This window comes from Leptospira sanjuanensis (assembly GCF_022267375.1).
GTDB lineage: Bacteria > Spirochaetota > Leptospiria > Leptospirales > Leptospiraceae > Leptospira > Leptospira sanjuanensis.
Genome location: NZ_JAIZBH010000001.1, coordinates 870172 through 985514 on the forward strand (window position 1 = coordinate 870172; position 115343 = coordinate 985514).

A 115343-nucleotide genomic window follows, 5' to 3' on the forward strand; every position below is an offset into this window, starting at 1 on the left:
CCGACAACTCCGGCTAACAGCAAGTCGACGATCAGGTCGTAGATCTTTTTTCCTCCGTCTCCGATGCTTCCGAATACGTGAGTGATCGGAAACCAAGGAGATAGAAAAATTTCGCTTAACTTGAGTAAGGTGATGATCGTCGCAAAGAATAAAATCCATTGCCCCGAGTTTTCCAATCGATTGGCGAATTTGCCATGAGGCATTTTGGTTCTTGTTTCGTCTCCTAAGGTTTCGGCCAGACCTCCGCAGGAACAGATCCAACCGCAGTACGCTCCTTTTCCGAAACGATATACGAGATAGGGAATGACTGCGAAGGTTTGCAGGAGTCCGTAGACGAGCCAGAACGTCGTGATCCCCGTGTTGTAAAAGATTCCCATGTTAAGAGGCCATGCGAGAATCAATCCATATGCGTTCCAATACGCGCCGTAAGGAAACACTTGCGTTAGTAAAAATCCGTTTCCGTCTCCTAAGAGACCGTTTTGTCCGAGAAAGGGAAGGATGATTTCCGGTAAAAGAAACAACGGAAAGATTTGAATGAGGATCAAGGTCCAGGTTTGTTTCCGGATATATCGCGTAGGTCTTACCTTCATCCTTCTCAAACCAAAGGTAAGAATGGTGAGCGAATACAATAGAGTGTAGTGAAAGCCCGGTTGTTTTCCGAGGAATAAAAATCCGAAATACTTTCCACCCACGTAGACGAGACAAAAATATGCGGCCGCGATAAATAGATAAGAATTTCTGAATATACCCCAACTGTTGGCGAGCAGTTCCTTTCGTTTTAGAAAAAGACGGATTGTGAGCGGGACTCCCAAACCGATCAACGCAAAAAGAGAAGTAGTCGCGATCGTTCCGTAGACTTCGATTCCGTAAAAGGAAGCCTTCCCGAAGTAAACCACGTTTGCAAATAGAAATAGGACCGCAAATCCGATCCAATCCCAAACGCTTTTTTGATTTTGAATCCGGATTCCGATTCGTTTTAAAAATTCGATCGGGGTTCGCGAGCCGATCTGAACAAGTACGCTTGTGTTCGGGATTTTTTCGAAACTGTCGCCCGGTGCGGATCGATTCGAAGATCTCGAATTCGAATCTGCCGCATTCGGTGATTTTAATGAGGAAGATTGGGAGCGGAATGATTTTGAATCGGAGCCGCCGATTCGTTTCAGCCGAACTTCCCGATCGGAAATTTCTTGGACGATGCTTTCGTTTAAGAAATCGATTTTGCCCGAGGCAACGAGATCCGCAAACCGATCCTTGTTATCGCTTTTCGGGCGAACCAACTCTTTGCCGCGATAAGAAAGTTTCGTCGAGTTTGCGTATTTGCTGATCGCGATCGCAGCTTCGACGGCCGAATCTCCTCCGCCTACGACGAGAACGTCCTCATTTTCGAAGTCTTTCGGATCGAACAATCGATGATAGACTTTGGGTAATTCTTCTCCGGGGATCTGAAGGTTCTTTGCGTCTCCGCTTTTCCCGATCGCGAGAATCACTTCCTGCGTTTGAAAGGATTCTCCGTTTTCCGTTTGAACCGTAAAACCGGATTCGTTTTTTTGAATTTGGGATACGGTCGTTCCGCTCCGAATCGGAAGTTTCCATTTTTCGAGAACTTTTTGGAGATCGGATAAAAGACTTTCCTTGGTTCCGTTGTGGATCGTTATCTCGGAAGCCGTTTTTAGATCCTCCGGTTCCGCGAAAATGGGTTTCGCTTTCGGATAACTTTTTACGGTGTGAAACGGTTCATTGGATTCTAATATTAAGAAATCATAATTTAACTTTTTACATTCGATTCCTGCGGAAATTCCCGCGGGACCGGCGCCTACGATCAGTACGTCGTAAACGGAGGGGTTTTCGACGGATGTTTTTGCCGATGCGGAACTCGGTTCGCGAGTGACACGAGACGTTTCGCGTTTTGCCGAAATTTTCCGAACGACTTGGGTTCCGCTTTCAACGGCGAACTTAAGTAGAGGAATTCCGGTTAAATCTCCGATGATGGAAATCCCCGGAATGGAACTTTCGAACGATTCGGAAACTTCCGGATAGATTTCCACGGGGGATTCCGGCGCGTCGTTTTGAAGCCAGGAGAAATATCGCGTAAGAAGCGGGATTTTTACGTTCATGATTGCCTGCTCGGTTTCGGATGTCGTATTATTTTCCGGATTCCATCTTCCATATTACGATACAACCGCGCCGATTTCAATTCGTCTTTTGTCCCGGGAAGTTACAAATTCTTTTCCCGATCGGATTCGTCCGCGGATTCAATTAGTTTAGAAAATTCTAATATTTTTGAATTTTGACCGAAACCTTGTCTTACAATCCACGCGCTACGGATGCGGAGCGTGCGAAGCAGTTGTCTCGTAAGAGACAACCGGAGGCGAAAGCCGTAGCGCGTAGCAAGCCGGGTCTGCGCCCGCATATGGTTCGAATCGTTTCGAAGGAGATACGTTTTTCCATCTCGACGTATTTTCGGCGCAGAAGCGCCCGAAGCTTAAACGACGATCTCCTTGTTGCAATCGAAAAAGATTTTCAGTATGGAGAACGGTTTGCGGTTTTTATCGGATTGAAAGGGAAGTGTTTACCGAATCGGAGCGGGATGATTCGGTATGGAGCTTGTCGGGATCGAACCGACGACCTTCTGAATGCAAATCAGATGCTCTCCCAGCTGAGCTAAAGCCCCTTGTCGTTACCGGATGGGCCTGATGTGATTTGAACACATGACCCCACGCTTATCAAGCGTGTGCTCTAACCAGCTGAGCTACAGGCCCGGTAAGAGACATGTTTTTAACTGAGTTCCCAAATGCAACAGTTTTTTAGTAAAAAACGTTCTCCGGTTTTTTCTAAAATCCGTCTCTGCGATAGACTCGAATTTGATGATCTAGAAAATCCGAAATCACCAAGTAACGGTTGTCCGGCGATACGTCGAGTCCCGTGGGTTGATTCCCCGCTTCCCAAAATTCTTTTACCGTGTCGGTCGCCGTGTCTATGACATACACTCTTCCGAGTACCAATCCTTTTTTGAGATAACCTTCGGTAGGGTTGTTCGGTCCTCTGCACGAAACGTAAAGATATTTACCGTCGGGCGAGAGAGCGATCGTATTCGGTTTATCGAATACTGGAATCGTCTTCTGCACTTTCTTTTCTTTCAGATCGTAGACTTCGATTTTGCTGCAGCACATATCCGAAACGTAGATCTTATTTTCGGCCGGTCCGGGTACGATATGGCGCTTGTTGCCGGGAGGTCCGATCGTATCGATCAACTTTTCCTTTTCCATCGAATAGATGCCTAGTCTTCCGCCGCTGGATTCCTGATTGCTCGCTGAGAATTGAGCGATATACAATTCCTTTCCGTCTTTGGAAAGAAGAAGTCCCCTAGGCAATCCGATCTTATCTGTCTTACGCGTTTCCGTTTTCGTCTTGCGATCGATGACGGAGATGTCCTCGCTGATCCAGTTCGAACAGTAGACGAGATCGCGGATCGGATCGTAGAGAAGAATTTTGGACCATTTGCCCGTTAGATCCACCGTCGCTTTATACGCGAGAGTTTTTAAATCGAAGACGTGCACCGCGTTCGCCTGCATCTGACTGACCCAGAGCTCGTTGTGTTCGGGGATCGCGATCGTTTCCACAAAGCCGAGTTTCTTTCTGTATTTTTCGGGAGGTGCGAGTCGGACGGTTTCTCCCGTAATGATGTTTAATACGTCCATTCCTTCGTCTTCGAGAAGAGGAATCGCAAGCCTTGTGTTGTCGATAAAACGCACGCTCTTCGGTTGCATTCCGGTTTTGAATCGCGCAGTAAAACGGTGCGTTACGCCTTCTTTGTCGAGGGCGATCAGTTTTTCGTTCAGCTCTTCCGCGGTTTTTACTCTATAGGAAGAATTTTGAAAGCCCGGAGAAGAAAGTTTTAACTCCAGTCCCTTGCCGTCCGAATAAACCGGAACCTGCACTTCCACGAGCGCGATGTTCTTGTCCGTTTCCAAGACCTTGAACGGAAGAACTTCTTCTCCCGTTTTTATGACCGTTCCTTTATACGGGTGAATTCCGAATTTGACTGTGGCGCTTCCGCTTTTTTCGCGGTTTGCGGGCGATGAAATCAAAGATGAATTTCCGCTTTCGCAACAGACGAGAAACAGAAAGATCGGAATGAGAAATGCCGCGTTGGGTCTAAAGAGAATGTTTTTGAGATGAACGTTCAATGGTAACTCCCTATGGATTCTTTTTTGCCTGCGTTTGATTTCCGAGGACGAGGTTCACCCAGCGGAAAGGACGTATTAGAAAATGATAAATTGCGAATGTGATCGAGAACACGAGAAACAGATGGAGAACGAATTTTTCCGCAAGTCCCAGGCTCGTATGAACCACGAAATATCCGGCCAACAAAGAAACCGGATGATGAACGAGATAGATCGGCAAACTCGCGGTTCTCATGTATTCGGTTTGTTCGTTTTTGAAGTCGAAGAATTTTTGAAAAAGTCCAATGAGCAGCCGTATCATTAACCAGCCCGCGGCGCACTTGGAAAGAATATGGAGAATTCTCCTCCAATCCCCCGTATAACCGAAGTAAGACCAGAACGGATCGATCCTGCTGATTTCGTAAAAACCCCAAAAGGTAAGAAGCGCGAGCGGCGCCCAGATCCAGAATCGATCGGATTGCGGTTCGAGAAGTAGCTTTTCCTTGGAGATGAGTAAACTTCCGCAGAGAAAGAACGTATAGTTGTAAACGAAGTTCACCGGTTCGATCGCGAACCGGGATTCGTCTTTCATGAAATAGAGGTTGATCATGCACATTCCCGCAAAACTGATGAACGTGAAAACCGTGATCGTTTTCCATTCCTGAGCGAATCCTTTTTGAGCCGGTTCCTTTTTGAGAAGCGCCGTCAAAGGTAGAGTCGCCTTGCGGACGAAAAGATGTAGGATCGTAAACAGGATCAAAAAGTATAAAAACCAAAGATGAGAAGGGCGGATATTTCCATTTAAGAAAATTTGAATGTAGAAATCGAGATAAGAAATTCTTTCGCCCTCTTGTAAAAGCGAAATATAGGATTGCATCGGCGCGAATAAAAGAACCCCCACGACCGTGGGGATGAAAATCCGGAAGATTCTCATCCGTAAAAAATCTTTGAGAGGTTTTGCTCGAAAAATCGCTTCGGTAAAATATCCAGATAAAAAGAAGAAGAGGGGCATTCGAAATACGTGAACCCATTCTCCGAACACATCAAAGAATTCCGATCGTTCTTCGTTTCGAAGCGGATATTTGATTTCCGCGGCGTACACGATCGCGACGTGAAATACGAGACCGAGCAAGAGAGCGAACGATCGAAGATTGTCTAAATAAAAAAGTCTCTTTCGGTTTTTGGAATGTTCCGACAAGGTTGGCTTAAGGCTCAAGCATCCACCGTATATTTGAATAGAGCGTCCCGGATGATCAACGTGGAAGGATCTTCCTTTCTCTGTTCTACCATTTTATCTTTTACTAATAGACTGATCGAACTTACCAAGTCCTGATGCTCCAACCCGACCCTTAGGATAGCCCATTTGATAAAATGACTGAGATTGATTCGAACTGTTGTTCCGTCTTTTTCTCCGTTCGTTTGGGAGAAGCTGATTAACGCGGAAGTCACTAAATTCTTTTTGTCTGCTTTCAAAAGGGAAGCGATCGTCTTGTTGGTTTCTCTCAAACGAGAGGAAAGAATCTTAACGATCTTCATCGAAAATCCCGGATTGGTTTGGATCAGATTGAAAAACGCGCCTTCGTTGATCGCGATCAGCGAAACATCCGTTTTTGCGACGGCTCTTGCGCTTCGAGGCGTTTTGTCGATCAGTGCCATTTCGCCGAACATATCGCCCTCTTTTAATTCTACGAGGAGTTTATAAGCTTCCTTTACTTTTTTGTGAATCCCGACCTTCCCTTTTACGATCAAATACATCACTTCCGCTTCTTGGTTTTCTTCAAAGATGATATCGGATTCTTTGAATTCAACACCAAGTCTGTGGACCATGGATTCTGTTATTTTCATAGCTCTGAACGGACCTTATTTATAATTTCGCATCGAGTATTTGATTTTTCGGAATTCAAATTTTTCTGAGAAGTCTGCACCAGCTTCGAAGGTTTGGGAACCGGAATCAACTAAAATCTGTGGGTGCGTTCGGGCGCGGTTGGTGCTGAGGCGATTTATAGAAAGCGATATGGGAGTTCCCACAGTTTTCGAGAAGAATCTTCTCTTTTGTGGGAACTCCTTCGGAACAAGCGGGGAAATTCCTGTTGACTCACGCCCGGTCCCGAATATTTTTTTGGGGTCCTTAGAATTCACACGGAGGTTGCATGAACCGGAATCGGATTCTTGCCGTTGTTTCCATTCTTCTTTTGGGTGGAATCGTCCATTTTATCTTAAAACCTTCTCCCGTTGATCCGTTGGCGTATTTTCCGCCGGAACCTCCTCCGATGGAAGGAGCGTATGCGCCCAATCAATTGTTGTCGGAGGCCGAGCTGATCGGTTTAGGAAAACTGCAAGGTCCCGAAGACATGGAAGTCGACGATCACGGAAATATTTACGCATCTTGCGAGAACGGAAAAGTGATTCACATTTCTCCCGAAGGCAACGTTAAGGCGCACGCCGCGACTTCGGGGCGCCCTCTCGGAAGTAAACTTTTGGCGGATGGTCGACTGATTGTCGCCGACGCCGACAAAGGACTTTTGGAAATCGGAACGAAGGGAGAAGTGAAAGTTCTCAGCACGGAAGCGGACGGGGTTCCGTTTCGATTTACGGACGACCTGGACATCGCCCGCGACGGGACGGTTTATTTTTCGGACGCTTCGGACAAGTTCGGCAGCAAGGAATATCTTTACGATCTGATGGAAGCAAGACCTCGCGGAAGACTTTTGAAATACGATCCTCATACGAAAAAGACTACCGTGTTGTTAAAAGAATTATACTTTGCTAATGGAGTTGCCCTTTCTAAAAACGAAGACTTCGTATTGGTCAACGAAACGTACCGATATAGAATCCGCAGGTATTGGCTGAAAGGACCCAAAGCCGGTCAAAACGATTTTTTTATGGAGAATCTTCCGGGATTTCCGGATAATATTTCGGCGGACGGAAACGGAACGTTTTATCTCGCATTGTTTACGGTGAGAAATTCCCTCATGGATAACGTCTTTCATCCTCGACCCGCTTTGAAGTCGGCGATCGCGAAACTTCCCGAGTTTCTCTGGCCGAAAGCGCAGCCTTACGGATTCGTTCTTCTTTTGGACGAGAGCGGAACCCATCTCCGCAGTTTTCAAGAGCCGACTGGGAAACATCTGAAGGCGATTACCTCCGTAAAATATAAAAACGGTTTCCTGTATCTGGGAAGTCTTTATAACGATCGGATCGGAAAATACGGCTGGAATCCGGAGCGTCCGAGTGAGTAGATTCGAAAAAAGGAATATACTTTCGATTGTAAGCAAGATAGATCGAAACACAAGACGTTATTGCGAATGAAGAAGAAAAAGAAATTCCCTTTCGAAACGGAAGCGACGTTGCAACTCATGTCCGCGATCTCCGATCCGGTGAAGCTGAAGATCGCGAAAATCCTTTCCTGTCATCGCGAGGTGAAGGCGGGCGACATCGCGAAGGAATTCGACATATCGAGAACCACGATCTCGCATCATCTCAACAAGATGAAACTCTTGAATCTCGTTTCCTCCCGAAAAGAAGGAAAGGAAATCTATTACTCCGTGGACAAAAGCCTGATCGTGGACACGTTAAAAGAAGTTGTAAAATTTCTGGAATCCTGAAGGATTCGCATATGTCGATGAGTGTCAACATATAGATTTATGTAACCGATTCGATTCAAGGAGATAGGGATGGATTTTACGATACCGAAGGAAGTCGAAGAGATCAAAAGGAAAATCCGCGATTTCGTGGAGAAACACGCGATTCCCGCTGAGGATCATTACGACTACGATCACGGGAGAATGCCCGAAAAGATCACGGAAGAGCTGAGAAAGAAAGTAAAGGAACTCGGCCTTTGGACTCCTCATCTTCCCAAATCGGAGGGAGGGCTCGGACTCGATATGGTGGGAACCGCGATCATCTTTTCCGAACTCGGACGTTCTCCGATCGCTCCTTATCTTTGCAACTGCGACGCGCCCGACGAAGGCAACATGCATCTTCTTCATATCGCGGCAAACGAGGACCAAAAGAAAAAATTCTATTATCCTCTTGTGGAAGGAAAGATCCGTTCCGCTTTTGCGATGACCGAGCCGCCCCCGGGCGCCGGAGCAGATCCGCAAACCCTGACGACGAATGCCGTCAAAGACGGAAACGAATACGTGATCAACGGACACAAGTGGTATTGTACCGGTGCGAACGGAGCGGGCTTTTTGATCGTGATGTCCAAGGTCGCGGATTCGTTTCGAAGAACCACGATGTTTCTCGTGCCGACCGACACGCCCGGTTATACGATGGTGCGTGAAATCGGAGTGATGGGTTCTCACGGTCCGGGAGGCCACTGCGAATTGAAGTTCGAAAACGTTCGCGTTCCCGAATCTTCGATCCTCGGAAGAGTCGGCGAAGGATTCAAGTGGTCGCAGGAACGTCTCGGGCCGGCCCGCCTAACGCACTGTATGCGATGGATCGGTCTTGCGAGAAGATCCATGGAAATCGCGAGGGAATACGCTCTCAAACGCGAAGTGTTCGGTCAAAGGATCGCGGATCATCAGGGGATTCAGTGGATGTTCGCAGAATCCGCTTTGGAAATCGAGTCGGGTTATATGCTTACGTTAAAAGCCGCGCATACTCTCAGAGCCGGAGAAGACGCAAGGCAGATCATTTCGATGGCTAAGTGGCAGGTTTCGGAAACTCTCTGCAAGGTGATCGACCGCGCGATTCAGATCTGCGGTTCTCATGGCTACGGAAGAGACATGAAGCTCGAATTGTTTTATCGGGACGCAAGAGCGGCTCGGATTGCGGACGGACCGAGCGAGGTTCACAAAATGGTGATCGGAAGAAACCTGGTCAGCGGCAAAAACGATTTTTAATATTAGAATACGCGAATATTATGAACGACACCGAATTAAAGAACGTTCTGGAAGGTTATCTTTCGGACAGATTGAAGGGAAAAACGGAGATCCATTCGATGGTATCTCTTTCGGGCGGAGCTTGTCAGGAGAATTTTTCCGCGCAGCTTCAGGTTTTGGAAGGACCGGAAAAAGGCTCTTACGACACCGTATTTCGAACCGACAAGGGCGCGGCGCTTCTTGCATCACTGAGCCGGGAGGACGAATTCGGCGTTTGCGAACTCGCATACAACGCGGGTGTCAATACTCCGAGGCCTTTCTGGCTCGAAACGAATCGAGGAGTAACCGGAAGTCCTTTCTACTTTATGCAGAAGATTTCCGGAAAAGCCACGGGAAGATACATCGTCAAAGATCCTTCGCTTAACAAAATTAGAAAACAACTCACCGCGGATCTTGCGGTCAATCTCGCAAAGATTCATTCCGTAAAACCGGAACATTGCAAAAACGAAACCCTTCGTAAAACCCTTTGGATGGGACAAGATCCGAACGACAAGGTAGTCGCTAACGGATCGATACATTCTCTTCGATTGGAGTTGGATCGGATGAGCGAAGCGTATCCTGCGATGGAGATGATTCTCAACTGGCTCGAAAAAAAAGCGAAACCTTCGGACGATGTCGTATTGATACACGGGGACTTCCGAACCGGAAACTTTATGGTAACGCCCGACGGACTTCAAGGAATCGTGGATTGGGAATTCGCGCACTGGGGAGACCGGCACGAAGATCTCACCTGGCTTTGTATGAGAGATTGGAGATTCGGAAAGTTGAATAAGGAAGCGGGCGGTTTTGCGGATCGCACCGAATTCTACGAAGCGTATGAAAAGGCTTCCGGCGTAACCTTGAATCCTGCGATGGTCACGTATTGGGAAGTGATGGGAAATCTTCGTTGGGCGATCGGTTGTATCGGTCAGGCGGAACGACATCTTTCCGGAAAGGATAAGGGAATCGAACTTGCGGCTATCGGAAGAAGAGCCTGCGAAATGGAATACGAAGCGATGAGGATCATAGAAAATGCAGGATAAACCGACATCAACGGACTTGCTCGAAGCGATTCAGGATTTTCTTATGAAGGAAGTCCTTCCGCAATTCAAGGACAAGGATTTACTCTCGTATAAAACATTAGTAAGTTGGAATATGTTGGGGGTCGTTTCGCGGGAAATCAGATCCGGCGAAGAACTTCTCGATAAGGAACTCGATCGCCTCGTAAAACTTCTAAAGAAGGATTCCTCCCTTCCTGCCACGTTAAACGAAAAGAAAAATCTCGCACACGCTTGGAACGTGGAACTCAGAGACAAGATCCGAAAGGAAAAACTTTCTTTGGAAAACGCGGAGTATTGGAATCACGTAAAAGAAACCGTACGAGAAAAGGTGGAAGTCACCAATCCGAGATTCACGACGGAAAGTTAGTCGCTCATGTCCGTTGTTCATCTCGTCCGTCACGGACAGGCAAATTCTCAGGGTGAAAACTACGATCTTTTGACTCCGCACGGAAAGAGTCAGGCGTTTGCACTCGGAAAATTCATGGCTCGGAACGGAGAAGTTCCCGATCGCATCGTGACCGGAACGTTGCGCAGACAAGTCGAAACGGGAGAATCCTTTTTGGAAGGGGTGATTTCCGTCGTAGGCGAACGGGAGGAATTTCGATCTTCTTCGTTTATCAATCGAGACGCGGGTTGGAACGAATTCTCACCCGAACTCTGGGGTTCTTACTCGAAACTGCTCGCGGCGAAAAGACCCGAGTTTGCAAAAACACTTTCTCAATTCGCAAAGGTTCGACTCAAAGGCGGGATACGATCTGCGGCTCTGTTCTTTAAGCTGACCGAAGAGATTCTCAAATTTTGGAAAGAAGGAACGGAAACTCCCGAAGGAATCGAAACTTACCGCGGTTTCGAGGCAAGAATATTCCATTCTTCTAATGTATGGTTTTCACCCGGGGATCAGGAGCGGAATTTCATCTTCACTTCGGGCACCCCCATCTCTTTGGTTTTGAATCGGCTCTTAAAACAGGACGAGGATTGTTTCGCTTGGATGCCTTGGATCTGGAACACTTCCTTAAGCACCTTTCGTTGGGTCAGAGGGAAATATCTTCCCGTTTCGATCAACGGAGTTCCCCATCTGCCCGAAAAAATAAATCGCACTCTATTTTGATTCGATTTCGAAATTATTTGAGTCAGAATCCGTTTTTACGAGTCTTATAAACGAGAAAAGAGGTCGACGAGTCGAACGGTTAACGTCCATACTGTTCGTCGTTCGTGAGTCATTGATGACAATGCAGAGAAGTCAATCTCGATCCTCCTTAACCGAAGCGGGGCTTTGGATATTTTGGATCAGTACGATCTTGACGATCGTTTCTTTTTTCGCAAATTACTATTACGAAGAAAGAAACGTAGATCGACTTATAGATAACGTTCATTGGACAATCACCTATCTCTGTGCCGCGGTTCTCGCTTGGCTCGGATACCTCGCCGCCGAAGGAGGAATCCATCGATTCCGATTCTGGTTCGCACTCGGTCTTACCGCTAACGCGCTCGGACAACTTTCGTGGGCGATCCAAGTATATCTCGATTATTATGTTACTCCGACTCCGAGCGATTATTTGTTTCCTTGGGTCGCGCCTTCCTTCGTGATCGGATACTCTATTATCGTTATTGAATGTGATCGCACTCGAATCCGCGCCGCGGTTCTCGACGCGTTGGGGTTGATCACGGCGATTCTAACTTTTTCTCTTGCGTTGTATCTTCCGCAACGCGAAGGAGTAGGGATTCCGCAGCTTCTTCCGTTGATCAATCACCCGGTTTCGTTTTTGACCGCAGCCGCATTAGGAGTTTTACTCATTCCGCTTTTGAGATTACAGCCGGATAAATCCTGGTTCGCATTCATATTAGGCATGGGAGGAACGGGGCTTTGCTGGTTGTTGTGGAACGCGTTCTTTATCGTAGAGATTCCGCCGGACGGAACGATTCTCAACGCCGGATTTTCCGTATCGGCGCTGGTCTTGGGATACGGAGCTTTGACATGGGAGCCTAAGTTCAACGATAATCCGATTTGGGGAAGAAGGTTCGAAGCCGCTCTTCGTTTATTACCTTTATTTGAAGTAGTTGCCAGCTCGATCACGATCGTTCTTGCGGGAACTCTTTCCGGTCTGCCGGAAGGAGTTCGGATCGTAGCTTGGACGGGAACCACGATCGTCGTCGTAATCGCGAGTGCGAGACAAACGTTTCTTGTAAAGGAAATGACGGACGCCGAACAACGAATCCGTTCCATCAACGAAGGTCTCGAAGGAATCGTCACCAAACGGACGGAAGAATTAAGAACCGTAAACCAATATCTCGTTTCTAAAAACGAACAAGTCATCCGCGCCATAGAAGAATTGAGAAGCGCGCAGAAACAGTTGATCCGCTCCGAAAAGATGGCCGTCTTAGGACAGTTAGTCGCGGGAATCGCTCATGAACTCAATACGCCGTTGGGAGCGATCGTTTCCTCGAACGAGGGAATTCAATCCGTATTGTCCAATTCCTGGGAGACTCTTTTAAGAAATTATTCCGAATTTTCCGAAGCCGAAAAGAAAGTCTGGGAAAAACTTTTTACCAAAGGAATTTCTCCGCGGGAATTTTACGATACGAAAGAGGAAAGGACGAAACGGAAAAAAATTTCCGGTTTGTTAAGCGAAGTCGGAATCCGGGACTCGATGCGGCTCGCAGACATTCTAACGGATTTGGGAACCGCGCCGGAGGAAATTTCCGAAATTCTGTACGAGTTATCGGATAAAGAGAGATTCTTTCCGATAGCGCATAACGCGCTTTCGTTGTCCAGTTTGGCCCGTGCCAGTTTTACGATCGAAAAGGCCGCCGAAAAAGCGTCTCTCGTCATACAGGCTCTCAAAGAATACGCGTATAAGGATCGTTCCGGTGCGGCGATGGGACCGGTCGACGTCCGCAAACAATTGGAAACCGTTCTTACTCTTTATTATTCCAAATATAAGACTCAGGTGGAAATCGTGCGGAATATGCCCGACACCGCCTACGTTTGGGGAAATGCGGACGCGTTGACGCAGGTTTGGACGAACATCATCGGTAACGCGCTCTATGCGATGAACTATAAAGGGAGAATGTCGATTTCCTGCAAAAAATTGCCCTCCGGTTGGGAGATCGCGATCGAAGACAGCGGAACCGGAATCGAAGACACGATACGGGATCGGATCTTCGAACCTTTTTTTACGACAAAACCTTCTGGAGCCGGAACCGGTTTAGGATTGGATATTTGCCGCAGAATCATCGAAGATCACAATGGCAGAATCTTTTTCGATACTTCCGATCGAGGAACGACTTTTTACGTCGTTCTTCCGATTGCCGACGCCGCCTCGGAACGCAACGGACACACGCTTTAGAATATAAGAAAATTCTACTTTCCTAACATAGCCTGCGCTTTCTTTTTGATTTCCTCGGCGCCCTTTTTGGAAACAAATTCTTAACAAATTCATAGTAAAAAGATTTTAAAATAGTAATCCTTTCAGCATGCCGCTTTGCGCAAAGAATGATTTGTAAAAACCATGAAGGAAGGAATTCTTAAGGTTCGATTTTTTCCCGTTTGATCCGTTTGCGGATTTCCTTACCGCGTTTCTGGTTCACTTCCAAAACCTGCAGAAGAGTGTCGATCGGAAATACGGTTCCCTGGAACATTCTTCTCATCGTTCTTTCGGACATATCGTACCAGCGGGCTTTGGAAGAAACGAGAAGTTCTCCCGTTTTGGAAAGATGAATCGTAGCCTTCGTATAAAGCCTTCTTCTTCTTACCATCGTAACCCAACAACGCACTTCCACCTCATCGTTGAGAGGAACCGCTTTGTGATAACGCATATACAATTGATCGGTCATTACGAAGTGACCGAGATGAAAACAAAGCACGCCTTGCGCTTCGTCGAGCAGAGTTGCAAGAACTCCTCCGTGGGCATAACCCGGAGCGCCTTCGAATGCCTTTTCTATTTTAAACGGAAATCGAACTTCGCCGCTTTCTTCGTGAAAGGGGAAACTTGCGTGAATCCCTTTCGGATTATCGGGACCGCAGCCGAAACAATTCGTATGATGCCAGTCTTGACCGTTCTGACTCGCTTTGATCTCCCGGTAGATTGTCTCTGGTTCCATGTATTCCTCCGGAAGGAGTTTTCTATTTGGAGAATTCCTCCGATTTTACAACCGAATCGATTCTCCCTCCATGAAAAAATCCGATGCTCCCGATTCAAGTGCTAAACCCGCGAAAATTTCGGAAAGATTCGCTCGTTCGAATGCTCGGAAATTTACGGATTCGTAAAAGTAGAATCCGAATTCTACCCCAAATCACCTTGACTCGTCCGTGATCGATCTTAATCTACGTTGCGTCTCGTTAGGGAGAATCGAAAATGAAAGCCGCCGTTTTAGAATCCGGTAAAAAAATTTTAGACATTCGCGAAGTTCCCGTTCCTACGCTCGGGCCCGGACTTGTAAAAGTAAAAATCAAAGCCTGCGGTATTTGCGGGTCCGACGTTCATCTCGTGGTTCACGGAACGATGAAGTGTAAAAATCACCCGAGAGTTCCCGGTCATGAATCTTCCGGCGTCGTGGAAGAGATCGGAGAAAACGTAAGTCGTTTTAAAAAAGGGGATCGGGTCGTGATCGCGGCAGGAACATCCTGCGGAGTCTGCAAACAATGTAGATCGGGACATGAGAATCTCTGCAAGGATCTAGGCGTGTTCGGTTTTGATCGGGACGGAAGTTTCGCCGAATACAACGTAGTCGAAGAACGTTATTTGTATTCTCTGCCGGATGCGATTCCGTTCGATCAAGGAGCGATTCTTGCGGACGCCGTTTCCACTCCGTATCATGCGATTCGTTACCGAGGCAATATTCAAGACGGAGATACGGTTGCGATCTTCGGCTGCGGCGGTTTGGGAATCCACGCGGTTGCGGTAGCAAGAGCGTTGACGAGCGGTAAGGTGATCGCTCTCGATGTGGACAAAGGGTCTCTGGAAAACGCCGCGAAATACGGAGCCGACGAATTGGTGAACTTGAAGGAGATTCGGAATCCCGGTAAAACCTTAAAAGAAATCACGAGCGGAGTCGATCTTCTCGCGGATTTTTCCGGCTATATGTCCAACGTGGAAGAATCCCTTCGAGCGATGAATCGGGGAGGAAGAATCGTTTTGGTCGGAATCGGCAAACAACCTCTCAAGTTTCAGATTCCGTTTATCCTCATCGAGAAAATGATTTCCGTTTCCGGTTCGTACGGTTCGGATCGGCGTGCGATTCCGGAATTGATCGATCTGTATTTAAAAGGAAAAATCAATCTTACACATTCGATCACTTCGCACCATCCTCTGGAAGAAGTGAATCAATGCCTCGAAGCTCTGGACGAACGAAAAGGAAATCCGATTCGGTTTATTATCCAGCCTTGAGTTTTCGAAAAATGTAGGAACTGCAACGAGCCTTTTCAAAGAGAATGGGCCTCTTTATACGCGTGGAACTCTCGCGCTTTTCCCTATAAAACAAAATTTGACCTTCTGCGGAAATGTGGGAACTCCTGCGCGCCCGGACTACGGGCCGTTCTTTTGTGTAGCGATCGTTATAAAAATCTTGCATTTTAAAAATCGGGAATTAGGTTGGGGAGGAATACTTCAGTAATATATATCGATCGTTATATAAAAGGTGGTGGTTGTGAGAATTCGGCTTCAAGGTTTGATTCTGCGCGGGGTTGTTCTGCTTTCGATTCTTCTTGTTTTTCCCGTCTTGGGAGCTTTATCACTCAAGGACATTCCCCCTTCGATCGGTCCCGACGGAAGAGAGATTTCTAAACAATTCCTCGGTTTTTTGAGAGGGGTCGCCAAGAAGGTTCAATACGACGGGAAGGCGCTGGAGTTCCACAAATACATCGAAGCTTCTCTGGAAAAGTTCGAACTTAAAAAACTCTATCACTCCGAATTTCTCCAAAAGGAAGAGGACGGAACACATTGGGTTTCGTACAAGGGGAAGTTTTCCTCCGAAGGTTATAAGATCAGTCTCGAAGAAAAGAGAATGAAGATGATCTCCGTTCCCGCGTTCGGAGATTTTAGCGCGGAGTTCGACCTCAAACACAATCCGAAGCCTTTGTACGGCGGAACATCCTATTCCGGAAATTTGGATCTGGTCACCCATCTCGGGCCGTTTACGCACAAACACGCGGTTATGGCGATGGAAGGCGGCTTGAAATTTTTAGATCCGCATAACGTTCGTCAGATCGACGCACCGAATACGATGATCTTTAAAAAGGTCAATAATCCGGAAGCGAGAAAGGTTCTGAACGATCTTTCCAAATCGTTTCCGGATCTCGGTAAGTTTTTGAATTATTATTTCGGGTTGGATTCTCTGCTTGTCCTTTCCGACGAAAAAGAATCGAAGGGAGAATCTTCGATCACGAAGTTCAACTTCAAGGGTTCGATTTCCAGAAACATCGCGGACGACTACGAGGAGTTAGGCGATTATCTCGATACGATCAAATATCTCGGTTGGGTGAACATCAAGATCGAAAATCAAAAGGGAAAAACGCTCGCGGAGATTCGCCTGAATTCCAAAACTCCGGACATTTCGTTCAAGTTTATCACCGCTCACGGGAGAATTCTTCCGTATGACGCGAAAGGAAATTTGTATCATGAGGATTCCTTTTCCATTCCTTCGTTGAACCATTTTCCGTTTCAGGTCCGTGTCGCGCTCGAAGCCAATCTCTACGGCCTTTTATTAGAAAATCCTGAAATTCTTCTTTCGGGCGTTTTTATAAATCATCCGGATAACGGTTCTCTTTCGTTTAAGATCAATAAGATCGAAAAGTTCGACGTATCGGGCGGTTTTTCCTATGTGATTCCCACTTGGGCGATCAACCTGGTCATTCCCGGAAATTTGGAATCCATCATCCACGAGTTTACCGAAACCCTCGTCCATGCAAACGGAGACAAAGGAACCAAAGTCGCTTTATCGTGGAACCGGGACGGCGGCAAAACTCTTTTGAAAACCCACGTCGAATCCGAGTTTCTGGATAATTTTTTTATCCGTTTCGGTTTAAAAATCTGGAATCACAAGGTTCTTCCTTCGGAGGAAGCGAGGGACGATATCCGAAAGGTTTTTATCCGCATGATGGATTTGATTATTAAGGATATTTAATATTTTAAAAACGGCCGAATCCGGCCGTTTTTGTAAGAAATTTCCGTTTGCAACGCGGCGGGGAACGATGCGGAGTCAAGTTATTGGTGTTTCGTCGAGTTGACTACGTCCGGAAAACTCAATGACTTGACCGAAGCATTATGTTGCGACCGTAAGGAGCAACATTGAGTCGAAGCCCGTCAGCCGCCCGGAATCATATTCCAAATTCCTCATCCAGTTTAAGTCGGTTTAAAAAAAACGGTTTTTTCGGATTTTTTTTCGAAAAAGGGAACCTTCGATGACCGTATCCGAACGTCGTCGGGAATATATCAAACGTCAACTCTCTTTGAAGGAATACAAATAAAATGAAAAAGACGATCTTAGCGCTTTTGATCTTGGTTATGGCGATTGCATGTAAACCTAAGGAAACCGACGAGGAAAAATCGGATAAACTTTTCTTGAACCTCTTAATTGCAGGTTATGTTTTAAACCCTTGTAATAGCGGTGCGCGATTGTCCGCCGGCGCGAGTAACATTACCGTTCCGGAAGGACAAACTTTCACCGTGTGCGGCGATAAAAACGGAACTCCGACCTTGACATTCGCGAAGGCGGGAACGTATCGATTGACCGGTGTTAACGGCACACAAGTTCATTCCTCAAGCCGTTGCAATTCGGAGCGCGATCAATTCGAAATCCTCGTGAAAGACGGCGGGAATGCCACGGTTCTCACCAGCTCCGCGAGCGGTGCAACGGCAAACATCACTGTTGCGGCTAACGCGGTTTATTCGATTAGTGTGACGGGCGTTTCAACGACTTCTCCATATACCTGCAATGGCGTGCGAGCCTCTATCTCCACGACTGCGGCTCTTTTGACGATTACGCCGATTTGATGTTTCGATGGATGTCGAAGTAAGAATTTACTTCGATTGTGTAGAAAGAGAACCGCACGAGTTCGTTCAAGAGAATCGTGCGGTTTCTTTTTTTAGAGACCGGTGATGGTTCCGCAGGTGGTCAGTAAACTTCTTGCGTTCGCGTAGGATTGATCGGAGGTTGCTACCCCGAGCGCGAGATTGATCTTGTTCTTGATCAAATTGGAATTCGCGCAATTTCCTCCGTTGTTGGAACACTTCGCGTTCCCCGGTTTTACTCCTGTGGAAAGCGTCGTCAGCCAAGTTACGAAGTTCGTTCCTCCCGCGCTTACGTTGTACATATCCTCGGAAGTAGTGATCGTATGTACGTCCCCCGGCGCGATGTAATAAGAATAGTTCGTCGCTCCGCCCGAAATTCCCGTCATAGAAGTGACAGCCTGCTGGGACCAACCGCAGCTGGATCCGTCCGTAGACGCGGGTGTTCCGTCCGGCGCCGTACTTCCGTCCGAATCTCCGAATAACGCCGAATAGGTTTTGCTCGAATCATAAGGATCGGTCGTTTTCGAATCCGAATATGTCGGCGCGGCGTTGATGATATTCATGACCTTGTAAAAGAATCTTTGATTTCCGTCAAAAAGAGCGGTGTATTGTCCGGTCTTATCTCCCGAGCCGTTGTAGTAAGTGGAAACCTTAGTAAAGAAATCCTGAATGGACGGTGTTCCGGTCGTGAGATAGTTTGCGGCGATTCCCGTCACCCATGTCGGTAGATTCGGGTCCGCTCCCCACTGCGTGCTCAAGTTGTTAAAAAATCCGGCGGGCACGACTCCGTTGGACGCATCCGAAAGTAGATTCACTTTTACGGAGGCGTTCAAACCTTTCACGGTTTCTCGTACGATCGGATAATTCAATAAGGCTCCGTATCCACCGGCGCTTTGTCCGGTCACGAAGACATTCTCCACACCCGTATATTCGGATTGAATGTATTTCAACGTCGCGAGTACATTATCGTATCCGCGGTGTTTGACGACCGTAGCCGTTCCGGTGTTTGGGTTTGTGTAGGTCATATCCTTGGAACCGATGTGAAGATCTCCCGTGCAATACGGAATAAAGACTACATCATAATCTTTGAATGGGTTCGAAGCGTTGCCCGCGTTCATCACTCCCTGAAACGCGAGTTTTACGAACAGATCCGGAACGGAATTGAGCTGATTGAAATACGTCGTCGTGCTGTTTCCGAAACAGTTATAATTGCTCCAACACGCTCCTCCTCCCATAAAGTTGATGAGAAGTTTCTTATTCGAAGCGCTTACTTTTTTGCGGTAGATGGAGAATGTCGTATTTCCGTCGGCTCCCGTACAAGAAGGGGTATACGCTCTGTTCGTATAACTTGCTCCCGCCACGGTGATCGTCCCCGCCGAAGGAGTGATCTTTTCATAAGGATTGTATAAAAAATCCGCCACGACTAAAGCCAGGATCGTTTTGTCGTCGTCATCGTCGTTTTTCTTGCAGTCGGCGAAAGCGAAAACAAGACAAATTGCCATGAGGGTTACTGCGCGTCGTTTCATCGGTTGAACTCCTATCTCTCGTTCCCCTGTATCTTTTTGAACTCGCCAATTATAGGATTCCCGCAAAGGAAAGTCAATCGATACCGAAAAATAATCAAACGTTCAATACGATCTTTCCTCTCGTATGAAACCGTCCGATTTCTTCCATTGCGTCCGCCGCTTTGGAAAGAGGGAAGATGCGACTGACGTAGGTTTTGAGTTTTCCTTCGTCCGCGAGCCGACTCAACGTTTCCAGCTGTTTTGCGTTGGGTTCCACGAAATGATACGCGGCGGAAACATTCGGAATTGCGGAGAAGTCGCTTTCTAAGATGGACACGATTCTTCCTTGGGAATGAAGACAGGAAACTCCTTCGAAAAATGTAGGACCTCCCACAAAATCCATCACGAGGTCCGCTCCCTTCGGGTAAGAATGTAGGAACTCCTTCTTCCAATCGGGATTTTTGTAGTTCAAGGCAAGATCGACCTTCCATTCGTTCTTAAGAAAATCCTGGTTTTCCGGTCCGGCCAATCCGATCACAGCAGCTCCGACATTCTTTGCAAGTTGAACGGCGAAACTTCCCACGCCGCCCGAAGCTCCGAGAATCAAAACCGTATTCCCCGCTTTGCAGTCGGCCAATTGAAAGAGACATTGGTATGCCGTTAAACCTGCGAGAGGAGTTCCCGCACTTTCCTCGAACGACATGGCCTCCGACTTTTTCGCCAGATACGATTCCGGGATCGCAATCCATTCCGCGTAGGCCCCTTTGGAAATCGTGGGTCTTCTGCAATAACTGAAAACTTCGTCTCCGATCTCGAATCGTCTCGCCGCGTGACCCCGCGCTTCCACTACGCCCGAAAATTCCCAACCTGGGATTACGGGAAATTCGTGCGGCATTCTCCCCTGCAGCTTGCCTTCTCTGATTTTCCAATCGACCGGATTGACTCCCGCCGAGTGAATTTTAACGAGAACCTCTCCTTCCTTGGGTTCCGGAGTCGGAACTTCGACCCATTCCAGAACTTCTTTTCCGCCGAATCGGGACATTTGGATTGCTTTCATGATTTTTTTAGACGGAGAATGGGACGGATTTGATTTGAGAATCCTTTCCTGCGTAGGAACCTGGACAAATCCGGCCTTTGTCGGAACACATGCTGGAATGGAGGGGCGATTGGAACCATTAGAGGATTTGTCGGGAACGGAAGAAAATCCGATCATTCCGTTGGACTCGATTCTTCCCCCGGAACTGTTTTTAATTCCGATCAAGTCCCGACCCGTGTTTCCGGGCATCATCACGCCGTTGATCGTTCCGAGCGGAAAGTTCGAAAGAGCGGTCGAAGAATCCATCAAAGGCAATTCGTTTCTCGGTCTCGTTCTTTTAAAGGATGAGGAGAATGAAAAGGAAACTTCCGAAAACATCTATCAATACGGCGTTGTCGCCAAAATATTAAAAAAAGTGAATTTACCGGACGGTGCGGTCAATATTCTGATCAACACGGTTCGTCGTTTTAAAATCTCTTCTTATACAAGCATCGATCCGTTGATCGCCAAGGTTTCGTATCCGGAGGAAGAACCGGGCGCGCCTAAGAATACGATCAAAGCGATGATGAGAACCCTTCTCGTCATGACCCGCGAACTCGCGCAGAATAATCCGCTCTTTACGGAAGAGATGAAACTCACGATGCTCAACGTAAACGAGCCGGGAAAGATGGCCGATTTCGTATGTTCCATTCTCAACCTCGAAAAGGAAGAATATCAATCCGTCATCGAATCCAACGTTCTGAAGGAAAGAATCGAAAAGGTTCTTTTGTTTTTAAAAAAGGAAATCGAACTCGTCTCGATCCAGAGGGAAATCTCCGATCAGATTCAGGATAAGATCGACAAACAACAAAGACAATTCTTTCTAAGAGAACAGCTCAAGGCGATTCAAAACGAACTCGGAATCAAGGACGATAAGTTCGAAAAGAAATACGAAAAATTTCTAGAACGTCTTAAATCCATCGGAGCCGATCCCGAAGTCATCGAAGAAGTCGCAAGGGAACTGGATAAGTTCTCCTATGCCGATCCGAACACCGGAGATTACAACGTTATCCGAAATTACTTGGACATTCTCGAATCTTTGCCTTGGGAACCCGCTGTCAATCGGGAGATCGATCTCGACAAAGCCAAACGGACGCTCGATCGGGATCACTACAAACTAGAGGACATCAAGGATCGAATTCTGGAATTTCTCGCGGTGAAAAAACTCAAGAGCGACGAAAAGGGAACGATTCTTCTTTTAGTCGGACCGCCCGGAGTCGGAAAGACATCCATCGCAAAGTCGATCGCGGAAGCGATGGGAAGAAAGTTCTTCCGTTTTTCCGTGGGAGGAATGCGGGACGAAGCCGAGATCAAAGGACATAGACGAACGTATATCGGATCGATGCCGGGAAAAATCATTTCCGCACTTCGCATAACAAAAGAGAAGGATTGTGTGATTCTTCTCGACGAGATCGATAAACTCGCCGTGGGAATTCAAGGCGATCCCGCCTCCGCGCTGCTCGAAGTTTTGGATCCGGAGCAGAACAAAAATTTCCGGGATCATTATCTGGATCTTCCATTCGATATTTCGAATGTGTTTTTTATCGCGACAGCGAATACCTTGGATACGATCTCCAGAATTCTACTCGATCGAATGGAAATCATCAATCTTTCCGGATATATCACGGATGAAAAGGTTCAGATCTTTCAGAAATATCTTTGGAAAAAAGTTCTCCAAAAAAACGGAGTCGCGCCGTACGGAATCGAATTCGATAAGAAGGCCGTCGTCGCTCTGATCGATTCGTATTCGAGGGAATCCGGCGTCCGCGGATTGGAAAAGGTCACGGACAAGCTCGTGCGTAAGATCGCGATGAAGATCGTACGAAAGGAGCCGTTCCCCAAAGTCATTCGGGAAAAGGATCTCGAAACCTTTTTAGGAGTCCCCAAGTTTACGGACGAACGAATGGTTCGCGCGACCGTTCCCGGAACCGCGCTCGGACTTGCTTGGACGTCGGTGGGAGGAGCTACTCTTTTGATCGAAGCCCTTTTCGTAAAAGGAAAAGGCGGGATTCTCTTAACCGGAATGATCGGCAAAACGATGGAGGAATCCTCGAACATCGCTCTCAGCTATATTAAGAATTTCTTACATAATGACGATTTGTTTTCGGACAAGATGATTCATCTTCACGTTCCGGACGGAGCGACTCCGAAGGACGGACCTTCTGCGGGAGTTACGATGGCGACTGCGATTCTTTCCCTTGCCTTGAATACGAAGATCAAAGCGGGTTTCGGTATGACGGGCGAACTGACCTTAACGGGAGAGGTTCTTGCCATCGGAGGGCTTCGCGAAAAGATCGTAGCCGCCAAACGCGTGGGAATCCATAAGATCATCTATCCTAAGGACAATCTGCAGCATCTCGAGGAGATTCCCGATTACGTGAAAAAGGGGATGACCTTTTTTCCTGTGAGTCGTTACGAAGAGGTCGCAGCGCTGATGTTCGACGAAAAACTCTTATTAAAAGCGGATCCTTCGTTTCGGACTAGGCTCAATTCTTCGGGTGAAAACGCAAACAAAGCCGCAAGTCAGAAGACGCTCATGAAAAAGAGCGCGTCGAATCGAAAGACCGCGGCGAATAAGAAGGCTGCGACTTCTTCCGGGAATCTGAAAAATTCCGCGGCTAAAAAGAAAGCCGATTCGAAAGCGGCGCCGAAAAAGAAGAAGTAGTATTTTAGAATATTCTTAAGTATAAAATTAAAAACAGGAGAGCCGAATGGGCGTTCCATTTATCGATATCAAAAGGTTTGAACCGGGACTACTGGAAGAATGGGAAGAAAAAGTAAAGGTTCTCAGTAAAAACGCAAGTTTTATCGGAGGAGAAGAAGTTTCCCTCCTGGAAAAGAATCTCGCCGCTCAGGCGGAAACGAAATATTCCGTAGCGTGCGCGAACGGAACGGACGCGCTTCAACTCGCATTACGTGCGTTAGGTGTAGGAAAGGGAGACGCGGTGCTTCTTCCTGACTCCACTTTCTGGGCTACTTTTGAAGCCGTAGTGAACGTGGGAGCCGATCCTTATACGATCGATACCAATCCGGAAGATCTGCAGATGGACTTCGCAGAATTTGAAAAGGCTGTGGATAAAGTAAAACCGAAAGCCGCAATGATCGTTCATCTTTACGGATGGGGATCTTCCCGCATCGAAGACTTCCGCAAACTCTGCAAGTCAAAGGGAATCCCGCTTTTGGAAGACGGGGCTCAGTGTTATGGAGTGAAATACAAAGGCGCTTCGATCTACAAGGACGCGTTGATCAGCACGACATCCTTTTATCCTGCGAAAGTATTGGGTGGAGCGGGAGACGGCGGAGCGGTATTTACGAACGACGAAGAACTCGCAAACAAAGTAAGAATGCTTGCCAATCACGGAAGAATTTCGCATTACGCGTACGGAGACGTGGGTTGGAACTCCAGACTCGATACTCTGCAGGCAGCGTTTCTCAACATCAATCTGAAACATCTCGATGCGAGAATCGTTTCAAGAAGAAAGGCCGCACAAAAATACTATGAAGTACTCCCAAGTCTGGGAATCCAAGTGATTCATCCGCCTAAGGATTACGAAGAGAACGGATACTGCAACGTAACCCTATCGTCACCCGAAGAACGTCCTCATATTCAGGATGTGTTGAAGGAAAAGGGAATCGGATTCGGAAATATCTATCCCGGTGCGATGAGCGATCAACCCGGAGCGAAGCCGTATATCAAAGGAAAGTTCGGCGATAAACATACGACGGGGAGGATCTGCGCTTCCGTTCTCAATTATCCCTTGTTTCCATACATGAAGGACGAAGAATTGGAAGAGGTTTTCGCCGCGATTCGCGTTTACAACTCCAAGAAAAAATAATTCAAGCCTTAAGGAGTGGAAAATCTTCCACTCCTTTTTTCTAATATAACAATCCGCACCTAAATTGGGCCGTGTTCTTGCGAATCGGTTTTTTAATAAAGTAAAATTACGATTCGCGACGTGTCATAAGAATTTCGATATTACGTTTTCTTTTTGATAAAAGACTTGGTTTTGAATGACATTGCAAGTTTTTTCTTGTCGTTTTACAGCTTCCGTCTAAAATGAAAGAGGGGGATCGAAATATGAACGACATAGATATAGGAATTTCCGAAAAAAACAGAGAAACGATCAATACCGGGTTGCAAAAATTATTAGCCGATACGTACATTCTGTATTTTAAAACGCATAGCTATCATTGGAATGTGACCGGCCCGTTATTCAATACGCTTCATCTCATGTTTCAAACACAGTACAACGAACTTTGGCTGTCGATCGATCTGATCGCGGAACGAATTCGTTCGCTCGGATTTTACGCTCCGAGTTCTTCGCATCAACTCGGCAAATTGACTTCGATTCACGAGGAAGGCGGAGTTCCCCATGCGGAAGATATGATCCGTCATCTTGTCGCAGGACATGAAACGGTGATCAGAACGGCTCGTGCACTCTTGCCTGCGGCCGATGCGGGCGGGGACGAAGTGACTTTGGATCTGTTGACGCAAAGACTCGAGGTTCATGAAAAAACGGCTTGGATGCTGCGAAGCATGTTGGTCGTAGATAACGCCTAATTTTTAAACCGAAATCTCTTCGGGAATCGAAAATTCCGAAACGAATTCGAACGATGGCAAGCGGGCGTCTTCTCACTGCGTGAGAACCGCGCTTGCTACGCGCTGCCGGTCCTTTCTCGCTCCGCTCGAAACGACTGCTGCGCACGCTCCGCATCGCTGACGCGGGTTCCCCGCCAACAAGATTCTTCTTTCTTCCGTTTTTATAAAACGCGAAGTAATAAATTCTTGAAAAAACTCTTCCAATCCGATTCAGTCTTCTCCTTCAAGGAATCGAATCCAGTGATCCAAAAAATATACAATCTTTCCCTTATCAAAAAACTGATTCTTGTTATTCTTCCAACCCTTGTTCCGCTCTTGCTTGCGAGCTTTTTCTTCTTAAAGGAGTTTATGGACAAAAGCGAATTTACCAGAAGGGAAGTGGGGGGAATCGATTTCTTCTTCGGGGCGATCGAACTCTATTCCAAATTCGTGGATCGCAGAAAGGATTTTTATTATGTGATGAAAGGAAAGTCTTCCGTCGATGCTCTGAAGAAAAGCAATCAGGCCGTGGAAGACTCTCTTACCAAACTCGAGGAATTGGAAAAGGAGATCGGATTTATGAAACGTTCTCCCGAATATCTGGCTTCCATGCGAAAAGAATGGAAAATCCTTCCGAAACTGCCCGATTCTTCACTGACGATCGAAGGAGTGATTCAGGCCCACGACCCGTTCTTTAAACTTCTGATGGAGTATCAGGATTACGTGGCTCAGGATTCGAATCTGATCCTCGATTCCTATCCCGAAACGTTCTACGTTCTTTCCGTAAATATATTATATATTCCGAATATAATCAGCGACTTGGCGTTGATTCGGGGAACCGGATATCAGCTTTTGGAAAATGAAAATCCGAATTTTCTTTCCAAGGAAGCGATTCAAATCTTCAATAAGATTCATCATATCGAAAGCAATCAAAAAGAAGTCACGGCGTTGCTCGAGCGATCGGTCGGGCAGAACGGAGTGATCAAGGAAAAATTCGAAGAACGAATCCGCAATCTCGACAAGCTCGTAAAGGAAAACTTGGATCGATGCAAAAAGACTTTTTCCGGTCAATCTCCCGAAACCGCGGACGTGTTTTTAAAACGAATGCTCGTATTTGTCGACGAATACAAGGTTCTGGAAAGGGATCTTCTGTCGACGACTCAGGTTCTTTTGGAAGAAAGATTGAGGGCCGATCGTTTACGGATCGTAGCCGCGATTTCCGGTCTTTTGATTCTTCTGCTCGTGACGACTTTGTTCTGTTTCGTTGTTATACGTTCTATCATCGATCCCGTTCATAAGATCACTCTCGGATTAAAACAAGCTATGGGAGAAAGGGATCTAACGCTGCGAATCGACGCGGTATACGACAACGAGATCGGTGAAATCACCGTGACCGCGAACGAATTCCTGCGCTATCTTTCCGAGTTGTTTCAAACGCTTTCGAGGATGGCGCGCAATTCCAATCAAATCGTAAACCAGCTAACGGAGTCCATACGAAGCCTCAATCAATCGGCGCAGTCGCAAGCCGCGGGAACCGAACAATCCTCCGCCGCTCTCGAAGAGATTGCGGCTTCTTTACAGAACGTTCTTCAATCCGTGGAGGGAGAGGCGCGGGACGCGCAGGATTTAAAGATTCGGTCGGGTGAGCTTAAAAACTCCATGGGACTCGCGGGTGAAAAACTCGTCAGCCTCAGCGATTCCGTTCGTCGAACCGCTACGGCCGCCGTGGAAGGAAAGGAAACGATTCTTCAGGCTACCAAAGCCATCGACGAAATCCGCGAAATGGCAAAGCAGATCAATTCGATCACTACGTTGATTACGGGAATTTCCGATCAAACGAATCTGTTGTCGTTGAATGCCGCGATCGAAGCCGCTCGCGCGGGAGAAGCGGGACGCGGATTTGCGGTCGTCGCGGAGGAAATTTCGAAACTTGCGGATCGTTCCGTTTCCAGCGTACGCGATATCGAACGGCTCGTTTCGAACACGCACGAAGCGGTGGACAAAGGATCGAATAACGTCAATTTTGTGGTGACCTTTCTTTTGGATTTGATCGAAAACACGAATCGATATCAGGAAGAAGTGGTCGGTCTCGTCAATAACGTCAAAGAAAACACGAATCGAGTCGATCAAATCACCGATACGATCGGAAAAGTTTCCGCGGAATCCCTGCAGATCGAAACCGCAACAAAGGAGCAAAAACTTTCAACGGATCAGATCGCGGACACGATTCAATTGATCACCACGGAGTCGCAATCGATCGCGTCCAATTCGGACGAAGTGTCCAGAGTCGCGGAAAAGATTCAACACCAAGCCAACGAATTGGATTCCATTCTTTCCCAGTTCAAGTTTTGACGATTTTACTTTAAGGATGCGCGCAATTCCCAAAATGAATCGTGTCGTTCGAATCGGAATCGCGGTTAACCCGGGATCAAATCCTGGGATACGTCCTTTTCCACGCGAAAGTTTCTAACAAGAGAGTTGAGAATTCCCGCGAGTTGTTTTAGGAATTCTCCGGTGGCGGATAATTCTTCCGATTGCGCCGAAATTTCATGAAACGCTCCGTTGATGAACTCGACCGATTGATACAATCCCCCGATTTCCGAGGAGCGTTCCCCGATGTTCGACATGATGACTTCGCTCTGGGCCGCGATCGACGAATTGAGCCGATCCAGATCTCCGATCAGATCGGAATAACGGGAACTGCTTTCACGAATTGTAATATTCGTATGCGCTAATGTTCTGAATTCTTCCGTTAGATTTTTGAAAAAATCCACCGTGTTGCCGACCGTCGCCTTTCCCCTGAAAACTGCGGTTTGGATTTCTCCGAGGATCTCGCTGGCTTTTTTCGTGCTTTCCTGCGTTCCGGAGGCAAGTTTGTTGATCTCTTCGGCGACGACTCCGAACCCCTTTCCGGAAGTTCCCGATCGAGCCGCTTCGATCGATGCGTTGATCGAAAGCATTCCGAGTTTTGCGGAGATATCGTTTAGAAGTTTGACAAGGCCTTCCACTTTTTTTGCCGAAGTTCCGATGTCGTTGATATCGGATTCGAGATGATTGAGTTCCTTTCTGCTGAGATCGATCGTTTTGACCGAAGCTTCCGATCTTTCGGAACTCGCTTTCAAGTCGGCATCGAACTTTCTAAATCCGTAAACGAGTTCGTTTAACAATTCCTTTGCGTTTTTCTCGATTTCCTTCTGTTCCGTCGCCGAGCTGGAGATTCTCTGAAAGGATTCGCGGAACGAATCGAAGATGGAAGTGACTTCCTCCAAACTCGCGGCTTGTTGCTGGATTCCATGGCTCATATGCCCCCAAGCGGTGGAAATTTCGGAAGCGGAATTCTCGAGTTCTCCCGATTTTTCCTTAATCGTATAGATCATCTTTCCGAGATTGTTGAGATATTGGTTCATCAGGTACGCGATGGCTCCGGCTTCGGTTCCGGCATCCACATGGATTTTTTTCGTGAGGTCGCCTCCGCCTTTGGATAAATCCTTGAGCGAATGGATGAGATCGATCCAGCTCGAGCCGGCTCCGTGTTCGGCTACGTTCAAACCTTTCTCTTCGTATTCTTCCTTTACGCGGATTCCCATGGAGATTTTCAAGATCCAGAAAAGAATCAATCCGAGTCCGAAGGCCCAAACGGCGCAGGTAATCACCCCGATCAACTGAGGGATCATTTGAATATTAGGGTTTTTTGATATAAGAGGAAGTAATAGGGTTCCTATGATTCCGCAAACTCCGTGAACGGGAAACGCACCGACCACGTCGTCGAGACGGAACACTTTTTCCAAGATCCAAGAAGTCAATACCACGGAGCTTCCCGCGATTCCTCCGAGAAGAAGCGCGCCCGCAGGTGCAATTTCGTGACAGCCCGCCGTGACGGCGACGAGTCCGCCGAGAACTCCGTTCATACAATCTTCCACGGACGCGATCTTATAAAAGAGCCAGGAAACGCTGATGGCGACGATACCTCCCGCACTTCCCGCAAGGCTTGTGTTGAGAATGATCAGAGGAACTTGTTCGGTAAACGAAAGCGCGCTTCCTCCGTTGAATCCGAACCAGCCGAACCAAAGGATAAAAACTCCTAAAACGGAAAACGTGAGATTGTGTCCTTGGATTTTGCGCGGTGTTCCGTCTTCCTTAAACTTGTCCTTTCTCGCGCCGAGAAGGATGATTCCCGCCAAGGAGATCCAACCGCCTAACGAGTGTACGACGGTAGAACCGGCAAAGTCCACGAAACCGGTTCGTGCAATCCATCCTCCGCCCCAGGTCCAATGGCCGAAAATCGGATAGATCGCGGCGGATACTACGATGGATACGACTAAATATGCAGAAAATTTAATGCGTTCGGCGACCGCACCGGAAACGATCGTGGCTGCCGTTCCCATAAACGCGACTTGAAATAAAAAGAATGCGAATTCTTTTCCGGAAACGAAACCTTCCAGAAAAAATAGATTCGTTCCGAAACGACCCTGCTCCGAAATCCCGAACATCAATCCGAAACCTACGCAGAAAAATACGACTGTTCCGACAATATAATCCATTAAGTTTTTGACGGCTACGTTGATCGTGTTTTTAAGCCGGGAAAGTCCCGTTTCGAGCATCAGAAAGCCGGCCTGCATAAAGAAAACTAACGCCGCGCAGACGATAATCCAAAGCGGGTCCACCGTTTTCGCGAGTTCCTGCGCGGGAGAATCTGCGAGCAGCGGTGTGTCGATTCCTAAAAAGAAAGTCAAGACGAGGCAAATCGTCCGGTAGTAATTTTTGAAAAGTTTTTTCATATCGTTCTAACTCGATCGAGAAATTTCGAAATTCGAACGTCCCTGGTATTTGTATCGGCGATCGAAATCAACGTTGATTAGTATGGAAAGAATCCTTCAGGATTGAGGGATCAATGATTTATTATGAAACTGTAAAAAAATTTATTCTTTGCAAGTAAGGGAAAAAAATAGTTTCGGTTTCTTTATGCGTCGCCGTATCAATTCATAGTACAGCATGAAGGCGAATTATAAAAAGTAATTACTTGTTGAAAAATTCGTTCCTTGTTCGAAAGGAAACACACAAATAATGTTTTTAAAATGGCAAAAGGGTTTACGGCTGAAAAGAAGTGAATAAGAGAATCCAGTCGTTGCTCTGTCTTTCGAACCAGTTCTCTTCCGCATAAAACGTTCCGCCGACTTGTTCGATCACTTCTTTCATATAGGGTTCGCCGGGATCAAAGTCTTTTCCGTCGAGATGAATCGAGCCGCCCCATTTTTTCTTCGCTTGCGTATGGGAGAATACGCCTCGTAACGATTCCACTCTTTCGTTGGTGAGCGGGATCTTGTATCTTTCGGACAATTCCTTAACCAAGCGCGCTACCGCCTTGGTTTGTTCGCGATTGGATAGGAGCATATCCGTGTCTTTCCCCACGATTTCCACTTGAAAACAATTCGCGTTCGTTCCTGTCGCCGCGGCGGCTGTGTCCAGAATGGAATCCAGAAGTTGATATATTTTGCCGTCCTGATCGGCGAGAAAGGTCGCGGATAGATTCCGTTTTTCTAATACTTCCAAAGTCCTTTGATAATCGGGAATCGCGGTGTAATGAAGAACGATACACTCGGGACGGATCGTGCCTCTATGATTGTAACGAAGTCTTTTTTCTTCGGGCGCTTTTCCGTCCGAAGTTTTTTCGATCGAGCTCAACTCGATCGACGGAGCGGGGGTGGTTCCTCTTCCGTGTGTGAATGTCTGTATGACTTTTTTACCGGAAGAATCCGTGAACTTCTCTTTTCGTAAAACCCAACCCGAAATAAATCGATCCTTCCAATCCGTTTCAGGAAAGAATTTTCCCTGCGTTTTTGCGAGAAGCGCGGACAAAACCTTTTCGCTGCCGCATTCTCCCGTATCCAAAAATCTGCCGAACTTCTTTTTGCTTTGCGTATGGGTGAAGATCCCTTTGCCCGAAGCGATGTCGTGGTTGTTTAGAGGAATGGAATATTCTTTCGCTAAACCTCCGATCAATTCGGATAACGCGCTCAGTTGGGATTCGTTTTTCAGGATTGTGTCGTTTGCACCTTCCCAAGAAACGTGGATCGTCGTTTCGTCCATACCCGGCGCGGCTCTGTAAAGAATTTTGGAAGGATCCTCCACTCCGTAGACGCTTCCGTTTTCCAGGACGAGAAAGTGGACCATCCATCCGGAGCTTTTGCTTTTTTCCAAATATTCTTCCGCTTTAAGTCCGTTGGTGTGATGGAGAAGAATCGATTTTACCCGGAAGGACCAGCGTCGTTTTCCGATCGTCTCCAAGGATTCTTTGCTTAGACCCAAAGTGAAAAGCGGAAGAATTTTGCCCGGCTGGGGTTGTGCCGCTGAAACTTCCGGCTGTGTCGTCCGTGTCTGTTGTATTGCGGGCGAGGCACACTGAAAAACGAATATTAAAAATAAGAACGGAGTAAGGACTGAGATTTTCATAAACCGGAAACCTTGTCTCGAAGTCGAGTGAGATCCTCTCTTAATTTTTCGAGAGTTCTGGATAATTTCCGATGGCGGTTGATTAAATCCGAATATTCGGAAATTCTAAAATTCTTCGCTTTTTTCTTTTTGTCCTCTTTCTCTTCGGGAGCGAGAGGGATTTCGCGGAACAAATCCGCGGAAGAATCGAATTCCTGCGTCAGTTTTTTGTATTCCGCGGAACACGCGGAAAAGAACTCGGGAGAAAGATTGGGTTTGGAGGATTCGATCTGTTTTTCGAGCGAGTCCTTCGCCGTTTTCAAAAAGGAGAATAAGGATTGGTTGTCCTGAACGACTTCGTTTAACGATTCTTGTAGATGGATTTCCGTTTTGTTTTTGGAATGATGGATTCCCTTCTTCGCTTTGAAATAAATCAAATAGATCAGAACGACGGATACGATAAAAATTACGGAGAACAGAAAGAAGGTTCTTTTTTCGTAGATCCATTCCAGAGTTTCCCACTGAAATAGATCCGGCGCGTAAGCCGCCGTTGCTAAACCGGCCAAAACGAGAAAGGTCGTGGAATAAAAGAAAATGCGGAAAGCCATTCGATTTCATGACAGATTCTCCGGCGCCGATTGTCAAGGAACCTTCTTTCGCAAAGAAAACGTTCTCGGGAATTTAAGAACGTCCCCCGGCCGATCCGATATAAAAAGGGATGGAAGAACCCACTCCCAAACCTCTTTCCGGTTCCGGCAAGGTCGTAAATTTCGGACTTTATAAGATCAAAAAAGCCCTGCGTGAAGAAGGCTTCGAGGTCGTGGAAAAACCGGACGGGAAAATCTCCCTGGTGATCCGGGTCGGCAAAGAAAGGCAACGTTAGAAAATTTTCGCAACGGCTAATAGAAAGCTTCCAATTCCAAGCATCCCCGCTAAAATCCAACGAGTTTGAATCGCGATCGTTTTATGAAGATCAGCGATATCACCTTTCATTTCGGCTTTAAAAGAACTGATTTCTAAACGGATTTGATTCATTTCGATTTTTGTTTCGAAACGGTGATCATTGAGGTTGCTTCTTATTTCTTCTTTGAACTCGCCTATCTCGGTTCGCACCGTTTCTTTGAACGCGTTGAATTCAATTCGGACCGCTTCTTTGAACTCGCCTATCTCGGTTCGCACCGTTTCTTTGAACCGATCCAATTCGGCTCTCATGTTAAAACGGAATTGGTAATTGGATTCATTGACCTCTCTTCGAAAGTCGGCCAATTCTTCCTTAAACTCATTTTTCCAGAGAGCAAGTTCGTTCTTCAAGGAAAGGTGATCCTCTTTGAGTTTTCCTTCGAATCGATCGGATGCATTCGTCAGCATGTTACCTCGGAATTTTGTTAGAGTAGAATTCAGAAACGTTACGAATTGATCGGTGCCGTCGGCTCCCAGGATCTCTTCCAACTTAGCCGGAATCGTATGAACCCAGAGCACGTCAAAATTTTCGTTCTCATCTTTGTAGTTCGCAAGCATTTTTTTGTCCTCCATCGGAATCGGTTCTTGGAGGAGGTTGCTCAGGATGATTCTTTGAATGAAAAATTTACAGCGTTTCCCAAAAGCTAATTTTACTTTACCAGAAAGATCAGCTGCAAGGTTCTGTCCCGGTTTCGGGACAGGTTCTTATTCTTTATTCAAAAGATTCTAATTTAGAAAATTCTTAAATAGTTTTAAAAACAAAGAATCGTTATTTGAAAATCGATTTTACGTCCCGTCCGGATCGGAGTCCGGAAGTTCCACTTCTTCTTCGCGCTTCGGTTCGGGTTTTAAGAACTCCCCGCATTTTTCCGTAAGCTTTTCGTGGATCTTCCATTTGTCCCCGGCAAGAGGCATAACGCGGAGATACAATCGATAGTTTCGAATCGATCCTCTGCAATAACCTCCCTTCAAATACAATTGACCGAGAAGTTTTCTCGCGGCGGGATGTGCAGGTTCCATTTCGATGACTTGATTGGCGAGACGTACGGCGCGGTCCGGATTGTTGGACGCGAGTTTTCTCGCTTCTTCCCAAGCGGGAATCGTTTCCTTTTCGTATTTTCGATAGAGATCCGTGTTGCCCATTTGGAATAAACGGAAGATGATCGCGTCTTCTTTTCCGTTCTGACAAATCCCGTACCAAATATCTTCTTCCCGTTCGGTGATTCGGTTGGCTCGGATTCCCGCAAGTTTGGAACCGTCGATACAACCCGTGGCTTCGAATAAATCCTTCATCGCTTGCGGAGAAGTCGCCAAAATTCTTCTCGCCCTGTTTTCAAACGTTGCGATCTCGTCTTCAGGCAAAGAATCCTCCGGATTGGGAAGATCCTGTAAACCCGATAACACCCGGAGTTTGATGTTGGATTCCAAAACCCATTCGGGTAAATTGAGGGATTTTAAAAACAGATCTTCTTTCGGAAACCATCTGCGATAAACCGAACAGTCGACCAGAGTGAGAATCAAACTAAGAATGAATGCAAAACGCAGATAAGGGGAGAAAAACGATCCTGAGAGGACTTTTTGATTTGCCACAATAGGTAACATGTGATTTCTCAACAATAGAATCAATCAGGAATCTATGATCCAAGAACTGAAAGCAGACCTCAACGGAAAGGGACAAAAACATTGCGTGATCGTCTCCCGCTTTAACGAATTTATCACCGAAAGCCTTTTGAAAGGGGCTCTCGAATCCTTCCGTATGCACGGAGTCAAGGAAGAAGACGTGACCGTGGTTCGTGTTCCCGGCGCGTATGAAATGCCGGTGGTAGTAGCCAAGGCTGCCGCTTCCAAAAAATACGATTCCATCATTTGTTTGGGCGCCGTAATCCGAGGCGCGACCGCTCATTTCGATTTTGTCGCGGGCGAATCCGCAAAGATCGGATCGATCGGAGTTCAACATTCCATTCCCGTCGTGTTCGGAGTTTTAACCACGGATACGATCGAACAAGCGATCGAAAGAGCGGGAACCAAGGCGGGGAACAAGGGCGCAGAAGCGGCCGCGACCGCCGTGGAAATGGTGAACCTGCTTTCCCTCCTTTAAATGTCAGCCAGACGCACATCCAGAGAGATCGCCGTCATGGCGCTTTACCAATTGGAACTAACCGGGCCTCCGCTCAAAGAGGTTCTCAAGTTCAAATGGTATGATAAAAAAACGGAACAAGAAGAAAGGGATTTCGCCGTTTCGATCGTAAATGGGGTTGTGAAAAATCAGGAACAGATCGATACTCTGATCAAGAAGTACTCCAAAAATTGGGACTTTTCCAGAATCAGCGTCGTGAACAAAGCGATTCTCCGTTTGTCCGTGTACGCGTTGTTGCATACCTGGGAAGTTCCGAAGAACGTTACGATCGACGAGGCTGTAGAGCTTACGAAGGAATTCGAAAGCGAAGAATCGGCCCGTTTCGTAAACGGAGTCTTAGACGCGATTCTCAAAAACGAAATCAAATCCGATGGATAAAGAAATCCGAAAAAACAGGCTGTTCTTGGAGGGAATAGAGGAGAAGGAACTCTATTTCCCGGAAGACAGAGAACCTGTTCGGATCCGCAGATCGTATAATAAACTTCTAATATTCTGGATTTTGATGGGAGTTCTCGTGTTGGGAGGACTCGGTTTTGCCGTTTACTATCAATTCTTCCGCGCTAAATCCCCCGAATCCGAATTTGCAGGCGCGTTCAATAAGGACCTCGTTCAGAATAAATCGGACATCAACCGTCTTTTGGAAAGACCGTATCTTCCGGACGGAAACGCGAACCCGCAATTGACAAAGTGCATCAATCTTTATAAGGAACGATTCACAAGACAAGCGTTCGACTATTGCAACGAGTTTTTGGATTCCACCGGAACGCAGGAGGAGAAGTCGATCGCATTGACGGTGTTAGGCGTCATTCACGACGAAAGCGGGCGTTATCCGCAGGCGATCGAGCGGCTTCAAAAAGCGGTCCAATACGATCCTAAGAATTTTTACGCATACTACAACCTGACCCTCGCTTACAAACACGCCGGAAGATTTGCGGACGCGAGAATGGCCGCGCTCAAAGCGAAGGAAATCGCTCCGAACGATCCGAGGGTTTCTCTTCTTGCGGGGAACTTGTTCAACGAGTTGAACGATCCCGATGCTGCGATCGACGCGTATAAGGAAGGTTTGTCCGCCGCGCCCGAAGACATGTATCTGACTTACAATCTCGCGGTCAGTTATTTTAAAAAAGGGGAGATTCCGCAAGCCGAGGAGGAATTTAAGAAAGTCGTATTAAAATCACCTTCGGGAAGACTCGCGGCCTTATCACATTCTTATCTGGGAAACATCGCGTATAACAAACAGGATTATCGAGCCGCGGAATATCATTTCCGTCAGGCGAGCAATCTTTCTCCGAACGAAGCGAAGTATCTCTATAACCTTGCGGTCGTTCTGCAAAAAAACGGAAACAAGGAAGAGGCGCTGAAATATCTCGAACTTGCGAGAGACGCGGGCGCGAACGATCCGGAGATTTATCGACTGATCGCGGAAGGATTCTCCAATTTGAATCAGGGAGAGATGTCCATTTCCGCGCTTCAGAAAAGTTTAAAATACAATCCGACCGATATCGATTCCCTTTTTCAACTCGCGGAAGCGTATTACAACAAAGGCGATCTTTTATCCGCGGAAGAAACGTATCGAAGAATCGTTTCCTCGACTCCGGGTGATAGTTTTACCGAAACGGCGCTCATCAACTTAGGAGTCGTGTTGGATCAGATGGAACGGTATTCCGAAGCGATCAGCTCGCTGAACCGAGTCGTCGAACTCAATCCGAAAAACGCGAAAGCCTATCATACATTAGGACTTGTTTATAAACATTCCGGGAACGGAACTCTTGCGATCGAAAACTGGAGAAAGTCGACTGCGATCGAACCCGAAAACGTGCAGAGCCGCGAAGCCCTCGGCGATTATCTTCTCGAGAATAAATTCTTCCGCGAGGCGGTGGAGGAATATACGGGGGTCGTGAAACACAAGAACGACGCCTACAAGGTATATCTCAAGATGGCCGAAGCCTACATGGGAATGCAGGACGATTCCAACGCGGAAAAGATTCTTTTGAAAGTGCTGAACACTTCGAGAGACGGGGCCGATCTGAAGAACGCCCACAAAAAACTCGCTTTGTTATACAACAAATCCAAGGATCCCGATTTGAAAAACCGCGCTAAGGACGAAGCCTTCCGTTCGGCGCACATGGACCCGAACGACATGGAAGGCCGTTTGGTGCTTGCAAAAATTCTAATAGACTCCAATTCGATTTTGGATCGCGAAAAGGCGATCGACGAATTGACGGCGATCGTGCGTTCGGACGTAAGGCCGAAAACCGCAGCGACGGCGTACAACTATCTCGGAATCTGTTATTATAAAAACGGGGAATTTAAACGTGCGGTTCGCGCGTTTCAAAGCTCGATCGACTTGGATCCTTCGTTGTCCGAGGCTTACGAAAACAAACGGGCCGCATCCGCCGCTCTGGAAGAATCCACACGCAGAGAGGGATTCTTCTGAAACTTTTTTCCGTAAGCGTTTTACTCGTATTTTTTCTCCTTTTCCCGATTTCCGCGGCCGAAACTCCCAAAGACGAATTTAAGGAAAAAGTTTTAAACGCATCCAAGTCGCAAGCACAGGCGATCGGAGAGATTCGGGTAAAAAATCGAAACGATCTCGTCAAAGAATTACCCGCAATCTTTCAAAACGAGGATGAAAAGGTTCAACTCGCGATTCTTCGATTGTTCGGAGAATACGAGGATCTTGATGCGATCGCGCCGAACTGGACCGCGGCGCTCGACACCGTCTTTCAGAAGTCTACGAACGATAACCTGAAAAAGGAAATTCTTCTTTTAGCGGAAAAGAAAAAAGAGAAACGGCTGATTTATTCGGTGATCGCCGCGTTCAGCGATCCGTCCACGCAAGTTCGAATGTTGAGTTATCGTCTGATGCATCTTCTTAAGGACGATCGGGCGCTTCCGATTCTTTTGGACATGTCCCTTTCCAAAGATCCGGTTCAGAGGATGTATTTTTTGGAAGCTTCTTTGATCATCAAGGACGAACGGATTCAAAATCAGATTCATAAACTCGCAAACGACGAAAGCCCCGGCGTTCGTAAAAAATATCTGATCGCGATCAACCGACTCGGGATGACAGAAAAATTCTCCCAGTTTCAAAAATCCGCGACGAGCGATCCCGACGACGACGTAAGGCTGGTCGCGCTGGAAATTCTCAAAAATAAAAAAAACCGCCAGAATATTTCCTTATTTTACAAGGGTCTTACCGATCCCAATCCCGATATACGAAGAATTTCTCTCGAAGCCTTGTTGATCTTTCAGGACAAACAGGGTGCGAAAGCGATCTCCGAACAGCTCGCCAAAGAAGACACGCTTTTTCTCAAAGCGAGAATGATCGATCTTCTTTTGGATCTCGGAAGCAACGGAGGAGGTCAGGGAATTCTTGCGGTTTTGACGAACGGCGAAGAAACCGAACTGAGAACGAAGGCCGCGTTTGCGGTCGGAAAGCTAGGAGCGAATACGAGCGCGGTCGAGCTTACCAAAATTCTTTCCGATGAAAAGGAGAATATGGTCAAATGGCAGTTGATTCATTCCTTGGGCGAACTGAAGGATAAGAACGCCGTGCCTGCGTTACTCGTGCTTGCCCGTAATTCCCGTGAAAAGTTGAACCTGAGAATCGAAGCCGTCATCACGATTCGGATGATCAACGATCCGGACAGCCTTCCTTCCATCTTTGAAGCTTACGTTTCCGAAAACGATAAAACTCTGCGCAACGAATTGGAAAATACGATGCGAGAGATTTTGAATCTGAAGTTTCCTCCGAAACTTCCATAAGAATATTCGAATATTTTAATGGGCGAGTTCCCGCCAACGCGGGAAACGCGCTGCTACGGGTTCGCTGCTCGCTCATCTCTTCGCGTTTTCCGGTTTTAGGGAAAACGAATTTTTGAAAGAATGGCGAAGAGACAAGCCCTTCGCATCGCTCTCGCGGAGGATCGCCGAACACGTCCGCTATTTTTCGCATTTCACGATTGTTCCGAAAAAAAATATCCGCGTCTTCCCGTGGGAATTCCCGCGAACTCAAATCTATTTCTCCGTGGGAACTCCTCATTCCAGCCTCTTGTAATACCCGATCGAGACGTTCACAAAAAGGCCTTGATCGTGTGCTTTGTGCAGACCTAAAGCCCCGTATTGATTTTCAAAGGCGACTCGATCGGGCGAATCCGTCCAAGCGTTCGGCCAGAAACGAATCGAAGGCTCGATCATAAGACCGTCCTTACCTCCGAAAGGAAAGAATCGATAATAAACGCCGAGTCCTGCGGATCGAGTTCGATAACGATGTGCGGAGCCGGGTAGGACGTATTTGGCGCCGTATAAGAATTCGGCTTCGATCGCTTTGCGAACGGTTAGATCCGTAAAATACTCGTTTTGAGAAAGAGGGGGAACCCAATTCTCCGCGCCGTTCCCGGCGATCGGAAGATCGGAACGGATTCCAAGAGCTTGCGAAAGATACAATTCATCGGGAGAAGTTCCCGATTGAACGCGGTAAAAATGTTCCTTGAATTCGAGACGAATATCGAAGTTGGGAGTGATGAGATAGCCGATTCCAACGCCCGTGGTATAAGGCAGATGAATCTTGAGATCCTGTTTTCTTTCGGTTTCGTTTAAACCGGCGCCGCCCATTCGATCCAAATGAAGATCGGAACCGTGAGAATATTCGAACACGAAATTTTTACCGTAGTAAGTTCCGGCCAAATTCCAACCGCCCAAAAGCGGCTGTGACAAACCTCCTTGCACGGAAAATCCTTCCGCAAACAAAAGGGCGGGAATCAAAAGAAGAAGAGAGATCCAGGTTTTGATTAAGATTCTTGACATGACGTTCCTCCGAACGAGTCTACAATACCGCGGATTCAAGGTCTCGTCGCCCCGCCCCATGGGGAGGAACCCGTTTTTCAGGAGAATTCTTTGATCGGTTTAAATTTAGGAGCCTTTGCGATCATGGGCGGATTGATTCAATCCGTATTGCTTGCGTTCTTTTTCTTCCGCTCCGGTAGGTTCGGGGGAAGAGCCTTGCTTTTGGGTTGGGCGTTTCTGCTATTGTCCGTTCTATTTTCTCTGGGACTTGCGTTTCAAACCGGATTCGTATTGGAGTTCCCGCATTTGTCCCGCGTAGGACATCCGCTGAGCGCGCTCGTGGCTCCTTTGTTCGCCTTGGCTCTTCAGAAATACTTCGGATATCCGAAAGAAAGAAGAATCTGGATTCTATTCTTCTTCGCGGTTCCGGCTTTGATTCTTCTTTATTCGATTCCGCATTACGCGATGGGTTGGGACGAAAAACTGAAATACGTTCTGGAAGATCGGGTCTCTCCTCACTTGGAATGTGTAGTCATCGGAGCCGTAACCTTGTGTTTCAATTTAGCCGTTTTTTTAAGGATCTACTATCGCCTGGGAGTGTTAGGCGAAGAATTTTCCGGTTCTTCGTTTCGGGAACTGCGCGTTTTCGGAAGATTCGTCTCGATTTGTATTCTGCTTTTGGCGGTCTCGGTTTGTTTGTTTTTTATTTTTCCGGGACTCAGCTCCGAAACGGTCAGCACTGCGGCCTTGTCGATTTGGGTGATCGTCTTCGCTTGGTTTCGGGTTTACTCCGAAAACGCAGCGGAACGTTCGGAGGATAAGGAAGGCGCGAAATACAAAAAGGCGTATCTAAGCGAAGAATCGGTAGAAAATCATGGAAAAAGAATATTCCAAATATTGAATGAACAAAAGCCTTTTTTAGATTCGGATTTCGATCTGGGAAGTCTCTCCGCGTCGCTTGGAATTTCCGTTCATGCGGCTTCTCAGGTGATCGGAAGGTATTTCGGAAAAGGATTTTTAGAACTCTGCCGTGAGTTCAAGGTCGCAGAGGCCGAAAAACTTCTCCAAACAACGGACTTGCCCGTTTTGCGTGTCGGTTTCGACGCGGGGTTCAATTCTAAAACGGCCTTTCTCCGAGCGTTTAAGGAAGAGAAAGGGATGACACCGAGCGAGTTCCGGGAAAAACAAAAGTCCGTTTGAAATCCTCTGGGATTATGATTTGCGGGTTGTCGCTGATTCCTTTTTTCTAAGTGAGGATTCCACACCTTTCAGAGACGGATCGGATCGAAAAAATCATTGCAAGAGGGGCTTTTCGGAGAATTGTATATAACATGTTCCTTTTTGGTTTGATATGAAACTAAAAAGGATCGAAAGAAGAATTAGAAAAGGATACGTTCATGTCCGAGGCCATTGCACAAAACATAGAGGAACATTATCGTAAGCTGGAGAATATGTATCACGGGGCGCCCGTGAACGAATATTTTAAACCGAAACTCGCGATCGCAAAAGGTTCCTCCGAACTACGAATTCAAATTCGGGAGGATTTTTTTCACGCGGCGGGCGCGACCCATGGAGTCGTATATTTCAAAGCTGCGGATGATGCGGCCTTTTTTGCGGCCAATTCGCTCGTAAAAGGAAATTTCGTTCTAACCTCCACGTTCAATTTGACTTTGCTCCGGCCGATTCAAACCGGAATTCTTCTCGCAAAAGGTTTGGTCGTTCAAAACGCAACGCATCAGATCATCGCCGAGGCTTCTCTTTGGGATGAGAGAGGAAGAGAAATAGGAAGGGGAATCGGAAATTTCGCAAAGAGTGCGATTCCTTTGACTCCGGAAATCGGTTATAAACTGTAGCCCGTTCCTTGGAAACACATTCAATTCATTGAATGTGTTGTTCCGAATCGAAGATCGCTCGCTCAATTTGTCGTAACGCAGCGTACGGAAAGTAAACTGCTTTTGTCGTTCGTAGCCATTTGCCCGTTTGCAAAGCTCAAAAGCATGGCGAACGTTTTGACGTTATCGAATGTCGTCGAAGTCCAATGTTGACCCGGTGTATTCGGGAAAACCGGATTGATTAGGGGTGCGGCCGGTTGTGCGTAATCCGCGAGACTTAGAAGTTCGTTCAGGTTGGGCAATCTCCAATCTGAACGTAATGCAAAATTCAGCGTTTCACAAAAGTTCCGGGCTCCGTTCCAATCTTGAGTGTTGACGACTCCTGCGCAGGCGGGGGCGATCAACCCGTCGACGCATTTCATCCAAAGAAGACCCGTATTGGAGTCGGTAACCGTTCCGTCTCCGTTATCCACGAATGCGGGCGGGGCAATCGGATTTCCGGAAACACAACGAAGATTGATGATCGCGGCTTGGGTATTCGAATAAAAACCTAGGTTGGGAGCGTCGAAACGAATTACGGCATTGTTTCCAACGTTGAGAGGATCTAGGGTGTTGGTCCAGTAGCCTAAACCTGAAAACGTATTCGGGAATTGACCGTCGATATGCGGATTGTTCGTATAGTGAAGTAAGGAAGCAAGCTCTCTTAAAGTTGGAATTCTCCAATTCGTTTTTCCGGCATATCCTTTGCCGCCGTTGAGAGTGTTCAATTCCGTGCAACTTCCAGCCAAACCCGCGTTTGCGTTCGTCCAGCTAATCGAATTCGGAGCGCCGACAGAACAATTGGAACCCGATTGTCCTTGAACACAAGATTTCCATGTGAGACCGTGAAGCGTATCCAGAGTCGTATAATCGGTCGGGTACTTGCAGTGCTGCGTTGGCCCTACGAAATTTCTCGCATTGGGAACGTTATTGTATTCTCCGTCTTGACCGGTGCCTAGGCAAGGCGTGCTACCTCCAAGGGCGTTATAACAAGTGGTTTGTCCCGTATCTGCGACCGCGTTCGGATTGAAATTTGAAAATCCGGTCGGACATTCGTCTTCGGAGTTCTGATTATTTTGATTTTGCGAAGAGACAACCCCGATCATATATTGCAGCACTACGTAAGGCGGATCCGGTTTTTCGGGGGCTTTTACGCAGGAAAATAAAACCGCAAAAAAAAGAAGTATAAATCTCATGGCGTTGTCTCAAGATTCGATTTTGAAAATCATAGTTGAAAAAAAGAATATATTGATATTCTAATTCGTTTCGGAATCAATGCCGACTGCGAAACGTAGGCTATGGATTTCAATCCATCCTTCCTACTTGATTGATCGAATTTGAAAATCAATTTTTATGCGACAGAGTGTTCAGATTATAATACTTATCTGCTCTCAAGTTTTTCCGTGCCTCGAAAGAGAGGCTATTTTCTTCGGATCCTTCTTCCGAGAAAAATCGTAAGGAGAATGTTGTGTTAAAATAATCAAATTGAATTACGGCGGACTTGTGACGCAGATCGCGCTTGCCCCCATCGTTTTTACTACGCTGCCTACTTGTCCATTGTTGAAATTGATCGCCAAACTTTGCGAAAGCATGGCCGCTTCTTGATTCGTGGTCGAGGTCCAGAAAATGTTCGCGGGAAAATTCGGGAATGCAGCCGTTAGAATCGAAGGATTTCCTATGTTTACATAATCGACGATGCTTAACAATTCGTTGATGTTCGGAAGTCTCCAGTCGCTCCTTCCCGCTAATACTAACCCGTCGCAATTTGTAAGAGCGGAGTTCCGGTTTCCTACAAAGAGCACACCGGCCGCACAGGCCGCGCCCGACCTTCCCATCGGACATTTGGACCAAAGGAGATTGGTGTTTCGATCGGTGATCGTTCCGTTTCCGTTGTCTTGAAAGAAAGGAGCGGGCGTGGGATTGCCGGATACGCATCTTAGGAACACATTCGCATTCTTTACGAATGGCTGTATCGAGAATCCGGGATGGATAAAATCCACCACCCATGCCATCGTAGTATTCGGTCCATAATCGGTAATCGTTAGATAGAGGTTGCTTTGATCCGCATTGGGAAACTCCGTCGTTTCCATAAAAACCGGCGCGTTTCCGTAATTGACGATCGATAAAAGTTCGTTAACGGTCGGAATTCTCCAATTGGTTCTTCCTGCGTAACCGTTCCCCGTATTCTGCGCGTTGAGCGCGTTGCAAGACCCAACGCCGCCTAACGTGGCCGCATTCCAACTGATGACCGAAGCGGCTCCCGCGCACGCCGCACCCGTTTGCCCCTCGGGACAGGTTTTCCAAACCAGCCCGCGCAAATTGTCTAAGGTCGTATAATCCGTTGTATATAAAGAATGTTGCGTCGGTCCCGTGAAAGAGCGGATATTCGGAACATTGGTAAACTCCCCGTCTTGACCCGTTCCCGTGCACGCAGTGATCGCCCCCGCGTTGGTATAACAAGCGATTTGTCCCGTATCGCTGATGACGCTCGGGTTATAAGAAGGTGCAGGTGTTGTCGTTCCCGAGCCGTCGGAAGTTTCGTTTTGGATCGCTTGCGCGGTAAGATATTGAAGCAATTGAAACGGAGGATCGGGTTTGTCGGGCGGTTGAGCAATACAATATAAATTGAATATACAAAAAAAGGTTAAAAGTAATGCGCTCTTTTTCATAAAACCTCGATGCCGAATTTAAATTACGTTAGAAAAGAAAAACCCCAAGTATGTCGTATCTACGTTGCTTTTCTTATTTTAAAACCGATAAAGCGGATAAAAAGATTTCAGGTTATAGTATGGGTTGTTAAATGAAGCGGGAGAGGCGTTCGAATGCTTTCGAATGGGAGAACTGTCCGGACTTTGCACACGCGGAAACGAAAAAATATTAGGAAAAAGAAATCGATCAAAGCGTATCTACGTAGATACTATCGTTTTTATCTAAGGTGCGTTCGTAACGCAACGGACATATCCGCCGCTGGATTTATCCAAGAAGGAAGTGGAAAGACCGTCGAAAAATACGCTTATGGTTCTATCTTTTAGAAGAAGAGGGTGATTCGATGTTGTGGAAGTCCCAAAAAAGCCGGATTCTATTCTGGAGTTTTAGTTCAATCTGTCATTGAACGGATACGTAGAGTCTCATTGAATCATTACTTAAATGGGATATTTGTAACACCAAAATCAAACGTTCGTTCTGCAACCGTCTTGCTTTCTCCTTCTTTCTTTCTGTTTGTTTAAAAAGGGGTTGAAGTTTCCGTTTCGCTCGTATAGAACAGGGTGAAATCTTTTTACTGCCGCAGGAATGATTCTAAAAGATCGTTGCGAGGTTTGTCTTTCTTAGCTTCTTTGAGAGTGTTTGTTTGACTTAACTATTTCGAATCAATACGCAACCGAAGAAAATTCGCATCTCGTTCTATAGGAATCACTCGATAGGGGAGTCTCTATGAAGAATAAATGGGTAGTGGTCGCAAATCGATCCGAAGCGAAAATTTTCGAGTATAAGGGATCAAAGAATGGTCTCGAACTTCTCGAAAGTATCGAAAATCCGAAAGGAAGAATGAGAAACCGTGAATTGATCGGAGTCTCCGGTCCCGCCAAAAGCGCCAAGGCGCAAAGGGTGGCTTATGACACTTCCTCCCTGCAAGAACCGAAACGAAAAGTTGCGGAATCCTTCGCCAGCCAGATCTCCGATGTGATCACTCAAGGAAGAAAGTCGAATCGTTTCCTCAGCCTCGTGCTCGTTTCCGAACCGAGATTTTTAGGAATGCTCTTGGACAAAATGGATCGAAAATCCCAGTCGATGATCTTTCATAAGATGGGAAAGGACATTCCTTCGACGAACAATCAGGAGATCCTAGAACACCTTCGAGGAATCCTCGTATAAAATCGGAATTTCATCGTCGATTCAAGTTCGAGGAAAATGCCTTTCGAGTTTCGGGAGGCATTTTTTTTCCCGATTCTTTCGTTTGAAATAAGACCTTTTCCAATCGTAAAACAATAGACAGAATCGTCCGTCTTCGGTTATCTAATTTTTTTTGATTTCATTTCGGATCTGAATCCGATATGGATCTGTTTGCGTTTATAAGATAGAAATTCGGAGATACTCATGGCCCAATCGCAAGGCAAATACGTCCTTTCCATCGATAGCGGAGGAAGCGGAATCCGCGCGTTTTTACTCGATCGCAAAGGGAAGATCGTCGAAAGACAATACGAAAAAACTCCTCCGAATATTCCCGAAGCCGGGGCTTTGGAACACGATCCGGAAGTTCTCTGGAAGGCTCTGACATCTCTTCTGAAAAAAATCCAAAAGAACAAACAGATCGCGAAGGATATCGCAGCATTAGGAATTTGTAATCAACGCGGTTCCTTTCTTCTTTGGGAAAAGTCTTCCGGGAAACCTTTGACTCCGTTGATCAGCTGGGCCGACGTTCGTTCTTATAAAACCGCCGAATCGATGAACCGCAATCCGCTCTGGTTGTTCATCCGTTTTATTTCCACGATCATCGGAACGCTTACCAATCACCCGATGATGATCGCGACTTCGATGTTACGCTTTACCACGGATCACGCGACTTGCAGACTCAAATGGGTTTTGGACGGAAATCCCGAACTTAGACAAAGATGTAAAAAGGGAGAAGTTCTTTTCGGAACTTTGGATACGTGGTTTATCTACAAACTCACCGGCGGGAAACAACATCTCACAGATTCGTCTAACGCGGTCGCTACGGGAATGTTCAATCCGTTTCAGCTGATCTGGAATCAGCCGGTCTTTTCGATCTTCGGAATTCCTTCCAAACTCTTTCCCGAAGTCAAAGACAGCAACGGGGACTTCGGTCATACTTTGCCGGAATTGTTAGGCGGACATTCCGTTCCGATTCGAGCATCGATCGGCGATCAGATGGCGGCTCTTTTCGGTCAGTGTTGTTTCGAGCCGGGAGAAGTGAAAATTTCCCAAGGTTCGGGAGCGTTTGTGGACATCAACATCGGACCGAAGGCCAAACTTTCCCGTCGAGGTTTGTTTCCCATGATCGCGTGGAGAATCGACGGTAAGACGACCTATATGCTCGAAGGTTTTGTCGCGACCGCGGGAACTCTGATCGACTGGCTCGGAAAAGGGATCGGACTTTCCGACACTCCGAAAGTGTTAAACGAACTCGCTTCCCAATCCGAAGACACCGAGGGTGTCGTGTTTATTCCGACCCCGACCGGCGCCCGTTTTCCGTATTTCAATCCGCGCGCAAAAGCTTCCGTGATCGGACTTTCTCTTGCGACTCACAGAAGACATGTTGCAAGAGCGGTCCTCGAAGGAATTTCTTTGAGTCTTTATGAAATCTTAGAAGGAATTCAACAAGATACGAAAGTAAAGATCAAGGAGATCAAAGTGGACGGAGGAGTTTCTCAATCCGATATTCTTCTGCAATGTCTTGCGGATTTTTCAGGCGTTCGCGTCGATCGCGCACCCGAGCCGGATATGACCGCGACGGGCGCCGCTTATCTTGCCGGTCTTTCGATCGGTTTTTGGAAGAGTCTCGAGGAACTCAAGAGTCTTCAGAAAGGATACAAGTCTTTCGATCCGAAAATGGATCCGGCCAAGAGAACGCAAAAGATTCAGAGATGGAAGAAGGCGGTCGCCGCTACTCTTTCGATCGAATAAACTTCGTTTAACAATTTTTACGAAACGGATTATTGGCTGAATCGAATGGAACTGATGACGGTCGTGAGTTCGCCGACGAGATAGGCGGGAGGCATCTCATCGCTGTTATACGTTAGCAGAGTCATTCTTTTTTGATTGGCGATCATATAGATCATCCAAAAACGATCGTCCTTTACGAACTCGCAGGCCATGATCTTGCTTCCTTCTTCGTTTTCAAAAGAAGCGACCTTATCCTCTTCAAAGTCGATTTCGTGGGTTTTGAGATAACGTTCCAATTCTTCCCGAAGATTATAACTTCCCGCTTTGTTTTCAAACGCGTAAACTTGCAGAGCGCCCGTTCCGTTTTCCTCGAAGAACGCGGGAATTCCTTCGATCACCATGTGAACCCAATGCGCGGGAATGACCATGGAATACCATCCGTTGGGCGAAGTATAGAGCTTATATTCCGGGGTTTGTGACATCGTGGAACTCTGGATTCCTTACCAGATTCTTTTCTTGGATTTTTCGGGCAAGCAGCTTCTATTGGTTGACAATTCGGAATTTCGATTATTTTTAATTCTGTGATCGCCATTCTTAAGAATCGTAGAAGTCCGTTCTACTTAGCGACTACGTTTCTCATTCTTCTTTTATTCGCCTTGTTCGCATCCACACTTGCATTTATCTTTACCGGCGTTTTGATTCTCATTCTTCTCATCCATCCTCTTTTGCTGAACTGGATCGGAAAGTTATACGGCCAGGAAGATATTGCCGACGAGGTTCACTTTGCGAAAACGAAGGACGGATGGAATCTCGCGCTTCACAGACATATTCCTCCGCAGCCGAATCCCAAACTCGCTCCGGTTTTGGTCGTTCACGGAATCGCGACGAACAAGTTCGTGGTCGATCTGGATCGAAGACATTCTCTCCCGTATTATCTCAAGCTGAGAGGATACGAAGTTTTTGCGGTTTCGTTGCGGGGGTGCGGCCGATCCTATCACGAAAGTCCGACCCGTTACGAGGATTTTACGTTCGACGATATCGTGAAATACGACGTTCCCGCGATGATCGAAAAGGTGAAAAAAATTTCCGGTTCCGATCGTGTTTCGTATGTGGGACATTCGATGGGCGCGATGATTCTATATTCACATTTTTGCATGTCAGAAAACAAAAAGGAAACCAAGGACATCGCCGCGTTCGTTTCTCTCGGCGGTCCGGGAAATCTGAATCATATCGGAATCACCCTCATCGGTCTTTTGTCCCGTTTCCCGCGTGCGAGAAAGATGTTGGATTTGAAATTCGGAGCTTCGATTTTGGCGCCCCTCGCCGGAGAATTGTATACCCCGATCGACGAAATTCTTTACAACCCGAAGGTGACTTCTTCCAAAACGGTGAAGAAGATCATGAAGAACGCGATCGAAAACATCAGCGACGGAGTCACCGAACAATTTATGAATTGGATCGAAACCAAACGTATGCATTCCCTCAACGGTTTTTACGATTACGTCGAACTTCAAAAAAATATTTCCGTTCCGGCTTTGTTCATCGCGGGGGAGAAGGACGTGATCGCAACGCCTGACGCGGTTCGCTCCGTTTACGAGAACGCAAGTTCTAAGAAAAAAGAATTCAGGGTGATCTCGAAGGCCAACGGTTCTTCGGACGACTACGGTCACGCTTGTCTCGTGATGGGCGATCGCGCAGAAGACGACGTCTTTCAATACGCGGAAGCTTTTTTGAAAAAATACGGATTGCGTGCACAACCCAGCCTTGCTTCCAAGATCAAGGAAGGAATTCTCTCCACAGTTTCACGATTTCGTCGCTAAGATCCGGAGAACCTCCGGAAAGTTTAGTCCCATTCCCTTCTCAATTTATCGTTAAATCTGCTAAAATTTTAGGAGATCTGATTTTTCTGTGCCTGTTTTACGGGCATTTTATAATTCGAGGCATTTAAAACTGTCTTTATTCTTAAAAAAAGGGCAGATTCTCTGCGTTTTTCCTGGTACGTTTCTTGCAAAGGAAAAGCAGAAGCGAATTCAAGGAGCCTATCCTTTTCCTTGGAGTGCAGTTTATGATAGATATAAAATTTGGTCAGCGCAAAGTAGTCAGTTTTCGGGGAAGTCATAAGGTCGTCGGCGGCCTTACGGAAAAGAATAAGATCGATATTCTTCTCTACATCAGTAAGGAATTTTCCTCGGTCGATAAACACGAAGAACTTTATGAATCCGTAATCAACATCTGCAAGGACATCTTCGAGTGCGATAATACGACATTGAGAATTTGGGAGAAGGGACTTCTCGTTCCGGTCCGTTATCTTTTGGAAACGACGCCTCCGAGAAGAAGCGTCACCGAAAACGAGGGTTATTCCGGTCACACGTTCAAGACGAAGTCCTCTTTGCTCGTTCAAAATCTCGCGTATCATCCCGAATACATCGACGAGGGAGAATCCACTCTTTCCGTGATGTGCGTTCCGATTCTTTACAAGGACGAAGTCTTAGGAACGATCGCGGTAGAATCGGAGCATAGTTTCTTTTACATCGAAGACGATATCGAAATTCTCGAGGCGCTTGCGGCGCAACTCGCTCTCGCCCTGACATCGGTTCGTTTGATAGAAGGTCTTGTCGAAGCGAACCAAAGAGAGGCTTCCATCCTCAAGCAGCTCGAGTTCGATATGAAGATGGGAAGAAACGTTCAGAGTCAGATCATCAACACGAGCATTTCCCCTTGGAACGGGATTCATTTCGGAACGTATTACGAACCTATGACCGAGGTTTCGGGAGATTACTTCGACGTTGTGCGTCACGGGAACGCGGTTACGATCATCATCGCGGACGTTTCCGGTCACGGGATTCCCGCGGCGCTCGTAACGATGTCGATTCATTATCAATTCCGAAGATGTACGTCTCTCGGTTTGGGTTTGACCGAAACGTTAACCGAACTCGGCGAATCGATTCGTCCTCAGCTTCCGGACGGAACGTATTTTACGGCCTTTATTCTGAGAATCTACGGAGACTATTCGTATTCTTACGTGAACGGTGCGCATCAAAAGCTCATTCATTTCAGAAACGATACCGGCGTGATCGACGAACTCGATTCCAACGGCGTTCCGATGGGAATTTTCGAAGTCAGCAGAAACAACTTCGAGGAAAAACACGGGCGCATCAATCCGGGAGACATTCTCATTCTCACCTCGGACGGAATCGTGGAACAAAAAAATCCGGAACGTCAGGAGTTGGGTAACGCGCGTTTTTTGGAATGGATCCGTCAGGAAAAACAAACACTGGAAGAACAAAGGGACCGCATCTACGTGGCGGATCTCGTCGATTCTTTGATTTCGCGTTTTAAACGTTATAAGGGAGAGGCGCGAAACGGGGACGACATTTCCATCATGGCTCTTCAATGTAATCCGCTTTTGAATAAGGCGAAGTCGATGATGAACGTCGCAAAGGCCGCCGCGAAGGAGAAAAACGATTCTCTCGCGTATGATAAGGCGCTCGACGTGTATTCTTTGGACGATTCGATCAAGGACAGCCTTCTTCTTTTGGGAAGAATGTACTACAGGGACAGGAATTTTCCGAAGGCCATTCAGTTCCTGGATAAGTTCGTAAAAACCTCCGGAGAAGATTCGGCTTACATCCACTATCTGATCGGAAGGGCGTATTACGAGACGGAGAACATCAACGAAGCGAAACGTTCGCTAAAACGTTCTCTCGCGATCGATCATACGTATTCGAAAGCGAGTCTTCGTTTGGCGAGATGTTATCTCAAGGAGAATCAAAGTCCGAAAGCGATCAAGGTTCTTCAGCAGGGAATTAAATCCGCGCCGACGAACGAATACTTAAAGATCTCTCTCAAAAAATTGGAGGATCTGATGCGTAAGAAAGAAGACTCTTCTCCCTCCGGAGAAGCACAAGCGAAACTTGCGGTTTAACGAACCGATTCGATTCAAATAAATAAAAAAGGAGATAAACTCTGCATGCGTTGGTGTTTTATTTTAATCCTCGCTTTGTTGACTACGGGAATTTTCGCGCAAGAGGCGCCGGTAGCCGAAACCGTCGTCGCGACTCCGGACCCTGCGGCCGTAAAAGCGGTCAGCGACGAAGTCGCAACTCTTAGATCGGAGATCAATTGGCTTTGGACTTGTATCGCTGCGTTTATGGTATTTTTTATGCAGGCGGGTTTCGCCTATGTGGAAGCGGGTTTTACCCGAGCTAAGAACGTCGTGAATATTCTGATGAAGAACTTCATCGACTTCTGTTTGGGTTCGATCTTTTTCTGGCTTTTGGGTTTTTCGATCATGTTCGGTCCTCAGTTGCTGCCCGGTTTCGGAATCGGAATGCCGGGTCTTGCGGAGAATCTGATCGTCAAGGACGGAGTTCCGGATAAGTGGGGATTCGCGTTCTTCATTTTTCAAATGGTGTTTGCGGGAACGGCCGCGACGATCGTTTCGGGTGCGATGGCGGAAAGAACCAAATTCGTTTCGTATATCATCTTCTCCGTTTTGATGACCGCGCTCGTATATCCTTTCTTCGGTAGTTTGGCTTGGGCGGGACTTTGGGGACTCGGAAAAGGATTTTTGGAACAACAGGGATTCATCGACTTTGCGGGTTCGACAGTGGTTCACTCGGTCGGAGGTTGGGCCGGTCTTGCGGGCGCGTTGATCCTCGGACCTCGGATCGGGAAATACCAAGACGGTAAATTATTTCCGATTCTCGGACACAACATGTCCATGGCCGCACTCGGTGTTTTTATTCTTTGGTTCGGTTGGTTCGGATTCAATCCCGGCTCGACGACTTCGGTAAACGGGGGAAACTTTGCGGTCATCGCGGTTACGACCAACATGGCGGCGGTTTCGGGTGCATTGGCTTCGATGATCGTGACTTGGATCATGTTCAAAAAGCCGGATATCGGTCTTTCCTTAAACGGCGCGTTAGCCGGTCTTGTGGCGATCACCGCTCCTTGTGCAAACGTCAGCATTTCTTCCGCGGTTATCATCGGATTTATCGCGGGAATTCTCGTGGTGTTGAGCGTTTTGTTCTTCGATCGGATTCACATCGACGATCCTGTCGGAGCAGTTTCGGTTCACGGAGTTTGCGGGGCGTGGGGAACCTTGGCCGCGGGACTTTTTGCACAGGAGAGTTACGGCGGGGTGAACGGTCTCTTTTTCGGGGGAGAATTGAGCGTGGTTCTTACGCAGCTTACCGGAATCGGAATCGCCTTCGTCTGGTCCTTTGGAGTCAGCTCGATTATCTTTTTGATTCTGAAATACACGTTGGGGCTGCGGGTTTCCGAGGACGAAGAAATCATGGGATTGGATATTTTGGAACACGGAAACGAAGCATATCCGATTTCGAAATAGGCTCCGAAGCCCTTTCGAAAATCGGAAACTGTGGGAACTCCTCTCCGAGGAGGAAAAAAGGCGGCGGTTCTTGCAAGAGGCCGCCGTTTTTGTTAGAGTTCCCACAATCAAAGTTTTACCGTAAGTTCCATAATTTGCTGGAGTTCCCACATTTCTTGCTCTAACGGAGAAATCGAGACGGAACCGGGACTTGCACGAACGTCGATCGCGCCGAGTTTGTCGGACCTTCTCCGATCTTGTGGGACAGTTTTCGTTGACGGAATCGTTTTCAGTCTCAGATTTGATGCATGAGCCTCGTTTTCGGCCGAATATCCAAGTTTTTCGTCTTCGGCATTCTGCTACTATTCTTCTCCAATTGTTTCGATTACGAGGAAACTCTCACGATCAACTCGGATTTTTCCGGAACATTAGAAGTTTCGTATGTAGTTCCGACCCGCAGAAATTCGGACGAATCTCTTATTAAATTTTTACCGACACAAAAAGACGAAATCTTGGGAAGACTCAACAAAGGATTCTTTTCCAAAAACGTTGGCGTAAAGGATTACACGTTTCAAAAGATCGTGACTCCCGAAACCGATCCGAGTTTGTTCCGCGAAAAAGCGAAGGTCTATTACAAGATAGAATTTCAGGATCTTTCTCAGATCGAAGACGCAATGCTCGGAAAAGTGCAGGTTCGTAAAAAAGGAAATACGATCTACGTGAAACGGGAAATTCCTACGATCAGCCGCCCCCCCGAAACTCTCAAAAAAGACGGCGAAAAGAAAATCTATTCCGAAACGCTTCGTTTGCTTCGGACCAGTTCCATTTTGTTTAAGGTAAACTTTCCGATCGCTTCCGTTTGCAGATCCAATCGCGGAGACGTAAATCTCGGTCGACTCAGTTACCGTTTGCCTCTCGCTGAAACCATTGAAAAAACCGGTAACAATTCCTGGGATTATAGAATCACTGTCATTTATTGATCGTAGCGACCATCCGGGGTCTTCGACATCAAAGGTTAGAATTCGAGAAATTCGTCTCTAGATCGGAGATGGTTCCATCGTCTATTACCGGGAAACGAATCCTTACAATGCGGATTTTGTCGAAACCCTCAACCGTTTACTTTCAACTTTAAAAGAGCGGCGAGCTGCGGATCGATCTTTTTCAAACCTCCACGGTTTGCATCCACGCAGGCGTAAATCAAAACACCGGAACAAAGAAAGGATTCTCCGCGAAAGATCGCGATGTCCCAGAAAATTTTTACGCCTGAGTACGAACCCTTCACGTAGATCTGAATATCTTCGTCGAAGCGAGCGGGAGATTTGTAATCGATGGAACAATGAACGACGTGAAAGTCGATTCCGAATTTCGAAACCGATTCTCCGTAGGGAAGTCCGAAGGAGCGGAAGTATTCCGTGATTGCGACGTCGAAGTAGACGAGGTAATTGGCATTGAATACGATGCCCTGCGGGTCTGATTCCGCATAACGTACCCGGAGAGTATGATGGAATTCGAATGTTTTTTTGTCGATTTTCTGTGCCATACCGTTTTAAAACCGCGAGCGATCGACGCGTGGTCAATAAATTGCTTTTTTAAGGCCGTTTTTGCAATTTATTGACCGAAGCGGAGAGCGCGGTCCTGCGGAACTCGTCGCGCCGCTTTCAAAGGATCGTAGCGCAGGACGCGGCCTACAATAGATTCAAATTCCCGCATTTTTCTCCGAAAAGCGCAAACCCTTTTCGATCCTCTTCCGTGACTTTATAGTGCAGCTCGTTCGTGAGATATTCGCGGACCACTGATTCGGACATGCGGGATTCGTGCGCGATGATCTCTTCTATGTGGGAGATTCCATATTCCAAAGATTGAATGAACATGGAATCGTCGACTTGCAAAGGTTTTTTGCTCGCCCACAATGCGAATATGAATCCGAGACCCGTGATTTCGTTCCACCACTGCGCCAAGTCTTTGACTTCGTAATGATCGCTGTTCCACTGTGCGAGCAGCGCGTTGTCGCCGAAAAGCATGTGTGATCCGATCCCGTTCGCGATTCTTTCCTGAATCGATTTGGAGTCGGTCGGCTCCACTTCGGGAACGAATCCGCTTTCTTCATGAACCAAAACTCGCACCAAGGACATGCTCGTTTTGGAACCGTTGTCCGTTAAGATCAGCTTGGGAGGAAAGGTTTCCTTTTTATTTTTAAAGAATAAAATCGATCGGACCTTTTCTTTTGCACAAACTCCGGTCGCATAGTATGTGTTGAGAACGTCCGCGTTCCGAAGACATTCTATGGAAGAGATCAAACCCAGATCGATCGTTCCGTTTAAAAGATAGTCCTTAAGGATCGCCGGATTTTCGGGAATGATTTCGTGTTCTTTGTTTTTTTCGAAACCCCAAGTCAGGGGTCTTGCGTTCAGATGTTTGACGATTCCTATTTTCAACTGTGCTCTCTTTCTAAAAACTCTAATAAGACCGGATAGTCCCGATTGGACAAATATAGAATCGCGCTATGATTTGCGGCCGGAACGGCCGCTCCTTCCAAAAAGAACAATTCTTCCCCCACGACGAAATAATGGATTTCGTACGCGTCCAGGAAAGATTTTACGATGGAAAGAAGAATCGGGTCCCCGGTTTCCCAGTGGGCCGAAAAATCTCCCTCGTCTTCTTGTTCGTTTCTTTCGAATGGTTCCACGGCTGATTCAAAAAATATTACGGTTGAATTCTATTTTTTATATCGTCTTATTTTATCAATGGTTTTCAACGAGAAAGTGACCATCTCTCTGAAATTGAACGACCTAACTATGGAATATGAGGACCTGCGTAATTATCTAAATTCTTATCTTGAAACGAATCCGACCTCGGTCGTTTTGGATTTTAGTCAAATCGAAGTGATCTCCTCCGTCGCTCTCGGCACTCTGGTGGGATTCACCAATCGAGTTCGTGGTCTCGGAATCGCAGTGGAGGCGATCAACGTTTCTCCGCGTCTGAAGCAGATTCTTAGGCTTGTATCTCTTGACAGAGTTTTCGGCTCGTTATAAACCATCATACTATGACAGAAAGCCAATTCGGCATGACTACGATTTCCGACGAGGAATTTCAATTCATCAAATCTCTTATGTACAAAGAGACTGGAATCTTTCTTGCGGATCATAAAAAAATCATGGTTCAATCCCGCTTAAACGGGAGAGCCAGACATTTCGGTTTAAAGACGGTTTCGGAATACATCGGAAGACTCCGGGCCGATCACGGTTTTTTTAAGAGCGAACTCACCGAACTCATCAATCGGATCACGACCAACAAGACCGATTTCTTTCGGGAGAATCATCACTTTGAATTTTTGAAATCCACATTCTTTCCTTCCGTGGAAGAGAAGGCGTCCAAGAACGGAAAAAAGACGTTGAGAATCTGGTCTAGCGCGTGTTCGACGGGCGAAGAACCGTATACGATCGCGATCACATGTCTCGAATACTTCGCATACAAACCCGGATGGGACATCAAGATCTACGCTTCGGACATCGATACGAACGTCATCAATACAGCGAAGGAAGGAATCTACAGAGAGGATCGTCTTCAACCCGTGGATGAAAAACTTAAGAACAAATACTTCATCAAACACAAGGACCCGGAACGAGGCGAACTTACGTATCAGGCCAAACCGGAACTAAAAGCGCTGATCGATTTTAGGAAAGTCAATCTTTTGGAAACCCCGTATCCGATTTCCGAAAAGATGGATTGCGTATTTTGCAGAAACGTAATCATCTATTTTGATAAGCAGACTCAGAAAAAGATTTTCGAAAATTTCGAGAAGGTCTTAAAGGATCGCGGACTTCTCGTAATCGGTCATTCGGAAACTTTGTTCGGGATTTCCGAAAGTTATAAGTTTCTCGGACACACGATCTATCAGAAGAAGCCGGTTATTTGAACCGCGGCCCGTAAAGAGCTTCACCGAATTCGAAACGCCGCTATTCCGAAAACTCTTTCCAGATTCGAATCCATTCTTTCTGCATCTCGAACGGTTCGTAGATTACAATTCTTGAATTTGCTAATACGTCCAAAAAGCCCGCCTCGTTCGGGAAACGCGGAACGATATGTTCGTGAATATGAGGAATCGATCCGCCTGAATTTTTTCCGAGATTGTAACCGAGATTGAAGCCCTGAACGTTCCAAAGTTTTTTCAAAATGGAAATCGCTTTCGCCGTTCCTTCGTGAATCTCAAGGGCTTCCTCTTTGTTGAGTTCTTCGTAGGAAAGAATATGACGTTTCGGAAATATGATGAGATGTCCGGGATTGTATGGATATAAGTTCACCGAAACCACGGTGAGTTCCGTTTCGGAAACGATCAGATTCGGAACCTCGGGATCTCTTCTGCAAATTCCGCAAAGGATACAATCCACTTCGGGTCTTTTTCCTCGGGCGTAATCCAGTTTATGAATCGAAAAAAGATTCTTACGAGGTTCGTCCCATTGCGAATTCGATTCTTCCATTGACCCTAGAATAATTCCGAGCCGATCCGTGTCAAAAGAGAATCTCCTTGCAGGACCGACTGTTTGGAAAAGAATGGAAACAGTTTGGAACCGGTTCATTATTCAGTTCAAGGAAAGGAGATTCTTCAAATCTTCGCGGAGAATTTCTCCAAAGAAGATCCCGTATTGTTCTTGGATGGAACCGCGGGCGAAGGCGGACATAGTCTTCTGTTCTTAAAGGAATTCCCAAATTCCAAAGTTATTCTTTGCGACCGCGATCCCGTGATGTTGTCCCGCGCGATGGCCCGCATCGACGAGTTCAAGAGCAGAGTCGTTCCGATCGAAACGAACTTCTCCGAAATCGATTCTTCCCTTTTGCAATCGCACGGAGTCCTCGAAGCTCCTCAGGGAATTCTTTTGGATCTCGGGATTTCCACGTTTCATCTTTTCCATTCGGGAAGAGGTTTCAGTTTTCGGGAAGCCGAACCCTTGGATATGCGTTTGTCTCCGAACGCGGGGCTCAGTGCGCAGGACGTTCTCAACACGTATTCCAAAGACAAACTCATGCACATCTTTTATACCTATGGAGAAGAACGCTGGTCCAAAAAGATCGTCGAAGTGATCGTCGATCGTAGAAAACGAAATTCGATCTCATCCGCTTCCGAACTCGCCGATCTAGTTTCCAAAATCATACCGCGTAAGTTTTGGCCTCCCGGAAGACATCCGGCGACTCGGATCTTTCAAGCCCTTCGGATCGAAGTCAATCAGGAACTCGCTCATATCGAAAAGGGGCTGGATTCGCTTCTTCATCTTCTGCGCCTCGGAGGGGTGATCCAAGTCATTTCGTTCCATTCTCTCGAAGATCGGATCGTAAAAAACGCGTTCCGCGATTATGCGAAACAAAACGGATTCGAACTACTCACGAAAAAACCGATTCTTCCTTCCGAAGAGGAAACAAACGAGAACCCGGCTTCCCGTTCGGCAAAATTGAGAGTGCTCCGAAAAACGAAATCGGTCGATAAGAAATACAGAAAGGAAGATTTCGAGGAAGAGGAAGAATAGAATGTCGTCGCTTTCCGCGTTTTTCAACCGGCCCGTTTGGAAGGACCTCGGGATTTTATTTTGGAACCTGGGAAAGGTGATTCTATTCTTAAGTTTATTTTTTCTTTATGTTTGGCAGAACGTGCAGGTTGCGAGATTGAACCGCGAGATCGGAATCGCAACGGGCGAAAAGATCAAACAAATCAAAAAGAACGACGACTTAAAGATCGGAGTCGCGACCTACACTTCCGCGAGAAGAATCGAAACTCTTTATCGTAAAACATACAACTATCTTCCCATCACCGTGGGAGATAGAATCATCACACTGAATTTACCTCCCGAAAAAAACGAAGATGAGAATGAAGTTAACCAATCTTCTCCGTGAATTTCCCGAACTCAAAATCCGATCCTTGCCCTCCGGAAAAAATCCGGATTCGATCGAGATCGGTTATATCCAATCCGATTCGAGAAGGGCAAACGAAGAGGACATCTTCTGCGTAGCCGATTCGGTCGGTTTAAAAAAGGAAGAATTTATTGCGAACACGAAGGCTTCCTTGATTTTACAACGCGAAGAATCTGAAATCCGGACATCCGGCTATTCGGATACGATCCAATCGAATGTCGGTTCGGCAAACTTCGTCGATTCGTTGAACGCCGCTTCTGCGAATTCGCGGAATGAAACTTCGAATTCCGCTTTCAGAATTCCTTCCTCCAAAACCGTTTTGGAATACGAAGGCGATCCCGAACAACTCCAGGGAAGAATCGCTTCGTTCCTGCTCGGTCATCCTTCCCGCGATTTGGAAATCGTCGCCGTTACGGGAACGAACGGAAAAACTTCCCTGACCAACATTCTCTTCGCATTAGCAAAAGATCAGGGAAGAAGCTGCGGTCTTATCGGAACGATCGGAGTCAAGTTCGGCGATCGTCTGATCGACACGGGTTATACTACGCCGGACGCTTCTTCCTTAAATCTCATTCTCAAACAGATGAAGGACGAGGGAGTGAATACCGTCTTTATGGAAGCGAGTTCCCACGGCTTGAAGTTAGGGAGAATCAACGGAATTTCCCTGAAGGCAGGGGTTTTTACCAATCTCACTCAGGATCATCTCGATTTCCATCCGAGTATGGAAGATTATTTTGAAAGCAAGTTTCGTCTTTTCGAGATCCTGGATGTTTCGAAATCTCCGTTTGCGGTTTTGGATTACGCTTCTCCAGGAGGGAAAGAACTCTACCGGAAACTTTTAAACAGATTGCCGGGTTTGTCCGTAAGTGCGTTAGACGGAACCGAAAACGAATGGCGGGTCGCGAACGCTTCTCTCACGCTGCAGGGAACTTCGTACAACTTGAGTTTGCCGGACGACGGAAACGCGCAGACAGACGATCGTTCTTGTACGATTCGAACGAATCTATTGGGTTCGTTTAACGTTCGAAACACCGCGCTTGCCTTTATTACGGGCGCGCGTTTGGGTTGGGATCACAAGAAGATGTTTTCTTCTTTGGAAAGAATTCCTCAGATTCCCGGAAGGTTTCAGATCGTTTACAGCAAGGATCGTTCGCGGATGGCGGTTGTGGACTACGCGCATACGCCGGATGCTCTTGAAAATATAATCTCCAGCGTGAGGGATTCTCGCCCGAAATATTTGATCACTCTGTTCGGCTGCGGAGGCGATCGGGATCGAACTAAACGGCCGAAGATGGCGCGTATCGCGGAAGAACTTTCCGATCAGGTGATTTTGACCTCGGACAACCCGAGAACCGAACAGCCTGAGGCGATTTTAGACGAGATTCAAACCGGCTTTTCGAAAGGGTTTATTCCTCTTTTGCGCGAGGCGGATCGGGCCAAGGCGATCGCGGAAGGCGTGGCGCGTTTACCCGAAGGCGGATGCCTTCTCGTGGCCGGTAAAGGACACGAGGAATATCAGATCGTCGGCAAGGAAAAACGTCATTTCAGCGATGTGGAAGAAGTTCAAAAAGCGTTCGGCCTTTTTTAGAAATTTTCCGATACAAAAAAAGAACCCTCCGTTTTCTGGAAAACAGGACAGGCAAAATGTTTTATTATCTCTACGATCTTTACTTCAATCATCTCGATTCTCTTCGGATTTTCAGCTACGTCACCTTTCGCGCCTTGATGGCGGGTTTGACTTCCATGCTCGTTACGTTTTGGCTCGGACACAGGGTGATCGACTTTTTATACGGACTCAAGTTCCGCGAATCGGTGCGCGACGACGGTCCGAAAACCCACGAGGCGAAAAAGGGAACTCCCACGATGGGGGGACTTTTGATCATCGGATCGCTTTTGCTTTCTGTTCTTCTTTGGGGTAATTTAAAAAATTTGAATATAGTTTTGTTGTCCGTTTTTTCCCTTTGTTTTTCGGCTCTCGGTTTTGCGGACGATTATATGAAGTCCGTGAAAAAGATCAAGGGCGGGATGCGCGCGCGAACCAAGTTCGTCCTTTCGATCCTGATTTCACTCGCGTTTTGTATATTATTCTTTTATTATACAGGATTGACCCCGGAAGGACATTCCGGTAAGATTCCGTTTCATCTGACGGATCTGTTTTTCCCGTTCGTCAAGGGGCCCGTGATCGCTCTCGGAATTCTCGCGATTCCTTTTTCCATCATCGTCATCATAGGATCTTCGCACGCGGTCAATCTTACGGACGGATTGGACGGACTGGCAACCGGAACCGTCGCGATTTCCGTCGTTACGCTCGGGATCATCGCGTATGTTTCGGGCACGCCCGTTGTCGCGAACTATTTGAACATTCCGTATTTGCCCGGTGCGCACGAATATTCCGTATTCTTATCCGCTCTTGCGGGAGCGCTTTTGGGATTTCTTTGGTTCAACGCGCACCCGGCCCAGGTGTTTATGGGAGATACTGGTTCCTTATTTTTAGGGGCGACTCTCGGGATGGTAGTGATCCTTTTGAAAAAGGAAATTCTTCTTTTAATTTTGGGAGCGATCTTTGTCAGCGAAGCGTTGTCCGTGATTCTGCAAGTAGGTTCGTTTAAGTTGAGGGGCAAGCGGATCTTTAAGATGGCTCCTTTGCATCACCACTTCGAGTTGGGCGGTTTGAAAGAAACGAAGATCGTGATCCGCTTTTGGATCATCGCGGTCATTCTCGCGATCATCTCCTTGTCCACTTTGAAGATTCAATGATCGATTTTCTCGCAAGAAAGTGGAGGGAGGTTTGGCTTCCGGGAAAGAATTCTCTGGACGTCCTTCTGATCGTAACGATCTTTATCCTTCTCTTCACCGGTCTTTGCGTGATGTATTCCTCTTCGAGCATCACCGCTTGGAGGGAGTTTAAGGATTCCGAATATTTCCTAAAAAAGCAGGCGATCTGGTCCTGCATCGGTCTTGTTTTCTTTTTTTTCTTCTGCAATTTCCCGTATCAAAAACTCGAAAAACTCGCGTTTGTCGGAATGATCGTCGCGATCGGTCTGCTCGCGTTGGTTTTTATTCCGGGAGTGGGTAAGTCGGTTTCGACGTACTACGGAAGAAACTTCCACAGATGGATCGCGATCGGTCCGTATCAGTTGCAGCCTTCCGAGGTGGCAAAGGTCGCGGTGCTGATTTATCTCGCATCTCTGTTTCAAAAGCTGAAGCTGGAGTCGACTCCCGATTACAAGAAACTTCTGATTCCCACCTTACTGCTGTTAACCGTAATCGTTTTGATTCTTGTGGAGCCCGCGTTCGGAACCACGCTGGAGATTCTTTTCGTAATTTTGGGTTTTATCTTTTTATTCGGCTTTCCGTTCCGTAATCTGCTCGTGGTGGGAATCGTTTCTCTTCCCTTGATCTACATTCTGATCGATCGGGTCGGTTATCGGAAAAAGAGGGTGGAAGTGTGGTTGGACCCGTATCGGTACCGTTTCGACGAAGGGCATCAGCTCGTGACCTCCTTTCGCGCGTTTTTGGACGGGGGTTGGTTCGGAAACAAGCTGGCCGGAGGTTATGCCCACCGTTATTTAACATACAGCCATACCGACTTCGTACTCGCGACGTTTGTCGAAGATTTCGGTTTTATCGGTTTTATGATTTTTATTTTTTTGATCCTTCTTCTTTTGTTTAGAAGTTTTTATCTCGTCCAAAAGGTCAAAGACCCGTTCGGCTTTTATTTGGGGGCGGGAATTCTGATCATACTCGGAACCCAGTTCATCATCAATATGTTCGTGGTGACGGGGATCTTTCCGATCACGGGGATCAGTTTGCCGTTTGTGAGTTACGGGGGATCTTCGATTCTCATCGTTTTGATCTCTCTTGGAATTCTTGTCAATATTACGCGAAAGGAAAATCTGGGTCTATGAGATCGATCGTAATCGCGGCCGGCGGAACCGGCGGACATATTTCACCGGGCGTGGCCCTGGCCGAAGTATTGACCGAAATGAAAGAAAAAATCGGATACGAAAACTTGTATCTGTATTCTCTGGTCCGCAATCGGAACAACCCGGATTTGGAACAGGCGCCTTGTCCGGTCTTATGGCACAACCTTCCTCCGCTTTTCAGCAATATTCTTCTGTTTCCTTTCCGTTATACGTTTCAGATACTTAAGACTTTTCTTTTATTTAAAAAATTGAATGTAGACGTCGTGATCGGAATGGGCGGTTACTCGACCGTTTCCTCCATTTTATACGGAATTCTCTTTCGTAAAAAGATCTATCTCTGCGAACAGAACACGGTGCCCGGAAACGTGAACCGGTTGTTTTTCCGTTTTGCAAATAAGGCCGCGTTCAGTTTTCCCCCGAAAAATTCGGCGATTCCCTGCGATTATCAAGTTCTTGGCAATCCTCTCCGTAAAAAAACGATTCCTAAGATGTCTTTGAAATTTTCCGAAAAATACGACACGAAAAAAAAGAAGCAGTTCAACGTTCTCGTGATGGGCGGAAGTCAAGGCGCGAGGCAGATCAACAACATCGTGGTCGCTCTCATGGGCCACGAGGAAATCAACACCCAATTTCGATTCCGCGTATTAACGGGTTCGGCATTGTACGAAGAAGTTTCCAAAAAAACGAAGAAGGACGCGGAACTGATCTCTTATTCGGATAACATGAAAGAACACTACGAATGGGCGAATTTCGTGATCGCACGTTCCGGTTCGGGAGTTCTTTCGGAATGCGCCGCGTTCGCCTTGCCGATGATTCTGATCCCGTATCCGTACGCGAAAGACGATCATCAGATGGCCAACGCGAGATACTTCGAATTGAACGGAGCCGCCGTCGTTTTGGATCAGAAGGACGAGGACGAATCCCATCTTTTTCGGATCTTGGATCAAATGGCAAATAACGTGTCTTTGTTAAACGACATGTCCATCAGTTCTCTTCAGTGTTCCCACGTGGACGCGTCCAAGGACACGGCGAAATATTTCTTTTCTCTCGATTGAAAATGGATCCGAATACGAAACCGTTTCAAAGACCGTTTTTTTTAGGAATCGGCGGTTCGGGAATGTCCTCGCTCGCGTTTCTGCTTTTGAGCAAAGGACTCAAGGTCGCAGGATACGACGGAAAACATTCGGCAACCGTTGAAAAGCTGGTGGAAGCTGGCGCGACCGTGCTGCATAAATCCGATACGCTCGCCGTAGGCGACTACGATCTCGCCGTGTATTCTTCCGCGATCCGATTGGATTCTCATCCTTTAGTCAAAAAATTTCGAGAACAAGGGATCGCGCTCGCGCATCGATCCGAAGTTTTGCATCGGGTCATGTCCGAAAAAAAACAAATCTCGGTCGCGGGGTCCCACGGCAAAACGACGACGACCGCGATGACCGCGTTCTTAATGGAACGATGCGGCATGTCTCCTTCGGTTATGGTCGGCGGAGAAGTCGCTTTTTTAAACGGAAAAGGCGGCGCTTGGGGCAAGGGGGAATGGGGAGTGTTCGAGTCCGACGAATCCGACGGAACATTCAACAATCATTCTGCGGAGATTCGGATCCTCACAAACGTGGACGAGGATCATCTGGACTATTATCAAACACGCGAGAATCTTTTGACCGCGTTTGCCCGTTATATGGAGCGCGCTTCCCGGAGATTGATTCTGAATTTGGACGATGTCGGGATTCGGGATGCGTTGACTTTGGTCGGCGACCATTCTAAAATATTAGGTTTTGCGAAAGTGGACGGCGTCTTTGAAAGTTCTTTGCAAAACGCAAAAGGAGATTTCGTAAGGGATTCCTCACAAAAGGCGGAAAACGGCGGATCGAGAACGAATGAAGCCCGAGGCGCCGAAAGGAACTTCTTATCGAATTACGATTCGTCTAGGATCGCGTATTACACGATCGATTCCGGAATTCTTTCGTTTCGGTTTCAAGAAAAAGAATATTCGTTTTCCTTAAAGTATCCAGGCGAACACTATTTGAAGAACGCTTTGGCTGCGATTCTAACTTGTTACGAAATCGGAGCTTCCTTATCCGAACTCGTCGCAAAAATTCGGGAGTATTCGGGAGTCAGCAGAAGACTGGAATATATGGGAAGTAAAAACGGAATCGAAGTCTACGATGACTACGGACATCACCCGACCGAAATCAAGGCTGTGATACAATCCATGGAAGGATTGAAAAAGGACGGAAGGGCCGTGATCTTATTCCAACCGCATCGATTTACGCGTACTCAAAACTTATACAAAGAATTCGCGGAAAGTTTGGACACCGGGGAAACCGTATATCTCCTGCCGATTTATTCCGCGGGAGAAGATCCGATCGACGGAGTAACGACGGAACTCATCGCTGACGCGATGAAGGTCGCGCCCAAAATTCTTTCCAAAGAAATCGGAGAAGGGGTCGCCTTACTCAAGAATTCCTTGAAGCCCGGAGACAAATTCGTAACGCTCGGAGCCGGAAACGTAAGAGATTGGGGAATCGCATTTTTAAAGGATTAGATTTATGGAATGCGTCCTACGATCGGCTTCGCAAAACTACCGAAATTCGAATTATTCGACTCCGATGATTGACGACTTTCGCACATAAGTCAGGCGCTGAACGGCGAAGCCGGAACATTCCTTCGATATGAGGCGGTCTTAATTTAACGCGTCGATTCGAATCTGAAGATCCTTCTTCTCTTCCAAATCCGTGGTAAGATCCATAACCTTTTTGTAATCCGCTTTGGCTTCTTCCTTTCGACCCAACTCTTCGTATGTGTTTGCTCGAAAGAAAAGAATGGAGGAAAGATCTCCGCTCGGATATTTTGCAACATACGAGTTGAACGTCGCAAGCGCGGATTTAAAATTTCCCGTTTCGAGATAAGAAATTCCTAAATTGAATAATGCGTCGTGTTTTTTATCGACGTTCTTCGTTTCGTTCGAATCGAGAGATTTTTGAAAAAACTGAATCGCTTTCGTGTATTCTCTCGCTTCGAAATAATAAACTCCGACTTGAAAGTTGGTTTTGATTCCGTTCGGATCTTTTGCCAGCTGATCGAGATATTCTTTTTCCAAGTTCCTGCGCGCGTATGCGTTCCGTAGCAACTTGAGAATCATCTTCGCGTCGGGCATCCCCGTGATCTTGTCGATCAGGCTTCCGTTCTGATCGAGAAAAAGTATCGATGGGTAACCTTTGATTCCGTATTTGCGTTTTAAGTTCGGGAACGTATCTCCGTCTAAGGAAAGCGTTACGAACTTGGAAAGTTCGGCTTGGACTTCCTTTTTGGGATAGATCTCGTTTTTGAGAGTTTTACAGTAGCCGCACCAATCCGCATAAACATCGATAAAGATCGGTTTGCCGTTCGTCTTCGCTTTTTCAAAGGCGGTCTTCACCGATTTTTCCCATTGGATTTCGGCGGAGATCGGAAAACAAAAACAGAGGAACAAAAGGAAAGATGCGCGAAACAGTAGATTCTTCATTCTCAATCATAAGACTCTTTCGCGAACGCTTTAGCCAGCGTTTTCTTTCGGGAGAATCCTAAAAATACGGTTGTCGGCGGAGCGGATGCCCGGAAAACTAGGGGCAGATTTTGGAAAGGAAACCTGGGTTCATGGAATTTTTATTACAGTTGGAAAACATACTCAAAAAAAGAAAACAGGATCTTCCCGATAAATCGTACACCGCGGATCTGTTCCGAGGCGGAGTCGATCGGATCCTTAAAAAAGTGGGGGAAGAAGCCGGAGAGGTCATCATCGCCGCTAAGAATTCGGATAAGAAAGAACTTACCCACGAAGCGGCGGATCTTCTCTTTCATCTTCAGGTTCTTCTCGTGGAACAGGGACTCTCTCTTCAAGACATCGTGGAAGAACTTCGCAAACGCCATTCTTAAAAATGAATCTTCCGGAAATCGACTTTCGCAAGAGAATTTCCGGAAATACGATTCTCTTTCTTTTCGTTCTTAGTCTTTATGCCTTTCTCTTTTATCACGGCGCTTGGTTGAGCGACGATTCGTTCATTACGTTTCGAGTGGTTGATAACTTCTTGAACGGTTTCGGAATTCGTTGGAATCCTCTGGAACGCGTTCAGGTTTACACACATCCTCTTTGGTTGTTTCTGCTGATTCCGATCGAGTGGGTTGTTCGCGACATCGATCTCACCGGTTACTTGTTGTCCTATGTCTGCGGCGTTCTTTTTTTGTCAGTGTATTGGTTTGTGTTTACGAGATGGAAACGCGGAATATTAGGGGCTGCGATCGGAATCGGAATCTTTTTCTCTTCTCGAACTTTCGTGGATTATAATTCTTCCGGTTTGGAAAATCCGTTGTCGTTTTTGCTCCTTCTGCTATTCCAGATAAAGTTTTATGCGATTTATTCGGATCGGAAGTTCGCGGTTTTGCGGAATACGAATTACGAATCGATCCGATCGCGGAACGCGTTTTTGCCGGACGTTTCGTTTCGATCGAATGTAGGGAACGAAGCTCAAACCGAGTCTGCGACGGATTCGAACTCGATCAAAACCGATTCCTTCGAAATCGGATTGTTGACCGGTTTGCTCGCGTTGACGCGTTTGGATCTGCTTCTTTTTTTGATTCTTCCTTGGCTCCTCCTTTTCGGGAGAATCTTTCGAGGCCGCCGTATTCCATTTTTAGTATATTCCGTTTTAGGAATGCTTCCTTGGGTCGCTTATCTGATTTTTTCTTGGATTTATTTCGGCTCGTTTTTTCCGAATACGTTTTATGCAAAGACGAACGTTTTGTCGAACTTGGTAGAAAGAATCGCCGCGGGATGGGATTATCTAAGAATCAGTTTGAAATGGGACCCGATCGCCGGAGTCGTTTTTGCCGTTCACTTGTTTTGGATCGTCGTCGATCCGATCCTGAATCTTTTATCTCGCTTTGTGTCGCTTAACAAAAAGTCTTGGGCTCCCGAATGGAACCGCCAAGAAAAAGGAATTTTGGCGATCGCTTTCGGTGAAATTGCGATCGTGTTCGTTTATCTTCTCTGGGTCGGCGGGGATTTTATGGCCGGAAGATTTTTGGGAACCTGTTTGATCGTTTCCGTGTTTGCTCAAAGTCTTGTTTGGTTGCCGCGGACCGCGGATACGAATCGGAAGAACGTAAAAACCATCGGGACGATCGCCGCTTTTATCTGTGTTTATTTTTTATCGGTCCCGACTTCTCCTTTGCACTATGCGTTTCGTCGCGTTCCGGTTCGGGTTGAAAAAGGCGTTGTGGACGAACGCGCTTCGTATCAAGACAACGTTTCCTTGAAAGGGCGATTGCACGGAATGAAATCCGATTCGCATCCTTGGGCGCAGTATGCGATCGGAATCGCGCGTTCTAATGCGCAAACCGATTTTCAAGAATTGCAAAGGGTGCAAATCACGACCAATGTCGGTTTAGCGGGATATTACGGAGGTCCGGGTATTCACTGGATCGATCTTTTGGGAATCACAGATCCTTTTTTGGCGCGTTTGCCGGGGAAGGGGTTTCCGGGTCATTACATCCGTTTACTGCCGCAAGGATATAAGGAATACATCGAAGAAACGGCCGCTTCTCTGCCGAACGCGGAGCTTGACCGTTTGTATTACGAAGTGCGTTTGTTAAGCGAAGAGGGTCTTTGGACGAAGGAACGTTGGAAAACGATCTTCGATTTCGCCTTATTCGGAAAAGGAAATTTTAAAACGAGATTCCCGGCCGGTTTTTCCTATCCGTTCGTATCGGAATCGTATCGGAAAACCTTGTATGGAATTCCGTTTTCGAACATGAACGACGAAGAACTGAACAAACGCCTCGCCGGGGAATATTTCGGAACTCGTTAAAACTCTAATATTCGAAACGTAGAATGGACTTGGCGGGCGTAACGACCTGAAAGTAATTCTTACTCTGCGGTTTTTGATTCAAAGAATCCTTCGGAAAACGAATCAGAAACCGATAGACGTGTTCGGTGTCCGCGACGACGTCCGAATCGTAAAGAATCGCACCCGAAGGATAAACTCCCGGAGGAACGGTGTGATACGGATAACCGAACGTTCCGTAAACGGGAAGCGCCGAAAAGCGGGAATTGCGAACCCTTGCCGTAAACGTTTGAACGTAATAGCTCCAAGTTTTTTCGGCCGTTTTTTCGTTTAAGGAAAATTGAAAGTCCAAAAATTCGGGTAATACACGTGTTTCGGGTACGATTTGAAACAGGATATAAATTCCTTCGGAGCCGTTTAAACCGCCGACTTCTTTCCAGCGTTCGACTCGATCTTTCGGGACGCGTAAAGCGAGTTCGTTTTTCAAATCCTTTCGGATTTCTTCCAGGTCGTCCTTTTCCACCTTGGACGCGGAAACGTAAAAACCCGCTCCGTAATACGGAAGTTCGGATAAACGATCGGGTTCACCTTGAAGTTTGAGATTCTTGCCGGTGCATCCTGCGAGAAACACGATCGAGCAAAAATAAAAGCATGAGTATATTATAAAAAACGAAAATTTATTGGATCTTTGGTCGGGAACAACGGCCGATTCCGAATGATACGTCGCTTTCAGCGTATGCGCGCGTTCCGTTGCGGTCCGTTCCCGCAATTCCGGTGTTCGGCGATCGCCGTTTTTCGTCAGGCGATCAGTTTTGTTCCGCACGAAGGACAAAATTTCGCTCCGTAGATTTCGATTTTAAAGCCGCATTCATGACAGTATTTCGGAAGAAGTTCGCCGGTATTCGGGGCCGCAGTAACCTGAGGTTTCGGAATGTTCTGCGCGATCGTACGGATCTTTTCGTCGAAGTCTTCCAGATCTTTGACAATTCCGGAGGAGATCGTCTGAAATTCCGCTTCCGTCAATTTTCCCGTATCGAATTCGATCTTGATGTCGCGTAAGTTTTCGAGAATCACTTCTCTCCGATTGATGAGCTCGAGTTTTTCGGATTCGCTTTCGGAGGTCTTTGCGTCGATCGCATATCGGATATAAACGAAGGGAGCTACTACGATTCCGATCAGAATGACGTAAAATGGAATGAGTAAAAGATCCATTATTTCTGTTTTTCCTGTATTTCGGAAAGATATCTTTGAAAAGAATCTTGTCCTTGTTGAGCGGCCTTACCGGATTCTACCTTTGCGGAAGAGGCCGGGCTTTTGCGTTTGAAGTATAAGTAGATGAGAAGAAATCCGAGTAAGCCCGCGAGGATCAGACTCAGATTGATCCAGGTGGAATCGGGGGTCGCAAGAATATTCTCGCCGAATCCGAACACGACCGAGTTCGCCATTCCTGTGTTGCCGGCTTCCACGAATTTTTGAATGACCGGATCGGTAAGAGCTTCTTCGCCGAAACCGTTGACCATCTTGTGAACGATCTGATCCGCGGTTTCTCCCTTTCGAATCCTGTTTTCGATGAACAGTTTCAGTTTTGCGGAGACGGTGCAATTGTTAAACGAACAACTTTTGATCGTGATCGAAGGAATACAGATGCAGCGGATTTTCGAGGTGACTTCGTGAAACGTTCGGATCTGATCCGGTTCCGTCAGATTCGTGTATGTGGAATCTGCGAACGCGGCCGAGAAAGCCGCGCCGGGCATAAAGGTCGCGGTCAAAATCGGGATCGACAAAACGGACAAGGCCGCAATCAAAACGGAATTTTTAAATCGAATTATAATTTTAGAATATACCGTTTTCATGATCTGGATTCTCCGATGGGAAGAAGAATCAAAAGTCCGGACAAGAAGAACAGAATGGAACCGGCCCAAATGAATTTTACGAGCGGATTTACCCAGACTTCAAGGTTTGCTACGATCTGTCTCGGGAAACGATTGAAATTCTCCAGTTTGCGTACAGGTTGATTCTCGCTCGTGAACAGATAATTCATAAACAAAAGAGGAAGATCGGGATTTTCATCCGAGAGATCGGAATGTTCGATGGCTCCGAGCTGGATGTATAAATCCTCCTTCGGTGTGGAAGTGATCGAAGGTTCGCTTGTGGGGATATGGGTTTCAAAGTCCCCGCTCAAATGCGAGATCTGCGGATAAAATCTTCGTTCCGTAACCATCGTGGAAAATTCTTTCAAATGACGTTTGACTTGAAACGTGGCTTCGTGGGAAACGATCACGTTCTGAATGTTCAGACCGTTCTTCGCGTCCCCGTTTACGAGAGGTTTGATCTTAAGAGTGTTCGCGGAAATCTGATAGTTTCCGAGAACTCCCGTATCCTGACTGGAATAGACGATTTCGTTCTTTTCCGGAGGGTTCAAAAAGTAGAAAAACTTAATGGACGTGTTTTGTTTGAATGCGTTCCCCGCAAAGCCGATAAACAAAATCACCATCGCCAAGTGAACGAGATAACCTCCGTATCTTCTTTTGTTTTTGAGAAGCATACGAAAGCCCGCAAAGAAATAATTTTCTCCGGGATACGATGCCTTGCGCGCGGTGATTCCCCGATGATATTCCTGTGCGATTCCCGCGATCGTAAAAATTCCGAGACCGACGGCGATCACAGAATAAACTTCGCCCAACACGTCCCCGAGGCTGTAGTCGCTGATCGTAAAGTTCTGCGAGTAAAAAAGAACGTATGCGCCCGCTCCGGCGATTCCGACTAACAACGGTTTGAAGAGAGTGGAAAAGAAAATCTTGTCCGCGCCTTTTCTCCAAGCAAGAAGAGGAGCCGAACCCATGAGCAGAATCAAAAGGATTCCGGACGGAACACCCCAAGAGTTGAACCAAGGCGCCTTGAATTCTCTTCCATACAAAAGGGGGGAAAATACGCCGAGCAGAATCGCGAGCGTCGCGATCACGAGTAGAAAGTTGTTAAAAAGAAAACTTCCCTCTTTGGAAGTCATGGCTTCGAGATTGCGTTCCGGCTTGAGGGCGTTTCTGCGGTATATCAAAAAGCCGAGAAAGAAAACGAAACTGATTCCGATGTAGATGATGAAAGGAGTTCCGATCGTGGATTTGGAAAAGCTGTGCGGTCCTTCGAGAACTCCGCTTCGAGTGATCCAGGTTCCCAATAAACAGAAATGGAACGCGAGGATGATCAAAAGCATATTCCAAAACTTTAACATTCCTCTTCGTTCCTGAATGATCATGGAATGAAGAAAGGCGGTGGATAACAACCAAGGCATAAGCGAAGCGTTCTCGACAGGATCCCAAGCCCAATAACCGCCCCAGCCCAATTCTTCGTACGCCCATTTGGAACCGAGGAGAATTCCCGTTCCCAAAAAGAACCAGGAAAAGATCGTCCATCTTCTTACGAAACGAAACCAGTTTTCGGAAAGATGTCCCGTGATCAAAGCGGAAGCGGCGATCGCGAACGGAATCGCAAAACTCACGTAACCCACGTACAAAATCGGCGGATGGATGACCATGGCCCAGTGCTGCAGCAAAGGGTTGAGTCCTCGGCCTGCGACCGCGGCGGGTTGAAACTCGCGGAAGGGTTGGGCGTCGGGATAAAAAACGGCGAGATACGAAAAGAACGCCGCGATTACGGCTAACGTGAGATTTAGGATCGGGATTCGATCCTGAACGAACTCTCTCGTTTGCCAGAGAACGATGAATGTGAACAGGGAAAGAAGGAGATTCCAAAACAGAAGGGAACCGGAGGAACCCGACCAAATCCCGGTCAGTCTGTAAAACAACGGAAGGTGTTCGTTGGAATGCATGACCACATAGTAGTTGGAAAGATCGGTTCTAAAAAGTTGAACGAGTAAAACGGTAAACGCGAGAAGAATGACGGCGGTGTTTGCCATCAACGTGTATCTTCCCAATTCGATCGCTTTTTTATCCTGTTTCCAGATTCCGTAAGAGGTTTGAGCGATCGAAAAAAGAAGGATTGCAAAGGACGTAATGATGCAGAGCGCGCCGAAATCATTCATATTAAAAAATTGGAATCCTTTTTACTTGTTTTCTTCCGAATAATCGGCTTCGTATTTGGAGGCGCACTTCGCTTCCACGTGATCGGAAACGAGAACGCCGTCCTTCATATAACCGTCGACTCTGGCACGGGTTCCTTCCTTAAAGGCGTCTGGAAGAAGGGATTCTCCCGTGAAAAAAACAGGGATCTGCTTTTCGTTGAATTCTAAGATAAACTTTGCGGTTTTGCCTTCACGAACCACGGAGCCGAGTTTCACGAATCCTCTCACTCTCAAAAGATCGTCTTGGTATTTGACGGGGGAAGCGGCGAGCTCGGAAGCGTCGAGCAAGGTATAAGAGGTTTCCTTGGAGGAGAAGTAGGCGATGGAGCCGAGGGAAACGAGAATGATTCCCGCGAGGACCGTAAATTTGATGTTCATCGTAAAAATTCCGAATGTTTTTCGTTTTAGACCATGAAATCAGAGCGGATGGAGGGAGAAAAGTGGAAATATCCCCGTTTTATTCCGCACCGATCGAAGTTTAGGAATTCTTGATCTTGTGAACGAGAATTCCGATCCATTCCTTGATCGAAATCGTGGAGTTTTCGAGACAGGAAGTGGAAGGGAAAAAGTTGTCCAACGTCAAAACCGCCTTCTGCGTTCTAAAATCCGTGGGAAAGGGGATGATCGTGATCCCTTTTTCCTGAAAGATTTCCACGGAACGTTTCATATGAAAGGAAGAAGTCACCAGAATCACGGAAGTCCAGCCGCGTTCTTTGAGTAACTCCATCGCAAAACTCTTGTTCTCCGCCGTGTTTCGGCTTTTCGATTCCAGAATCAGGGAAGAACTCGGGATTCCCATCTGTTTTAAAAATCGTCCGGCCGGTTCCGACTCGGGAACTTCTTGATAAAAAAGATTTCCGGACCCTCCGGAAAATAGAATTCTCGGAGCCTTTTTGGCGTTGTAAAGCCTGACCGTCTCGGTGAGTCTTTCGGCTGTGTTATACAATTCCACGGGTTCGTCGTGAACGCTCAACGTGGAAACCATACCGCCTAACACAAGTATTACGTCCGCCTTCGGAACTTTTTCCAAAGAAACCGGGGGATAATAGAGCTCCAAGGATCGGATCAGAGTTTGCGAAACGGTGCTCGTGGATAAGATCCAAAGAAAAAGAACCGGAATCCAAACGGAGAATTTTTCCTTCCAGTTCTTAAGCCTCGCTCCGACGAACAAAAGAATCAGAAGAACCAAGGACAAAGGAAATAAGACGAGCGTGGCTAATTTGGAAATGGAGAATAAGATCGTGGACATAGATTCGTCCGGGATTGGAAGTCCCGGCTCCTGTGTTTGTTTAACGAAAGAAGCAGAGTTTATTCGAGCAGTTTTCCGCCGACCGCCCAATTTTCTTTGGCGACTTCTTCGATGACGATGTATGTGACTTCGGGAGGTTTTCCCGCTACTCTATGCAACGTTTCGGAAAATTCTTTAACGATCTCTTCTTTTTGTTTGCGAGTGAGAGGACCGGCGACTTGTAAGTTGACGTAAGGCATGGTAAAAAACGGCTCCGCGTGAAATGATATGCTTCATTGCGACGAGCGGACGGAAATTGTAAATCGGTTTTTGAAATCAGGATCGTTGCGCGCTCTAAAAACGGTTGGGCGTTTCCGCGCATACGATCCTAGACAAGCAGAAAATACCGATCCATGCGCGGACCGGGCTCTCTGCTTCGGTCAAGTTATTGTAAGATTTTTCGAATTTGAAACTTGGATTTTAAAATTCAATAACTTGACCCCGCGTCGATCCCTAACGCATCGAGCTTCGTTTCCGCTTCGCAGAAGTCAACGCGGATGTTTCTTCGGATTTTGATTAAATCGCTCTTTTAACTCAGCGTCTCGCTCGACAGGTCGTGTTACATTCCATCCGGAGTAAATGCGGCTCGATACGCTTCAAGAGGACAAGTCAAGTAAGAACAGGATTTCGCACCCGTCGTTTTCGGAGCTTCTTCGTCTTCAGAAGCTTCCGCGTCTCCGGTCCAAATTCCTTTCGAAGTCAATTCGGCGCAGGAAACCTTGATCGAGTTGGATTTTTGTCTTCCGGAAGAATAGCCCTGACAGCTCCAAACGGGAATTTCCGTAAAACAAGTGCAGTTTCCTTGGAACGCCTGCGTGTCCGTGCAATAGACGCAATCCGCTTTCGTTTCGTTGAACGCGCTCGCAAGAAGACGGATCGCCTGATCCCGATCGTATTCTTCCTTGTTATTTTGACAGAATAAAACCGGAACGATTAAGAATATTAGAATGTACTGTTTCATCTTCTTCTCCTATTGAATGACAGTAAACGGGAACGAGACTTTGAGGATCGCGTTGATTCCGGGGTTTAGAGCGTAGTCTTTGTAGCGGCTCAAATGATCCACGTAAGCGACGTTGAATACGTTTTGTACGCTGAGATCGACGGTCGGTTTGGACGTTCCGTCTCCGAAATACGGAAGTTCGAAACCGAGTCCGATGTCCGTAAGATTGTAACCCTTGCTCGGGGTTTCTTTGGGATCGACCCGGTATTGGGAATCGTAAAATCTTCCGTTGATCGAAACGTAAAAATTCTTCATGCCCCAAAGGGATTCCTCCGTCCAACGGAGACCGGCGCGCGCGCGGTTCGGAGTCGTTCTCGGAAGAGGATTCGTGTCGTTCTGATTTCGAGCGTGAACGATATCGATCCCGCCGGAAAGAACGAGTTTGCGGGTGACTTCTGCTTGGATCGAGAATTCTCCCCCTCGGAGCATCGCGTCTCCCTGTTTGTATTTGTATTTCGGAAGACCGGATTCCGGATCGATCTCCGCGATGCTTGCGGCATATATGAAATTTTGAATGTGATTTTGAAATGCGCTGATCTCGGTTTGAATCCGGGAAGAAGCGTATCGGAACGACAGATCCAAGTTATTCGAATATTCCGGTTTGAGGGTGTCCTTTCCGATTTCGAATTTTCCGGTCCCTTCGTGGACTCCGTTGGAAAAAAGTTCGAACGGGGTAGGGGCGCGAAAACCTCGGCCGTAGTTTAAAACCGTCGAAAACGATTTGTCGATTCTCCAGACGAGCCCCGCGGAACCGGTTGTCGCATAATAATTTTTGGTTTGTTCCGTGATTCCGAGAGCCGCGTTGTTGCGGATATCCGCCGATCGTTTGTCCCCTCGAACTCCCGCGCTCAACGTAACCGAACCGAGTTTGAGTTCCTCCAAAAAATAACCGGCCACGTTCACGATTCCGTAGGAGGGAATCAAGGGTTCGGTTCCGATCGTTCTGTTTTTCTGTTCCAAACCGGAAACGCCGAAGGTTCCTTTCAAAAAATTGAATATAGGTTTGTGATGAAACTTAGCGTCCGCGGTCGCAGTATCGAGAAAAAGATTCAATCCTTGGTATTTCGCACGGGAAGTTGCCTGGTAGTATTGAAAGGATTTGTCGAAAACGTCCACGGATTCGTCCAAAAGAACGTCCTTGATCGGAAGAAGTTTGTTTTTGGATTCGATTTCTCTACGGTTGTTTCTCTGATACGAAAAATCGAGTTCCAGATTACCTGCGGAGAATATTAGAAAAGAATGAAAATTTGATTTTTCGTGCAGAAGTTTTTGATGAACCGTGGATCCGGGATTTTCGTTCGGATTGTCGAATAAATCCTGGGTTTGTTCCCTTCGAAACGAATCCACGTAAAAGTTTCCCCATTTGCCGTCGAGACCGATCGAAGCGCTCTGGTTTTTTTCGATCATACCCGTGTTCGGAATCGTTCCGTTCGGTGTCGTAATTCTTCCCGCTTTACGCGTGTTCGAGCTGGCGCGATAACCGAAACCGTCTATGTTCCCGAAGACGGCGAAATTGCCCGCGTCCTGTTTGTTGTTCGAATAACTGTTAGAATTGAAAATCCCGGCCATTCTCGGAACGCCTTCTCCGCTGAGAGGAGCCTTGTCGCGGATGACGTTGACCACTCCTCCGAGAGCGTCCGAACCGTAGAGCAAACTTCCCGGACCGCGGATGATTTCAATTTTTTGAATATTAAAAGCGTCTAATTCGACCGTATGATCGTCCCCGAACTGCTGTTCTTCCTGGCGGATTCCGTCGGTCATGACGAGAACTCTTTGCCCCGTCAAACCTCGGATGATCGGTTTGGAAGTCCCGGCTCCCGTGGTTAGGTTGGAAACACCGGGAGTGTTGTTGATCGCGGACATGGCGGTTTCGCCGCGTTGCCGATCGAGTTGTCTACCCGACAAAACCGTGATCGGTTGCGGAGAAGTCAAAAAGTCCGAGATCGTCGATTTTGCCGTGACGTTGATCGCCGATTCGTCAAGAGAACTTTTTGCTAATGCGAACTGAATCTTCTGGTCCTTCTCACCGATCGTGACGGAGAGGGATTCGGAATGATATCCCCTCGCGATCGCGATCAATGTGTATTTCCCGGGAGGAACGTGGTCCAAGACGAACTCTCCTTTGTCGTCGCTAACCGCGCTTTTTCTCGATTCTTGGATGAGAACTCGAGCGTTGGGAACGGGATTCCCTTCCTTATCTTTGACGCTTCCCGTTAAAGCGACATCCAAGGCGAAAATGGAAAACGGGGAAAGAAAAATAGAAAATAAGAATATTCTAAAATAATACTGTAATTGCTTTTTCAAGCGAAACTCCCGGACAAACGTCCTAATCGATCAAAACGAAACGAAATCGAATTCTTTAGATAAGCGGGAGTGAAAGAGGGGGAGCGCGGCCTAAACGTATCGGATCGAGATCAAAGGATAAAACGAAGATCCGTGAAAAAGGAAATTTCTCAGTTTGCAGAACAGGAAAAGAACTTCGGATTAAAAAATCGGGATTCCAAAACGAATGGGACTCCCGTTGGAACTGACAGATCGGACAAGTCGGGGATGTTTTCGTTTCCTGATGGGAAGAGTAGGATTCGTGAGAAAGGTTGGAGATCTCTATTTCAGCATGGGTATGAAACTCCTTTCCCATCGAAACGACGAGCAGAAGAACAAGAAATCCGGATTTGAAACCTTTGCCGATCATTCTAAGTTATCGCTAATGATAAACCAATATTAGTAAGAGCGTCAAAACTGTAAAATCAAAAATGAAAGATTCTTGATTTCGTTTCCGCTTTTTTGCGGTTTATGCTTAGACGGTTGCGGTTTTCATCCAACTCATGTCTATGCTATAAAAGTCGAATCGAGGTGCGTATGCTGGAGTTGAGACCGATCTGTGAAAATTGCGAGAAGCCGTTGCCTCCCGAATCGACGGAAGCTTTGATTTGTTCTTTCGAATGTACGTTTTGCGTATCCTGCAACGAAAAATATCTGATGGATATTTGTCCGAACTGCGGAGGAAATTTTGTTCCCCGTCCGATTCGACCCGTACGTAATTGGAAAGGGGATAATTATCTGGGAAAATATCCGGCAAGCGCCAAAAAGAAATTCAGACCCGTGAATGCGACCGAACATCTGGCATTCGCAAAGAAACTTTCGGAAATTCCGCCAAATCAGCGTTAAACGATTATTTTCTCAGAGTGGACATTTCGACGATCGCGGATCGCGGAATTCGGATTTGTCCTGCGTCGATCGTGCTGATCGTGTAATGATCTCCGATCTCGATCAAATAACCTTCCTTGATCTTTCCGTCGTTCGTCTTGATCTGAACGTAGGGACGGGAGGATTTTTGCTCCGATTCCTCGATCTTTCGGAAGGATTCCAAATCCGTCGGTTCGTATTTGTTAAGCGACTTGTTTTCCCGAATCTTTTGTAAGGAATCGAGCTGAGAGCGTAGAACGGATTCTTCTTTGGACGATAACGGACCGATCTGGATCGTAGTAGGCGCGTTCTGCGAAGAATCGACAGTGCGTTCGGCGATCGATCCCGCATCCATTCGGATGACTTGTTCCGTTTCGGTGCTGTTTATAGATTGAACTTCGATTTTTCCTTCGATCAATAGAATTCTTTCTTTATCCGGAATCGCGGAAACCAACAAGGAAGTTCCCAGCAAGACGGAGCGGATATGAGGACTATTCGCTTCGACCGAGATCCCTTCCGGTTTGTGAACGGAAGAAAACAGGAGCGAACCGCTGTGAACGGAGATTCTCAACGTTTTTCCTTTCGATTCGATCGATGTGAGCGTGTTCGGAAAGAGTCGGAGCGAGAAGGTTCCAAGTCCGTCCAATGTCAGATCACAAAAGGATTGATTCTTTGTGGACAGTTCAATTTGAAAATTTGACGAGGCGTTGTGTTCGCAGATTCCCTGACTTGCTTTTAAATTTACCGCGATTTTGTAAGAATCTTCTCGCGTTTGATAAAATAAGAATATTCCAAAAACGAAAAATAGAGAAGCGGCTGCCGATAAAAATACTCCGGTTTTCTTCCAAGGAGAAATCATACTCTTAGGAGGAATCGGGAACTGGTTCGGATCGAGAGAGCGCAAGAGTGTTTTGACGCGCATCAATTCAAAATATTCTTTTTGCGCCTCAGGATCGTTCATTAGATCCTTTGAATGTTTTTCGGAGTCCGATGCGTTGGAGAAAAGCTGAAGCAGAATTTGTTTCGATTTTTCTTTCATTCTTTCCCTCCTTGCAGCCAGCTTCCGTCGATTCCGGATGTTTTTAATTCTTCCCTTAAAAGCGTTAGTGCGGAAACCAATCTTCTACTAACGGTTCTTTGTGCGATTCCCGTATGGGAAGACGTTTCCGCGATGGACTTCCCATGTATACAATGAAGAATCACGATCGATTTTTCAGGTTCTTTGAGTAAATGTATGGATTTCGATAATTTTTCTAATAAAAGTTTCTCTTCTTCCATTTTATACGCCGAAGTTTCGTAAGAAGAAACTAAATTCTCCCAAGAAGAAAATTCGACGAGGTCTTTTTCTTTTCGACTTTTTCGAAAGTAGTCGATTAACTCGTTTCTCGCAATCGAATATACCCACGTGCTTTCCGATCCTTTGCTCGAATCGAATCGTTCACGATGGTTGTGCACCTTGATAAAAGTTTCCTGGCATAATTCTTCCGCAGTCTCGTTGGTCATTCCGGACTTTAGAAAGAAAAACTTGAGTTTATTATAGTAACTCTTATACAGGTATTCAACGTTGTCTAAATTTACACTCATCCGTGGAGAAGCACTTCCAAGTCTTACTACGAATGGACGTTTGCATGCTTGCCAAAATTTTTCCCCGCTTTGACAAAAAATATTATTTTATAACTTTTATTTTGATTCCCCCGCTTTTGTTCTCTTTGGATTTGAACGCGGACGTTCTAATACTGAAAGATGGGAAACGAATTAAAGCCGATAAGATTACGATGAAGAATGGCAATTCGGTTGAAATCCGAATCGGAAAAGAAACTCAAGTCATCGAATTTTCAAAGGTGGAATCTATTTTGCCGGAATTCCCCGCCAAAAAGGATCCCAAAGAGATTCGGAAAGAAAAAATTTCCAAGTTACAGGATCGTTCTCCTGTGAAAACGCGAGAGAACACCGGTCCGCTTTCCCCGGAATCGTTACCTTCGAAAACCGTGGAACCCGCAGAAAATAATGCGACAATGCTTGCAGAGCCTAAAATAAAGAATCGGTATTACCGTTTGCAGGCGTTGATTCCAGGTTGGTCGCCGCTTTTGCTTTCGGACGATTACAAAGTGAAAGCGACGGGCGGGATCATCGCAGCATCGGAGTTGTATCTTTTGTATCGAGGTTTCGAATTTTTTGCAAAACCGGAACGTTACTATCAGGCTCCTTCAGGCCCTTCTTCAGAAGCAACGATTCCATGGCTCTTAAGCATCAGTTCTGGATTAAATGCAAGCGCCAACGGGATTCCCGTCTTGTATTTTAATATGCAGGCTCCGCACCTTGTCGTTACGCAGCGTGGTCACGTGATGGAGGATTCCGAGTTCAATCGGCAGAAGGAATTTTATGCGCTTGCGCTCGTAACGGTTTTGACCTTGGACATCGTGTTCGGTAGCGCGAATTTAATCGAAGGGAATATTAAAAGTGTCCGCTTGATTACAAGCGACGGAGGGAGAACTTCTTCGGTCGCCATCACCTGGGTTTTTTAGGATCAACTCTTAAAACTGAATTCGATTTATGCTTTTTCATCCCTAAGAACGAAAAACGCGCACGATCAAAAATTTACTTTATACAATTTTTTTGGCGAAGATACGAGGTGTCTCCGTATTCATTCATAGATTTTGTAAAAAGGAGAATCTATGATGAGAAATATAAAATTTATGTTGGTGATTGTTTCACTCATTGGAACGATTGTTTGCGGCCAGTCTAAAAAAGACGATTCGAATGACGTCGCTGCACTTGCACTGTTGGCACAAATAAGTTCCGATCAAAAGCTTAATTCGCAAGTAAGTCAATTATTCTCAGCCCTTTATCCTTTGCCTGCAGATGCGAATTCGAACGCAAGAGCCTTGGGCGACGTTGATCCTTTGTATAATCCGTTTGCCGCAGTCATTACTCAGGCTTGTCAATTGGGCGGGTCACAGACAATTGACGGAACTTTGACGGGTGGAGCCACCGGTAACACCGGAAACGATCTACTTTGGAGTTACGATAATTGCAAAGAAAATTCGATCGGTGTCGGTCCTAACGGAAATGCGATTCCGGTTCCGCTGACCTATAACGGAACTTTGAAACGATCTTTGAATCAAAGATTCAACTCGTCGACTTCGGGTAACGTCTTTACTTCTATCAATTCCGGCACAGATCGAATTCAATCGTCTAATTATTCCATTAACGGAATCACCTTTCCTACTTTTGATATTACCTTTACAAGAAACGATTCGGTTTATACCCGAACAGAATATCAAACCGGAAAATTCAAAGGAGTTTTGGAAGAACACGTAAAGGTCACCGGCCTATTTGACGGAAAGGCAGTCGATACGACCATTAACTATAAGATTTACTTCGGGGGCCAATAATATAGAGTTTCTCCGTATGCCGAGATTCGAAGTTACATCGAATTTCGGCATGCGAATTTTCTCAATCCATCATTCGCGTCTTCGTTCTCGAAAGTGCGATTTTGATTGCGGCCTGATCGTAAGTTTTTTATTCCTCTTGAATCCTCGTCTTGGATGTCAGTTCAGATTATAGATTTGATTTCCCGAGAAGTCGTCTCTAAGAACACCAATTATAGATCGTTGCTTATTGTTTATAACTTTTGATCGAATTCGGGCCGTTTCCCGATTTTTAAGTCGCCGCCTGAATGAAATACATTAGGCGAAACTGATCTAAAATAGTAAGGAAAATGAAAAAGGAATTTGCCGCGTTCGGCGTTGCGAATACGTTGTCCCGGCAGTTAAACGATCGAAAAATATCAAGGTTTCGCTTAACGCGTATTTTGGTCGAATCGTAGACGAAAAAAAATCTCACTCGGAGCATCGTATGAAAAAAATACTATTTCTCACCGCCTTGTTGGCGATTGGTTCGATCGGTTGTAAGCCTTGTTCGGACTTGGAAGCAAGAATCTGCTCGGATCTCGGGCCGAAATGTGAAAAATGGAAAACTCTCGGAAAGCCGGGAATGCCTTCGGCGGATCAGGATCAATATCGTTCTGGAAGAAGAAAGTTGATCGGTGTTTTGTTGGAGAGTGTAGGGTTGCTCGAGGCGAACGCACAGGTGTGTCAGGGTATGTCGAGTAATTACGATTCTCTTATTGAAAGGTTGAAACAATCGATCCAATAAAATAATACCTGAGGGCTTTGAACATACGGGTTTCCGTTTAATACTACGAAACCCGCTCGGGACATTGCCAAATTTTCCTTTTAGAGAACGCTTAAAATTCTTTGCAGAGTTTTTTGTTTTTCCTCAAACGGAAAGAAGTGAGTCGTTCCCGGCCATATCTCCAAAGTCGATTTCGAGTTTCCGGATTGAATTCGTTTCGCTCCTTTCGGAGAACATACCTCGTGCGGCTCCGGAATCGTGATATGCGTTTCCGTTTTGATTCTTCCGTATTGGAACAAACTCAAATAACTTACGGAATCGAAGATCTTCGCTTCCACTTCCGGCAAACAACGCAGAATCGCTCCTCCGTTCGGTCCGCTTCGAAAACAGCTTCGGATGTAGTCGTCGTAGATTTCCGCATCCATCTTAAAGAAAGAAGGCGTTCGTTTGTAGAGTTTGGAAACCGTTTCGAGATTCTTGAATTCCCTTCTTCGTTTAATCGCGACTTTTGCGAGCGGATTGTGAAAAAGGCGGGAATATGTTACTTTCAAAAAATCTAATACAACAGGATCGTTTGCGATCACTTTCCTGAATTTTTCGGGAGAATGATACGAAGAAAGAATAAGACTCGCACCGCCCAAAGAATGACCGACTCCGATAATATCCCGCAAGTTTTCGACCTCGATCAACGCAAGAACTTGATCTCGGAAGAAATACCAATTCTTAAAATCGAGAGTCGAATCGGATTCCCCGTGACCCGCAAAATCCAGCGCGATCACTCGGTGTGTCTTTGAAAGTTCTTCGATATAATAGCGATAGGTGAGGGCGCTGTATCCGTTGGCGTGACAGAGAAGAACTACCCGATCGTTTTGAAAATCCGGTTCGGTATCGATATAAGAAAGATTCAGTCCCCTGAAGGAAAAGGTTTTTCTGAGCATAAAGGAGAGATTTGACCTTGATCTTTCCAACTCCTTCGGTGAACTGGTTTTCGTAAAGCCAAAACCGGAGCTTCTTATGCAGATTCAAGTTCTTATCGTTTTTATCATCGCTCTTGCGTTTAACGCTTTGGCTAACATTCTCATTAAGGCGAGTTCACTCGGCGATGCGAGTGAGAAACCCGAAGGTATAGCCGGTATTCTTCAAGTGATTCTCAATCCTATCTTTATCGGCGGGTTGGCTTCGTTCGGGTTGGCTTTGTTGGGTTATCGTTTCGTTTTAGGGAAGGGATTAAAACTTTCGCTCGCTTATCCGGTTTTTACGAGTGCGGGTTTTATCATCGTTTTGATCGTTTCCTCCATCGCATTCAAAGAAAGACTGACTTGGCCGCAATGGGCGGGAATCGTTTTGATTATGGCGGGCGTTTGGCTTTGTGCGGCCAACATGTTCGAAGCTAAGTCTTGATCGTTTGTCATTGTTAAAGAAGAACGGATCGCTTCGAGTTAATAAGAAATCGATCATCGACCGAAAGGGAGAATTCTCCCGTTCTTTTATTGAAATCGCACTTCAAACAATTGATTGGCCGTCGAATCCGCGACAAGTAGTCTTTGATTGGCACAGTCGATCTTAACGACACCGATCGCTTGAAACGTATGCGCGATCGTCGTCACGTTGAGATCGGGATCGACGATTCTGATTTTGTTCGAAACCGAGTCCGAAACAAACATCGTTCCACTGTTATCCAAGGCGATATGGGCGGGGCCGTTGAAAGAAGCGCTTGTTCCGTTTCCATCCACGCTTGCACCCGTTCCGGTTCCTAACAGTGTGGAAACCTGCATCGTATCCAGATTGATTTTGCGAATTCGATGATCTTGAATGTCCGCAACCAGCAGAGAATTCTTTTTACGATCGTAAACGACGCCGATCGGAGATTTGAATAAGGCCGTTAAGACGTCGCCGTCTTGATATCCCAAGGAACTTCCCGACAACGTGCTGACCGATTGAAAGTTTAGATTGAATTTTCGAATGTCGCGATTGCCGAGTTCTCCCAAGTATAAATTCCTTTCTCGGTCGAAATCCATAAAAAAGGGGCCGTTGAACAAAGCTCCGGAATTGTCTCCGTTTTGTAATCCTGCGGCGCCGACGGGGCTCCCCGCAAACAAAGTGAATTGATCCAACGCGTTGATCTTGTAAATCTGCGCGCTGCTTTTGCACGAAACGTATTTATCTCCGGTGACTGAGTCGTATTTGATACCGGCCGGATCGCCTAACGTGAAGCTGGTGCTTAAAGAAGTGACGAAGCCGGCTGCGGTAACGATTTTGCGAATCTTGTTCGCATTTTGCTCCGTAACGTAGATATTCCCGAACGAATCCAATTCGATTCCGAACGGGTTTTGGAACGAAGCCGTAGCGATGGTTCCGTCGATGCTGGAGGCCGCTCCGGTTCCGGCAAACACCGTGACCGCCGGATTGTTCGTTACTTTCATTCTGCACAAATAACATTCTTTAAGAATGCAATCGAGAACCGTGTTTTCAAACCAAGCCGAACTCATTAGAATGCTCGGGTTATAGACCGGTTCCGCGGAACAGGAAATTAAGAAGAATGATAAGAAAAGAATTCTGTGGATCATCGCGTTTGTCCGAACGAAACGATTCCAGAATAATCGTCCCGGAAAAAATTACGATAGGAAAAACGTTTGGAAATTTCTTTTTTCCATAAAAATCCGTAATTAGGGACGGCGGATTCAAAGGGAAAGCTCGCATTTTTACGCGATCCATCGGAGAGAGGCTCGGTCGGAATCGGAAAAAACCCCGCAAAAAAGTGTATCTCTATTTCTTCTTCCGTTCTCTATGGATTAAGATTCTTCATTGAGAGGTTGTCGTTAAATGAACAAAGGTCCACTTTCCGGAGTGAAAGTAATCGATTTGAGTCTTCTTCTTCCCGGTCCGCTTTGCTCCATGTATTTGGGAGATATGGGGGCCGACGTGATCAAGATCGAAAATCCGAGAGCGATGGATGCGACTCGCGTGATGTTTAAGAAAGCGAACGGAGCGCCTTCCTTATTTCTGATGTTAAACCGAAATAAAAAAGCGATCACTCTCAATCTAAAAAAGGAAAAATCCAAAGAGATTCTTTTTAAATTATTAGAAGATGCTGATATACTTTTGGAAGGATTCCGTCCGGACGGACTTGCAAAAATGGGACTTGGTTACGACGACTTGAAGGAACGTTTTCCTAGATTGATCTATTGCGGAATCTACGGATATGGAACCGAAGGGAAATACAGGGATTTTGCTGGACACGACGTGAACTATCTTTCTCTTTCGGGAGTTCTTTCGCAAACGGGTAAAACTCCTCAGATTCCCGGTTATCAGCTCGCCGATATCGGCGGAGGAACGATGACCGCGCTTGCTTCGATTTTAGCGGCTTTGTATGCGAGAGAAAAAACGGGCAAAGGACAGAAGATCGCGATTTCCATGATGGATTCCTCGCTTCCGTTTCTTTCCTTATACGGAGGAATCTTTGCGGCGACCGGAAAAAATCCGGAAGGCGGGAACGAACTTCTTTCCGGTAAATTACCGAATTATAATGTTTATCGGACCAAGGAAGGACGATGGGTCGCGCTCGGCGCTTTGGAAGATATGTTCTTTAAAACCTTCTTACGTCAATCCGGACTGGATAAACACTTGGAGGAATTTCCGGCGGAGGAAAAAAACTTTTCCAAGTGGAAGGAAATTCTCACTTCTTACTTCGCGTCGAAAACATTCGAAGATTTGAATGTAATTTTTGAAAACGAGGATTCCTGTCTGACTCCGGTTAAGACGATGGAAGAGGTCAGTAAAGATCCCGTTCTAAAGGAACGCGGTATGATCTTGGATAAAAAACATCCGACATACGGCGACTACTTTCAATTCGGAGCGCCGTTTCCCTTCTCCGCAACGCCGGTCACGTATCGTTTGGACCCCCCGAATCACGGGGAACATAATGCGTCGATCTATCAATCCTTAGGTTATTCGGCGGAAGAAATCGAAACGATGAAAAAGGAAAAAGTGATTTGAACGCGCTTTGAAATAGGAAAGACATCGAAATATTTTTCCAAGGGCGATTAGTTTGAAAACCGAAACAGAACGTTCGTTCTTGGAAAACGTTTAGCAAAGAAGGGTTTTATTTTTGTTTGGCGAGGGAGAATTCTTCGTTAGAAAATTCTAAATTTAGAATGGATAAAAAAGGAGAAAAACAAGCCTATGCTCGGTTTTTTACCCTATATTTTGGTTTGATCTAATCGCCGTTAAAAAAAAAGTAGGATCAGAACACTCTCGTAAGAAGGGACAAACCGATGTACCAGGAATTTACCGAACAGCAGATCGAAATCAGAGACCAGATCCGTAATTTCGTGAAGAAAGAAATCACACACGAAGTAGCGATCCACTGGGACGAAGAAAATAAACATCCCGAAGAACTCATCAATCGTATGAGAAAAGAACTGGGAGTCAACGGTTTGACCATCCCTGAAGAATACGGCGGCTGGGGACTCGGTTCCGTTGAACAGTGCCTCGTGACCGAAGAACTTTCCAGAGGATGTCTCGGAATCTCTCTTTGTTTCGGTTACACAGGTCTTGGAATCCTTCCTATCTTAAAAGGAGCTTCTCACGAGCAAAAGAAAAAATGGCTTCCTCCCGTCGTTGACGGAGAATACGGAGTTTCTTTCTGTCTTTCCGAGCCTGGTGCGGGATCGGACGTTCCTGGTATGAGCACTACCGCCGTTAAGAAAGGCGACAAGTGGGTCATCAACGGAACAAAACAATGGATCACCGGCGGCGGTAGCGCGGGAGCTTATACTGTATTTGCATATACCGATAAAGGAAGAGGAACCAGAGGGGTTAGCTGCTTCTACGTGAAGAGAGACACTCCCGGTTTGACCGTCGGTAAGAAAGAAGACAAACTCGGAATCCGTGCATCCGATACCCGTCAGATCATCTTCGAAGATTGTGCCGTTGAAGAAGCGAACATGATCGGAAAAGAAAACTTAGGATTTATTTACGCGCTTCAAACTCTGAACGCTTCCCGTCCTTACGTTGCGGCGATGGGAGTGGGTGTCGCTCAAGCGGCTCTTGATTACGCATCCAAATACGCAAGACAAAGAGAGCAGTTCGGATCCAAGATCTCCAGCTTCCAAGCGGTTCAGCACATGCTTGCGGATATGTCGATCGGTCTCGAAACTTCCCGCCAAGTAACTTATCTTGCGGCGAGAATGTCCGATGCGGAAGATCCAAGACTTCCGAAGTATTCCGCGATCGCAAAAGCGCACGCTTCCGAAACCGCAATGAAATGCGCTCTCGATGCGGTTCAGATCTTCGGCGGATACGGTTACACAAAAGAGTATCCTGTTGAAAAACTGATGAGAGACGCGAAGATTCTTTGTATCTTCGAAGGAACGACTCAGATTCAAAAGAACGAGATCGCAGCTTACGTTATCCGCGAGGCGGCGTCCGCAAAATAAGAATCTTCGAAAGATTCTTTTCGAAAAGTCCGAACGAATTGAGATTTCGGTCGGGTTGGACGAAAAACGTTATAAAGGCGCTTGGTCGAAAGACCGGCGCCTTTTTTCATTCTCGTTTCGATTCTTAGAACGAATTCGACTCAAAGAAACCGGAGTGATCCCCAGATAGGAAGCGATATGGTATTGAGGAATGACTTCTTCGATATTCGGATAGGTTTCTTTTAAAAGTTCGTATCGTTCTTCCGCGTTCAAGGCAAGAAGTTCGTATTCTCGTTTTGCCTTTTTTAGAAATAAATTTTCCGCGACTATACGACCTAAACGTTCCCAAGCGATATGAGTTTCATACAAGGCGGCGAGTTCGGAAAAATTTGCGACGGCGATTTTGCAATCGGTGATCGCGCGTATGTTGCAGGTCGAGGGTTGTCCGGAAAGAAGATCGAAATACGAACCAGTGAATTCTCCGGGAAAGTTGAAACTCTTGATATATTCGTTTCCGTCGGATGTGAGATAGTATTCCCGCAATACGCCGGAAAATACGAAGGCGAACTCGGTGGGAACTTTTCCTTGTCGTATTAAAAAATCTCCGTAGGACAAATCCCGTATCGAATAAACAAGGCCCGCTTTTCTCCAGATTTCGATCGGAATCGGAGAGATGGAATTCACTTTCTCGTAAATCGTCCGCCACTCCGCGCTGTCTTCTTTTACTTCAAAATCCGCCACTCGATTGAGTGAAACGGGAAAGAAATTTTTGGCAATGATTATTAAAGACGAGTCTGCGGTTCTCGGGATTTTCGCTCGCAAATTTTTCCGAACCTTTTCAAAACAAGATTGGAAAAAAATTTCCAAAACGAAACAACGATCGTTCGAATCGTCCTTGTGTTCGCAAAAAAGACGGCCGCCTTCCAAAAAGCGCCCGTCTTCGATTGGAATCAGCGAATCGATCGTAAAAACGGAAGCGCGGCTTCTAAAAATCCTTGCGGATCTTCCGCAAACGGGACATGACCCGTTTTTAAAAAGACCAATTTCGAACCGGCGATTTTTTGATGCAGTCTTTCGCCGAGTTCGGGAAGGATGACGGGGTCGTTTTTTCCCCAGACGATCAAAGTAGGCGCCGTGATTTGCGAAACCTTTTCTCTTAGATCGTGTCTTTCATCGCCGAAACTTTTCCAAATTGCGGCTCGGATGTTCGGAGAGCCTTCGATTTCCTTTTTCTCACCGATTCGATTCAAAATGGATTTCGTATATTCGTTTTCGACTTTGATATAGTAGTTCGGAAACGAATTCCAAGTCGCGTTCGTAAACCAAAGTGTGCTCATCAGTTTTACGAAAATTCTCGTCTTAAAATCGGGATCGTTGAGTCCGCCCGTGTCTACGAGAATCAAACCTTTTACTAAATTCGGTTTGTCTAATGCGATTTTCATCGAAGCGAAGCCGCCGAGCGAATTGCCGATAAAAACGGCTCCTTCGGGTGCGAGTTTTTCGACGATTTCAGGGAGAATCTCCGCATATCCAACGGCGGATGCGGAATCGAACGGTTTCGGAGAGCCGGATTGGCCGTGACCGGGCCAGTCGAGACCGATGATTCTATAAGATTTTTCTAATGTAGGAATCACGGCGTCGAAGTCGCGGTGTTCGTGTCCCGGTCCGGCGGAATGAAGCAATACGATCGATTCTCCTTTCCCTTGGATCCAGTAAGCCACGCTGCCCATCCGGGTTCTGATATATCCTGTCGGTTTTTCGTCGGAAAAGGTTCCTGGTTCTTTGATTGCGGTTTGCATTTCCTGTCCTCCCGAACACGCGATGACAAGCCCGATCATAAAGATCGCTGCGATACGAATTCGATTTTTCATACGCTCGAGTTTGGATCGAAAGGTGGAAAAAGTCAAGACCGCCGGCGTTCGAAGCGTCCGGAATCCGATTATCCTAGGATAATCTATTTTTTTCGGGTAATGGCCCAGCGAACCAATTTCAATAAGGGTTTGGTCCAAACGGGAGGACTCGGGTTGCTGAGGGAAGTTTTCGGAAACAGGAGAAAGAATTCAAGAGGAACTATGATCTTCTTTTCTAAAAGTTCATTACGATTTCTATACGCCCGCAGTTTATCTTCGTTTAACATCGTGTAGATGGAATTGATACCGTTTTCATCGATCAAAAAAGTCCTAAGATAAACCGGTTTGCCGTTTTTATAAACGAGAAGACTTTCGGCGCCGTTGCTTTCCGTGTAATAAAGGTCCGTGTCCGTAAACACCGGATTTTTGGAAGTACGGATGAGAAAGGCCGCCACTCGTTCCTTTCCGAAGAGAGGAATTCTCGCCGCGTGAACCTTACCGCCTCCGTCCGACCAAAGAACGATCTCTTCCTTTAAAAACGGAAGAAGGAGTTCCGGCTGTCCTTTGGAAGAAGCCAAAAGAAAATTATGAAGCAGCTTTCGTTTCGTTTCCTTATCGGGCGAGAATTTCCTTCGATCGGATTTCAAAGCTTCCTTCGCGCGTTTGAGGGTTTGTCTGCAATTTTCCTGCGTTTTTCCAACCGCTTCCGCGATAACTTTATAATCCAGTTCGAACGATTCGCGCAGGATAAAAACCGCTCGTTCAATCGGATTCAATTTTTCTAATAAATGAAGAAAGGCCAGATCCAGTGTTTCCGGATCCGGCTCTTCGATTTCGGGCGAAGTCGGGATCGGTTCCGGCAGCCAAGGCCCGATATAGGTTTCTCGTTTGTTTTTCACTTTGCGGAGAGTGTCGAGGGATAGACGCGTGGCAATCGTGGACAAAAAAGCTCTCGGTGAACGGATTTCGTCCGAACCGGATTTTTCCCAACGCAGAAACGATTCTTGAACGATATCTTCCGCGTCGTTGACGCTTCCGGTCATTCGATACGCGATCCCGAAAACGAGAGACTTGTGTTCTAAAAATTGCCCGAGTCTATCCACGATCATTTCTCCGATTCTGTCGCAAGAACCGCGGTTCCGAATTCCGCTTCGGTTTCAGGAAAGGATTTCCAGAAATAAAAATCGAACCATTTTTCAAGTCGGAAGGAAAGGATCGTGTATTTACAGATCAATTCTTTGATCCAAACGGCGCTTCGTGACGTCCAGATTTTCAAAGTCGGAGAATCGTCCGGATTGGATTCTTGGATCACTCCGTCGTTTCTTCCAAGACTTACGTTTCTCCCCAAATACGCGAGCGAGAATGGCGCGATTCCTTTTTTGGATTTTGCGCCGAGTCGATGAGAAAGTCTTTCCGCCGCGTAGATTCCCATCGGAAGCGCGGTCGCACAAGCCATTCTCAAATGATCGTAACCGGAAGAAACCACTTGCACACAATCGCCCGCGCCGATGATTTCCGGATAATCCTCCACTTCGAGGAATTGATTAACGTAAACCTGACCGATCGGATTGGTTCTTAGGCCCGATTGTCCTCCCACTTTTGAAGCGGAAAGTCCGCTCGATAAAACGCAGAAATCGTGTTCGATTCTTTTCCCGTCCGCGGTTACGAGCGCAGCGTCTTCGTATTCCATAATTTTAGAATGTTCTAAAATTCTTACGTTCTTATTTTCGAAAAATTCTCTCAGTTTTTTCTGTGCGGGAACGGAAAAACCTTTTCCAAGCGGACTTGCGTCCACGAGTGTCAGTCGAAGGTTCGGAAAATTCTCCGCAAGTTCCGCGGCGGTTTCGATTCCGCTCAAACCGGCTCCGAGAACGGTGATCTTCGCGCTCGGATTCGATTTTAGAAGTTCGCGCATCTTCGCACATTCTTCCGTTTCCGAAATTCGAAAGTAAACGTTCGTGTTGATTTTTGTAGCGGATGAACCTTGAACTCCGAGGGAATAAACGAGGTGATCGTATTTCAAAGCGGAACCGCTTTCGAGAACCACACGTTTGGATTTCGGTTCGATCTTTGCGATTTTCCCGATTACGAGTTTTACGTTTTTATGAAGAAGCGATCGTACTGTGTACGTGTTTTTGAGAGTTCCCGCGAGTAGTTGATGGTTTCGTATTCTTTCCTGAAACGTTTCCTGAGCGGTCACCAATACGATCTCAATCGGAAGTTTTTTTCTGACGAGACGATTGGCTGCGATGATCCCCGCGTATCCTCCGCCTGCGATCAGAACGGTTTTGATTTGCGACATGTTTGCCTCCTGTTCTAAAAGGAAGACGCAGGTCCGGAAGGTCGCGTGACAAAGAATGAAATTTTTTCTTTCATAAATCGCGACGGTTTGCGAACGATAAAAGGTTTCTTTTTTTTAACACGAAATATGTAATCAGAATTGTTCTAAATTCGAATTGACAGAAGAAGTTCCCGTTCGAAACTTTGACCCAGGATGGTCCATATGCTTAGGATTTTGTCCATTTTTCTTTTGATTTCGTTTCTATTCTCGCTCAGCGGCTGCAAAGAACCGGTTCAAAAAGCCGAACTGGAAGGTTTTGTGGTTAAGAACGTAATTCATCCCAACAACAATCCTTACAACAAGGATAAGGTCGAATTGGGAAAACTGCTCTATTTTGATAAGCGACTTTCACTCAAAGGAGATACGAACTGCGCGATCTGTCATTCCGTGGAACTTCAAAACACGGAGAAGAATTCCGTTCCCCGCAATAAGATTCATAATTCTTCGGCGCCTTCTTTGACGAACGTGGGTTTGTATAAGGACGTATTTAACGATCCGCAAGCGAACGATCTGGAAGATATCGTAAAGGAACGCGTTCACACGGCGGTTATGCTCAAGGATGAGAAGACGATCGTTGCAAGACTCAATCAGGTTCCCGAATACCGCGAACTTTTCGAAAAGTCGTTCGGTTCTCCGGGAATCACGATGGATCGGATCGTTAAGGCGATTTCAGCTTTTGAAAGAACCATCGTTTCCAAAAATTCCAAGTTCGATCGTTACGTCATGGGGGAGGAATCCGCTCTTTCTCCGGCTCAAAAACGCGGACTCGACGTGTTCATGAATAAGGCGAAGTGTTCCCAGTGTCACAAAGGTCCGAACTTTTCCGATTCGGAAAAACATACGACCGGGTTGAAAGGAATTACACAAACCGTGCGGACTCCGAGTCTGCGCGACGTGAGTAAAAAGAACGAATTCATGCACAACGGAGAATTTACGAAACTGGAAGATGTAGTGGACCATTTCGTAAACGGCGGATCGAAGGGTTCGATCGAGGATCCTCTTCTCAAACCTTCAGCGATCACCGAAGAAGAGAAAAAGGATCTGATCGAGTTTCTGAAATCCTTGGAAGGGGAATCTCATCCATTAGAAATGCCTAAAATTCCGAAGGCGTAGAATACCCGATTCGCGCGAACAGCGGCGGTTCTTTGAACTGCCGTAGCTTCGAAAATTACTGATTGTTTGTTGGATTAGGGCCGTCTTTCTACAGGACTTAAAAAGAAAAACTTACTTCTGCTCGGAAGTTGCCGCGGCTTCGAGTTGAGCGGAATCCGCCATCTTCATCATACGATCGATGATGTCGTTTACGTTCACTCCGAACTTCTCAAAGATATGATTCTTTGCGAGTTCATAGCGGAGAATGTCGATGTTCATCTGAATCTTAGCTTGTGTAACTTGCAACTCGGATTGGATCACGTTGTCCAATGCGTTTTTCACGGCAACCGCCGTGAATCTTCCTTGGCGGAAACGTTCGGAAAGACCTCTGTAGAATTTGTTGGCCTCTTCCTTTCTTTTTTTCGCGCCTTCAAAGATATCTTTGCCGGATTGAATCGCGGCATAACGGTTTTCTAATTCTTCTTTGATGGAAAGTTTGAGCTCCGCTTCTTTTTTCTCCAAATTCTCCACATCCATTTTGGCGTTGCGGATATCGGCTTTGATCCCTTTGTCCCAAAGCGGATATGAAAATTGGAACGCGGCATACGCCTCGGGATATTTGAAGGAAGCGATCCCGCGATTCGTATCGGTTACGTTTTGCTGAGGAGCAACGATGTTCTGTCCTCTCGTGGAATACGCGCCGGAAAGTTTCAAAGAAGGCATGTCTTCCGCTTCTTTGATTTTCAAATTGAGTTCGGCGATCTCTCTTTGTTTGCGGAGATTTTTCAGATCGGTTCTATGTTCGAGCGCGTAGAGATAATCCTTTTCCACGTTAAAGTCGGCGGGAACGTTCTCTTGCAGATCGGTAACGCCTTCGATTTTAGAAGTGGGATCCGCGTTTAAAATACGGATTAAATTCCGTTCCGCTTCTTTTCTGGAAACCTTCGCCTTTTCCAGATTTCCTGCGGTTTGGGAAAGAATGGAACTCCAGAGATTGACTTCGAATCCTTCGGAAAGGCCGAGATTGCGCTTTCTCGCCGTTAAATCGCGGATGTTGCGCGTGTTGGATTGCAGTTCTTCCAAGGTTTTCACATTGGAATCGTAGATATTCAAACTCCAGTATTGAACCAGAGTTTGCACGACAAGCTGGGAAAGAACAAAAACCAATTCTTCCCGTTTGATCACAGTGTTTTGTCTTATAATGGCTTCTCTTTCTTTTTGCGTCTTTCCGAAGCTGTATTTCAGAATTTCCTGACTCAGTGTGAGGGTCAATGCGCTCGTGTACTGCGGAGGAATCGCTAAAAAGCTTAAATTGGAAGGAGTCGTCAACGGATCTTCAAAGGCGCTCGTATCGAAACGGGTTGTACTTGCTTCTAATTTCGCATACGTTCCGGTTTTGAAATTCTTCTCAACACCGACGCTGATTTTATCCTGACTTTGTCTCGTTCCTAAAAAGACGTTGTTTCGGTTATTCGGAAGAGTCGTTTTGAAGACCGTGATCCCACCGATTAAATTCCAAGTGAATTGGGATTCGTTCTTGAGTTCCGCACCGTCCGCCTTAACGTATTCCATCTTGGCGTTTTGGATCGTAATGTTCTTTTCGAGAACATGATTGACCGCTTCTTTGAGGGTAAGGCGCAGTACCTTTTTCGAATCGCCGAGGTTCCCTTCGGAGGACTTTTTTTCTTCTTCCGCATAGGTTTCTTCGGGTAGAATATTCTCGCCGATTATAGGCTGCGTTGCTGCAAAAAGGATGGTTCCGAAAATGAGAAGGTTTCTGAATTTTCTGCGAGTCCTTTCCTTTTTGTGGTCCATGTAAGTGCCTACTTAATGGACATGGTTGAATGTAGGAAGTTTTTTACAAATCGAAAAACGGATTTTACGAGTCAAAAGAGAACAATTCAATGAAATTAAATTCCAATCAGCCCAATCGACTTTCCAAAGAAAAAAGTCCGTACCTCCAACAACATGCAAACAACCCGGTTGATTGGTTTCCTTGGGGTGAGGAAGCCTTAACTAAGGCAAGAGACCAAGACAAACTTATTTTCTTATCGATCGGTTATGCGACATGTCATTGGTGTCACGTGATGGAACGTGAATCCTTTGAAAATCAAACGATCGCAGATTATCTCAACGCACATTACGTTTCGATCAAGGTGGATCGGGAAGAACGACCCGACATCGATCGGATCTACATGGACGCGTTGCACGCGATGGACCAGCAGGGCGGTTGGCCGCTCAATATCTTTTTGACCCCGGATGGGAAGCCGATAACCGGAGGAACGTATTTTCCGCCCGAGGCGCGTTACGGGAGAAAGAGCTTTTTAGAAGTTTTGAATGTCATTCAACAGGTTTGGAGTGAAAAGCGTCAGGAATTGATCAAGGCTTCGTCCGAACTCTCGGATTATTTGAAGGAATCCGGAGAAGGACGGGCGGCCGAAAAAACGGAAGGCGATCTTCCTCCGGAAAATTGTTTTGATGCCGGTTATTCTCTCTACGAAAGTTATTACGACGCTCAATACGGCGGGTTCAAAACCAATCATGTCAATAAATTTCCACCGAGTATGGGACTTTCGTTTCTGCTTCGGTATTATCATTCTTCCGGAAATCCAAGGGCTCTTGAAATGGTCGAAAACACGCTTTTAGCGATGAAACAGGGCGGAATCTACGATCAGGTAGGCGGCGGATTGTGCCGTTATTCCACGGATCATCACTGGCTGGTTCCTCATTTTGAAAAGATGCTCTACGATAATTCTTTGTTTTTGGAAACGCTCGTGGAAACTTCTCAGGTTTCTAAAAAAATTCCCGCGGGTTCGTTCGCGCTCGATGTGATTTCGTATCTGCATCGCGACATGAGAATGGCGGGAGGAGGAATCTGCAGTGCGGAGGACGCGGATTCGGAAGGGGAAGAAGGACTTTTTTATATCTGGGATCTCGCGGAGTTTCGAGAAGTCTGCGGAGAGGATTCTCCCTTGCTGGAAAAATATTGGAACGTAACGGAAAAGGGAAACTTCGAAGGGAAGAATATTCTGCACGAACGCTATCGCGCCGCGACCGCGGATCTCACCGAAGAAGAATTGAAACGGTTCGATTCCGTTTTGGAAACCGGCCGAAAAAAACTTTTGGAACGAAGAAGCAAACGAGTCCGTCCGTTGCGTGACGATAAGATCCTGACTTCTTGGAACGGACTTTATATCAAAGCGCTGGTCAAGGCCGGGGCCGCGTTCGGAAACGAAGAGTTCTTGCGTCTTGCGGAGGAAACGTATTCGTTTCTGGAAAAGAATCTGATCGATCGAAACGGGCGCGTTCTGCGTCGTTATCGGGACGGAGAATCCGGTATATTAGGATATTCGAATGATTATGCGGAGATGATCGCGGCTTCGATCTCGTTGTTCGAAGCGGGACGCGGGGTTCGTTATCTGAAAAACGCGGTTCTTTGGATGGAAGACACGATCCGATTGTTCCGTTCTTCTTCCGGAGTTTTCTTTGATACCGGAAACGACGGAGAGGTTTTGCTCCGTAGAAGCGTGGACGGTTACGACGGTGTCGAACCGTCGGCGAACAGTTCTCTCGCGTATTCTTTGGTGAAGTTGTCCGCACTCGGAGTCGACACGGATCGTTATCGCGGGATCGCGGAATCGATCTTTCATTACTTTGCGAAAGAATTATCTTCGTACGCTCTGAGTTATCCGTATCTTTTGTCCGCATATTGGACTTACAAACACCGTTCCAAAGAGATCGTTTTGATTCGCAAGAATGCGGACGCGGGAAAGGAACTTCTTGCCGCGATTCAAAATACGTTTTTACCGAACGCGGTCGTCGCGGCGGTGAACGAAGACGAATTGGAAGAAGCCAGAAAACTTTCCTCGTTGTTTGAAGCGCGAGACTCCGGCGGAGACGCGCTCGTTTATGTGTGCGAGAATTTTTCCTGCAAACTTCCGGTCGGGAATGTCGGCGAGTTGAAGGCGTTGATCGATTGAAGAACGGCGAGGTTTATCGGAGTTCCGACAGGATCTTCCGTAAAACGACGACCCCTCCCCGATTGGGTGGTGGAGGTGGGTTGGCGGGGAAAATCGAAGAATTTTCCTATATCAGAAAATTCTCATATCTGCAAGAGGAATTTTTGCGAGTGTCCCTGTAGGAACTCCAACAAAATCATCTGACAAGGTTTGATCGAGTCGAACTTTGCCGGAACTTCGTTCGAACGCTCTCTTCGGGAGCTGGAAAAAGACGTGCGAGTCAATACCCTAATTTATGAAACATCTCGTTCGTGGCCTTCGCACCTTGGCAGTTGAGATGGATCTGATCCGAATACGATTCCGGTTTCATAAATTGTTTTTCGAACTGAATCACTTTTAGATGCGGATATTTCGCCTTGAGAGGTTCGAAAGCGTTCCAGAATTTCGTAAAGTAACCCGTCGGTTCGATGTATTCGGGAAACGGCATCACCAAATAAACGACTTGGATGTTTTGCTCCTGCGTGTAACGCAAAAAATCCTCAAAGGCCGCAAAGTCGAAACTCGGTTCCGTTTTATAAGGAGCCAGCACCTCTTCCTTGAGTTTTTCCTGACTCATCTGATATAAGATCGCGTGTTGCGGTTTCATCCGATCCGAAATGTTCAAACCCCCGTTTTGGAAGTTCAGCTTTTCGGAAATCCAACGATTGTCCCTGTAATTACTTTCCGGCGGAGAACACTGAGGCGTATAGAGTTCCTCGCAACCGCAGTCGAGTTTCATCTTCGCTTCGGCCGGTTTGTAATTCTCGTATGAGAAAACGTTCAAGAGCGCTTTTCTATAACGGTATGTGGAGAATGCGTTCGGAATCGAAGCGGAAAGAACATAAAGAAGTTCGGGGCCTTTGTATTGTTCGATCATTTCTCCCAAGGAGAATAAATGAAGAATCCTATGCGAAAAGAATTTCCAGTTGATTTCGGAAACCGTTTTCTGCATGCTCGCGGGTCCGCTCTCCATAACGAAATTTTTATAGGTTAAACCGGAAACGAAACGGTTCTCCAAATATTCAGAAAAGCTCATATTCGGTCTCACGTATTTGATGAGAGTCGGATCGATGATCGGCTCTCCGTATCCGCGCGTAATGAGTCCCGGACTCGACGCGAATAGAATGAACTCCGGTTTTTGATTTCCCGATTTTAAATATTTGGCAAGATAATGCGTATAATATCTCGCACCCATCGCCGGAAGGCTGAAGTTGTACACCTTCGATTCCGGAGAAGGAACCAAGGACATACTTCTGGAATCCCCGAATATCAATCCTTTGTAGTCGAGGACTCCGGATTCCATTTTTTTGCGGACGTTGTTGACTAAAAAGACTTCCGTGTGTTCGTAAAAATAGATTTCCGTAAACCGAGCGACGAGTTCGATCGCGACTACGATTCCGAGAACGATGAGGACGACCTTATTCTTAAAAAGCGAAGTAAATGACATTTTTGCCGAACACACCTTTTAGAACTATGCAGTAAAAGAAAAATAAATAGGTCAAAACCCGAATCACTACGGGTTTTTCGAATATAAAGAAAGCTGAATTATTCTTAAAATGAAAATAATCCCAGACGAGAAGAGGTCCGATGACCTTGACGATTTCGGTGAAATAATTGGCTACGCTGATCTGATCGTTCGGTCCGCGGAGAGTGAAGAAATTCTCCAAAATGCTGGAAAGAAGAATTCTCGCGTGTTGGCCGTCGTAGCTTCTGAAAAAGATGGAAGTCATCGCGAACATGAACGTAGTGAAAAAACAGGACCAGAAGAAAAAACCCTTCGTAAAGAATGCGTGGTTTAAAAACGGGAATCTGCTTTTTGCCGAGAGTTTTAACCGCTCGAAAGATTCCTTAAAGATCATATAAAGGACGATGTAAAGACCGCAGGCCAATCCCCAGAACGCGAAGTTCCAGCTCGCTCCGTGCCAAATTCCCGAAAGTCCGAAGATGATAAATAGATTCCGAAAATTATAGAGACGGCTCACCTTACTTCCGCCTAACGGAATGTATACGTAATCGGTGAACCATCGATTGAGAGTGACGTGCCATCTGCGGAAGAGTTCCCGGAAGTTGACGCTGAATTCCGGCGTGATGAAATTCTCGCTTAAGTTGAAGCCGAGCAAAAACGCGGAACCGCGCGCGATGTAGGAATAACCGGCAAAGTCGCAGTAGATCTGAAAGAAAAACGCCAGGAACGCAAGAATCGTATGAATCGCGGAGTGCCCGCCCGCTAAATCCGGATTGGCCTTATAAATCAAGGGATTGTCGAGGAATACGAGATTGACGAGTTCCGCGAGATTGTCCGCGACGTAGGTTTTCATATAATAGCCCACGAGAAGCAGCAGACATCCTTTGTAAAAAAGATCGAGATTGATCTTCCGTTCTTCCTTGATTTGCGGAAGAAGATCTCCCGCTCTTTCGATCGGGCCAGCGACCAGCTGCGGAAAAAAACAGACGAACAGGGAGAAGTCGATCAGATTCGTATCCGCTTTGAGTTTGCGGTAATAGACGTCGATCACATACGATAAGGTCTGAAACGTAAAAAAGCTGATCCCGACCGGAAGAATGATCTGAAGAAAGGTCGCATCCTGGAATAAGGTCGGATCTTCCACGCCGAAAAGTCCCGCCGAAGTCTTTACGGCGACGCCCAAATTCTCTATAAAGAAATTATAATATTTGAAAAACCCGAGCATTCCCATGTCGATGACGACTGCGAGAAACAAAAGCCACCCCCGGATTTTCGGAGATTCTTTTTGTTCGATGAGAAGCGCGATGTAAAAGTTCGAGACGGAAACGGAGATAATCAGAATCAGAAAGATCCAATCCCACCAGCCGTAAAACGTGTAGGACGCGATCAACAGAAATACGTTTTGGAGTTTGACGGAGGTTTTTCTTGCGGCGAAAAAATAACAAACCGCCAATACGACTAGAAAGAAGTAGATGAAGACCGCTGAGTTAAAAATCATTTTCGACGGACCGATCCGGAGGGAACGGCTTCTCCTTTAGAGTTCCATTCTCTTGGCGTCGCGCCAGAGTCTGTCTAAATTATAATATTCTCTTTTTTCCGGAGTCATGATGTGAATGATGATTTCTCCGAAGTCCAAAAGCGTCCAACCGGAGTTCGCGGAGGTTCCGGTTTTGTCCGCTTCCTTGTGGGTTAGTTTATATTCTTTTAATGTCTTTCTGACTTCTCTCGCTACCGCGTTCGCTTGAACGGCGGAGTTCACTGTGCAGATGACGAAGTAACTCAGATAGCTGTTCACGCTTTCGAGGTTTAAGATGCTGACTTCTTCGCACTTTTTATCCACCATGATGTCGTGGATGATCTGAAGAATTTCTTTGGTTGTCGGATTTTGTTTTGGGGCAGGGCTCATCGGTCTCTATTTTCTCGGTTCGTAATCGGAGCCTACGACGACGGTCGCGTCCAAACCCAGATCCTTTCTTAATACGTGATGTACTTCGGCTTTTTCTAATACTGTCGAAATGCGATCCATGATTGCGGTGTTGCCAGAACGATCGATGACCACCGTTTTCGGAAATCCTTTTTTCCAAGCGTTGTCCGCTGCAAGAACCTTGATTCTTTTATCGGAAAGAATTCCTCGAACGTCTTTTGCGAGTCCCGCGACTTCGGTGCCGTTCAACACTTCCGTTCTCGCAAATTCCGCGTCCGCAAAAACGTCCGAGTTCATGTCCTTGGAGAATTTTCGGAACGCGACTCTGGCTCTTGCGATGTCCGTTTTTAGAAAAAGTTTTTTCGTCTTAGGGTCGTTAGCCGGTTCTCCGGGAAGTTCGGCGATGCCGAACTGGATTCTTCTTGAATTGATAAACTTAACAAGACTGACGAAATCCTCTTTGGAAAGATCGGATTCGATGAGGCCGTGCGTAAATACGAGAAGCGGAGTCGTTAGGAATTCTTTTCTTTGCGAGAGAGTTTCATACAAAGTAAGAACGACGCTTTCTTGACGGCTGATTCTTTCCAAATAATCCAAGGTTTCTCTCTTATCCATCTTAACCGTGTAGTCGTACACGTCCTGGCCGGACATCGTATAAACTCCCGGCTCGCGATTGTATTCGGAAGAATTGCGGACGGTTTTGTTGTCCGTATAAACGCTCAAGCCTCCGAGAAGATCGACGATACGAACCCAGTTCGAAGCGGAAAGAGAAATCGTATAATGCGGTTTGGTTCCGATCAGATCGGTGACGGCGCTTTTGACGGAAGACTTAGCGCCCGACTTGAGAAGATCCAACGAATCGTCCGGATCGTCGAACGAAGTAATCGGATGAATGAAATACAAAGCGCATCGGTTGTTCGAAGGAAAGAGAGTCGCTAAGAGACCGAATTCGTATTCTTCGTTGTCGCCCGTTGCGTGAAAGAGAAAGTAGATCGGTTTGCCTGCGGCGATTTTTTCTTCCAATCCGGTGCGATTGAATTTGCCGATTAAAAAGATAAGGGCCGAAAATAATAAAATTCCCGCCGCGATATAAAGCAGCCAACCCGATTTCTTTTTAGAAGTGTCTTTTGACTCCAAACGTGCGCTCCGATTCCATTTCAAACCGGAAAACCTGACTGTCAAACGGTTATTTTCCGAATTGTATCCCGTTTCAAAACCGAGGAATCATCGTACCGATCGGTCGAACTTTTATTGACGAACTTCGATCCATTCTGAAAATCCCAACGAACCATTCCATTTCAATCGGCCCATTGCCCGAGGTGACCTTATGAACTCAACGATGATGAATTATCAGCTGACCGTTCCCGCGATATTACGAAGAGCTTTGGAAGTTCATCCCGAAAAAACGATCGTAACCAAAATGAACGACGAATCGATTCATCGATATACGTACGGAGAATTTCATTCTCGGACTACGAAGCTGATGAGCGCGCTGAAGAAGTTCGGAGTTCGTCCGGGCGATCGAGTCGCCACGTTCGGAATGAATCACTATAGACATCTGGAGATTTATTTCGCGGCTCCGTCGATGGGAGCCGTTCTTCATACGTTGAACGTGCGTTTGTTTCCGGAACAGCTCGTGTTCATCGTCAACGACGCCGAGGATTCCGTGATCTTTGTGGATAAGAGTTTGAGTAAGGTTCTTGCCGATCTGCTTCCTGAATTTAAAAAGAAGCCTAAGTTCGTCGTGATGGACGATTTGGAAGCGATCGCGGCGGCGCCTTTGCCGGATGCGATCGACTACGAAACGTTTCTAAAAAGCGGAGACGATTCGTTCACCTTACCGGAGTTAGATGAACATGCCGCCGCGGGAATGTGTTACACATCCGGGACGACGGGAAATCCGAAGGGAGTCGTTTACAGCCATCGTTCGATTTATCTTCACAGCATGTCGATTTGTATGTCCGATAGTCTCGGGGTTTGCGAGAAAGAAACGATTCTTCCCGTGGTTCCCATGTTCCACGCGAACGCATGGGGGATTCCGTTCGGCTGCGTGATGACCGGAGCGAAACTCGTTTTTCCCGGCAAACACCTGTTAGGTCATGGACTCGCCTCTCTTTTGGAACAGGAAAAGGTAACGATGGCCGCGGGTGTTCCCACGATTTGGAACGTACTGTATCAACATCTAAGGAAGAATTCCTACGATCTGAGCGGATTGCATACGATGATCGTGGGAGGTTCGGCCGCTCCTCAGTCCATGATCGAAGGATTTCAAAAGGATTTCGGAATCCATATTCTTCACGCATGGGGAATGACGGAGTTATCTCCCGTCGGAACCGTCTGCAGACTCAAAACTACGATGAACGATTTGGAAGAATTAGAAAAATTGCATATTCTTGCCAAACAAGGTCCGGCCGTCGCGGGAGTCGAACTCAGAGGAATCGACGAACAAGGAAAGGACATTCCCAAGGACGGAAAAACTCCGGGAGAATTGATCGTACGAGGCCCTTGGATCACCGCTTCGTATTACGGAAATCCGAGCCGCGAATCGTTTACGGAGGACGGATGGTTTCGCACCGGGGACGTCATCACGATCGATTCAAATTCTTACATTCAAATCACGGACCGGAAAAAAGATCTGATCAAAACGAGAGGCGAATGGATTTCGAGCGTCGAAATGGAAGCGCAGGTCTTGAAGGCGCCCGGAGTTTTGGAAGCGGCGGTGGTCGCGAAACCGGACGACATTCGAGGAGAAGTTCCCGTTGTTTTCGTCGTCGCGAAGGAAGGGGAAAGCGTGGATAAAAAATCCGTACTTGAAATCTTAAAGGAAAATTTTGCGAATTGGCAATTGCCTCACAACGACGACATTCGTTTGATCGACGCGATTCCGAAAACGAGTGTTGGAAAATTCGATAAGAAGGTTTTGCGTGCGGGATTAACCGGACATTCTTGAAACGACGCGAAGTCGAGCGCGTTACAACGGGAGAATGAGAGTTGTCCGCAGAAGACAACGCGCAATTCTGCTCTTTTTGCGAGAATTACTTCAAGCAGCGAACGCCCGCGTAATTGCTAAGATGATCCCAGCGGATCTCGCCTTTGAAAATATCCAAGTTGTAGGCGCCGTTGGCGCCGATCGAAATCGTGGAAGACCAATACCGTCTATCCGCGCCGTTGTCCGTCCATGATTCCGTTTCACCGCTTTCATACGAATCTTCCAGCTCTTCGATGGTGGGAAGACGCAAATCCCGAGAATCGCAGATTTGGCTGGCTTGATACCAGTTGAAATTGCCGTCGAAGATCTGCCAGGATTTTTCTTTCGCGATCGATTGCCGTTTGATCCGTTTTTTTTCGATCTTTGATTTTGGAATATTCGAAGATTGGAATGTGTTTTTTTCCGGATCGGAGGTCGAAGCCGTTTCCTCTTGAAGGTGAATGCCGAATAGTTTTTTGAATTCCTTGTCGGGATTTGCGAAATTGGCGGACGTTTCCAAAAGATCCTTGAGTTTGGACTTGGCGGAACCCCAGAAAAGCCCCGTTTTCGATTCCCAGTCGGCCCCGAGACGATGGCTGTTGATGATTTGTGTGGGATTGCGCGATTCCAAACCCTCGTGCAAAAGGGAATCCAATTGTTCCTGAAGAGAAATCGGGTTTTTTAGTTTTTGGTTTACGCGTTTGATTTCCTTTTTGATTTTGTCGATCTGCAAAAGAGCGGCAAAATCCGATTTGGCGAGAGAATCGATCGCTTCTCGAAACGCGTCGTGAATCCTGCTTTGATGCGTTTCCTTTTCGTCTTCCGTCGTAGCCAAGGCTTCCGCGGTGAATTCCTTTTCGATCAGCAGATACAAGGTTTCTAAACGGTTCGTTAAATAAGAACGTCCCGTTTTTTCGGCGGTATCGGATTTTTTTTCGATCGCTTCCTTGAGCGCGACATACGGAGTTTCGTTTTTTAGGGAAAGATCCTTTAGAAGATTTGCATATAGTTTGGAAGCAAGGGAAAAGTCGAATAGGGAATAAGCCCGATCCGCTTCCTTCTCGCGAAGGGAAAAAATCGTAAGCTCCAACTTTTCCTTTCGTTCTTGGATGCTCTGGCGAATCTGAAGTTGTCTATGTTTTTCGGGAACTTTCGTTCCGTATTCTTCGCCTAATGCGACGTAGTCGTTCAGACGTTTTTGTAATTCTTCCGGATTGAGTTGTCCGGAGCCGAAAAGAGTTTGGTCGGCTTCGTTGATCTTTTCCTTATATTCCAAACTATAGTTGTTGGTGACGTTTTTTCGAATTTCGCGGATAAACGGTTCGAGTTTTCGTAAGGATTCTTCGGTAAGACGATCGTTGAACGCCTTTAAAATTCGTTCGTAGATTTCGTTGGATTCGGCGTAATCTTTCGCGAGACTTAGTTCGGAGGCTTCGTTCAATTCTTCCCTAACTTCCTCCAGAACGCCTTCGAGGATTTTATCGGAGGTTTTGAATTCCATGGAATTCAAGTTCGTTCCGGGAACCGGTTTGATCTTTAAGAAGGCTACGCTCAAGTTTCCGTTTACCGAAGCGGGAGCCTGTTGATGATCGAAATTGTATTGTCTGTCTAAAAGTTTTTTACCGGATTCGGATGCATAGTAGTCCAAAAGAAACTCGGGGAACTCCATCTGAAACGCGGACTTAATGGAATACATTAGAGTTTTTGAATCTCTTGTCTGATTGCGGAGGGAGACGTAGACGAGCCCGTTTTTGGAGGAAATCGTTCCGGAAATCACTTCGTTTGCGTCGATCGCGTCTGCGATCTGTTTCATACAGATTTCGTCCGAGCAGTTCATTTTCTGCAGGGCTTCGACTTGTTTATAAAGAATCGCAAGAGATTCGTCGTCGACGATCGTATACTTTCCTTCGAAGTTTCTGAGAACCGAATTGATGATTCCGTTTCGAAATCGGTTTTCCAAACCCGCGCCGAGATTTCCTTCCGGATTCAGTTTGTGTACGTAGATTTTGGACGGTTTTGTCTGCGCAAGGACGGCGCTCGAGGTGCATACGAAAGAAAAAATAATAAGAAGAAGTCTAACGTACATCCGTTTGCTCTGAGTCGAAATCCGATCGATTTGAAAATTCCGTCTACTAAAAAGAAATGGAAAACTCCTTAGTATCAAAACGCCGATCGAAGAAAAGTAAACAATTATTTGGGATTCGGAAAATAGGATTTACAATCTTTTCGGCGTAAAGCCGATTAGAAGTTCGGAAATCGGAACGGAATGAAAACGCGTATCAAAACTTCGAGCGTAGTTCGGTTTTTGAAAGCTATGTTTCGTGAAAAATTTATTTCCTTATGTATGTTTTTGATTCTTTTTGCGGGAACCGTTTCTGCGGAACCCCTTTCTAATTTCGCTTTTTATAATCTCAAAGAAGAAAGAATCATACTTTCTTCCTTTCTCGGCAATCTTTCCGATAACGACGTTTTGATCCTGAATTTTACCGGTTCGACGTGTAATCCCTGCAAAGAGCAAGTGCCGATTCTTTTGGATCTTACAAAACGAACGAATGTTTCCTTGGCCGGAAAAGGAAAGGTTTTTCTTTGGGTCGTATTCGTAGGAGACGATTTTAGGACGGGGAAAGAATATTCCGAATTTCTAAAGTTACAAAACGCTGCGGAAGTTTTGATCGATCCTTTGTCTTCGAGTTATTCTCAGGTTCGGATCGCAGGCTTGCCCACGGTTTTGATTCTGAACTCGAAACGGGAAATTCTTTTTAAATCGGAAGGATTCCAGGAATCGAGTACGGCGGCCTTGAAACGTTTTTTAGATTCTTTAGGGAAATAAGGGCAAATGAGGAAGATGCGAACGAAGGGAATTTCTTTTTTTAGAACGGCTATTGTTGCGCTTGTCTTGTTTCAATTCTATTGCGCCTTTCAGACCAAACAAACCGAACCGGGTTATGTGGAGGTCGAAGTGGAAGGGGAAAATCTATCGGACGCGGAGAAAAACGCGAAGATGGAAATGATCCGTCAGGTTCTGGGAACGAACGTGGAATCGCGTTCGTATCTTGTGGATTCTTATTCTCTTGTTCATATCGTGGAAACTTCCGAGATCGGTTTGGTGAGAAGATACCGTATTCTGGAAACGAAATATTCAAAAAATAAAATACGGATCCGGGCGAGCGGGATCGTGGACGAAAAAAGTCTGGAAGAGTCGATTCAGGAACAGTATCGGCTTTTGGGAAAACCGAGAATTCTTCTTTTAGCCTCGGAAAAATTCGGAAACGAAAAGGCAAACTCCGCGCGGACCATGCTTGAGTCGAAACTGATTTCCCAATATCCGAGTTTCGATTTTAGAAACGTTTCCCGAGAAGAATTCAAGAATTTGAATGTGATTTCGACGAGGTCGAAAGATGCCGATCTTTTTCCCTTCTTAGAAGCGGCGCGAAAAAACGGCGGAGAACTTTTGTGGATCGTGGATTTCGTTTCTAAAGAAGGGGAAAAGCTCGCGGAAGGAACGGAATTGAAACCCATTTTTGCAACGATCGATTTTCGTCTGATCGAAATCGTTACGGGAAAAACCCTCGTTTCCGGGAATCTCCAAGGCGGTAAGCCCGCGATCAGTCTTCAATACGGTTCGGAAAAAGCGTTGGATCGACTTCTTGTAGAGATGAAGACTTCGCTTATCAAACAGCTCGCAGAAAAATGGAAGCGAGGCAATACGATTCGGATCGTATTGGAAAACGTATCGTATGAGGATTCCGTAAAGAACGATCTTTTTCAGTCGATTCGCAATATCAAAGGCGTGAATTCTTTGAATGAAAGGGGAGTGGATGCGCAAGGCAGAATCGTATTGGAAGTCGGCGCGCTTTTGGACGGCGGAAAGTTGTTCTCCATTCTTAAACAGATGGAAGATCGTTCCGGTTTTTCCTGGGAAGGGAAAGAAATTCAAAATCAGTTTCTTCTTTTGAAGAAAATGAAGTGAATGTGAAATCGGCGTTGGGAATAATTTGTGCGGGCATTTTAGGCGGCGTTGGATAATGCGGCGTTTTAGCGACATACGCATATTTTTCGGAGTTTATGCGACATTCGTAGATTTGCAACATACAATAAAAACGTTAACTTCCCTAAGTTTACGCGACAGTCGTCTATTTTCGTTAAGCCGACTACAACCGATTTCGTTTTAACGGTATTCTTCGACTTTTGTATTATGCGACATACAATAATGCTTACGTTTGCTCTACGACGGCCGTATAGAACGATTGCAAAAAAATGCGAGTCATTGAAACTTACGCATTATGACAAAGAGAAACATCATCATCTATTGGATTTCCACTCTCTGGCTTGCGTTAGGGATGTTGTCGACCGGAATCGTTCAATTGCTCAAGATGGAAGGTGAAGTGGAATTCATTTTGAAATTGGGTTACCCCGGTTACTTTCTCACCATTTTAGGCGTTTGGAAACTTTTGGGCGTCGTTGCGGTGTTGATTCCCAAAAATCCTTTGATCAAGGAATGGGCCTATGCCGGATTTTTCTTTGCGATGTCCGGAGCGGCGCTGTCGCATATCGCGATGGGAAATCCGATCAAAGAAATATTTCCGTCGTTGTTGCTTCTTACTTTGACCGTTGTTTCGTGGTATTTCCGGCCTACGAGCAGAAGATTCAATGTAACGAATCAATAATCGATCGAGGGAACTATGAACGCGAAAGTGGACGCATTTCTCGGCAAAACCAAACAATGGAAAAAAGAATTCGAACAACTGCGCGCGATCATTCTTGAATGCGGACTCACGGAAGAATTCAAATGGGGAAATCCCTGTTATACGATCGGAAAAGGAAACGTGGTCTTAATCCACGGATTCAAGGAATACTGCGCGATTCTTTTTTTCAAAGGCGCCTTGTTGAAAGACCCGAAAGGAATTCTCGTCATACAATCCGAGAACGTGCAGTCCGCTCGTCAGATTCGTTTCAAGAATGTTCAGGAAATCGTTAAAAAGAAATCGGTTTTAAAAGCGTACATCAAAGAGGCCGCCGAAGTCGAAAAGGCTGGTTTGAAAGTGGATTTCAAAAAGACGAAGGATTTCAAAGTCCCCGATGAGTTTTTAAATCGATTGGAGGATAATCCGGCTTTGAAATCGGCTTTTGACGCGTTGACGCCCGGAAGACAAAGGGGCTATCTTCTTCATTTTGCGGCTCCGAAACAATCGAAAACGAGGGAGTCTCGAATTGAAAAATGGATTCCTCTCATTCTCAAGGGAAAGGGATTGAACGATTGAAAAAACGCGGCAATCTTAGGAACCGCTTTTGCGTTTCGGCTTCCGTTTAAATTTTAATTCCCTTTTCTTGAATATAAGAATGCCATAATATCATTGCGGCGATCGATCGAAACGGTCTCCAGGTTTCCGCAAGCGAAAGAATTCTTTCTTGGGTAACATGGACGGGTAATTTTTTTACCTTCTTTAAGGATTGAATCATCGCAAGATCGCCCACCGGAAAAATGTCCGATCGATGCAGAGCCATCAGAAGAAATACGTCCGCGGTCCAATTCCCGATTCCTTTGACGGAAACTAGTTCCTTTCGGATTTCCTCGTCCGATTTTAAAGTCAACTTCCTGAGCGCCAAACGTTTGGAAAGAATCGCATCCGCGAGATGACGGGCATACGCCGTTTTTTGTCTGCTGAAATAACATTCCTTGAGTTCCATGTCGCTTAACAAAGAAATCTTTTTAGGCGTTACCGTTCCGATCTTCTGCTTGAGTTTGTTCATCGCTGCCTTTGCGGAAGCGAGAGAGACCTGTTGTTCCAAAATGATATGGACCAGAGTTTCAAAACCGGGCTTGCGGCTCCAGAACGGAGGGTAGCCGTATTTTACAAGAATGGAATGTAGTTCTTTGTCCTTTTTCGACAAACGATCGCAGATGGAATGAAAATTCTCCCGATCAAAACTCTGAATTTTACGTTTCAAAACCGCGTTGCCTCTAACGTCTTCCGATTCGAAATTTGCGGAACGGATCTTTTCTTTGAAATTCGTTCCGTTTTTCGTCCCGAATTTCCATTGGAACGCCATCCACAATCTTTGGGATTCATTTTGTAATTCCTGAGGAATGTTTTTCGATCGCGCTTCGGCTTATCGTTTGTTAAGCTATTTTATGAATTCCCGACGTCCGGCGACGCTTACGCTCGTGAACTGGCCGTTCGTATTTTTCATTCTTCCCGAATCCCTGACCAAAGAAAATAGAAGAAAGTCCGAATGGAAAAAGGCGAATTCGATCGGTTCGCTTATCAATTTGAAACGTTATCCGATGATTTTCGGTTTGATCGTTGTGTTCTTTCTCATCAACACCGCGAAGAGTCTTTGGATCTCGGCGGGTTCGCTTCGAAAACATCATTCTTAAAAAAGAATATGTCGGGTCGGATCGGAATCAGAAAAGATTAAGGAAAGAAGGAAGACCGTCAGTCTAAGTTCTAACGTATGAAACTCATTTCTGGACATCTCAAAGATCTTGGCGACAACTTTCGAGTTCGAAGAATTCTTCCTTCCATCGAGGCGCGTCACGTCGGACCGTTCGTGTTCGTCGATCACATGGGGCCCGTGCCGATTCAAACCGGAAAGGAACTTTCGGTTCGTCCTCATCCGCACATCGGACTCGCAACGATCACGTATTTGTATGACGGAGTGATTTTTCATCGGGACAGCATCGGTTCGCAGGTTCCGATCCGTCCGTACGAAGTGAATTGGATGACCGCCGGATCCGGAATCTCGCACAGTGAACGATCACAAGTCGATCCGGAACATTCTTCGTTGGAAGGAATTCAAACTTGGGTCGCGCTTCCGAAGGAATTCGAGGAAGTGGACGCGGAATTTTTTCATCTGGATCGAAAGGACATTCCCGTCATCGAAGGAGAAGCTTGGACGCTCCGACTCGCCGCGGGAGAATTCTTAGGCAAACGATCGCCCGTAAAAATTTATTCGCCGTTGTTTTATGCGGACTTGGAGGCAAGGCCCGGCGCAAAGGGAGAATGGCGTATTCCAGAAGGTCAGGAATCCGGTTTGTATGTGGCAAGAGGCGGTCTCGAAATTCAAGGACAAACCGTACAAGTCGGTCAAATGGCCGTGTTCGCACCCGGAGAAACGATCACGTTTTCTTCCTCGGAAGGAAGCCGTGCGATTTTGATGGGCGGGGTTCCGTTTCCGGAACCGCGTTACCTTTGGTGGAACTTCGTATCCACGTCTTTGGAGCGGATCGAACGCGCCAAAAAAGAATGGAAGGACGAAACCTTTCCGGCGGTTCCGGGCGAAACGGAACGGATTCCTTTGCCGGAAAAATGAATATTAAACTTTTCGAATGCTTACCGGGACGCCGCTGAAGGCCGCGTTTCCCGAAAGTTCGTCGAGAGCTTCGTCGTCCGTAAGATCGTTGATGCTGACTCCCGCGAATTGTTTTGCGACATTCAAACGAACCCCGCTCTTCGCGTGACCGAAACCGTGAGGAATACTCACTACACCCGGCATAATCTCGTCCGTGATTTCGGTGGGAATCAAGATCCGCCCGACCCTCGACTCGACTTGCACTTCTTCCTCTTCGGAAATTCCGAGCGATCTCGCGTCGTCCGGATGAATCATCAACGTGCAACGATTTTTGCCCGTCATCAGCTTGGGAAGATTGTGCATCCAGGAATTGTTGTTGCGAAGATGTCTTCTTCCGATTAACAGAAAATTCTTCGCTTTATCCGCAGGGGCCGACCATTCCGCGAACTTTCGAGAAAGTCTCGTAAGGTCTTCCACGATTTCTTTCGGAAGAAGACGGATCTTTTTGTCCTCCGTCAAAAGCCGATCGGGAAACGAAGTCATCAACGGACCGAGATCGATTCCGTGAGGGTTTTCCTTTAACAACTGTAAGTTGAGCATACGGCTGTGATTTCCTTTTTCGCCGTACGGTCCGCCTTTTAATGCGAAGTCGATGATGGAAGCGGGGCCGAGTTTGGTCGTGATGAGTTCTTTCGGAAGAGGTTTGCCGGAGCGGAGAAGTTCGAGACGTTTCGTAAGATCCACGAAAATTTCCCAGTCGTGCAACATTCCCGGGAGCGGCTCGAAGATCGGCTGCGCGTATTTGGTCGTATTACGAACCGCGAATACGTTGAAGATCATATCGTAGTGATCGTGTTCGAGAGCCGAAGTCGGAGGAAGAATGTAATTCGCGTATTGGGTCGTCTCGTTGATGTAAAAATCCACGCAGACCATGAATTCGAGGTTCTTTAAACCTTCTTCGAGTTTGGCTCCGTTCGGAGTGGAAAGAACCGGATTGCCCGCCGATGTGACTAACGCTTTTATCTGACCTTGGCCCGGAGTTAGAATTTCCTCGGACAAGGCGGCAACGGGAAGTTCCCCGTTGAACTCGGGAAGTTTACGAACCCTCGATTGGAACGAATTAAAACTTCCCGGAGAACTTTTGAGCGCGCCTTGACGATCGATCGGATCGACGGCAGGAAGGGTGAACATCGCTCCGCCTCGTTTGTCGAGATTTCCGCTGAGAACGTTTACGAGGTTGATGAGCCATTGTGAAAGAGTTCCAAATGCCTGCGTGGAAACTCCGACCCTTCCGTAACAGACCGCGCTTGGAGAGGAGGAGAATTCCATCGCGATTCTTTCGATCGTAGCCGCGCTTACGCCCGTGACCGTTTCCACCTGAGCGGGAGAATACCGCGACGCGAGATCGGAAATTTTTTTAAGCTCCGATTCGTCGTAAAGAGAGGACGGTCGGATCAGATTCTTCGTAAAAAACACATTCAAAATCGCTAATAAAAAGAAAGCGTCGGCGCCCGGACGGATAAAAACGTGTTCGTCCGCGTTGGAGGCGGTTTCCGTCTTTCTAGGATCGACGACGACGAACTTGCCTCCGCGTTCCTGAAGTTCCTTCAGTCTTTTTTTGACGTCGGGGACTGTCATCAAACTGCCGTTAGACGCAAACGGATTTCCTCCGAGAATCAAAAAGTATTTCGTGTGATCGATGTCGGGGATCGGGATTAAAAGCTGATGACCGAACATCAGATACGAAACGAGTTGGTGCGGGAGTTGATCCACCGAAGTGGCGGAGTAGTGATTTTTGGATTTGAGACGGTTGGAAAAACGATCACCGAAAAGCATAGAGCCGTAGTTGTGAACGTTCGGGTTTCCGTTGTAGACCGCGACCGAATCGAAGCCGTAGCGGTTCTGGATTTCAAAAAGGGCTTTGGCCGTTTCGGAAAGCGCTTCCACCCAACTTACTTGCACCCAGCCGTTGTCGGTTCGTTTGACGGGGAATTTCAAACGGTCGGGATCTTCGTAGAGATTTTTGAGTTCGGGGCCTTTGGCGCAGAGGTGGCCTCGGCTGAAAGGATCTTCTTTGTCGCCTCGAATCGCGGAAATTTTTCCGTCTTCGACTTCGATGCGTAAGCCGCACATCGCTTCGCAAAGCGTACAGGAACGATAGTGAGTTTGTGAACTCATAGAAATCCCTCTCTTTTGAATGCCATGATAGAATCCGGAATCGTCGATTGAGCAAGAATTTTATCGGTTTCGTCCGGCGCTGGCAAGGAAAATCCTCCGTTTTACCGGAGTGCGGGAACTCCTGCTTTTCGGGAAAACGGTTTCGGCCGTATCCGCGCGGATCGATCTGCCAGGTTCCTTGTCCGCGCGGTCGCGCCGACTCCAGGCTCGCGGAGTCCCGCTCGGTCCTCGAAGACTCGGACCAAGCCTTGCGTGTCGCTTGCGATTAACTCAGCAGAACGCTCCCTATGGGTCGCGATTAACTCAGCAGAACGCTCCCTATGGGTCGCGGTTAACTCAGCAGAACGCTCCCTATGGGTCGCGGTTAACTCAGCAGAACGCTCCCTATGGGTCGCGGTTAACTCAGCAGAACGCTCCCTATGGGTCGCGGTTAACTCAGCAGAACGCTCCCTATGGGTCGCGGTTAACTCAGCAGAACGCTCCCTATGGGTCGCGGTTAACTCAGCAGAACGCTCCCTATGGGTCGCGGTTAACTCAGCAGAACGCTCCCTATGGGTCGCGATTAACTCAGCAGAACGCTTCCTATGGGTCGCGATTAACTCAGCAGAACGCTTCCTATGGGTCGCGATTAACTCAGCAGAACGCTTCCTATGGGTCGCGATTAACTCAGCAGAACGCTTCCTATGGGTCGCGATTAACTCAGCAGAACGCTTCCTATGGGTCGCGATTAACTCAGCAGAACGCTTCCTATGGGTCGCGATTAACTCAGCAGAACGCTTCCTATGGGTCGCGTTCTAACTATAAAAGTAGGAACTCCATCGTTCAAAAGGCTTTGCAGGAGCGGTGGATTTAAAATCATTTCCGTATGTCTGTGGAACCGGACCCAAATCTGAAATTGCAAAAGGATTTTGCGGAAGCTTTTTATTTGGAATTTAGGGAATTCTTCGGAGAGGAAGGTGATCTCGGTTACGAACTCTATTCGTTGAGCGGCGGCGAATCCGGACCGAAAGGAAATTGGGCCACGTTTACGGTTCGCAATCCGCTCGCATCACGATCCCTCGTATTTCGATACGATCCGTCGGAACAATCTTTCTATGCAATGCTGAAGATCCAAACCATTCCCGGCGAAGAAGACTGGGATTTGAATTCTCTCTTTCGCAGAAAGGGTTACGCGGTTCCCGCGTTCGGTGAATCTCTCAAAGCCGCGGGGGAATGGATCTTTCATTCGATCGCCCGGCATTACTTCGGTGCGATTTTCGAATATTGTCCCCGCATTTTAGAGCCGGATTATTTGCCGGGATCGTGAATGCGCGAACTTTCCCGAATTTGTGGGAACTCATACGAATCGATTGCCGCGTTATAACCTGACGTCAAAAAGAAAATTGCAAACTTGTTGATCCATTCAAACCCAAAAAGGATCAACCGTGGCCCTCTCCGAATCCGAAAACCAAGAATCCCTTGCCAAAGCCATTCTAGCCGAAGAAGAATCGAAAATTATAGAACTGATTTCCGCAGGCGCCGACCCGAATCGTTTAACGTATGTTAAAAGTTTGAAAGTTCCTCTTTGGTTTAGCGCGCTGCCGATCAGTTTTTCCGGCGGAGTTTCTTTAAAATCGAAATCTCTGATTACGCTTCTCCAAAACGGGGCAGACTTGCACGCGACCAATGATAAAGGAAGTAACGCGCTTTATTGTCTTGTATATTATTGTAAGAACATCGAAAGATTTTCCGAAGCGGTAAAAATTCTGGTATCGTTCGGGCTGAATCTCAACCAAGGAAAGGAAACGGGAAAAACTATTCTTTATAGCGCGGTTTACGATCGGAGTTCGGAAAAAGTAGAATTCTTACTCCAAGCAGGAGCCGACCCGAACACGATCGACGTTAAAAATGGAGAATCTCCGTTGGTCCGCGCTTGTATCAATTCCGATCGAGAACAAAACGAGATGGTAAAAATCGTAAGCTCTTTGATCCGCGCCGGCGCGGATGTAAACGTTCATGAAACCTGGAAGGGAAGATCTTCTCTTATGTGGGCGATTCGGAACGGAAATCTCGAAGTGGCAAAACTTTTAGCGGAAGCGGGTGCAGATCTAAAAGCGGAAAATCCGAAAGAGAATCTAAACGCCTATTTGACTGCGCTCGAAGGAAAACATTACGAAATCGTGGAATGGCTGGATTCGCAGGGCGTCAAAGATACGACCCTGAGACCGTACAGAGCATTACAATATAAGAATATTCAACAAGAAGAATGGGATCGATCGATCGAAAACGGTCTTAAGGCGATCACCGCGTTTCCGGAGGATTGGAAAATTCCGTATAATATCGCCTTTGCATATTGGAAGCTTGGAAATACGGAAGAATCCGGTCGTTGGGCGCAAAACACTCTCGATCTAAAATTCAATCTGAACGCGCTCAATCTGATTTTCACAAATCATATTCGTAAATCCGATCCGGAAAGTGTGATCGACGTTTGGCAAAAATTCAAAGACCAGGTTCAAATGGATAAAGAAGACAAGGGAACGGTTCTAACAAACGTTCTTTGGGCGTATCACGCAAAACAAAAATATGCGGAAGCGTTGGAGAATGTGGGAGATCCCTGGAGCGTTTCTACGAATACTGATACTTTTTTTCTAAACTTGGCCTGCGTATATGCGGCATTAGGCGATACGTCTTCCGCAATTCGCGCCGTGATGGAAACTCTACGCTGCAAATATCCGATCGAGAAGTTAAAGAAGGACGAGGACCTAAAACCTCTGACGGGAACGACGGCGTTTCGTGTGTTGATCGACAACGGATCGAATCGACGCGTAAGCGAGACCGTATCCCGCGGTGTGGATTCGATTGAACTGATCTGGAACGACGACGAAGTCATCGAACGAAATCAATTCGCTCAAGAGGGAATCTCTCAGAAAATTTTTAAGTTCGATTCTTCACACGAAGCGTTGGTTAAGTTCGCCGAATTGGAAGACGGACATATTCGCTCCGGATGGAAATCGGATTCCGCAAAAATCTTAGACGTGGAAATCGATTTAGCGGAAGAGCTCGACGATATTCTATCTGAATTCGCCGATTCTCAATCGGCC

At 46.5% G+C, this 115343-nt stretch carries 100 protein-coding genes, 2 tRNA genes and 3 pseudogenes (2 of these 105 only partly in view); 56 read left to right on the top strand and 49 right to left on the bottom strand.

Translation table 11 applies throughout. From position 1 onward, the window contains the following. The 6 genes from LFX17_RS03920 to LFX17_RS03945 all read right to left on the bottom strand — a co-directional run. On the bottom strand, positions 1-2114 hold the 5' portion of the coding sequence (locus LFX17_RS03920) for an NAD(P)-binding domain-containing protein (protein WP_238745155.1). It extends 283 nt beyond the left edge of the window; 2114 of the gene's 2397 nt are visible here — the first part of the coding sequence; the start codon lies at positions 2112-2114; the stop codon falls past the left edge of the window. A 484-nt stretch (positions 2115-2598) separates the two neighbouring features. Further along, a tRNA-Ala gene (locus LFX17_RS03925) sits at positions 2599-2671 on the bottom strand. Positions 2672-2685: 14 nt separating this feature from the next. After that, positions 2686-2759: transfer RNA gene (locus LFX17_RS03930), tRNA-Ile, on the bottom strand. 72 nt (positions 2760-2831) lie between these two features. Continuing rightward, positions 2832-4187, bottom strand: a complete 1356-nt coding sequence (locus LFX17_RS03935) for a YncE family protein (RefSeq protein ID WP_238745157.1) — start codon at positions 4185-4187, stop codon at positions 2832-2834. A 10-nt stretch (positions 4188-4197) separates the two neighbouring features. Then, positions 4198-5379: an acyltransferase family protein gene (locus tag LFX17_RS03940; protein WP_238745159.1), complete on the bottom strand. Its 1182-nt coding sequence runs from the start codon at positions 5377-5379 to the stop codon at positions 4198-4200. Beyond that, positions 5376-6008 (bottom strand): Crp/Fnr family transcriptional regulator, encoded by a 633-nt coding sequence (locus LFX17_RS03945; RefSeq protein ID WP_238729131.1) that lies wholly within the window; start codon positions 6006-6008, stop codon positions 5376-5378. Before LFX17_RS03945 ends, LFX17_RS03940 begins: the two co-directional genes overlap by 4 nt. Positions 6009-6313: 305 nt before the next feature. Between LFX17_RS03945 and LFX17_RS03950 the strand changes: the two genes are divergently transcribed. From LFX17_RS03950 to LFX17_RS03980, 7 genes are all read left to right on the top strand, one after another. Further along, positions 6314-7402: an SMP-30/gluconolactonase/LRE family protein gene (locus LFX17_RS03950; protein WP_238745161.1), complete on the top strand. Its 1089-nt coding sequence runs from the start codon at positions 6314-6316 to the stop codon at positions 7400-7402. Positions 7403-7468: 66 nt separating this feature from the next. Next, complete coding sequence (locus tag LFX17_RS03955; RefSeq protein WP_010575786.1) at positions 7469-7768, top strand: ArsR/SmtB family transcription factor; 300 nt, start codon at positions 7469-7471, stop codon at positions 7766-7768. A gap of 69 nt (positions 7769-7837) precedes the next feature. Beyond that, the gene (locus LFX17_RS03960) at positions 7838-9013 is read left to right on the top strand and encodes an acyl-CoA dehydrogenase family protein (protein ID WP_238745163.1); all 1176 of its coding nucleotides are present in this window, start codon (positions 7838-7840) and stop codon (positions 9011-9013) included. A 20-nt stretch (positions 9014-9033) separates the two neighbouring features. Continuing rightward, a complete protein-coding gene (locus LFX17_RS03965) occupies positions 9034-10074 on the top strand; it encodes a phosphotransferase family protein (RefSeq protein WP_238745165.1) in 1041 nt (346 codons plus the stop codon). Next, complete coding sequence (locus tag LFX17_RS03970) at positions 10064-10459, top strand: DUF6285 domain-containing protein (protein WP_238729135.1); 396 nt, start codon at positions 10064-10066, stop codon at positions 10457-10459. The genes LFX17_RS03965 and LFX17_RS03970 overlap by 11 nt, the downstream gene beginning before the upstream one ends. Positions 10460-10465: 6 nt before the next feature. Next, positions 10466-11200, top strand: a complete 735-nt coding sequence (locus tag LFX17_RS03975; protein WP_238729136.1) for a histidine phosphatase family protein — start codon at positions 10466-10468, stop codon at positions 11198-11200. A gap of 115 nt (positions 11201-11315) precedes the next feature. Next, positions 11316-13439: a sensor histidine kinase gene (locus LFX17_RS03980; RefSeq protein WP_238745167.1), complete on the top strand. Its 2124-nt coding sequence runs from the start codon at positions 11316-11318 to the stop codon at positions 13437-13439. A 178-nt stretch (positions 13440-13617) separates the two neighbouring features. Here the strand turns inward: LFX17_RS03980 and LFX17_RS03985 are convergent, their stop codons facing one another. Next, a complete protein-coding gene (locus LFX17_RS03985) occupies positions 13618-14193 on the bottom strand; it encodes a PaaI family thioesterase (protein ID WP_238745169.1) in 576 nt (191 codons plus the stop codon). 254 nt (positions 14194-14447) lie between these two features. Here LFX17_RS03985 and LFX17_RS03990 point away from each other — a divergent pair, with 254 nt between their 5' ends. From LFX17_RS03990 to LFX17_RS04000, 3 genes are all read left to right on the top strand, one after another. Further along, on the top strand, positions 14448-15479 hold the full coding sequence (locus tag LFX17_RS03990; protein WP_238729139.1) for a zinc-binding dehydrogenase: 1032 nt from the start codon (positions 14448-14450) through the stop codon (positions 15477-15479). A 259-nt stretch (positions 15480-15738) separates the two neighbouring features. After that, positions 15739-17214 carry a hypothetical protein gene (locus LFX17_RS03995; protein ID WP_238729140.1) on the top strand — a complete coding sequence of 492 codons (1476 nt, stop codon included), beginning with the start codon at positions 15739-15741 and terminating at the stop codon, positions 17212-17214. A gap of 344 nt (positions 17215-17558) precedes the next feature. After that, entirely contained in the window at positions 17559-18083 is a 525-nt protein-coding gene (locus LFX17_RS04000) for a hypothetical protein (RefSeq protein WP_238729141.1), read from the top strand. 92 nt (positions 18084-18175) lie between these two features. Here LFX17_RS04000 and LFX17_RS04005 read toward each other — a convergent pair whose 3' ends face one another. Both LFX17_RS04005 and LFX17_RS04010 read right to left on the bottom strand, forming a co-directional pair. After that, the gene (locus LFX17_RS04005; RefSeq protein ID WP_238745171.1) at positions 18176-19627 is read right to left on the bottom strand and encodes a pectinacetylesterase family protein; all 1452 of its coding nucleotides are present in this window, start codon (positions 19625-19627) and stop codon (positions 18176-18178) included. 94 nt (positions 19628-19721) lie between these two features. After that, positions 19722-20663: an NADP-dependent oxidoreductase gene (locus LFX17_RS04010; RefSeq protein ID WP_238745173.1), complete on the bottom strand. Its 942-nt coding sequence runs from the start codon at positions 20661-20663 to the stop codon at positions 19722-19724. Positions 20664-20760: 97 nt separating this feature from the next. On the opposite strand from LFX17_RS04010, the gene lon reads away from it, so the two are divergent. The 4 genes from lon (at position 20761) to LFX17_RS20845 (ending at position 27612) form a co-directional block, all read left to right on the top strand. Continuing rightward, a complete protein-coding gene (gene lon, locus LFX17_RS04015; protein WP_238747659.1) occupies positions 20761-23346 on the top strand; it encodes an endopeptidase La in 2586 nt (861 codons plus the stop codon). Positions 23347-23392: 46 nt separating this feature from the next. Next, on the top strand, positions 23393-24517 hold the full coding sequence (locus tag LFX17_RS04020) for a DegT/DnrJ/EryC1/StrS aminotransferase family protein (protein ID WP_238745174.1): 1125 nt from the start codon (positions 23393-23395) through the stop codon (positions 24515-24517). Between the two features lie 242 nt (positions 24518-24759). Continuing rightward, positions 24760-25242, top strand: a complete 483-nt coding sequence (locus LFX17_RS04025) for a Dps family protein (protein ID WP_118957609.1) — start codon at positions 24760-24762, stop codon at positions 25240-25242. A gap of 279 nt (positions 25243-25521) precedes the next feature. Further along, complete coding sequence (locus LFX17_RS20845; protein ID WP_238729145.1) at positions 25522-27612, top strand: methyl-accepting chemotaxis protein; 2091 nt, start codon at positions 25522-25524, stop codon at positions 27610-27612. A gap of 65 nt (positions 27613-27677) precedes the next feature. Here the strand turns inward: LFX17_RS20845 and amt are convergent, their stop codons facing one another. The 3 genes from amt to LFX17_RS04045 all read right to left on the bottom strand — a co-directional run bounded on the left by amt (position 27678) and on the right by LFX17_RS04045 (position 32297). Next, entirely contained in the window at positions 27678-30038 is a 2361-nt protein-coding gene (amt, locus tag LFX17_RS04035) for an ammonium transporter (RefSeq protein WP_238729146.1), read from the bottom strand. A gap of 310 nt (positions 30039-30348) precedes the next feature. Next, positions 30349-31710: a peptidoglycan recognition protein family protein gene (locus LFX17_RS04040; protein WP_238745176.1), complete on the bottom strand. Its 1362-nt coding sequence runs from the start codon at positions 31708-31710 to the stop codon at positions 30349-30351. Further along, positions 31707-32297: a hypothetical protein gene (locus LFX17_RS04045; RefSeq protein WP_238745178.1), complete on the bottom strand. Its 591-nt coding sequence runs from the start codon at positions 32295-32297 to the stop codon at positions 31707-31709. Before LFX17_RS04045 ends, LFX17_RS04040 begins: the two co-directional genes overlap by 4 nt. Positions 32298-32407: 110 nt before the next feature. Between LFX17_RS04045 and LFX17_RS04050 the strand changes: the two genes are divergently transcribed. After that, a complete protein-coding gene (locus tag LFX17_RS04050; RefSeq protein ID WP_238729149.1) occupies positions 32408-32572 on the top strand; it encodes a hypothetical protein in 165 nt (54 codons plus the stop codon). Here LFX17_RS04050 and LFX17_RS04055 read toward each other — a convergent pair. Next, positions 32569-33222: an LA_3696 family protein gene (locus LFX17_RS04055; RefSeq protein ID WP_238745180.1), complete on the bottom strand. Its 654-nt coding sequence runs from the start codon at positions 33220-33222 to the stop codon at positions 32569-32571. The genes LFX17_RS04050 and LFX17_RS04055 overlap by 4 nt on opposite strands. 213 nt (positions 33223-33435) lie before the next feature. Then, positions 33436-34251, bottom strand: coding sequence for a tetratricopeptide repeat protein (locus LFX17_RS04060; protein ID WP_238745182.1), 816 nt, complete (start codon positions 34249-34251; stop codon positions 33436-33438). Positions 34252-34285: 34 nt separating this feature from the next. Between LFX17_RS04060 and ribH the strand changes: the two genes are divergently transcribed. The 4 genes from ribH to LFX17_RS04080 are packed head-to-tail and all read left to right on the top strand — an operon-like array spanning position 34286 to position 38554. After that, the gene (gene ribH, locus LFX17_RS04065; RefSeq protein WP_238729151.1) at positions 34286-34747 is read left to right on the top strand and encodes a 6,7-dimethyl-8-ribityllumazine synthase; all 462 of its coding nucleotides are present in this window, start codon (positions 34286-34288) and stop codon (positions 34745-34747) included. After that, a complete protein-coding gene (gene nusB / locus LFX17_RS04070) occupies positions 34748-35164 on the top strand; it encodes a transcription antitermination factor NusB (protein ID WP_238729152.1) in 417 nt (138 codons plus the stop codon). Continuing rightward, the gene (locus LFX17_RS04075) at positions 35157-37223 is read left to right on the top strand and encodes a tetratricopeptide repeat protein (RefSeq protein WP_238745184.1); all 2067 of its coding nucleotides are present in this window, start codon (positions 35157-35159) and stop codon (positions 37221-37223) included. Before nusB ends, LFX17_RS04075 begins: the two co-directional genes overlap by 8 nt. A 47-nt stretch (positions 37224-37270) precedes the next feature. Next, on the top strand, positions 37271-38554 hold the full coding sequence (locus LFX17_RS04080) for a HEAT repeat domain-containing protein (protein WP_238731500.1): 1284 nt from the start codon (positions 37271-37273) through the stop codon (positions 38552-38554). A 273-nt stretch (positions 38555-38827) separates the two neighbouring features. Here the strand turns inward: LFX17_RS04080 and LFX17_RS04085 are convergent, their stop codons facing one another. After that, positions 38828-39595 carry a hypothetical protein gene (locus LFX17_RS04085; RefSeq protein WP_238745186.1) on the bottom strand — a complete coding sequence of 256 codons (768 nt, stop codon included), beginning with the start codon at positions 39593-39595 and terminating at the stop codon, positions 38828-38830. 90 nt (positions 39596-39685) lie between these two features. Between LFX17_RS04085 and LFX17_RS04090 the strand changes: the two genes are divergently transcribed. Together LFX17_RS04090 and LFX17_RS04095 are read left to right on the top strand one after the other, a co-directional pair. Continuing rightward, positions 39686-40774: a helix-turn-helix domain-containing protein gene (locus LFX17_RS04090; protein ID WP_238729155.1), complete on the top strand. Its 1089-nt coding sequence runs from the start codon at positions 39686-39688 to the stop codon at positions 40772-40774. A gap of 197 nt (positions 40775-40971) precedes the next feature. Beyond that, positions 40972-41427 (top strand): PaaI family thioesterase, encoded by a 456-nt coding sequence (locus LFX17_RS04095; RefSeq protein WP_238729156.1) that lies wholly within the window; start codon positions 40972-40974, stop codon positions 41425-41427. A gap of 62 nt (positions 41428-41489) precedes the next feature. On the opposite strand, the gene LFX17_RS04100 is transcribed toward LFX17_RS04095, so the two are convergent. Then, on the bottom strand, positions 41490-42641 hold the full coding sequence (locus tag LFX17_RS04100; RefSeq protein WP_238745188.1) for an Lcl C-terminal domain-containing protein: 1152 nt from the start codon (positions 42639-42641) through the stop codon (positions 41490-41492). A gap of 294 nt (positions 42642-42935) precedes the next feature. Beyond that, positions 42936-44114 carry an Lcl C-terminal domain-containing protein gene (locus LFX17_RS04105; RefSeq protein ID WP_238745190.1) on the bottom strand — a complete coding sequence of 393 codons (1179 nt, stop codon included), beginning with the start codon at positions 44112-44114 and terminating at the stop codon, positions 42936-42938. Positions 44115-44877: 763 nt separating this feature from the next. Between LFX17_RS04105 and LFX17_RS04110 the strand changes: the two genes are divergently transcribed. Continuing rightward, positions 44878-45318: a host attachment protein gene (locus LFX17_RS04110; RefSeq protein WP_238729159.1), complete on the top strand. Its 441-nt coding sequence runs from the start codon at positions 44878-44880 to the stop codon at positions 45316-45318. Positions 45319-45540: 222 nt separating this feature from the next. Then, complete coding sequence (locus LFX17_RS04115) at positions 45541-47088, top strand: glycerol kinase 5 (RefSeq protein ID WP_238745192.1); 1548 nt, start codon at positions 45541-45543, stop codon at positions 47086-47088. Between the two features lie 29 nt (positions 47089-47117). On the opposite strand, the pseudogene LFX17_RS04120 reads toward LFX17_RS04115, so the two are convergent. Continuing rightward, a pseudogene (locus LFX17_RS04120) lies at positions 47118-47659 on the bottom strand (hypothetical protein). Here LFX17_RS04120 and LFX17_RS04125 point away from each other — a divergent pair. The 4 genes from LFX17_RS04125 (at position 47649) to LFX17_RS04140 (ending at position 53379) form a co-directional block, all read left to right on the top strand. Continuing rightward, the gene (locus LFX17_RS04125) at positions 47649-48887 is read left to right on the top strand and encodes an alpha/beta fold hydrolase (RefSeq protein WP_238745194.1); all 1239 of its coding nucleotides are present in this window, start codon (positions 47649-47651) and stop codon (positions 48885-48887) included. The pseudogene LFX17_RS04120 and the gene LFX17_RS04125 sit on opposite strands and share 11 nt — an antisense overlap. 245 nt (positions 48888-49132) lie before the next feature. After that, positions 49133-50992: a SpoIIE family protein phosphatase gene (locus LFX17_RS04130; protein ID WP_238729162.1), complete on the top strand. Its 1860-nt coding sequence runs from the start codon at positions 49133-49135 to the stop codon at positions 50990-50992. A gap of 45 nt (positions 50993-51037) precedes the next feature. Next, a complete protein-coding gene (locus LFX17_RS04135) occupies positions 51038-52420 on the top strand; it encodes an ammonium transporter (protein ID WP_118955618.1) in 1383 nt (460 codons plus the stop codon). A 287-nt stretch (positions 52421-52707) separates the two neighbouring features. Then, positions 52708-53379 carry an LIC11874 family lipoprotein gene (locus LFX17_RS04140; protein ID WP_238745196.1) on the top strand — a complete coding sequence of 224 codons (672 nt, stop codon included), beginning with the start codon at positions 52708-52710 and terminating at the stop codon, positions 53377-53379. Positions 53380-53507: 128 nt separating this feature from the next. Here LFX17_RS04140 and LFX17_RS04145 read toward each other — a convergent pair whose 3' ends face one another. From LFX17_RS04145 to LFX17_RS04155, 3 genes are all read right to left on the bottom strand, one after another. Continuing rightward, a complete protein-coding gene (locus LFX17_RS04145; protein WP_238729164.1) occupies positions 53508-53939 on the bottom strand; it encodes an acyl-CoA thioesterase in 432 nt (143 codons plus the stop codon). Between the two features lie 145 nt (positions 53940-54084). Continuing rightward, entirely contained in the window at positions 54085-54834 is a 750-nt protein-coding gene (locus tag LFX17_RS04150; RefSeq protein WP_238745198.1) for a menaquinone biosynthetic enzyme MqnA/MqnD family protein, read from the bottom strand. Continuing rightward, on the bottom strand, positions 54831-55085 hold the full coding sequence (locus LFX17_RS04155) for a hypothetical protein (protein WP_238745200.1): 255 nt from the start codon (positions 55083-55085) through the stop codon (positions 54831-54833). The genes LFX17_RS04150 and LFX17_RS04155 overlap by 4 nt, the downstream gene beginning before the upstream one ends. 76 nt (positions 55086-55161) lie before the next feature. On the opposite strand from LFX17_RS04155, the gene LFX17_RS04160 reads away from it, so the two are divergent. Together LFX17_RS04160 and LFX17_RS04165 are read left to right on the top strand one after the other, a co-directional pair. Continuing rightward, positions 55162-55431 carry an STAS domain-containing protein gene (locus tag LFX17_RS04160; RefSeq protein WP_238729166.1) on the top strand — a complete coding sequence of 90 codons (270 nt, stop codon included), beginning with the start codon at positions 55162-55164 and terminating at the stop codon, positions 55429-55431. Positions 55432-55442: 11 nt separating this feature from the next. Then, a complete protein-coding gene (locus LFX17_RS04165) occupies positions 55443-56315 on the top strand; it encodes a CheR family methyltransferase (RefSeq protein ID WP_238729167.1) in 873 nt (290 codons plus the stop codon). A gap of 40 nt (positions 56316-56355) precedes the next feature. Here LFX17_RS04165 and LFX17_RS04170 read toward each other — a convergent pair whose 3' ends face one another. Further along, positions 56356-56877, bottom strand: coding sequence for an HIT family protein (locus LFX17_RS04170; protein ID WP_238729168.1), 522 nt, complete (start codon positions 56875-56877; stop codon positions 56356-56358). Between the two features lie 84 nt (positions 56878-56961). On the opposite strand from LFX17_RS04170, the gene rsmH reads away from it, so the two are divergent. The 7 genes from rsmH to LFX17_RS04205 all read left to right on the top strand — a co-directional run bounded on the left by rsmH (position 56962) and on the right by LFX17_RS04205 (position 64771). After that, positions 56962-57918, top strand: a complete 957-nt coding sequence (rsmH, locus tag LFX17_RS04175) for a 16S rRNA (cytosine(1402)-N(4))-methyltransferase RsmH (protein WP_238729169.1) — start codon at positions 56962-56964, stop codon at positions 57916-57918. A 1-nt stretch (position 57919) separates the two neighbouring features. Continuing rightward, on the top strand, positions 57920-58282 hold the full coding sequence (locus LFX17_RS04180; protein WP_238729170.1) for a hypothetical protein: 363 nt from the start codon (positions 57920-57922) through the stop codon (positions 58280-58282). Beyond that, the gene (locus tag LFX17_RS04185) at positions 58251-59888 is read left to right on the top strand and encodes a UDP-N-acetylmuramoyl-L-alanyl-D-glutamate--2,6-diaminopimelate ligase (RefSeq protein ID WP_238745202.1); all 1638 of its coding nucleotides are present in this window, start codon (positions 58251-58253) and stop codon (positions 59886-59888) included. Before LFX17_RS04180 ends, LFX17_RS04185 begins: the two co-directional genes overlap by 32 nt. Positions 59889-59944: 56 nt before the next feature. Continuing rightward, positions 59945-61057, top strand: a complete 1113-nt coding sequence (mraY, locus tag LFX17_RS04190; protein WP_238729172.1) for a phospho-N-acetylmuramoyl-pentapeptide-transferase — start codon at positions 59945-59947, stop codon at positions 61055-61057. Beyond that, on the top strand, positions 61054-62208 hold the full coding sequence (locus LFX17_RS04195; RefSeq protein WP_238745204.1) for an FtsW/RodA/SpoVE family cell cycle protein: 1155 nt from the start codon (positions 61054-61056) through the stop codon (positions 62206-62208). The genes mraY and LFX17_RS04195 overlap by 4 nt, the downstream gene beginning before the upstream one ends. Next, entirely contained in the window at positions 62205-63281 is a 1077-nt protein-coding gene (locus LFX17_RS04200) for a UDP-N-acetylglucosamine--N-acetylmuramyl-(pentapeptide) pyrophosphoryl-undecaprenol N-acetylglucosamine transferase (protein WP_238745206.1), read from the top strand. The genes LFX17_RS04195 and LFX17_RS04200 overlap by 4 nt, the downstream gene beginning before the upstream one ends. A 62-nt stretch (positions 63282-63343) precedes the next feature. Beyond that, the gene (locus tag LFX17_RS04205) at positions 63344-64771 is read left to right on the top strand and encodes a UDP-N-acetylmuramate--L-alanine ligase (protein ID WP_406600694.1); all 1428 of its coding nucleotides are present in this window, start codon (positions 63344-63346) and stop codon (positions 64769-64771) included. A gap of 138 nt (positions 64772-64909) precedes the next feature. Here LFX17_RS04205 and LFX17_RS04210 read toward each other — a convergent pair. After that, positions 64910-65686: pseudogene (locus LFX17_RS04210) on the bottom strand (thioredoxin fold domain-containing protein); the annotation flags it as partial. Between the two features lie 176 nt (positions 65687-65862). Here LFX17_RS04210 and hisE point away from each other — a divergent pair. Together hisE and LFX17_RS04220 are read left to right on the top strand one after the other, a co-directional pair. Next, on the top strand, positions 65863-66141 hold the full coding sequence (hisE, locus tag LFX17_RS04215) for a phosphoribosyl-ATP diphosphatase (RefSeq protein ID WP_238729176.1): 279 nt from the start codon (positions 65863-65865) through the stop codon (positions 66139-66141). Positions 66142-66143: 2 nt separating this feature from the next. Next, positions 66144-68072 carry a hypothetical protein gene (locus tag LFX17_RS04220; RefSeq protein ID WP_238745210.1) on the top strand — a complete coding sequence of 643 codons (1929 nt, stop codon included), beginning with the start codon at positions 66144-66146 and terminating at the stop codon, positions 68070-68072. 4 nt (positions 68073-68076) lie between these two features. On the opposite strand, the gene LFX17_RS04225 is transcribed toward LFX17_RS04220, so the two are convergent. The 10 genes from LFX17_RS04225 to LFX17_RS20930 form a co-directional block, all read right to left on the bottom strand. Beyond that, complete coding sequence (locus tag LFX17_RS04225; RefSeq protein ID WP_240009281.1) at positions 68077-68781, bottom strand: hypothetical protein; 705 nt, start codon at positions 68779-68781, stop codon at positions 68077-68079. Between the two features lie 65 nt (positions 68782-68846). Next, positions 68847-69260: a zinc ribbon domain-containing protein gene (locus LFX17_RS04230; RefSeq protein ID WP_238745212.1), complete on the bottom strand. Its 414-nt coding sequence runs from the start codon at positions 69258-69260 to the stop codon at positions 68847-68849. Then, the gene (locus LFX17_RS04235; RefSeq protein WP_406600695.1) at positions 69260-69802 is read right to left on the bottom strand and encodes a cytochrome c-type biogenesis protein; all 543 of its coding nucleotides are present in this window, start codon (positions 69800-69802) and stop codon (positions 69260-69262) included. Before LFX17_RS04235 ends, LFX17_RS04230 begins: the two co-directional genes overlap by 1 nt. A gap of 95 nt (positions 69803-69897) precedes the next feature. Continuing rightward, positions 69898-72087: a heme lyase CcmF/NrfE family subunit gene (locus LFX17_RS04240; protein ID WP_238729180.1), complete on the bottom strand. Its 2190-nt coding sequence runs from the start codon at positions 72085-72087 to the stop codon at positions 69898-69900. 21 nt (positions 72088-72108) lie between these two features. After that, positions 72109-72504, bottom strand: coding sequence for a cytochrome c maturation protein CcmE domain-containing protein (locus LFX17_RS04245; protein WP_238729181.1), 396 nt, complete (start codon positions 72502-72504; stop codon positions 72109-72111). A 100-nt stretch (positions 72505-72604) separates the two neighbouring features. Continuing rightward, positions 72605-73375 (bottom strand): YdcF family protein, encoded by a 771-nt coding sequence (locus LFX17_RS04250; protein ID WP_238729182.1) that lies wholly within the window; start codon positions 73373-73375, stop codon positions 72605-72607. A gap of 59 nt (positions 73376-73434) precedes the next feature. Next, positions 73435-73614: a tautomerase family protein gene (locus tag LFX17_RS04255; RefSeq protein ID WP_238729183.1), complete on the bottom strand. Its 180-nt coding sequence runs from the start codon at positions 73612-73614 to the stop codon at positions 73435-73437. Positions 73615-73973: 359 nt separating this feature from the next. After that, the gene (locus tag LFX17_RS04260) at positions 73974-74375 is read right to left on the bottom strand and encodes a hypothetical protein (RefSeq protein ID WP_238729184.1); all 402 of its coding nucleotides are present in this window, start codon (positions 74373-74375) and stop codon (positions 73974-73976) included. A gap of 9 nt (positions 74376-74384) precedes the next feature. Continuing rightward, positions 74385-76718 carry a TonB-dependent receptor gene (locus tag LFX17_RS04265; RefSeq protein WP_238745216.1) on the bottom strand — a complete coding sequence of 778 codons (2334 nt, stop codon included), beginning with the start codon at positions 76716-76718 and terminating at the stop codon, positions 74385-74387. Between the two features lie 55 nt (positions 76719-76773). Beyond that, positions 76774-77106 carry an LIC10965 family protein gene (locus LFX17_RS20930; RefSeq protein WP_406600473.1) on the bottom strand — a complete coding sequence of 111 codons (333 nt, stop codon included), beginning with the start codon at positions 77104-77106 and terminating at the stop codon, positions 76774-76776. A gap of 167 nt (positions 77107-77273) precedes the next feature. Here LFX17_RS20930 and LFX17_RS04270 point away from each other — a divergent pair, with 167 nt between their 5' ends. Continuing rightward, the gene (locus LFX17_RS04270; RefSeq protein WP_238729186.1) at positions 77274-77582 is read left to right on the top strand and encodes a DUF1272 domain-containing protein; all 309 of its coding nucleotides are present in this window, start codon (positions 77274-77276) and stop codon (positions 77580-77582) included. 4 nt (positions 77583-77586) lie between these two features. Here the strand turns inward: LFX17_RS04270 and rsx are convergent, their stop codons facing one another. After that, the gene (gene rsx / locus LFX17_RS04275; RefSeq protein ID WP_238745218.1) at positions 77587-78639 is read right to left on the bottom strand and encodes an LIMLP_03685 family anti-sigma factor; all 1053 of its coding nucleotides are present in this window, start codon (positions 78637-78639) and stop codon (positions 77587-77589) included. Then, positions 78636-79184 carry an RNA polymerase sigma factor gene (locus LFX17_RS04280; RefSeq protein ID WP_238745220.1) on the bottom strand — a complete coding sequence of 183 codons (549 nt, stop codon included), beginning with the start codon at positions 79182-79184 and terminating at the stop codon, positions 78636-78638. The genes rsx and LFX17_RS04280 overlap by 4 nt, the downstream gene beginning before the upstream one ends. Before the next feature lie 44 nt (positions 79185-79228). Here LFX17_RS04280 and LFX17_RS04285 point away from each other — a divergent pair, with 44 nt between their 5' ends. The 3 genes from LFX17_RS04285 (at position 79229) to LFX17_RS04295 (ending at position 81758) form a co-directional block, all read left to right on the top strand. Then, a complete protein-coding gene (locus LFX17_RS04285; RefSeq protein WP_238745222.1) occupies positions 79229-80125 on the top strand; it encodes a hypothetical protein in 897 nt (298 codons plus the stop codon). Between the two features lie 150 nt (positions 80126-80275). Then, complete coding sequence (srp, locus tag LFX17_RS04290) at positions 80276-80995, top strand: sigma factor SigX-regulated lipoprotein (RefSeq protein ID WP_238729190.1); 720 nt, start codon at positions 80276-80278, stop codon at positions 80993-80995. Positions 80996-81458: 463 nt separating this feature from the next. Continuing rightward, positions 81459-81758 (top strand): hypothetical protein, encoded by a 300-nt coding sequence (locus tag LFX17_RS04295; RefSeq protein WP_238729191.1) that lies wholly within the window; start codon positions 81459-81461, stop codon positions 81756-81758. An 80-nt stretch (positions 81759-81838) separates the two neighbouring features. On the opposite strand, the gene LFX17_RS04300 is transcribed toward LFX17_RS04295, so the two are convergent. Further along, positions 81839-82675 carry an alpha/beta fold hydrolase gene (locus LFX17_RS04300; protein ID WP_238745224.1) on the bottom strand — a complete coding sequence of 279 codons (837 nt, stop codon included), beginning with the start codon at positions 82673-82675 and terminating at the stop codon, positions 81839-81841. Positions 82676-82751: 76 nt separating this feature from the next. Here LFX17_RS04300 and LFX17_RS04305 point away from each other — a divergent pair, with 76 nt between their 5' ends. Next, positions 82752-83138 (top strand): DMT family transporter, encoded by a 387-nt coding sequence (locus LFX17_RS04305; protein ID WP_238729193.1) that lies wholly within the window; start codon positions 82752-82754, stop codon positions 83136-83138. A gap of 86 nt (positions 83139-83224) precedes the next feature. Here the strand turns inward: LFX17_RS04305 and LFX17_RS04310 are convergent, their stop codons facing one another. Further along, on the bottom strand, positions 83225-84304 hold the full coding sequence (locus tag LFX17_RS04310; protein WP_238729194.1) for an NHL repeat-containing protein: 1080 nt from the start codon (positions 84302-84304) through the stop codon (positions 83225-83227). A 328-nt stretch (positions 84305-84632) separates the two neighbouring features. Between LFX17_RS04310 and LFX17_RS04315 the strand changes: the two genes are divergently transcribed. Continuing rightward, complete coding sequence (locus LFX17_RS04315) at positions 84633-85733, top strand: CaiB/BaiF CoA transferase family protein (RefSeq protein ID WP_319936839.1); 1101 nt, start codon at positions 84633-84635, stop codon at positions 85731-85733. A gap of 278 nt (positions 85734-86011) precedes the next feature. Next, complete coding sequence (locus LFX17_RS04320; protein WP_118955578.1) at positions 86012-87175, top strand: acyl-CoA dehydrogenase family protein; 1164 nt, start codon at positions 86012-86014, stop codon at positions 87173-87175. Between the two features lie 69 nt (positions 87176-87244). On the opposite strand, the gene LFX17_RS04325 is transcribed toward LFX17_RS04320, so the two are convergent. From LFX17_RS04325 to LFX17_RS04340, 4 genes are all read right to left on the bottom strand, one after another. After that, on the bottom strand, positions 87245-87838 hold the full coding sequence (locus LFX17_RS04325; protein WP_406600474.1) for a Crp/Fnr family transcriptional regulator: 594 nt from the start codon (positions 87836-87838) through the stop codon (positions 87245-87247). Positions 87839-88104: 266 nt separating this feature from the next. Next, positions 88105-88953 (bottom strand): alpha/beta fold hydrolase, encoded by an 849-nt coding sequence (locus LFX17_RS04330; RefSeq protein WP_406600657.1) that lies wholly within the window; start codon positions 88951-88953, stop codon positions 88105-88107. A 155-nt stretch (positions 88954-89108) separates the two neighbouring features. Beyond that, the gene (locus tag LFX17_RS04335; RefSeq protein ID WP_238731502.1) at positions 89109-90107 is read right to left on the bottom strand and encodes a sigma-70 family RNA polymerase sigma factor; all 999 of its coding nucleotides are present in this window, start codon (positions 90105-90107) and stop codon (positions 89109-89111) included. A gap of 2 nt (positions 90108-90109) precedes the next feature. Then, on the bottom strand, positions 90110-91306 hold the full coding sequence (locus LFX17_RS04340) for an NAD(P)/FAD-dependent oxidoreductase (protein WP_238729198.1): 1197 nt from the start codon (positions 91304-91306) through the stop codon (positions 90110-90112). Positions 91307-91507: 201 nt separating this feature from the next. Here LFX17_RS04340 and LFX17_RS04345 point away from each other — a divergent pair, with 201 nt between their 5' ends. Further along, positions 91508-92458, top strand: coding sequence for a cytochrome-c peroxidase (locus LFX17_RS04345; RefSeq protein WP_238745229.1), 951 nt, complete (start codon positions 91508-91510; stop codon positions 92456-92458). Positions 92459-92569: 111 nt separating this feature from the next. Here the strand turns inward: LFX17_RS04345 and LFX17_RS04350 are convergent, their stop codons facing one another. After that, a complete protein-coding gene (locus LFX17_RS04350) occupies positions 92570-94252 on the bottom strand; it encodes a TolC family protein (RefSeq protein WP_238745230.1) in 1683 nt (560 codons plus the stop codon). An 89-nt stretch (positions 94253-94341) separates the two neighbouring features. On the opposite strand from LFX17_RS04350, the gene LFX17_RS04355 reads away from it, so the two are divergent. Further along, on the top strand, positions 94342-96417 hold the full coding sequence (locus tag LFX17_RS04355; RefSeq protein WP_238745232.1) for a thioredoxin domain-containing protein: 2076 nt from the start codon (positions 94342-94344) through the stop codon (positions 96415-96417). A gap of 259 nt (positions 96418-96676) precedes the next feature. Here LFX17_RS04355 and LFX17_RS04360 read toward each other — a convergent pair whose 3' ends face one another. The 4 genes from LFX17_RS04360 to LFX17_RS04375 are packed head-to-tail and all read right to left on the bottom strand — an operon-like array spanning position 96677 to position 101006. Next, a complete protein-coding gene (locus tag LFX17_RS04360) occupies positions 96677-97882 on the bottom strand; it encodes a hypothetical protein (RefSeq protein ID WP_238745234.1) in 1206 nt (401 codons plus the stop codon). After that, the gene (locus tag LFX17_RS04365) at positions 97860-99398 is read right to left on the bottom strand and encodes an MBOAT family O-acyltransferase (RefSeq protein ID WP_238745236.1); all 1539 of its coding nucleotides are present in this window, start codon (positions 99396-99398) and stop codon (positions 97860-97862) included. The genes LFX17_RS04360 and LFX17_RS04365 overlap by 23 nt, the downstream gene beginning before the upstream one ends. A 36-nt stretch (positions 99399-99434) precedes the next feature. Continuing rightward, positions 99435-99806, bottom strand: coding sequence for a ribosome silencing factor (gene rsfS / locus LFX17_RS04370; RefSeq protein ID WP_118955566.1), 372 nt, complete (start codon positions 99804-99806; stop codon positions 99435-99437). Between the two features lie 6 nt (positions 99807-99812). Continuing rightward, complete coding sequence (locus LFX17_RS04375; RefSeq protein WP_238745238.1) at positions 99813-101006, bottom strand: LCP family protein; 1194 nt, start codon at positions 101004-101006, stop codon at positions 99813-99815. Between the two features lie 145 nt (positions 101007-101151). On the opposite strand from LFX17_RS04375, the gene LFX17_RS04380 reads away from it, so the two are divergent. After that, on the top strand, positions 101152-102774 hold the full coding sequence (locus LFX17_RS04380; RefSeq protein ID WP_238745240.1) for a long-chain fatty acid--CoA ligase: 1623 nt from the start codon (positions 101152-101154) through the stop codon (positions 102772-102774). Between the two features lie 85 nt (positions 102775-102859). Here LFX17_RS04380 and LFX17_RS04385 read toward each other — a convergent pair whose 3' ends face one another. Further along, the gene (locus LFX17_RS04385) at positions 102860-104878 is read right to left on the bottom strand and encodes a cag pathogenicity island protein CagA (protein WP_238745242.1); all 2019 of its coding nucleotides are present in this window, start codon (positions 104876-104878) and stop codon (positions 102860-102862) included. A gap of 180 nt (positions 104879-105058) precedes the next feature. Here LFX17_RS04385 and LFX17_RS04390 point away from each other — a divergent pair, with 180 nt between their 5' ends. From LFX17_RS04390 to LFX17_RS04405, 4 genes are all read left to right on the top strand, one after another. Further along, positions 105059-105622, top strand: coding sequence for a TlpA family protein disulfide reductase (locus LFX17_RS04390; protein ID WP_406600658.1), 564 nt, complete (start codon positions 105059-105061; stop codon positions 105620-105622). Positions 105623-105628: 6 nt separating this feature from the next. Then, positions 105629-106762, top strand: a complete 1134-nt coding sequence (locus LFX17_RS04395; RefSeq protein WP_238729211.1) for a hypothetical protein — start codon at positions 105629-105631, stop codon at positions 106760-106762. A 313-nt stretch (positions 106763-107075) separates the two neighbouring features. Beyond that, positions 107076-107459, top strand: a complete 384-nt coding sequence (locus LFX17_RS04400) for a DoxX family protein (RefSeq protein ID WP_238745244.1) — start codon at positions 107076-107078, stop codon at positions 107457-107459. A gap of 15 nt (positions 107460-107474) precedes the next feature. Then, complete coding sequence (locus tag LFX17_RS04405; RefSeq protein WP_238745246.1) at positions 107475-108053, top strand: YdeI/OmpD-associated family protein; 579 nt, start codon at positions 107475-107477, stop codon at positions 108051-108053. A gap of 46 nt (positions 108054-108099) precedes the next feature. Here the strand turns inward: LFX17_RS04405 and LFX17_RS04410 are convergent, their stop codons facing one another. After that, positions 108100-108741, bottom strand: coding sequence for a DNA-3-methyladenine glycosylase family protein (locus LFX17_RS04410; protein ID WP_238747665.1), 642 nt, complete (start codon positions 108739-108741; stop codon positions 108100-108102). A 202-nt stretch (positions 108742-108943) separates the two neighbouring features. Between LFX17_RS04410 and LFX17_RS04415 the strand changes: the two are divergent. Beyond that, a pseudogene (locus LFX17_RS04415) lies at positions 108944-109123 on the top strand (tetracycline resistance MFS efflux pump); the annotation flags it as partial. A 125-nt stretch (positions 109124-109248) separates the two neighbouring features. After that, on the top strand, positions 109249-110106 hold the full coding sequence (locus tag LFX17_RS04420) for a pirin family protein (protein ID WP_238745248.1): 858 nt from the start codon (positions 109249-109251) through the stop codon (positions 110104-110106). A gap of 3 nt (positions 110107-110109) precedes the next feature. On the opposite strand, the gene LFX17_RS04425 is transcribed toward LFX17_RS04420, so the two are convergent. After that, positions 110110-112218, bottom strand: a complete 2109-nt coding sequence (locus LFX17_RS04425; RefSeq protein WP_238747667.1) for a molybdopterin-dependent oxidoreductase — start codon at positions 112216-112218, stop codon at positions 110110-110112. Positions 112219-113128: 910 nt separating this feature from the next. Between LFX17_RS04425 and LFX17_RS04430 the strand changes: the two genes are divergently transcribed. Then, positions 113129-113569 carry a hypothetical protein gene (locus LFX17_RS04430; RefSeq protein WP_238745250.1) on the top strand — a complete coding sequence of 147 codons (441 nt, stop codon included), beginning with the start codon at positions 113129-113131 and terminating at the stop codon, positions 113567-113569. 118 nt (positions 113570-113687) lie between these two features. Beyond that, positions 113688-115343, top strand: partial view of an ankyrin repeat domain-containing protein gene (locus LFX17_RS04435; protein ID WP_238745252.1) — the 5' portion only. Its footprint extends 315 nt past the window's final position; 1656 of the gene's 1971 nt are visible here — the first part of the coding sequence; its start codon is at positions 113688-113690; its stop codon lies beyond the right edge, outside the window.

Coding starts and splice junctions, on each gene's coding strand:
- LFX17_RS04420 (WP_238745248.1), top strand. CDS start 109,249: ATGAAACTCATTTCTGGACATCTCAAAGATCTTGGCGACAACTTTCGA.
- LFX17_RS04000 (WP_238729141.1), top strand. CDS start 17,559: ATGAAAAAGACGATCTTAGCGCTTTTGATCTTGGTTATGGCGATTGCA.
- LFX17_RS04115 (WP_238745192.1), top strand. CDS start 45,541: ATGGCCCAATCGCAAGGCAAATACGTCCTTTCCATCGATAGCGGAGGA.
- LFX17_RS04045 (WP_238745178.1), bottom strand. CDS start 32,297: ATGGCTTTCCGCATTTTCTTTTATTCCACGACCTTTCTCGTTTTGGCC.
- LFX17_RS04260 (WP_238729184.1), bottom strand. CDS start 74,375: ATGAAACAGTACATTCTAATATTCTTAATCGTTCCGGTTTTATTCTGT.
- LFX17_RS04255 (WP_238729183.1), bottom strand. CDS start 73,614: ATGCCTTACGTCAACTTACAAGTCGCCGGTCCTCTCACTCGCAAACAA.
- LFX17_RS04200 (WP_238745206.1), top strand. CDS start 62,205: ATGAGATCGATCGTAATCGCGGCCGGCGGAACCGGCGGACATATTTCA.
- LFX17_RS04130 (WP_238729162.1), top strand. CDS start 49,133: ATGATAGATATAAAATTTGGTCAGCGCAAAGTAGTCAGTTTTCGGGGA.
- LFX17_RS04250 (WP_238729182.1), bottom strand. CDS start 73,375: ATGTCCACGATCTTATTCTCCATTTCCAAATTAGCCACGCTCGTCTTA.
- LFX17_RS03985 (WP_238745169.1), bottom strand. CDS start 14,193: ATGGAACCAGAGACAATCTACCGGGAGATCAAAGCGAGTCAGAACGGT.
- LFX17_RS03975 (WP_238729136.1), top strand. CDS start 10,466: ATGTCCGTTGTTCATCTCGTCCGTCACGGACAGGCAAATTCTCAGGGT.
- ribH (WP_238729151.1), top strand. CDS start 34,286: ATGATCCAAGAACTGAAAGCAGACCTCAACGGAAAGGGACAAAAACAT.
- mraY (WP_238729172.1), top strand. CDS start 59,945: ATGTTTTATTATCTCTACGATCTTTACTTCAATCATCTCGATTCTCTT.
- LFX17_RS04430 (WP_238745250.1), top strand. CDS start 113,129: ATGTCTGTGGAACCGGACCCAAATCTGAAATTGCAAAAGGATTTTGCG.
- LFX17_RS03970 (WP_238729135.1), top strand. CDS start 10,064: ATGCAGGATAAACCGACATCAACGGACTTGCTCGAAGCGATTCAGGAT.
- LFX17_RS04135 (WP_118955618.1), top strand. CDS start 51,038: ATGCGTTGGTGTTTTATTTTAATCCTCGCTTTGTTGACTACGGGAATT.
- LFX17_RS03965 (WP_238745165.1), top strand. CDS start 9,034: ATGAACGACACCGAATTAAAGAACGTTCTGGAAGGTTATCTTTCGGAC.
- LFX17_RS04240 (WP_238729180.1), bottom strand. CDS start 72,087: ATGAATGATTTCGGCGCGCTCTGCATCATTACGTCCTTTGCAATCCTT.
- amt (WP_238729146.1), bottom strand. CDS start 30,038: ATGAAAAAACTTTTCAAAAATTACTACCGGACGATTTGCCTCGTCTTG.
- LFX17_RS20930 (WP_406600473.1), bottom strand. CDS start 77,106: ATGATCGGCAAAGGTTTCAAATCCGGATTTCTTGTTCTTCTGCTCGTC.
- LFX17_RS03955 (WP_010575786.1), top strand. CDS start 7,469: ATGAAGAAGAAAAAGAAATTCCCTTTCGAAACGGAAGCGACGTTGCAA.
- LFX17_RS04350 (WP_238745230.1), bottom strand. CDS start 94,252: ATGGACCACAAAAAGGAAAGGACTCGCAGAAAATTCAGAAACCTTCTC.
- LFX17_RS04390 (WP_406600658.1), top strand. CDS start 105,059: ATGAAAACGCGTATCAAAACTTCGAGCGTAGTTCGGTTTTTGAAAGCT.
- LFX17_RS03960 (WP_238745163.1), top strand. CDS start 7,838: ATGGATTTTACGATACCGAAGGAAGTCGAAGAGATCAAAAGGAAAATC.
- LFX17_RS04060 (WP_238745182.1), bottom strand. CDS start 34,251: ATGTTACCTATTGTGGCAAATCAAAAAGTCCTCTCAGGATCGTTTTTC.
- LFX17_RS04140 (WP_238745196.1), top strand. CDS start 52,708: ATGAGCCTCGTTTTCGGCCGAATATCCAAGTTTTTCGTCTTCGGCATT.
- LFX17_RS04075 (WP_238745184.1), top strand. CDS start 35,157: ATGGATAAAGAAATCCGAAAAAACAGGCTGTTCTTGGAGGGAATAGAG.
- LFX17_RS04165 (WP_238729167.1), top strand. CDS start 55,443: ATGACAGAAAGCCAATTCGGCATGACTACGATTTCCGACGAGGAATTT.
- LFX17_RS04360 (WP_238745234.1), bottom strand. CDS start 97,882: ATGTCATTTACTTCGCTTTTTAAGAATAAGGTCGTCCTCATCGTTCTC.
- LFX17_RS03990 (WP_238729139.1), top strand. CDS start 14,448: ATGAAAGCCGCCGTTTTAGAATCCGGTAAAAAAATTTTAGACATTCGC.
- LFX17_RS04005 (WP_238745171.1), bottom strand. CDS start 19,627: ATGAAACGACGCGCAGTAACCCTCATGGCAATTTGTCTTGTTTTCGCT.
- LFX17_RS04220 (WP_238745210.1), top strand. CDS start 66,144: ATGAATCTTCCGGAAATCGACTTTCGCAAGAGAATTTCCGGAAATACG.
- LFX17_RS04185 (WP_238745202.1), top strand. CDS start 58,251: ATGAGAATGAAGTTAACCAATCTTCTCCGTGAATTTCCCGAACTCAAA.
- LFX17_RS04245 (WP_238729181.1), bottom strand. CDS start 72,504: ATGAACATCAAATTTACGGTCCTCGCGGGAATCATTCTCGTTTCCCTC.
- rsfS (WP_118955566.1), bottom strand. CDS start 99,806: ATGAGCCCTGCCCCAAAACAAAATCCGACAACCAAAGAAATTCTTCAG.
- srp (WP_238729190.1), top strand. CDS start 80,276: ATGATGAGAAATATAAAATTTATGTTGGTGATTGTTTCACTCATTGGA.
- nusB (WP_238729152.1), top strand. CDS start 34,748: ATGTCAGCCAGACGCACATCCAGAGAGATCGCCGTCATGGCGCTTTAC.
- hisE (WP_238729176.1), top strand. CDS start 65,863: ATGGAATTTTTATTACAGTTGGAAAACATACTCAAAAAAAGAAAACAG.
- LFX17_RS04170 (WP_238729168.1), bottom strand. CDS start 56,877: ATGGAAGAATCGAATTCGCAATGGGACGAACCTCGTAAGAATCTTTTT.
- LFX17_RS04025 (WP_118957609.1), top strand. CDS start 24,760: ATGAACGACATAGATATAGGAATTTCCGAAAAAAACAGAGAAACGATC.
- LFX17_RS04310 (WP_238729194.1), bottom strand. CDS start 84,304: ATGATCCACAGAATTCTTTTCTTATCATTCTTCTTAATTTCCTGTTCC.
- LFX17_RS04110 (WP_238729159.1), top strand. CDS start 44,878: ATGAAGAATAAATGGGTAGTGGTCGCAAATCGATCCGAAGCGAAAATT.
- LFX17_RS04340 (WP_238729198.1), bottom strand. CDS start 91,306: ATGTCGCAAATCAAAACCGTTCTGATCGCAGGCGGAGGATACGCGGGG.
- LFX17_RS04270 (WP_238729186.1), top strand. CDS start 77,274: ATGCTGGAGTTGAGACCGATCTGTGAAAATTGCGAGAAGCCGTTGCCT.
- LFX17_RS04020 (WP_238745174.1), top strand. CDS start 23,393: ATGGGCGTTCCATTTATCGATATCAAAAGGTTTGAACCGGGACTACTG.
- LFX17_RS04145 (WP_238729164.1), bottom strand. CDS start 53,939: ATGGCACAGAAAATCGACAAAAAAACATTCGAATTCCATCATACTCTC.
- LFX17_RS04320 (WP_118955578.1), top strand. CDS start 86,012: ATGTACCAGGAATTTACCGAACAGCAGATCGAAATCAGAGACCAGATC.
- LFX17_RS04100 (WP_238745188.1), bottom strand. CDS start 42,641: ATGAGATTTATACTTCTTTTTTTTGCGGTTTTATTTTCCTGCGTAAAA.
- LFX17_RS04405 (WP_238745246.1), top strand. CDS start 107,475: ATGAACGCGAAAGTGGACGCATTTCTCGGCAAAACCAAACAATGGAAA.
- LFX17_RS04345 (WP_238745229.1), top strand. CDS start 91,508: ATGCTTAGGATTTTGTCCATTTTTCTTTTGATTTCGTTTCTATTCTCG.
- LFX17_RS04085 (WP_238745186.1), bottom strand. CDS start 39,595: ATGTCAAGAATCTTAATCAAAACCTGGATCTCTCTTCTTCTTTTGATT.
- LFX17_RS04380 (WP_238745240.1), top strand. CDS start 101,152: ATGAACTCAACGATGATGAATTATCAGCTGACCGTTCCCGCGATATTA.
- LFX17_RS04195 (WP_238745204.1), top strand. CDS start 61,054: ATGATCGATTTTCTCGCAAGAAAGTGGAGGGAGGTTTGGCTTCCGGGA.
- LFX17_RS04400 (WP_238745244.1), top strand. CDS start 107,076: ATGACAAAGAGAAACATCATCATCTATTGGATTTCCACTCTCTGGCTT.
- LFX17_RS04280 (WP_238745220.1), bottom strand. CDS start 79,184: ATGAGTGTAAATTTAGACAACGTTGAATACCTGTATAAGAGTTACTAT.
- LFX17_RS04315 (WP_319936839.1), top strand. CDS start 84,633: ATGTATTTGGGAGATATGGGGGCCGACGTGATCAAGATCGAAAATCCG.
- LFX17_RS04285 (WP_238745222.1), top strand. CDS start 79,229: ATGCTTGCCAAAATTTTTCCCCGCTTTGACAAAAAATATTATTTTATA.
- LFX17_RS04330 (WP_406600657.1), bottom strand. CDS start 88,953: ATGCAAACCGCAATCAAAGAACCAGGAACCTTTTCCGACGAAAAACCG.
- LFX17_RS04050 (WP_238729149.1), top strand. CDS start 32,408: ATGGAAGAACCCACTCCCAAACCTCTTTCCGGTTCCGGCAAGGTCGTA.
- LFX17_RS04010 (WP_238745173.1), bottom strand. CDS start 20,663: ATGAAAGCAATCCAAATGTCCCGATTCGGCGGAAAAGAAGTTCTGGAA.
- LFX17_RS04040 (WP_238745176.1), bottom strand. CDS start 31,710: ATGAAAATCTCAGTCCTTACTCCGTTCTTATTTTTAATATTCGTTTTT.
- LFX17_RS04385 (WP_238745242.1), bottom strand. CDS start 104,878: ATGTACGTTAGACTTCTTCTTATTATTTTTTCTTTCGTATGCACCTCG.
- LFX17_RS04365 (WP_238745236.1), bottom strand. CDS start 99,398: ATGATTTTTAACTCAGCGGTCTTCATCTACTTCTTTCTAGTCGTATTG.
- LFX17_RS04055 (WP_238745180.1), bottom strand. CDS start 33,222: ATGGAGGACAAAAAAATGCTTGCGAACTACAAAGATGAGAACGAAAAT.
- LFX17_RS04300 (WP_238745224.1), bottom strand. CDS start 82,675: ATGCTCAGAAAAACCTTTTCCTTCAGGGGACTGAATCTTTCTTATATC.
- LFX17_RS04230 (WP_238745212.1), bottom strand. CDS start 69,260: ATGGATCTTTTACTCATTCCATTTTACGTCATTCTGATCGGAATCGTA.
- LFX17_RS04205 (WP_406600694.1), top strand. CDS start 63,344: ATGTCCTCGCTCGCGTTTCTGCTTTTGAGCAAAGGACTCAAGGTCGCA.
- LFX17_RS04180 (WP_238729170.1), top strand. CDS start 57,920: ATGTCGTCGCTTTCCGCGTTTTTCAACCGGCCCGTTTGGAAGGACCTC.
- LFX17_RS03980 (WP_238745167.1), top strand. CDS start 11,316: ATGACAATGCAGAGAAGTCAATCTCGATCCTCCTTAACCGAAGCGGGG.
- LFX17_RS04235 (WP_406600695.1), bottom strand. CDS start 69,802: ATGCCCGGCGCGGCTTTCTCGGCCGCGTTCGCAGATTCCACATACACG.
- LFX17_RS03950 (WP_238745161.1), top strand. CDS start 6,314: ATGAACCGGAATCGGATTCTTGCCGTTGTTTCCATTCTTCTTTTGGGT.
- LFX17_RS04095 (WP_238729156.1), top strand. CDS start 40,972: ATGTCCGAGGCCATTGCACAAAACATAGAGGAACATTATCGTAAGCTG.
- LFX17_RS04305 (WP_238729193.1), top strand. CDS start 82,752: ATGCAGATTCAAGTTCTTATCGTTTTTATCATCGCTCTTGCGTTTAAC.
- LFX17_RS04355 (WP_238745232.1), top strand. CDS start 94,342: ATGAAATTAAATTCCAATCAGCCCAATCGACTTTCCAAAGAAAAAAGT.
- LFX17_RS03945 (WP_238729131.1), bottom strand. CDS start 6,008: ATGAAAATAACAGAATCCATGGTCCACAGACTTGGTGTTGAATTCAAA.
- lon (WP_238747659.1), top strand. CDS start 20,761: ATGGAGGGGCGATTGGAACCATTAGAGGATTTGTCGGGAACGGAAGAA.
- LFX17_RS04105 (WP_238745190.1), bottom strand. CDS start 44,114: ATGAAAAAGAGCGCATTACTTTTAACCTTTTTTTGTATATTCAATTTA.
- LFX17_RS04425 (WP_238747667.1), bottom strand. CDS start 112,218: ATGTGCGGCTTACGCATCGAAGTCGAAGACGGAAAAATTTCCGCGATT.
- LFX17_RS04395 (WP_238729211.1), top strand. CDS start 105,629: ATGAGGAAGATGCGAACGAAGGGAATTTCTTTTTTTAGAACGGCTATT.
- rsx (WP_238745218.1), bottom strand. CDS start 78,639: ATGAAAGAAAAATCGAAACAAATTCTGCTTCAGCTTTTCTCCAACGCA.
- LFX17_RS04295 (WP_238729191.1), top strand. CDS start 81,459: ATGAAAAAAATACTATTTCTCACCGCCTTGTTGGCGATTGGTTCGATC.